The sequence below is a fragment of the Peptacetobacter sp. AB845 genome, assembly GCF_047528295.1.
GTDB lineage: Bacteria > Bacillota > Clostridia > Peptostreptococcales > Peptostreptococcaceae > Peptacetobacter.
The window spans coordinates 692,058-807,400 of record NZ_CP180001.1 but is presented as its reverse complement, the minus strand read 5'-3'; the positions used below and the strand labels follow the sequence as shown (position 1 = coordinate 807,400).

Here is a 115,343-nt window from a genome sequence, read left to right as displayed (position 1 = left end):
GGACGATAATTTCCTTTTTCGTCTTTATATATAAAGTTTCTTGATTCATTTTCTGGGTCAAGAAGGTTTAGTGTGTATACATCGCCTTCATCTTTTCTGTGAGCCTGCATACATGCCACTGAGCAGTTTTTGCATCCGTCACATTTTTCGTAGTCTACAATTATTCTTTTCATATAGGCGCCCTCCTTAGATATTAAGTGCAGCACGTTTTTCTTCTATAATTTTTTCAAGAATATCAGCTGTTTCTTTTGCATCTGGGTTTATTATTACCTGTCCACCTGTCAACTGTTTCATATCTTCAGTTAATACTTTTACCGCTACATCACTTCCTGTTACAAATGGAGGTAATCCTAAGTGTAGTGGTAATCCTAAAGCAAGTCCGAAGCATCCATCAGCAAGTGCCTGTTCTTCTAGCCACTGAGCTGCTGATAATACAAGTGGTAACTGAGGTAAATCTATGCCTATAGCTTCAGCTAATTCTGTAGCTACTATTTCTAGTCTTCCTATTGCTAAACATGGACCAAAGTTTAATACTGGTGGTATTCCTAAAGATTCACATACTTTTCTTAGTTTTGGTCCAGCATATTTAGCAGCTTCTGGATTCATAAATCCGCAGTTTTCTATTCCTCCTGAAGAACATCCCGCAGTTAAAACTATTATATCTCTTGATATTAATTCTTTAACTAAATCAACACTTAAAACATCGTGTCCTCCAGCAGTTAAGTTTGAACATCCAACTACTCCTGCAACACCTTTTATTTCTCCAGCTACTAATAAGTCTATAAGTGGTTTCCAGTTTCCACCTAAGAAGTCTTTTAATGAACCTTCACTTACACCAGTTAAAGCATTGTCGAATCCATGATCTTCAAATAAGTTAAGCTCCACATTTCCTCTTCTTGATGTATAAGATTCTATTATTTTGTCTATTATCTCTTCTGAAACAGCTTCTCTGTTTTCGAAGTCGAATTCTTTTAATTCTGCATTTGCTTTTTTAGCAACGCTATCTATACATATCTGTTTTATTTTTAATTCGTCACATATTGGCTCGATTCCTGGAAGTGTACAGTTGAATTCTGATATAACTGCATCTATTGCACCAGTCGCAAGTATTGCTTCACTTGTGTAGTTGTTTCCAGCGTGTCCATCGAATATATCTTCATAATGAGCACCTCTTAGCTGTAAGTCCTGTCCAACGCAAGTACATCCAACTAATTTGAATCCTTTTGCTCCAACTGCTTCAGCCTTTTTAACAACATCTTCTTCAGTTAATCTCTTCTGAAGGTATGTAAACATTGAGTGCTGATGTCCAGTTATCATTATGTTTATGTAATCAGGGTTTACAACTCTCATTCCTACAGGAGCAAGTCTTATTTCTGGCTCTCCTAAAACTATATCGTTTAGTAGGTTTGTAAGAGTTAATCCGTATATACCTGTTGAAATTCCTAGTTTTAAGCAATCTTTTAGCATATCAACTGGGTCTGAGTTTAAGTTTGTTGAACATTTTACAACACCATGACATACTTCTGATTTTGCCCCACCAGGTAGTATTCCAAGTTCTTTCCAGTTTTCATATCTTGGAGCATAAGCCATTTTTTTGATTAATTTCATTTCTTCAAATTCAGGAAGATATAAATCAGCTAATACAGCATCTGCAACCATTTCTGCTCTTTTGTGCATATCTTCTTCATGTATTTCAAATATATCTGCTAATTTATTTAACGCATTTATTCCTTTTATTTCGCCTTTTTTCTGAGCTACGTCTTTTACGTTTCTTGCTGTATTTTCAACAACGTGTATGTAGCATCCTGATCCTGATGCAACTGCTCTTAAAAAGTTTCTTGTAACTATTGTGTCTGCATTTGCTCCACATATTCCTCTTGGAGACTCTGGAGTTATTCTACAAGGCCCATTTGAACATAGTCTACAGCAAACTCCCTGTAAACCGAATCCACATTTAGTTTTCTGAGTGTCTACTCTGTGATGAGATGTTTCAAAAGGAAGGTTTCTTATGTAACCTTCTAAAGGTTTGTCTGCACTTTTACATGTATTACAGCCATAGCATTTATGATTCATTGTTCTACCTCCTGATATTGGAAATTAATTTTTTAAATTATTTTTTATTATTTTATTATTGCTGTTTTTTATTGCTTCGATTAAAAAATTGATGAATTTGTTATTTTGTTTTGACGTTTTATCTTTTGCATTTTTTTTTATTTTGTACTTCTTTTTATCTTTTGTATTTATTTTAAATTTTTAGTTCAGATTTTTATTTAGACTATTTTAGTCCACTTTAATCCTAAAAATTTTTTAGCTTGAATCCATACAAGTTTTACCATTCTTGAATTTATACAAGCTTTTTTGTTTTTTAATATGCAAAATTTAACCTTTTTGATACTGATTTTTTAACACTGCTTAGTGCTAATTTTTATAATATACTTTTCCTAGTGTCGAAGCTTTTACACTCTCCACAATCGAAGTCTTTATCTTCTAATATTTCATTTAGACTTCTTCTTTTTAGTAGCATCTCTACCTGATTTTGAATATAGATTAGCTCCTTATGTACCTTGCACATCCCATTTGCTCCATTTCTGCTACAGAAATTATTTATACATTCCATAACTGCAAAATCTGGCTCAACTGCGATTATTACATCATAAAGAGTTAGTTCGTTTAGGTCTTTTTTTAAACTATATCCTCCATTTGCTCCCCTTTTTATCTCTACTATGTCGCTCTTTGCAAGCTTTTTGATAATCTTGTAAGCAAATGCCTCTGGTAGGATTTCTCTTTCGCATATTGTTTTGATTGTTAATTTTTCTTCGTCTTTTAGTGCCCTCACAATTCTTATTGCATAGTCACTTTCCCTTGTAAATAACATTTTCCATCACCTACTATGTCTTAATCTTATCAAACTAGATAATTTTTGTCAACATTATTTTGTTAAATTTTTTTCATCTAAATAAGGCGATTTATAAAAGTCTGTTGAAAAACAAAAGGGATAATATATGTATCCTCCTCTCCAGGCGATCGAGTCGCATTGTCGAGTTCGGTTACATATATTATCCCTTTCTTTTGCTTTTCAAACAGACTTTATATAAATCGTTACTTATTTAATACGAAAACATATTTAACAAAATTGTTGACTGCAAATTTACGTGGTTGGTAAATTTGCTTGTTGTTAGTATTTCGTTTGTAGTTTTTTATCGTAAGTATATTTATTTTTAGTTATGTGGTTGGCTATAGTTTGTTTTTAGTATCTTAGGTAGTCGTCGTATTTTATTATATCCTCGTGTTCGATGAATACTCTAGGTATTCTTCTTGAGATGTTGCACATTATTTCATGGGCAATTGTTCCGCAATCATCAGCAAATTCACTTATGCTAACCCCACCTTTTCCAAATACTACAGCTTCATCTCCAACTTTTATGTCGTCATCCATTCCTATTTTTATCATGCACTGATCCATGCAGATTCTTCCAACTACTTCATAGTCTTTTCCGTTTATACAAACTTTTGGATTTTTTCTTCCTCTAACAAATCCGTCTGCATATCCTATTGCAAGTGTAGCAATTCTTTCTTTTTCCTTTGCTTCGTAAGTGCATCCGTAGCTTATTTTTTCGCCAGGCTCTATTGTTTTTATATGAGAAACCCTAGTTTTTATAGTCATTACAGGCTCAACAGGTACTCTTTCTTTCATAATATCATCTGAAGGATAGCATCCGTACATGATTATCCCAGCTCTTACCATGTCGAATTTTAAATCGTCGCAATCCACTATAGCTGCACTATTTGCTGCGTGCACCAATGGCACTTCAACACCTTCTTCTTTTAATCTATTTAACATATACTTGAATTTTTCGCCCTGCATTTCAGTAAAACTCTTGTCAACTTCATCGGCTGCAGCAAAATGAGTAAATATCCCCTTAATACTAATTCTATCCATTTCGCTTATTTCCTTAATCTCACAAACAGACTCCTCAGTAACCTTAAATCCTAGTCTGTTCATTCCTGTATCTATCTTTATATGAACTTTTGCGTCCATCTCAAGCTCCTCAGCTGCTTCATTTAACTTCACCGCATCCTCCATAGAATAAACAGTGAACATAACATCGTTTCTGATTATATCTCTATATCTCTGCTCTGGAGTGTAGCCAAGTATCAAAATCGGAAGCTCAAGACCTTTTCTTCTAAGCTCCATAGCCTCCTCTGCCCTAGAAACTGCAAGATACTCTACATCATTTTCCTCTAAAGTCTTTGCAATCTCAACAGAACCATGTCCATAAGCATCAGCCTTTACGATTCCACAAATCTTTTCTCCATTATTTAAAACATTTCTTATGCTCTTTAAATTTCTCTTAAAAGCATCTAAATCTATTTCTGCCCAAGCAACCGCCTTAATTCTACTCTTATCTATCATCTAAAAACCCCCAGTCTAAACTAATATCTAATCTATCTAAAAAATCTTATTCCTTAAAAAAATATAACAATTAATAATTTTATGCATCATTAAACTAAACTCTCGATACATAAAATCAAAAATCGCTTAATAAACTATATAATAATATAAATTACTTTACTGCATAAAAAAAGAACCACAGTATATCAGTTTTTGACATACTGCGGTCCCATATATTCCATCTAACAAACAGTATAGAAAACTACTACGAAATAACTAATGATTTGTATTATGGTAGCTAAATCAAAATTTTAGATAAAGTTTCTCTTTTGCTAGTAATTTCAAACAAATCGCACTCGACAATCTGGAAATGCCTCGCAACAATTTTAAGGTCTTATATAATTGTGCGAGGCATTGAAGCCTGGAGAGTAGATTGTTTGAAATCACTAGCATAAAAAGAGAGGCTTTAGCAAAATTTTGCCTTAGCCCCTCCAAATACTAATCTTCAGTTATTTCGTATCCATGTTTTCTATACTGCTCAACTATTTCACTCCATAGTTCTTCTATTCCAGTTTTTTTAGATGAAGATACAGGTATTATCTTTTCATCCTTTTCTAACTGAAGTTTCTTTCTTATCACACTTAAATGTTTTAAATACTGTCCTCTAGATATCTTATCTGCTTTTGTCGCAACAACAACACAGTCATATCCGTAGTATTTTATCCAGTCGTACATCATCTTATCGTCTGCTGTAGGTTCATGTCTTATATCTACAAGAAGGAATATCGCACAAAGCTCTTCCCTATCCTGAAGGTATCTCTCCATTACCTGTCCCCACTTATCCTTTTCAGACTTAGCAACCTTTGCATATCCATACCCTGGTAAATCAACAAAGAAAAACTCCTTATTTATTAAGTAGAAGTTTATTGTTCTTGTCTTACCTGGTGTAGAACTTGTTCTAGCGAAATTTCTTCTGTTAAGTAAAGCATTTGTAAGTGATGATTTACCCACGTTAGATCTCCCAGCTAGTGCTATCTCAGGTATTCCGTCTGTAGGATACTGGTGTCTATGTACAGCACTCATCGTTATCTCTGAGCTTCTTATTTTCATACTTTCACCGTCCTTTTCTATTTATAAACTCGCAATAATTCAAACCAATAATTTTTAAAAGAGCTTCCTAAAAATAAAATTAGCTCTTTTAAAAATATTTTCCATTAACGTATTTTACATCAACAATTATATTAACGCTTCTTTTAAAACATCGTCCATTGTCTCAACTAATACGAATTCCATATCTTCTTTTACATTTTCTGGTATTTCGTCTAAATCAACTTCACATTCTACAGGAAGAAGTGCTTTTTTCACCCCTGCTCTATGTGCTGCTAATAATTTTTCTTTAACTCCACCAACAGGAAGCACTCTACCTCTTAGAGTTATTTCACCAGTCATAGCTATATTTCCTGGAACTCCTCTACCTGTAAGCGCTGATATTACAGCAAGAGCCATAGTTATACCAGCTGAAGGGCCGTCTTTTGGAGTAGCTCCTTCTGGTAGATGTATATGTATATCTGTATTTTTGTAGAATTCTGGGTCTATGCCTAATTCTTCAGCTCTAGATCTTATGTATGATATACCTGCTCTAGCTGATTCTTTCATAACATCTCCTAGCTGACCTGTAAGCACTATTTCTCCCTTACCTTTAAGCACGTTTACCTCTACTTCAAGAGTAACTCCTCCTACTTCTGTCCATGCAAGACCAGTTACAAGACCTACTCTTGGCTCATCCTTAGCTAAATCGTATTTGAATACTTCTTTACCTAAGAATTCTGGAAGGTCCTCCATTTTAACATCGTATCCTTCTAGGCTTGGATCTTCAACGTATTTTTTAGCTACTTTTCTACAAACTTTTCCTATTGTTCTTTCTAATGTTCTAACACCTGCTTCTCTAGTGTATGAGTTTATTAATTTTCTCATAACCTCTTCGTCCATTGTAACGAATCCTTCAGCAAGTGCATTTTCTTTTATCTGTTTTGGAAGAAGGTATTTCTGAGCTATGTTTAATTTTTCTTCTTCTATATATCCAGAAATTCTTATAACTTCCATTCTGTCTAATAATGGTCTAGGCACAGTATCTAAAGTATTTGCAGTTGTTATGAATAATACTTTTGATAAATCGAAAGGTATTTCCATGTAGTGGTCTACAAATCCTTTGTTCTGTTCTGGGTCTAGTACTTCTAGCATTGCTGAAGCTGGATCTCCTTTATAATCAGATGCCATTTTATCTATTTCGTCTAGTAGGAATACTGGATTCTTGCTGCCAGCTTCTTTCATTCCATTGATTATTCTACCTGGAATTGCACCTACATAAGTTCTTCTGTGTCCTCTTATTTCAGCCTCATCTCTAACACCACCAAGAGAAAGTCTAGTGTATTTTCTTCCTAGTGCTCTAGCTACAGACTTAACTATAGATGTTTTACCAACCCCTGGAGGCCCAACAAGACAGATTATCGGCCCTTTTGGAGTCTTAGATAATTTTCTTACTGATAAATATTCAAGTATTCTTTCTTTAACCTTATCTAATCCATAGTGGTCTTCATTTAATACTTCTTCAGCTTTTTTAACATCTAATTTTTCTTTAGTTTCCTTATTCCAAGGAAGTGAGAATATCATATCTAAATAGTTTCTACTTACTGATGAATCTGGTGCTGCTGAGCTCATTCTAGCAAATTTATCTATTTCCTTAGCTATTTTTTCTTTAGTTTCTTTTGGAGCTTTTAAAGTTTTTAGCTGTTTTCTGTATTTATCAGCTTCACTTGATGTGTCCTCATCTTCTCCAAGCTCTTTCTGGATAGCTCTCATCTGTTCTCTTAAATAATATTCTTTCTGAATTTTATTCATCTGTTTTTTAACTCTTAAAGCTATTTTTTTCTCTATCTTCATTATTTCAACTTCTTCTAATAAGATAGTAAATATAAGCTCTAATCTGTTTTTAACATCGAATTCTTCTAATATTTCCTGTTTTTTCTCAGGTTTTAGGTAGATATTTGCAGCTATTGTATCCACTAATCTACCGTAATCGTCTATTTCTGCAAGACTTATTAATATCTCAGGAGATATTTTATTTCCTATATTTATATAGTCCTCAAAAGCATCCATAACATTTCTAACTAATGCCTCTATTTCAACATCATTTTCTATGCTTTCAAGTTTTTCCTCTTTTGAATCTTTACTTTCTATTGATTCTTCATCTGCATTTACTTCTTCACATGCTTCTGTTTTTTCTTCAGCACATGAATCTTTATCTTCTTCACATGCTTCTATGTTAGTTTCTACATCTAAATCTACATTTGCAAAATCTTCATCACTTAATTCAACTATTTCCTCGATTATTGCTTTGTAGTACCCTTCTTCATTATCTATTTCTTTTATAGTACCTCTTGTTAGCCCCTCAACAAGTACCCTAACTGTATCTCCAGGTAATTTTATCATCTGTTTAACTTTTGATATAGTCCCCACTTTGTAGAAATCATCCTCATCTGGATTATCTATTTCTGGATCCTTTTGAGAAGTAAGGAATATAACCTCGTCGTTTAACATAGCTTCTTCTAAAGCTTTTAAAGACATTTCTCTACCTATATCAAAGTTTAATATCATATATGGGAATATTGCTAATCCTCTAAGTGGGATTACCGGTAATTCACGTTCAATTTTAGTATATTTTTTACTCATATTCAGTTCCTCATCTCCTTTTTTAAGAATTTCACTGCTTTTACTATTATATCTTTACAGATATTAATTTTCAACCGAAAATGTTTTGAATTTTATCATTTAATAGATTATTATATCGTTTTATTGCCCTATTTGCAATTATTTTTTTATTGCCACATAACAGGTCTATTTACAGTTATTTTTTATTATCAGATTATACACCTATTTACAATTATTTTTTACTATCACGCCTCTATTTATTATTATACCCTATTTTATATAATATATTACAAAATAATATTAACTTATATATTATATGATATAATATAAATTGATTTGAATTTAAAAAACTTCAATCTATTTACAAGGAGGATTAAAATGCTCAAACTTTTTTTAACATTTTTTAAAATAGGTTCATTTACTTTCGGCGGAGGTTACGCCATGGTTCCCCTAATCCAAGATGAGCTTGTAAAAAAGCAAGGATTAGTCAGTGAAGAAGAATTTCTAGACTACCTTTCTATAGCTCAAAGTTATCCCGGTGTTTTGGCAGCAAATATTTCTATACTTCTAGGCTATAGAATAAATGGAATAAAAGGTGTTTTAGTTTGCCTACTTGGAGCAACTATGCCTTCATTCTGTATAGTTATAGCTTTAGCGTATTTATATTTTGCCAACTCATCTTCTAAGATTCTCGACGGATTCTTTAGAGGTGTAAACCCAGTTGTAATCGCACTTATATTATATTCATTCTTAAAAATGCTGGATAAACTGCCTAAGACTAAAAGAAATATGATTTTCTTAGTTGTTTCTTTTGTCGCTGTGGCATTCTTCAATATAAGTCCAATATATTTAATATTATTAGGAGGTGTATATAGCTTATGTCTAAAATAATACTTCTCTTCCTAATATTCTTAAAGATTGGTGCATTCAGCTTTGGTGGAGGCTATGCGATGCTTCCATTTATACAGCAAGAATTTATCAATAAGTATCACTTTATAACAAACCAGGAATTCTTAGACTTACTTGCAATATCTCAGTCAACTCCTGGACCAATAGCAATAAATAGTGCTACATTTGTAGGTTTCAAAACTGCTGGTTTTTGGGGATCACTTGCAGCATCTGTAGGTGTTGTTATATTCTCACTTGTAGGACTTACAATCATATCTCATTTATTGGATAAGTTTAAGGATAATAAAAAAGTTGAAAATCTGCTAACAGTATTAAGACCGATAACACTTGGTTTTATACTTGCTGCAGCAGTATCTTCTGGTAAAGAAATTACTTGGGGACTTTATGATGTCGTTGCCTTTTTAGTGGCATTGTATTTATTAAAGAAAGAAAAAGTTGGGTCAATAGCTATTGTATTTATCTTCGGAGCAATAGGTATATTAATGGCCTTTTTATAAATTATAGAAAAAGAGCAAGGAATGTCGTAGTATTTCTATAGGCATCTACTTAATTTAATAATAACAACCTTCCTCTCCAGGTTTCGAACTTCGCCCTTTCTAAGCGTTAGCTTTTCAAACCTAACGCAAAAAGGATGCGAAGTTCTGCAAATTGTCGAGTTCAGGTTGCATATTATCAATTAAGTAGATACCTTAGAAATAACCTACTCCATTCCTATTTTTTTACATATTTTTAAAAAGTGCCACAAATAGTTCCAAATTACTCATAAAATAAGTACCCTTAGCTTATTGTTCCCAACTTTTTCTCCTTTATAAATACAATCCTATTAAAAAGTACACTGACATCATTTCCGTATAGAGATTGGTTTGAATATTATAAAATATATAAAACTTTAGTTTATCTTATTTTAGTATTTATACATATTTTACAAACTGCTACTATTTCGCATTTTTCAGACTAAATCTGTACTAAACTTATGATATGCTCACAAACTATTAGTTCATAAAGAAAATATAATATAGTTTACGCAATTTGTAAGGGATGTCATAAGTTTATTGTCATCTCTCTTTTTTTATTTGCTAACTTTTAAATTTTTTATTTGGTATTTTTCTGTAGAACAGTCTTACTTTTGGAATTGGTACGATGTTAGTCCTCTGTTCAACAATCTGCAGAACTTTGCAACCTTTTTGTTAGCTTGAAAAGCTAACTCTTAAAAAAGGGCAAAGTTCGAAGCCTGGCGAATGAGGACAACATCGTGCTAATTCCTTCAAGCAATTTTACAAACTGTTCCTATTTCGCATTTTTCAGACTAAATCTGTACTAAACTTATGATATGTAGCTACACTATGGTTCAAAAAAATTAACATACTGACGCAAAAAGAAGGGTATTGAAATTAACAGCGACAATCTGCAGAACTTTGCATCCTTTTGTTAGCTTGATAAAGCTAACTCTTAAAAAGGAGCAAAGTTCGAAGCCTGGAGCGTTAATTCAATACCCTTCTTTGCGTTCTATATTAATTTTCTTTGTAAACTATAGTTGGCTGCACATCATTGTCTAGTACAGATTCCTTAGTCACTATTACTTTTTCAACATTTTCTTCAGATGGTACTTCATACATTGTATCCATCATTATGTTTTCAACTATACTTCTTAGACCTCTGGCACCAGTGTTTCTGTCTATAGCTTTTTTAGCTATTTCTCTTAGTGCATCGTCTTCAAATTCTAGTTCAACATCTTCTATATCGAATAATTTTTTGTACTGTTTTACTAATGCATTTTTAGGTTCTTTTAGTATTGTAACTAATGCATCTTCATCTAGCATATTTAATGTAGCTATTACTGGGATTCTACCTATAAATTCTGGTATTATACCGTATTTTAGTAAATCCTCTGGTAGTACATTTTCATATATTTTTCCTAAGTCTAGGTTTTTCTTGCTTTCTATCTTAGCTCCGAATCCTAGAGTTTTTTCACTAGATCTTCTCTGGATTATCTGTTCTAATCCGTCAAATGCTCCACCTAATATGAATAGTATATTAGTTGTATCTATTTTTATAAATTCCCGGTTTGGATGTTTTCTTCCGCCCTGTGGTGGAACGTTAGCTACAGTTCCTTCTAATATTTTTAGAAGTGCCTGCTGAACACCTTCTCCGCTGACATCTCTTGTTATAGATACATTTTCTGATTTTTTAGCTATTTTATCTATTTCGTCTATGTAGATTATACCTTTTTCAGCTTTTTCTACATCATTATCTGCAGCCTGGATTAGTTTAAGAAGTATGTTTTCAACGTCTTCCCCAACATAACCAGCTTCTGTAAGAGCTGTTGCATCTGCCATAGCAAATGGAACGTTTAGTGTTTTAGCAAGTGTCTGAGCAAGTAATGTTTTACCAGAACCTGTTGGCCCTAAGAGTAATATATTACTTTTCTGTATATCTACATCATTTTCAGAATTGCTGTATATTCTTTTATAATGATTGTAAACTGCAACAGATAAAGCTTTTTTAGCTTTTTCCTGACCTATTACATAATCATTTAATATTTCCATCATTTCCTTTGGTTTTGGTAATGAATCGATTGATGTTGTTTCTTCGTTAGCTTCTTCAAATTCTTCTCTGATTATATCTTCGCAAAGTTCAACACATTCATCACATATACAAACATCTGGACCTGCTATTAATCTTCTTACCTGATCCTGAGTTTTTCCGCAGAAAGAGCATTTTAGCTGTTTTTTATCATCAAATTTTGCCATTAAAATTCTCCTCTCTTATAATGGTTTATTTGTTATAACTTCATCTATTAATCCGTATGCAAGTGCTTCATCGGCTTCCATGAAGTTATCTCTTTCTGTATCTGCCATTATTTTTTCTAATGGCTGACCTGTATTTTCAGAAAGTATCTGGTTTAATTTTTCTTTCATTCTTATGATTCTCTTAGCCCGGATTTCTATTTCAGTTGCCTGTCCCTGAGCTCCACCTAGTGGCTGATGTATCATTATTTCACTGTTTGGAAGTGCGTATCTCTTACCTTTTGCACCTGCAGAAAGTAAGAATGCACCCATAGATGCAGCCATTCCTATACATATAGTACTAACATCTGGTTTTATATAGTTCATTGTATCGTATATAGCCATACCAGCTGTTATACTTCCACCTGGTGAGTTTATGTAAAGATGTATATCTTTATCTGGATCTTCTGCTTCTAAGAATAAAAGCTGAGCTACTATAAGTCCTGCAGTATCATCATTTACCTCATCACATAAGAATATTATTCTGTCTTTTAATAATCTAGAGAATATATCATAAGATCTTTCCCCTCTTCCTGTCTGTTCAACAACATAAGGTACTAATGCCATTTTATGTAACCCCTTTCTTTTTTTGCATTCAATATAAGGCTGCCTAAGATACATACATATCACTTTAGACAGCCTTGTTTTTTCAAATATTTATAGACTAATTATAAACTATGCTATTGTAGCATTTTCAACTAGGAAGTCTATAGTTTTTCTAACTCTAAGCTGACCAGCTATATCTTCTAAATCTTCTGGTCTTAAAGCTTTTTTCATTTCTTCTACTTCCATTTTGTACATTTCTGCCATTTTAGCTAATTCAGCATCAACGTCTTCTTCAGAAGCTTCTATGTTTTCTAATTTAGCTACTTCGTCTAATACAAGAGTTCCTCTTACTAATCTTTCAGCGTCTTCTCTTCTTTCTTCTCTTAATCCTTTTAAGTCTTTACCAGTTATTTCTAATAACATTTCCATCTGTAATCCCTGGCTCATTAACTGATAGTTTAATTCCTGCATCATTCTATCTAACTGATCTTCTACCATAGCGTTTGGAGTTATGAAGTCTGCTGCTTCAGCTATTTTGTTTACTATTTCTTCTCTTACCTGATTTTCAGCCATGTTTTCAGCCTGTTCTTCTAGGTTAGATTTTATATCAGCTTTTAATTCATCTAAAGTTTCGAATTCAGTAGTATCTGCTGCGAATTCATCGTTTAATTCAGGTATTTCTCTAACTTTTATAGCGTTTATTTTAACTTCGAATTTAGCTGGTTTAGAAGCTAAATCTTCTCTTGAGTATCCTTCTGGGAATGTTACATTAACTTCTACTTCTTCATTTAAAGCTTTTCCAACTAACTGTTCTTCAAAGTTGTCTATGAATGTGTGAGATCCTATTGTTAATTCGTATCCTTCAGCGTTTCCACCTTCGAATTCTTCTCCATCAACAAATCCTTTGAAGTCTATGTTTACTATATCTCCGTCTTCAACATTTCTTTCAACGTCTACTAATCTAGAGTTTTTGTCTAACATTCTGTTTAATTCTTCTGTTATCATTTCTTCAGTTACTTCTGGAACATCTTTAGTAACTTCTACACCTTTGTAGTTTTCTAATTTAACTTCTGGTCTAACTTCTACTTCTACAGACATAACTAATCCGTTGTCTTTGCTTATTTCATCTACATCTATAGATGGAGCACCTATTGGAAGTATACCTGTTTCTTCTACAGCTGGTACGAATACTTCTGGGAATAATGCATCTATAGCATCTCCGTAGAATATTCCTTCACCGTAGTTCATTTCTATTATTTTTCTAGGAGCTTTACCTTTTCTGAATCCTGGTATGTTGTATCTACCTCTAGTTTTTTTGTAAGCTTTTTCAACTGCTCCGTTGAATTTATCGTAGTCTACAGTTATTTTTAAAGTAACTACGTTACCTTCTTTTTTAAGTAATTCTGCTTTCATTTCTTAAAAATCCTCCTAATATACTTTGAGATATTATAATATGGTATTTTTATCCATTATAATTCTATATAACCATTTAATTATATCACATAACTTTTTTTAAATACAACCTTTCTTATGATTATATTTCGATTATTTGACTATTTTTTTGCCTTTTCAAAAAAGTTACAGATATTTTTCAAATTAAATTTCTATTTCCTTAACTTTTATACTCTCTCCATCTATTTCTAATATAGCAAATCCTCTATTACTTCCACCTCTTGGAAGAGAAAGGCTCCCTGGATTTATATAAAGAGCACCATTTATTATTTCTGAAAAAGTCTCATGAGAATGACCAAACACAACTATATCTGCTCCTTCTCTCTCTGCTTTTGTCTGTAAAAGATTTGTTCCGTATTTCACATCGTATCTGTGTCCGTGGCATACGAAAAATTTCTTCCCTGCAAAATCGAATAATAATTCATCCTCTGCATCTTCAAAGTCGCAGTTTCCAACAACTGCCATAACATTTACACCCGTTTCAGTATAAATATATCTTGCATCAGAGTAGTTATCCCCTGCATGTACAATAAGGTCGCAGCCTTTTAAATAAGGAATTGCCTTATCTATGTTCCTAATCATCCTATGTGTATCGCTAACTATTCCTATTTTCATATTTATCTCACAACCCTTTTAACAAATTCTTCTTTCATCTTTTTAAGTGCATTTGCTCTATGGCTCATGCTGTTTTTGATTTCTGGATCTATTTCTCCAAATGTCTTATCAAATCCATCTGGCATAAACATACAGTCATATCCGAATCCATTTTCTCCATGTTCCTCAAATGTTATCTTTCCTTCAACAGTTCCCCTAACTGTAAATTCTTTACCATCTGGAAGTACAACACCTATCGCACTTACAAATCTTGCAGTTCTATCTTCCATTGGAACGTCCTTCATAGCTTCGAATAATTTTACTCTGTTTTCTTCATCAGTTGCATGTTCTCCAGCATATCTTGCTGAGTATATACCCGGTTTTCCTCCTAAACAATCAACAACTAATCCAGAGTCATCTGCTATAGATATTTTATTAGTTAATTTTGAAATTGTTCTAGCCTTTATTAAAGCATTGTGTTCAAAAGTTTTTCCGTCTTCTATTATTTCTATTCCATCTAAGTTTACATCTTTTAAAGACATAACATTATAGTCGAAATCTTTTAGTATGTCCCCTATTTCCTGTAATTTGTGTTTATTTCCTGTAGCTATTACCACGTCTTTTCCGTAGTCCATACCAAGCACAGCATCTCCTATTTCTGGGATTGCAGCTCTCTGTATTTTTATTAGCTCTTTGTTTCCTTTTTCCCCTAGTTCTAATAATTTGTTTAAATCTTCTCTACTAAATGGAGCTTCTTCTCCAGTTCCCTGAACTTCTACAAATTCACCTTTGTCTGTCATTACAAAGTTCATATCTACTTTAGCTGCAGAGTCTTCTTCGTAGCAAAGGTCTAATATATGCTCGTCGTTTAAAACACCTGCACTTATTGCAGATACGAAATTCTTTATAGGAAGTTTTTTGATTTCTTTATTCTGATAAAGTCCGTAAATTGCCTGAGCTGCTGCAACAAACCCACCAGTTATTGAAGCTGTTCTAGTACCTCCATCTGCCTGGATAACATCACAGTCAACCCATATAGTTCTCTCACCTAATAAATCTAAATCTATAACAGATCTTATTGCTCTCCCTATTAATCTCTGTATTTCCTGAGTTCTTCCGTCTATCTTTCCTCTAACAGAATCTCTTATCTTTCTCTGCTGAGTTGAACTTGGTAGCATAGAATACTCTGCATTTATCCAACCTGTACCTGTATTTCTTAAAAATGGTGGCACTTTATCTTCAACTGTAGCTGTACATATTACCTTAGTTTCTCCCATTTCGATAAGTACAGACCCTGCTGCGTATTTTGTAAAATTCGTAGTTATCTTGACTGGTCTTATCTCATTATTTGCTCTATTTCCTAATCTTTCCATATTGAAAAATCACCTCTTATTTAGTTTTTTATATTAATTAATTTTATTTTTTATTCTATATTTAATTTTTTCTATTCTACATCACTCTTGTTAATTTATAATATTGAAAAATCCTATATTACATTCCTAGTTCTGCCAATACTTCTTCCTTGCTTCCCATTTCAGATAATTTTAAGAACATATCCTCGTCGATTACCTTTATTCCTAAATCATTAGCCTTAGTTAATTTTGAGCCAGCTTCCTCTCCAGCAAGCACAAATGTAGTAGACTTGCTCACACTTGAAGTAGCCTTTCCGCCTCTAGGCTCTATAATCTCCTTAGCCTGATTTCTTTTTAATGTAGGAAGTGTACCAGTAAGAACTATCTTCATACCTTCAAATAACTGCGGTATACCCTCAGATTTATCCTCACCTGCTTCAGTATTTACCCCAGCATCTTTTAACTTCTTAATAACTGCTAAATTCTGCTCTTCTCTAAAGAATTTTACAACACTCTCAGACATAATACTTCCAAACTCTTCAAGCTGCTGTAATCTCTCAACATCGGCGTTCATTATCTCATCTAAACTACTAAAGTTTGAAGCTAGTATCTTAGCCCCTTTCACACCGACAAATCTAATTCCTAACCCATTTATCAATCTCCATAGGTCATTTGATTTTGATTTTTCGATTGCTTTAATTAAATTATCAGCAGATTTTTCTCCCATTCTCTCAAGCGGTACAATCTGCTCTTTTTTTAGATAATATATATCAGAAACGTCTTTTATTAGACCTTCTTTTAGGAATAATGTGATTATTGACTCACCCATACCATCTATGTCCATGGCCTCTCTCGAAACAAAGTGAATCATTCCCCTTCTAATCTGAGCTGGACAAGAGATATTTATACACTTAACTGCAGCCTCACCTTCAAGTCTAACTGTTGGCTCACCACACTCTGGGCAAACACTAGGCATTACGAAATCTTTCTCATCCCCTGTTCTATCCTCTTTCACAACCTCAACTATCTGTGGAATAATATCTCCAGCCTTTTGAACTATAACATGGTCAAATAATTTTATATCCTTTTCTCTGATAAAGTCCTCGTTGTGAAGAGTCGCCCTACTAACAGAAGTCCCCGCTAGTCTAACAGGCTCAAGAATAGCTGTTGGAGTGATTGTACCTGTTCTACCAACCTCTACCTCTATATCTAAAATCTTGCTCTTCTTTCTCTCAGCTGGGAATTTATAAGCAATAGCCCATCTTGGACTCTTAGCTGTAAATCCCATCTCATTTCTCTGCTCTATGTTGTTTACCTTAACAACCATACCATCTATATCAAATTTTAAACTTCCTCTGTTTTCAGTCCAATACTCAATAAACTCAATTACCTCGTCTATTGATTTACAGATTTTGTAGTTTTCACTAACTGAGAATCCCAGTTTTTTAAGGTATTCTAATGAATCAGAATGTGTATCTATTCCCTCTAATTCGTTGATATTTTCTAGGTTAAACACGAATATATCTAAAGGTCTTTTTGCAGTTAGCTTTGAGTCCAACTGTCTAAGTGATCCAGCTGCTAAATTTCTTGGATTGGCAAATATCTGTAGGTCGTGCTCTTCCTGATATTCATTGACCTTTTCAAAGTTTTCTTTAGATATATAAACCTCTCCTCTGACGATTATCTCTCTCTTGTCGTCAATCTTTAGAGGAACACTTTTTATCGTCATGGCATTTTTAGAAATATCCTCTCCAATTATCCCATTTCCTCTAGTTGCAGCACTTTTGAACTCTCCGTTTTCGTAAGTTATCCCTACAGAAAGTCCATCTATCTTAAACTCAACAACATACTCTACATCCCCGTCAGTCATCTCCCTTACTCTTCTGTCAAAATCTCTTAAATCTTCAGCAGAGTATGCGTTTGATAGACTAAGCATCGGATTTTTGTGCGTAACCTGGTCAAACTTATCAAGTGCCATCCCCCCAACTCTGTTAGAAGGAGAATCCACTCTCTTGAACTCTGGGTTTTCTGCTTCGAGCTTGATTAACTCTTTCATAAGCATATCATACTCGAAGTCTGAGATTTCTGGTGTATCTTGGTTGTAGTATTTGTCGCTGTGGTAATTTATTTTGTCTATTAGATTATCTATTTGTAGTTTTATATCTTCTTTTCCCATAAAGTTTCCTCTCTAGCGTTTATTTTTAAGAAAGAATTATTTATCCCTTATTGAAGGATATTTTTATTTTTTAATTCTTTCTATATTTAATTATATCAAATTTGTTGAATTAGACATAAAAAATATAAAAAAAGAAGAAACAATTAAAACCTCTGTTATTAAAACTTCTCTTTATTTTTATTTATTATACTTTTATAAATAATTTTATCAGTTATAACTGATAAAATGCCTAAAAATATCATTTTTATTAGTTATAACTAACAAAATCACCAAAAACACTCTTTTTATCACTTATAACTAACAAAATTTTCAAACTAACCAAAAATATACTTCTAAAAAATAATAACTAACTGAAAAAGAGGGGCAATTATACTTTATTTGTAACTGTCGCAACTTGATTGCGCGTTACAAATAAAGTATATTGACCATCTATCCCTTTTACCAAAGATATACCTCTAGCATTCTTCCTCAAAGAACGCTTTTAAAAATAATGATAAACTTAAAAAGAGGGGTGAATATACTCCATTTGTGACTGTCGCAACTTGATTGCGCGTTACAAATAAAGTATATTGACCATCTATCCCTTTTACCAAAGATATACCTCTAGCATTCTTCCTCAAAGAACGCTTTTAAAAATAATGATTAAACTTAAAAAGAGGGGCGAATATACTCCATTTGTGACTGTCGCAACTTGATTGCGCGTCACAAATGGAGTATATCGCCCCTCTCCCCAGTTATCTATTTCTTAAAAGTGTTCTAACCTCTCCTATCATATATAGAGATCCCGCACTTATTATTACATCCCCTTCTTCAGCAACTTCTAGCACTCTTTCCAAAGCATCCTCAATTTTTTCCACAGCTTCCACATTACCTGTGTATTTCTCAATCTTAGCTTTTAACTTATCCGCAGAAATCTTTCTCGGATTATCTGGCTCAGTCACAACAACCTTATCAAAAACAGGCATCAAAATCTCAAGCACAGTGTCGATATCCTTATCCTCAAGCATTCCTAGCATAAGCACAAGATTTCTATCAGCAAAGTACTTATCAAGAACTTTTCTCAAAGATCTCGCACCATCCTCGTTGTGTGCACCATCTATAATAAATGTAGGATTTTCCATCACTTTTTCAACCCTACCTGGCCATTTTGTCTCTAAAATACCTGCTTTCACACTCTCGTTTGTGATATTTGCTACCTTGCCACTTCTTCTAAGATAATCTATCGCATTTAAAGCAGTCACGCAGTTTCTAACCTGATGCTCACCTATCAATCTAATTTCCATATCCTTAAATTCTTTTCCGTTGATAGAAAAGTCAAATATCTGTGAATTAACATCATCTTTCTTAACATTTATACTACTAAAATCTGCTTCTACAAAATCAGCACCTTCCTCAGCTGCAATTTTCTTAAGCACATCCTCAGCCTCATCCCCCTGAGAATAAACTACAACCGCAGAATTTTTCTTGATAATTCCACCTTTTTCGTATGCAATTTTTGCAATAGTGTCCCCAAGAACTCTAGTATGATCTAAACTTATAGATGCAATAACGCTAACAAGTGGATTTTTTATAATATTTGTTGAGTCATATCTTCCACCAAGTCCAACTTCCATAACTGCGTAATCAACATTTTCCCATTTATATATTAAAAACGCCATCGCAGTCACAATCTCAAATTCAGTTGGAGAATCGTACCCCTCAGCAATCATCTTATCTATCCGCAATTTAACCTCAGACACAGACTTTGCAATATGTTCATCTGTAATATTTTCCCCATTTATCCTAATTCTTTCATTGAACACCTCAAGATATGGAGATGTAAACAGCCCAACCTTGTAGCCACTCTTCTCAAGCACCTTTGCGATAAATGAACAAATAGAACCCTTACCATTAGTACCTGCAACGTGGATAATATTAAGCTCGTCTTGAGGATTTCCAAGAAGCTCCATAAGCTTCTCTGTAGACTCAAGCCCAAGCTTCATACCAAACCTATGACTACTGTGTATATAATCTAAAGCTTCAATATAATTCATATTTACCTCCAATAAATCTAACAAAATAAAAGTTATCTTTTCCAATTAAACTTACTTTTACTTGGCAGAAACTTTTCATTTCATATTTTACTTACTTCTAATAAGCACCCTTCCACTCAAAAAAGTTTTTAGTTACAGGCAAGAAACTTTCTATAAAATAATAAAAATATAAACTGAAAGACAGTAAAATACGAGAGGGATGTCGCCTATTTTAAAAAAATGGCGGTAAAATTGAAATCGACAATCTGCAGAACTTCGCTTCATTATCGTACCTCTCATTTAAAATTAAAATTGCAAAGTTCGAAGCCTGGAGATGAAATTTACCCCATCTCTAAAAAAGGGAGATGTCATAAAACTATGCGACATCCCCCTCTATTTACTGCCTCGACAGTTTATTTTTACATTTTATGAAAGTTTTGCCTGTATACTAGCTAATCTTTCCTCTACTGATTTCATCATTTCTTCAAATTTTTCTTTTTTAGCTTTTTCCTCATCAACTAATTTCTGAGGTGCTTTTGCAAGGAATCCCTGATTAGAAAGTTTTCCATTAACTCTCTTAATTTCGCCTTCTAATTTAGCTTTTTCCTTGTTTAATCTTTCTAATTCTTTTTCGAAGTCAACTAATTCGTCAAGAGGTATAAATATCTTAACACCGTCTATAACTACACTTACTGCATCTTCAGGTATACCAGCTTCATCTGCTCTAACTTCAACTTCTGATGCTGATGCTAAAGTTTTGAAGTAGTCTTTTCCTGCTTCAACAGCTTCTAGTTTATCTTCACTAGGAACCATTATAACTTTTGCTTTTTTAGATGGTGGAACGTTCATTTCTGATCTAACGTTTCTTACGTTTCTTATACCGTCCATCATTATATCCATCATAGCTTCTTCTTTAGCCATGTTGTCTTCTTCTTTGAATTCTGGCCATTCAGATACTATTATCATTCCGTTTGCAGTTGGAAGATGGTCGAATATTTCTTCTGTTATGAATGGTATGAATGGGTGAAGAAGTTTTAATATTGTTTCAAGAACATAAGTTAATGTGTAAAGAGCTGCTTTTTTAGCTTCTACATCATCTCCGTATAATCTTGGTTTAACCATTTCTATGTACCAGTCACAGTATTCTGACCAAGTGAAGTCGTATGCTTTCTGAAGAGCCATACCTAATTCGAATTTATCCATGTTATGAGTAACATCTTTAACTATGTTGTTAGCTCTTGATATTATCCATTTATCTGCTAATGTTAAGTTAGCTTCAACATCGCTTCTTGTTACGCCATTCATCATTTCTTCGTCCCAGTTCATGAATACGAATCTTGATGCATTCCATAATTTATTTGCGAAGTTTCTAGCAAATTCAACTCTTTCCATGTAGAATCTCATATCGTTTCCTGGAGAGTTTCCTGTTATTAATGTAAATCTTAAAGCATCTGCACCAAACTGGTCTATTATTTCAAGTGGGTCGATACCATTTCCTAAAGATTTACTCATTTTTCTACCCTGAGAGTCTCTAACAAGTCCGTGTATTAATACATGAGAGAATGGTTTTTCATTCATACAGAACATTGCTGCAAATGCCATTCTTACTACCCAGAAGAATATTATATCGTATCCAGTTACAAGCACGTTTGTTGGATAGTAGTAGTTTAATTCTTCTGTGTTGTTTGGCCAACCAAGTGTTGAGAATGGCCATAAAGCAGATGAGAACCAAGTATCTAGTACGTCTTCATCCTGTTTGAAGTGAGTACATCCACATTTTGGACATTTTTCTGGCATTTCTCTAGCAACAACAACTTCTCCACATTCCTGGCAGTAGTATGCTGGTATCTGATGACCCCACCATAACTGTCTTGATATACACCAGTCTCTTATGTTTTCTAACCACTGTAGGTAAGTTTTGTCAAATTTATCAGGAACAAACTGTAATTCTTTATCGTTTAATATTTTTATAGCAGGTTCTGCTAATTTATCCATTTTTACGAACCACTGTTCAGATAATCTTGGTTCTATAGTTGTATGACATCTATAGCAAGTACCAACAGCGTGGTCGTGTTCTTTTATTTTTATTAAGAATCCTTCTTCTTTTAGGTCGTCTATGATTGCTTTTCTACATTCATATCTGTCCATACCTGCGTATTTACCGCATTTGTCGTTCATTGTACCGTCTTCGTTCATAACGTTGATTTCTTCTAAATTATGTCTTAAACCAACTTCGAAGTCGTTAGGGTCGTGAGCTGGAGTCATTTTAACAACACCAGTACCGAATTCCATATCAACATATTCATCTGCAACTATTGGTAATTCTCTACCAACTAATGGAAGTATTGCAGTTTTTCCAACTATGTCAGCATATCTTTCATCGTTAGGGTTTACTGCTATACCAGAGTCCCCAAGCATAGTTTCAGGTCTTGTAGTAGCCACTTCAAGGAACTGATCGCTATCTTTTAGGAAATATTTTACATGGTAGAAATTACCTGGCTGATCTTCGTGTTCAACTTCTGCATCTGAAAGAGTAGTCTTACAGTTTGGACACCAGTTTATTATTCTATGACCTCTGTATATATGTCCTTCTTCATATAATTTTATAAAGAATTCTTTAACTGCATCATTGCATCCCTGGTCCATTGTGAATCTCTGTCTATCCCAGTCACAAGAATCCCCTAATTTTTTAAGCTGATTTTCTATTTTTCCACCGAATTCTTCTTTCCAAGCCCAAGCTCTCTTCATGAATTCGTCTCTACCTAATTCGTATTTAGATTTTCCTTCTTCTTTTTTAATTCTTTCAACAACCTTAACTTCAGTAGCTATTGATGCATGGTCAGTACCTGGTAACCAAAGTGTTTCACATCCCTGCATTCTCTTCCATCTTATTAAAACATCCTGAAGTGTGTGGTCTAATGCGTGCCCCATATGTAACTGTCCTGTTATATTTGGTGGTGGCATCATTATTGTGAAAGGTTTTTTATCTTTATTTGGTTTTGAAGCAAAATAACCTTTTTCCATCCACTCGTCCTGAACCTCCCATGACTAAAGTCGCAGGGTTCTAAAAGTTTAAAACTTTATTTAAGAAGTTTAGTTGCTATGCAACCCTTATTCTTATAGGCGTGTCCAGTTCGCCTCTATTGTATAGGACTTCTAAGTCCACAACTTTACTTTTACTCAATATATTCAACGCTCCGTTTACATCTGCATTTATTAACCTACCATCTTTTGTTTGATACAATCCTCTCTTAACTCTTTTTCCGCTAAATTTATATTCCTTACGTGGAAACCAGTTTTTAATTTCTTCGATTATATTTTCATATACAGGAATCTCATCTTTGTCAAAGAAACTAGCCTTTGATGTGTAGCTTTCTCTTGTTCAACAAAAGTTATTCCATATAATTCACAAAGATACTCTATTTTTTCTCTAAGTACTCCAAATGGTATATTTACAAATGTCTGATTATTTTTCTTGCCTAAATCAGAATTTTTTTGAAGTGTTGGGTTATACCCACATACAACAGTTCCTATTCCATTTTCTAAACAATAGTTTATTATTATTCTTGCAGTTTTGTTCATATAATCATTAACTCTATTGTTTCTTTTTCTAGTATTCAAAAACTGTCTGTTTGTGTATTTCTTTTTATATCCTTGTTTGTCCTTTATACTCTGTAAACGTGCATTTTCTTTATTATGCCATTGGTTTATAGATTTTAATCTTCTTCCATCTACTATGAAAGATTTTCCAGTTGATGTTACACAAGTAGCAAGATTATTCACCCCCAAATCTATCGCTAGTACTTTATTTTTATCGACATTACTTTGAACTTCTTCTACTTCATAGATATATTGAATTTCAAAGAACCTAGCTTTTGATTTAGGTATAATTCGTATCTCCTTTATATTTTTATCAACTAGTTTAGGTGGAATATTTATCTCAATACTTTTATGTTCTTTCTTAAAAGAAAATGAGTATGGAATTAGTAATTTGTTTCCCTTTATTCTCACAAAACCTATAATCAATGTTTTAAAACCATCTTTAGGAAGATATTTAGGAAGTTTTATATCTTTAAAATTGTATTTACCTTTCTTTGCTAATTTAAGTAGTCCGAAGAAAGATTTAAAAGATCCATCAACTTCTTTTAAAATCTGCTGTGCCATATTTGAATTTAGTATTTTATAGTTAGGGCTATTTTTTAGCAATTCGTAATTCTTTTGACAGTTTAGATATTTACCTTCACTAAAATAGTACTGTCTAATATTATAGATTGCCTCATTAGCTAAATTCTTAGCTATATGAGATAGCAGTTTTAAGTTTTTATAATCTTCTTTAGTCAATTGTTTTACTTGTTGCTTCATAGTCAAATACATTATAATCACCTCACTTTCTGCAAACATTTGTATAGGTATATTATAACATATTTAACAGAACATTTGTTCTTTTTAGTCATTTTATTAAAAATATTTTTGTAAAAGTTTTTTAGTTTTAAATTTTTAGAATCCCACAACATATGGGAGGTCTCGTTCATATAGGCTCGCTGCTACCTATACAGTTCTCTTATGAACTTCTTAATGTTTCCATTAAGCACAGACTATATCTTATCCCTCAGCACTACCTGTTAGGGCGAAACCACTTCCACTACCAATAGCTTGTAGTGTACTTCCCTCACGAGGAATAGTCGTTGAAGTTTCTCCTATTCGGAGCTTACCTGCTGATTATCGATTTTCAAGCACTTAGGATTTAACCTTATACCATCTAATTAATTTTTTCTGCTTTCGCCACATTCACACTTGAGCTTTTTTCATCTCTATGTTGTAGTTTAATTAGCTTTACGATTTTCCAGCAATTCAGTTTCTTAGTTGCGTAGGTTTACTACGTCTACATACAAGTTTCCCTATATGCTTACTATTCTAGCCAATTCATCTCACAACTAAAGTCACAAGTATTCTTGAACTAGTTTAATAAAGTCTTGACTCGAACTCTTTTGGATCATAAGTCTTATTTAGATTTGTTTCCATTTTCTAATCCTCCCTATAATATATTTTATTATCGATTTCCTTTTAAATATTTTAGTAAATTCTTACATTTTACCAAGATATACTAAAGGTTTATCTCGCATTTTTGTGTCGAAATAATATTTATTACTATTTCGCCTATAAAAAAGAGCCTTTCATCCTGTATAAGGACGAAAAGCTCGCGTTACCACCTTAATTCCGAGGAAAAATTCCTCGACTCTCTACAGAATATAACGGTTCCACCCGTCCAAACCTACTAAACTCAGCTTGGAAACTCCGAAGCTACCTTCTCCAGCTCTTACTCCTGAAAAACCTCTCAGCCAATGGATTTCTCTCTCTGATGGAAGTCACTGAATACTCCTCTTCTTCAACGTTTTTTATATAATTAATACTTTAATTATATACAGTTATCTTTACTTATGTCAAGGAAAAACAACTCAATTTCATTACATCATCAACACTTCTACAAATTTTTCAAGGGACATCGATTTTTCAACTTCTTCAGAAGAATTATATAAACTGCAGATTTGGGATAAGTGTAATGCGAAAAAAGGTGGTGTTTTTTATTTTTCTAGTGACATTCAGTTTTTATTTAATAATAGTTAAATCGCACTCGACACTTGGAGACGCCTACCTATTTCGCTCTTCAAATAGGCGTCGGAATCGTGGAGAGGAGATTTACTATTATTAAATAAATGAATGTCTCAGAAAAATTAAACACCACCTTTTCGCAGTTATATCTTAACCAAATCTTCCGTTTATATAATCTTCTGTTCTTTTATCCATTGGATTTTCAAATATTGATCTTGTGTCGTTAAATTCTACAACTTCACCATTTAAGAAGAATGCAGTATCATCAGATATTCTGTTTGCCTGCTGCATATTGTGAGTAACTATTACTATAGTATACTTACCTTTTAACTCTTCTATAAGCTCTTCAACCTTACCTGTAGATATTGGGTCAAGTGCAGAAGTAGGTTCGTCCATTAATATAACTTCTGGTTTCATAGCTATTGCTCTAGCTATACAAAGTCTCTGCTGCTGCCCACCTGATAAACCAAGTGCTGAGCTTTTTAATCTATCTTTTACTTCATCCCATATAGCTGCACCTTTTAAACTTTCTTCAACTATTTTGTCTAATTCTTTCTTATCTTTTATTCCCTGTATTTTAGGTCCGTAAGTTATATTGTCATATATACTCATTGGGAATGGGTTTGGTTTCTGGAACACCATACCAACTTTTGTTCTTAATTCTATAACATTCTGTTTATTTATATCTTCTCCATCTAAATCTATTTCTCCGTAGATTTTTACGTTGTCTATTAAATCGTTCATTTTGTTTAAAGTTCTTATAAATGTAGATTTACCACATCCTGAAGGCCCTATAAGTGCAGTCACTTTTCCTTCTTTTATGTTCATATTTACATCTTTTAATGCCTGTTTTTCGCCGTAGTAAAGGTCTAAATTTCTAACAGCTATTTTAGTCTTATTATATATTTCCATTTAAAATTTTCTCCTTAAATTCTATTCTAATTAATTCCCGTTTTGCTTTTGTTTACTGATTTTATGTTTTGTTAATTTACTTATACATTTTATATCTTAAATTTACGTTTTTATTTCCCGATTAATATCTTTAAATAGTTATCTTTTGATTAATATTTTGCTTTGCTAAGTCTCTTACCTGCAAATTTAGCTAATGTGTTAAGTGCTAACACTATAACTATAAGTATTATACCTATTGAAGATGCTGTTGCTATATCACCAGTTTCTTTTGTTAATAAGTATGAGTGAACTGTAAGTGTTCTAGCACTGCTCATTATTCCTGATGGCATTTTTGCAACTGTACCTGCTGTAAGTAGTATCGCTGCTGATTCCCCAACAACACGACCTATTGAAAGTATAACCCCTGAGATTATACCAGGCATTGCACTAGGTACGATAACTTTGTATAAAGTCTGAAGCTTTGTAGCTCCAAGTGCAAATGATGCTTCTCTGTAGCTCTGAGGTACTGTTTTTAAAGCTTCTTCTGTAGTTCTTATTATTACTGGAAGAATTATTATCGCAACTGTTAAAGAACCTGATAATAATGAGTATCCCATTTTCATAAATGTTACGAAGAATATACCACCGAATAATCCGTATATTATTGAAGGTATACCAGCTAAACTTTCTGTACAGAATCTTATAGCTGAAACAAGTCTACCCTGTTTTGCGTATTCCTGAAGATATATCGCTGCAAGTATCCCAACTGGTGCAGATACTAATATTGCAATTACTACTGTATAAACTGTTGCTAATATCATTGGGTAAACCCCACCATCACCTGATGCCTGATAATCGCTGAATATAAAGTTAAAGTTTATGTTTCCAAATCCTTTATAGAATATGTATCCTACTATTACGAATAACATTGCAACTGTTACAAATGCTGATCCGTATATCAATCCGTTTAATATATTGTCTTTTCTTTTTCTTGCTCCGTTCATCTATTATTTCACCGCTTTCTTAGTTAACTTATTAAGTACTACATTTAATATTAATATGAATGTGAATAGTACAACTCCTGTTGCAAATAGCATTTCCTGATGAGTTCCGTATGCGTAACCCATTTCAAGAGCTATATTTGTTGTAAGTGGTCTAACACTGTCCATTATGCTTGTTGGCATTGCAGGAGAGTTACCAGCTACTAGTATTACCGCCATTGTTTCACCAAGTGCTCTACCTATACCTAAAACAACTGCAGCAAGTATTCCTGATTTTGCAGCTGGAAGAACAACTTTGAATATTGTTTCTATTCTTGAAGCTCCTAATGCATAAGAACCTTCTTTGTAAGCTGGGTCTACAGCTCTTATTGCTGTTTCTGATACTGAAACTATTGTTGGTAACATCATTATTGAAAGTACAAGTATTACTGCAAGTAAACTCTGTCCTTTTGGAAGGTTGAATATATTCTGTATTCCTGGAACTATTACTGCAAGTCCGAATACCCCGTAAAGTACTGAAGGTATACCAGCTAGAAGCTCAACTGCTGCTGATATTTTTCCAGATATTTTAGCAGGTGCTATTTCTGCTATAAATATCGCTGTTAAGATACCTACTGTTGTACCGATTACTATTGATCCTGCTGTAGCAAATAATGAAGCAGCTATCATTGGCGCAACTCCGAATAAATCCGCTGATGGAACCCATTCGCTACCAGTTAAGAATGCTCCTAAAGAATATCCTTCTGCTAAGAATGGTTTTAACCCCATATAAAATACGAATCCTGTTATAACTACTAAGCTTGCTATAGATATTAGCGCACTTATTAAAAATACGTACTTCATAAATCTGTCAGCACTGTACTTCATATTTAAATTTTTTATTTTCTTTTCTTTTGTCCTAGAAGATCCCACTACTTCTGTGTTTGTTGTCATTTTCTTTCCTCCTAAATTTTTTATAAAATATTAATTATTGCTATAAATATTAATTATTGCCTCTCTTCAAATACAATATCTATTTTAATATTTGTTTTTTAAATCTATATTTAGTTATGGTTAAAGTAAGGATAATTTTATTAAATATTTTTAATAAATTTAACAATAAAAAAAGACAATCTCATAACTGCTATATGCTCCAGGCTTCAGCACACCATACATTTATTTAACACATTTAAATGTTATGGTGTGCTTGCAGAATTGTCGCTAATATAGCAGTTATTTCAATTGTCCAATGTTTTTACTTACTTAAATCACTATTTTACATATTTAAATTTTAATTATTTCTATTTAATTATCTTAATATACAACTTCATTATCTTAATATCCAACAACTAAGTCCATTAATCCTATTAGCTAGTTTAATAAATCTTTAGATTAAATTTATCTTGATATTTTATCTATAGTCATAGATGGTACGCTTATACTAGCTCCCATTGTAGATTCATAAGTGTATATACCTGCACTTAGTCCATATACAGTTATATAGTCGTCCTCAAGTATTCTTTCAGATATTATACTAGAGTTAAATGTTCCAAGTATGATATTGTCATAGTCCCCATCTACGGCTAATCTTATTCCTACTGAATCTCCATCTTCCATTACCTGAACAACCTTTCCACTAAATTTAACTTTTTTAGCTAAATAATCATCAGGTGTTCTTGCTAATTGGCTGTATGTTATTCCTGTATCGTAACCTTTTTTCTCTTCTTCCTCTTTTTTCTTTTTCTCTGCAGCTAATTTTTCTGCTTCTTCTTTTTCTTTTGCTTCCTTAGCTGCTTTTAGCTCAGCCTCTTTCTTTTCCTGTTCAGCAGCCGTCATTTCAAACCAAGGAGCTGCTTCATCTACTTTGCCTTGTAGTTCCTTGATTTTCTTATCTTTTTCAGCTATCTGAGTTTGTTGCTGGGCTATTTGATCCTCATACTCTGTTGAATCTGAAGTAAAAAAGAATGCACCTATTAAAACCCCTATTACAAATGGAATTATCACTTCTTTTCTAAATATCTTTTTAAACTTAGATGTACTATCTACTTTATTTAGTTGCTTCTTACCTTTCTCTTTTTTAACTCTATTTTTTTCAGCACTATTTTTTCCACTAGTATAATTATTTTCTTCACTCAAATTATCTTTATTTGATTCCTCTTCTTTTTCTGCTTCTAACTCTTTTTTCTTTAACTCTTCTATTTTTTCGTTCTTAGTTAAAATTTCCTTATTTAAATCTTCTATTTCTTTTTCTATATTTTTTATCTTAGTATTATTTCTATTAATTTCATTTTCTATAGATTTTAATTTTTCATTAAAAACTTCCTTGTCCTCTTCTGCAACAGAGTCGTCCATTGAAGAAATAGCATTTTTTATTCCTTCCATTCTCTTCTCACAATTAGAGTTTGCTTCTTGAATTTCTTTAATAGTATTATTTCTTTCGGCTATCTTGTTATTTAGTTCATTGATAGAAGTTGATAAACTTTCCTCGCTCCAAGTTTCTTCGCTTTCCTTTTTAGATCTTTTTTTGTAAATAATAAATGCAACTATAATGAGAATAACTACTACGAATCCCATTAAATCCCCTCCTTTTGTTTTAAATCAGTTCTATACTATATAGAATATACTATTTCTTTTAAAATATCAACCTTTTAAATAAAACTTTTAGATTTAGATAATTTAAACTGCTTTTATTTATCAACTAAGAAAATAATTTTATATCCACTTATTCTACGCATTGCATATCTTCTTATATATATTCAAAAAATAAAACTCCCTAGAGAACCTAATCTCTAGGGAGTTTCTGTGGGATTGGATATATATTGTGGTGTTAGAGTGAGTTAATTTATATCTATTTATATATATTTCCTGTCTATTTTCTTTCTAGACATCTATTTTATTCCCTAGGAAACTACTCTTTTCCGTGTTTTCCTAGGTTTTCATCAAGGAAACTATATAGAAAGAAACTTCTTAGACATACGCTGCGACAATCTGCAAGCGACTCGCAACACATAAATGTGTTACATTAAAAGTGCGAGTCGCTGAAGCCTGGAGCGAAGATGTATAACAGCTTGTTTTCCTATTTGTTTATTTTGATGAATCCTTCATCTTCCATTATCTGCTGACCTTCTTCACTTAATACGAAGTCTATTAATTTTTTACCATTTTCTGATAATCCATCCTGTTTGTCAACTAGTAAGAATGGTCTAGCTATTGGGTAGCTTGAGTTAGTTACGTTATCTGCTGTTGGTTCAACATCATTTACTTTTAATGCGTTTATAGCATCATCAACGTATCCGAAAGATATGTATCCTATAGAGTTTTCATTTCCTTCAACTGTTGATTTTATGTTTCCTGAACCATCACTAACCTGAGCATCTTTTAATAATTCTGTAGATTCAAATCCTATTATTTCCTGGAATCCGTCTCTTGTACCAGAACCTTCTTCTCTTGATACAACAACTATTGGAGCATCGTTTCCGCCAACTTCTTTCCAGTTAGTTATTTTTCCAGTGTATATATCTTTTACCTGATCTGTTGTAAGATTTTTAACTGGGTTGTTTTTGTTTGTTATAACTGCTATACCATCTATAGCTATTTTTGTTTCCTGAAGTCCTGCTGATTTTTCTTCATCTTTTAAATCTCTTGATGCCATACCTATTTCAGATACACCATCTATTGCATTTTTTATACCAGCTGATGAACCTATCTGCTGTATTTCAACACTTACACCTTCATTTGCTTTTTCAAACCGTTCAGCTATTTTTTCCATTGATGGCCCTACTGAAGTTGAACCTGATACGCTTATTGTAGTTCCTTCTGAAGAAGCTGCTTCATCTCCTCCTGATTTTCCACATCCAGTAGCTAAACATCCTACTGTTAATATTCCTGCTAATAAAAGTGCTAATCTTTTGTTTTTCATTTTTAAATTTCCTCCGCTTTGTTATAAGTTATTTATTAATTATTACAGTATCTATAATAAAGCAGATGTATTAAAAGAATATTAGATTGGAGTTAATGTAACGTAAAGATTGTTAAGTGTTTTAAATATTTTTAATATTTTCTTTACTATTCTACAGCATCCTTAACATAATTTATGAACATTTCTACAACTGGTGTAAGCTCTATCTCCTTGGAATAAGCCACTCCTAGCACTCTATTGTAGTGTTCTGAAAAATTTCTTATACTTACATTAAAAGGAGTATTTTCTAAAAGCAGCTTTGGTAAAATAGCTACACCAAATCCACTTTCAACCAGTTTTATAACTGTAAAATCCTCATTTACTTTGTACTTTATCTCAGGGTCTATCCCATTTCTATTAAAAATAATTCCAGTTTCGTAGCTTAAACCGTCCGCGGACAGTATAAACTTTTCATCTTTTAATTTTGATATAGGAACTGTTATTTGTGATGATAGCTTATGTTTTACAGGTGTTATCAAAACAAGCTCATCTATATAGAGTTTTACAAAGTTCATATCTGGAACAGAATACTCCGATACAAATATTATATCTAGCTGATTTGACTTCACCTTTTTAACAAGCTCGTCAAATTTATCTACTACTATATCAAAACTTATATTTGGATAATCCTTAGAAAATCTATCTAATATTTCTGGAAGCCAATTATACGCTATACTCTGTATCGTACCTATCCTTATATATCCTGTATCTAAACTAGTTAAATTATCTGATATATTGTTAATCTTTTCTTCTAAATCACAGATTTCTATTATACACTTCATAATTTCTTCTGCGTTTGGCATTAGCTCTACGCCACTCTTAGAACGTTTAAATATTTTTACCCCTACCTCTTTTTCAAAGCCTTTTATAATTTGGCTAACTGCTGACTGAGTATAATTCAGTTTATTGGCAGCACAAGATATACTCTTCATCTCATACACTGTCTTTATAACGTTGTGTTTATTCATATATTTCCCCCCATTACTGAACAAATTTCCCCAACATATATAAGTATTCTTTCAAGATGATATTAAAATTTTTAATATCTTAAAATAAACTATTAATATTAACCGCGCTTTGTTAAGTATTAATTTTTCTTATATTTGTCATAAATTTCTGTAAAATAATTTTGCATTTATTTCGTGTAGAATCAACATAAAGAGTATATTATTCCTTATATTATAAACATATTAGCATTCTAAATGTCAAACTTTTATAATTGACATTTTAAAATTTATATTTATACAAATAATTGGAGGTGCATTTATGGGTAAAGAATTTTGGAATGGAGCAGAAGCGGCTCACAGAAGAGTTATGATGAAGGCAGCAGGATATTCTGATTTAGACATCAGAAAAAAACCTCATATAGGTGTTCCTAACTCTTATATGGCAGGTTCTCCTGGTTCTGCTCATTTAAGACAGATAGCTGAAGCAGTAAAAGAAGGTATTTGGGCTGCAGGTGGTGTTCCTGTAGAATTTGGTATACCTGCTACTTGCGGAAACGTAGCAAATGGTGCTGAAGAGTTAAAATTCGAACAGGTAGGTAGAGATATAGTTGCTATGTCTATAGAATTCGTATCAAAAGTTCATAATTTTGATGGTCTTGCTATGATTGCATCTTGTGACAATATAATAGCTGGATGCTATCTTGCTGCTATGAGACTTGATATTCCATCTACACTTATAACTGGTGGTTCTATGCAGCCAGGACAGCATTGCGGAAAAACTGTTGTAGAAGCAGATTTAGATGCAGCTCGTTTCTCTGGAGCAAGTGAAGAAGAGCTTATGGAAATGGAAGATAATGTATGTCCTTCATTTGGTGCTTGTCCTTCTATGGGTACTGCAAATACTATGCAGATGCTTGGAGAAGTGTTAAACCTTGTTCTTCCTGGTACATCTACAATACCTGCTACTGACAACGCAAAACTAAGAAAAGCTAGAGAAGCTGGTATGTACGCTGTTGAATTAGCTAAAAAGAAAAGAAAACCTTCTGAAATAATAACTAAAGAAGTTTTACTTAACTCAATAATGTTTGATATGGCAGTTGCTGGATCTACAAATGCAGTTTTACACCTTTTATCTTATGCATATGAGCTAGGAATCAAGATAACTCTTGAAGACTTTGAAAGATATGCAAAAGATATAAAATGTATAAATGCTGTTGTACCTAGTGGACCTTACACTGTTGTAGACTTCCACTATGCAGGCGGTGTTCCAAATGTAATGAAGATGTTAGAATCTAAACTTTACACAGATGCACCTAGTATATACGGATGTACATGGAAAGAGGTTTTATCTAAGGTAAAAGCTCAGGAAAATAAAGTTATACAATCTCTTGAAAAACCTTTATTTGACCAGCCTGGATTAAAAATAATGAGAGGTAATCTATCTCCAAATGGTGCAATAGTTAGACCTACAGCAGTTTATGAAGAAGTTATGTACTTAAAAGGAAAAGCTAAAGTATTTGAAAATGATAGAGAAGCTTTCAATGCTATTCAAAGAGGCGATATAGTTCCTGGAGATATAATGGTTATAAGATACGAAGGTTGCAAAGGTGCTCCTGGTATGAAAGAACTTATGCTAAGTATAGATGCTCTTATAGGTAAAGGACTTCATAAGAGTGTTGGTCTTATATCTGATGCTCGTTTCTCAGGATTCAACTTTGGTGCAATAGTTGGACACGTTTCTCCTGAAGCTTACGACGGAGGTAATATAGCACTTGTTCAAAACGGCGATGAAATAATAATGGATATAAGAAATGGAGAACTTACTCTAAATGTTTCTGATGAAGAACTAGCAGAAAGAAGAAAAGCTTGGGTTTGCCCTCCTCTTAAAGAAGAAAAAGGTTGCTTAAATATATACGCTAAAATGTGTAGACCTGCTGAAGAAGGTGGAGCTATGCAGCCTTGGCCATTAGATGCTAGATATTAAGAAAAGTAAAAATATACAATATAAATTCAATATATAATACAAAATTTTGAAGATTTTATAAGACTAATTTTTGGAGGAAAATTATTATGATATTACTATCACGTGACGATATTAAAAAAGTATTTACTATGAGAGATGCTATAGAAGCCGATAAAGTGGCTTTCCAGTTAGTTGTTGAAGAAGGAAAAGTTGTTTCTCCTTTAAGAACTAATATACAGGCTCCTAAACATGACGGATGCTTCCTATTCATGCCAGCTTATGTTCCAGACCTTGATGTTGCATCAGTTAAAATAGTTGACATATTCCCTCACAACATAGATAACGGAATACCTTCTTCACCTGCTCAGGTACTTCTTATAGATGGTACTACTGGTGTTGTAAGTGCACTTTTAGATGGAACTCATGTAACTAAAATGAGAACTGGTGCTGCTTCTGGTGCTGCTTTCGATGTACTTGCTAAAAAAGACTGTAAAATAGGTGCTCTTATAGGTACTGGTGGACAGGCTTCTACTCAGCTTGAAGCAATGCTTACTGCTAGAGACCTTGAAGAAGTTAGAGTATTTGACCTTGACTTTGAAAGAACTAAAGCATTTGCAGAACAGATGCAGGAAGAATTAAGCGAATACAATACAAGAATAGTTCCAGTTAGATCTTCTGATGAAGCTATAGACGATGCAGATTTATTAATAACTGTAACTCCTTCTTCAAAACCAGTATTCGACGGAAGCAAAGTTAAACCAGGTATAACTATAAGCTGTGTTGGTGCATATCAGCATCACATGCAGGAACTTGATCCAGTTGCACTTGAAAGAGCTTCTAAAATATACTTCGATTCAAAAGAAGCTGTATTATCTGAATCAGGAGATATATTAATACCTCTTGAAAAAGGTATAATAACTGAAGATGACTTCACTGGAGATTTAGGTAATGTTATAAAAGGCGAACTAGTTGGTAGAGAAAATGATGAAGAAATAATAGTATTCGAAACTGTTGGTGTTGCTACTCAGGACCTTGTTGCAGCAAACACAATATACAAAAAAGCTCTTGAACTAGGTGTAGGACAGGAATGGAAATAAATTTAATTTAGCATTAAATTTTAATTTCATAATAAAATAGCCAATTAATTTAAACATTAATTGATATAGCAAAAGGGTCTATTGTATCAAATACGATGCAATAGACCCTCTCTTTTTATCTAAGCATTATTATTAATATAATATAAATATTATTATTAATCTCGCCTATAATACGCTATAATATAATAAAATTTACAATTATTTATTATACGAAAAAAATTTACAATTATTATACGAAATAGGATGTGATTACAAATGACAAATAAATTCTATACTTTTACAGATAAATTTATCACTTTATTGGATAAATGTGATTATGACGAGATAAAAGACTATTTATTAGAAAAAGAACTAGAATTCTATAATAACGACTTAAAAGACCTTGTACTATATTCTGGCTTTAGCATCCCAAACTACAACAAACTAATGGATATATTAGAAATAAACGACCTTGAACCTCCAATATTCTCAGACATATTCACTGACGAAATAATGGTAAACAACATAAACATATACAAAACAAACGTATATAACCTTTATTTTGTAAGAAAGGAACAATTTGGACTACGAGACGAAGATGCTGCAATAAATGAATTAGTATTTACAGACAACCTAGAAAACTTAATAGAAGAAGCAAAACAAGAACTACTAAACAGATACCTAGTAAAAGACTTACATCTAGGTAAATAAATAAGGTCGGATATAAATCCGACCTTATTCTCAACAGTTAAATAATTACTTTGAACAACTCTATTAATAACATTAATACTATTTTTTCTCTTCTCTCAACAATTTTTCAAATATTTTCATTACATTTGGTTGAGTTTTTGTAAATTTAACACCATGTTTTATCATTTCTCTTACTTTTTTTGCCTTTTTTTCTATAAGAATAATTTCTGATTCATTGTATAACATTAGATGATTATTTTTTATTGTATATTCTCTCTCAATGTAATTTTCTTTAATAGGAAACATATCGCCTATAAGAAATACATTATCTCTACCATTAGGTAACTTCAATATATGCAAAATATCACAATTCTTTTTATTTTTTTCTTTCGTCTCAATAATCTTCTTATATTTTTCTACTCTAGTTGACATTGGAATCATCCAATATATACCATTTTTATCCTCTATACAGTAATAATGTGGTCTATTTTCTTTTTTATTTCCCCTAAGATACGGATCTGGGAAATCTCTAAAAAACTCATCTTTTATAATATAAAACCCATTCTTTTTCACAGTATCCCCCCAAAAAAATCCCCCATCTAAAAAGATGAGGGATATTACTTACAACCCAACCACTTATATTCCGCATATTGGTCAGCGGTATACTTACAATCCAACTATTTATATTCCGCATATTGGTCAGCGGTACACTTACATATTAAGATATATATCTTATTTTATATAAATAATATATCATAAAATTTATAGATAGTCAATTTCTAACAAATAACAATATTATTTTAAATTCACTATCTACTCTACTTTCATACAAGTTATTAATATATGTAGAAAATGGGATTTCTATTATAAAGAAAAAAATATATTAGTACCTCTCGACAATCCACAGCTGTGCAGTAAATCTATCAACAAAACAAATTACCCACACCACAGCGAGGACCGGAGAGAGGACTAATATATTTTTTCTTTACTCCTAATAAAATCCCATTTTTTCTACATATTCAATAACTATCTCATCCATTTTATCTTCCGCATCTTCAAGGCTTTTACACCCCTTAAATATCGGATTCCTATATTTATGCGACAACAAATCACTTTTTCTATCCCGCATACCAAGCACATATTGCGACCTAATAAAATCATTCTTCTCAACATAATTTACATGCTTAGTATTCTTTATAGACCTAAACAAAATCTGTGCCTTCTTTAAATCATTTTCGATACAAGTATAATACAATACTGCTGTATTTATAAGACCTCTGAAGTACATTCTATCAGTCATCTTATTAAATCTAGCTGGATTTCCATCTCTAACATCCCATATAATTTCCTCAATTCTATATCCAGAATATTTTCCGTCTATAATCTTTTGGAAAAGAAGTGTCTGAGCTGCAATGGCTAGAGATACTATATTATCGTCTGTTATATCATTTTGATCTAGTTCTTTTTCTAATCTTGTTACCAAATATTTCTCAGTATCTGGAGAAATTCCATTTTCACCTATAATTGAATTTGAATACATCACAGAAACAGTGAATATATCATCTTTTTCTAGGTTTTTGTAATGTGTCCCGTCACCGTAGAAAAAGCTCGGAATACACATAGCTAAATCCAATACCAATGTAGATACAATCAATATGGGATATTTAAAGTATATTCCTGCAACTAGGCAAAGTGCAGAAAGCACTATATCGCTCTTTGGACCTGCAGAAATTGCCCTTTTCCAAGCTATTATATGTCTTTCAAATTCCAAATCGTTTCTTATTTCGCCATTTTCTATATTTGCTCTACCTAAATAAGTTCCTTGAAGCCTGTTTTTTTCTATTCTTACAAATCTTTTTCCTTCTCTTATAACTATAATCGGCCCTGCATACAATTTTGTAAATCTAAGCCCATTCATCTCCGCAATCTTTCCATGCATAAACTCGTGCACAATTACAAATACCGCAAGCTGCACCAAGAAGCACACAGATAACTCGAATATACTTAAATCTAAAAATTCAACACTGATTCCAATTAAAGCTCCAACCGAAGTATATATAAGAAGTTTTAATAATGTTTTTCCCATAGTATCTCTCCACAAAAATTATATTGTCTAACTTTTATATCTATATTTCTGCCTCTAATTTATCAACAAGTTCTGCAAATACATCTAATGCCTTTTCAACAGATTCTTTCTTTTCCATATCTACTCCGGCTCTTCTTAACTGGTCTAGTGGATATTCTGAACCACCGCTTTTTAAGAATTCTATATATCTATCTACTGCGGGTTTTCCTTCTTTTAAAATCTGTGAGCTTAATGCACTCGCAGCTGAGAATCCTGTAGCGTATTTATATACATAGAAATTAGAGTAGAAATGAGGTATTCTTGCCCATTCTATTCCTATTAATTCATCTACATTTGTAGAATTTCCATAGTATTTTTTATTTAATCCATAGTATATTTCTGTGAAATCATCTGCTGTAAGTGGTTTTCCAGCTTCTACATGTTCATGAGTTATTTTTTCAAATTCAGCAAACATAGTCTGTCTATGTACTGTTGTTCTAAACTGCTCTAAGTAGTAGTTTAGAAGGTAAATTCTCTCATCTTTAGATTTTGCATTTTCTAATAGATAATTTACAAGTAATAGCTCATTAGTTGTAGATGCAACCTCAGCAACAAATATTTTATAATCTGAATATATGTAAGGCTGAGTATTTCTTGAGTAGTAGCTGTGTACAGAGTGCCCTAATTCGTGAATTAATGTAAATAATGAATTTAGGTCTTCTGTGTAGCTAGTTAGGATGTATGGCTGTGAGTCGTAGCATCCCCAAGAATAAGCTCCACCTTTTTTACCTTCATTTTCAAAAGCATCTATCCATCTTTCATCAAAAGCCTTCTGAATTATAGATAAATACTCTTCTCCTAGAGGAGCAAGTGCTTTTAATATAATCTGCTGAGCTTCCTCATAAGGTATTTTATATTCAAATTTTTCAGCTAGAGGCACATAAAGGTCGTACATGTGTAAATCCTCTATTCCTAAGAATTTTTTCTTAGCCTCTACATATCTATCTAATGTAGGTATGCTTTCGTGTACAGCGTCTATTAAATTATTGTACACATCTACACTTATATTATCCGCAAATAATGATCCCTCTATTGCAGAGTTGTGTTTTCTCATTTTTGCGTAGAATATTTCTGATTTTATAGCTCCGTAAAGACTTGATGCGTAAGTGTTCTGGAATTTTTTGTAAGTAGAAAATTCCCCTTCAAAAGCATCTTTTCTCACTCTTCTATCTCTACTCTTTATAAGTAGAGAGTAGTTGAAGTGGTCTATCTTTATCTTTTCGCCATTTTCCTCTTCTATTTCTGGGAATTCCATATCCGCATATGCAAGCATGTCGTATACACTTTCAGGAACTGCAGTTAATTCTGAAACTGAAGCAAGTATTTTTTCTTCGCTTTCTGATAATGTATGTGGTTTATCTCTTAAAATTTCGTCTATGAATTTTTTGTAGAATGCCATATCTTCATCCTGCATATATTCATCTAAAACTTTTTCGTCCATAGCTATTATCTCTGGAACTAGGTAAGATGAAGCCACTCCAAAATTCGATGAAATCATCTCAGATTTTACAGAATCTGCCTGATTATCGTTCTTTCTTGTATCCTCATGATGTTTCATGTGAGTGTATACATATATTTTTTCTATAACTCTAGATGCTTCTTCTAAAGTCTTTAAAGCATTTAATAAATTTTCTTTTCCAAGAGATAATTTTCCCTTGTACTGTGCAATTTCTTCAGTTAATTCTTCTGCCTTTTTTATATCGGCATCAACTGATTCTTTATCTGGGTACATTTTTTCTAAGTCCCATTTATATTTTTCTTCTATATTGTTTCTTTCTATTCCCATAACTGCCTCCTGTATATTTCCCGGGAAATTACATTCTTAAAGAACCGCTATAAGTATAGCACCTTCTGCTGTAAATGTTCCCATTATTGGTCCTATATTAGCAACAAGAGTTTCCTCGAAATTATAGTGGTCTACTATAAATTTCTTAACTTTTTCTGCTTTTTCTGGACAGTTTGCATGCCCAACTATTACGTCTTTGTGCTCTATTTCATTTATATCAACACAGTTTTTGATATATGTGAATAGTTTTTTAAGACTGTTGCTTTCACCTCTAGCTTTATCTATAGGTTTTACAAGACCTTCATCTATTTTTATTATTACTTTAAAATTAAGTGCATTTATAAGTTTTCCTGCTATAGGGTTTACTCTACCACCTTTTATTGCATTTTCTAGTGTGTCTAAAGTACCGTAGAGTACCATGTCTTTTTTCATTTTTTCTATTTCTTCTAGAATTTCGTCCATGTTTTTGCCAGCTTCTATAAGCTGATGAGTTTTTAGAATCATAAGCGCAACCCCTATAGAACCGCTTTCCGAATCTATAACCTCAATTCTCTTATGCTCATGTTCCTCAAGGTACATATTTTTAGAAATTACAGCATTACTATATGTCCCTGATAACTTAGAAGTAAGAGTGAAAACTATTATTTCCTCGTATTCTTCATTTCCATAAACTTCCATAAATCTCTCTAAAGAAGGACTTGAAGTCTTTGGTAGCTCTTTACACCCTCTCATCTTTTCATAAAAAGTCTTTTCATCTATATCTACACCACCGATATAAGAATCCTCTCCAAAAGCTACATTTATTCTAACTATCTCAGGATTCACTATATCTATTATTTCCTGAGGAAAATCACATGAACCGTCTGTAACAATTTTTATATTTGCCAATTTACACCCTCCTAAACCACACTATTTGATTATACATATTTTTAAATATTTCTATTGACTACAAAAATTGAAATAACAACGCCAAATGAACATTGTTATACATTTTTATTATACTATATAACAACATTATCGTCGAGATTCTTATCTCTAACACGCATAAGCATTGAAAAATTTAACAATACACCATTTATACTTAAATTTTAAACTATATAATATCTTTATAGTGATTAAAATTTTAATAAACTATACCATAACATTATTAAATTGTTGAAGAATTTTACGATACCTTATTCTATAAATCTCTATAAAAAATTATAAAAAATGGCTGTTAGAAAAAATTTTGCAAGTAGACCATTTAAGACTTAAACACAAGTAGCTCGCACCGACAATTCTGCAAGCGCCCCATACATTAAAAGGTATTACATAAATGGATGGGGCGCTGAAGCCTGGAGAGCGAATACTTGTGTTAAGTCTAGGTCTGCTGCAAAACCTTCAACAGCCATATTATTTATAATTTTTTAATCCGAGATTTTACATAAGGTATCGTAAACTTCGAAACAATCCCTACGAAAATTCCCGTTACTAAAGATGTTATCAACATAAACGGTAGATAAGTAGTCATAGCTATGTTTTGAACTATCATCGATGCTACAAGCAACTGCCCTACATTGTGCCCTATTGCACCTCCGATACTTATCCCAATCACAGAAAAATCCTTAATTCTACTAAACAAATACATCACAACAAGACTCAAATATCCTCCACCTATACTAAACATCAAATAAGACATCGGCCCTGTAAATATAGAAGAAAGAATTATTCTAACTGTAAGAATGATAAAAGTATCCTTAAATCCAAGAGTCATAAGTGCCACCAAAGTAATGATATTACTAAGTCCTAGCTTTGCACCAGGAAACACCGCAACCATTGGATTTGGAATAAATCCTTCTATTATATATAAGATTAAACTGTATCCTACCATTAGCCCTAGGAAAGTCAGTTTTTTCGTTTCTATTCTCTTTTCAGACATAACGTCCTCCTTTTTAATAATTTTGCTACATTGGTATTATTTTTGTTACATTGATATTATATCACAATAGTTTTGTTATAAGTGATTAATACAAAATTAACGTTTCTCAATAGGAAACGCTGTTTTTGATAAATTTTATCATCTTTTTTATTTCTAATTTTCTTTTAAAATTTTGCAACTCGTCAATCATTGATTTTAATTGACATACATAAGTTTTTGAGATATAATATCAATAAGATATTGATAATGAATTTCATTAATTTTAAGGAGGAATTACCATGAATACAGTTTTTGATTTAAAAGTTGGCGAAAAAGGCCGCATTGATAATATAAATGGAAACGAAAAATTAGCTAAAAGACTTCTTGCTCTAGGTTGTATAAACAACACTGAAATAGAAGTAAAAAAGGTTGCTCCATTTGGAGACCCAATACTTGTAAGATTTAGAGGGCTTGATCTTGCTATCAGAAAATCTGATGCAAAGAACATAGTTCTTCAGTAAGGAGGTAGAATTTGTTAAATATAGCACTTTTAGGAAACCCAAACGTCGGTAAAACTACAGTATTCAACCTACTTACAGGTTCAAATCAGTATGTGGGTAACTGGCCAGGCGTTACAATAGAGAAAAAAGAAGGATTCCTTGAGGACGATATAAAAATTGTCGACCTTCCTGGAATTTATGCGATGGATACTTTTTCTAATGAAGAAAAAGTTTCTAAATCATTCCTTGAAAAAGAGGACGTCGATTTAATTTTAAACGTTGTCGACGCATCAAACTTAACTAGAAATCTTTACCTAACTACTCAGCTTATGCAGTTTAACAAGCCAATAGTTATACTTTTAAATATGCTTGATGTTGCAAAAGCTAGAGGAATGGAGATTGATACTCATAAATTAGCTCGTGAATTTGGAGTGACTGTTATTCCAATAGTTGCAAAGAAAAAAGAAGGTGTAGATGACATAGCTTCTAAACTAAGAGAAGCTGCTAGAAAGCCGTTTATCTACTCTACTAACTGGGGAAATGAAGAAGAAACTTACAAAATAATAGAAGAAAAGCTTGCTCTTTGTACAAATTTCCCAAAAGAAGATAAAAAGACTATAAGCGATAAGATAGACAGCATAGTGCTTCATCCAATATTTGCTTATCCAATATTCATCGGTCTTTTATTACTTCTTTTCAAATTTACATTTGACTGGGTTGGAGGGCCACTTCAGGAAGGATTTGCGGGACTTATTGAAAACTACATCGCCGCACCAGCAGATGCCGCACTTGCAAACTCTAGTCCTTGGTTTAGATCTTTAATAGTAGATGGTATAATTGGTGGACTTGGCGGAACACTTCCTTTCTTCCCATTAATATGTACTCTATTCTTTGGAATATCTCTGTTTGAAGACAGTGGATATATGTCTAGAACAGCATTTTTAATGGATAGAATAATGAAAAAAGTTGGACTTTCTGGTAAGGCATTTATACCTATGATAATGGGTATGGGATGTTCTTCTCCAGCAATAATGGCTACAAGAACTCTTGAAAGCGAAAAGGATAGAAAAATAACTGCACTTATCGCACCTCTAATGACTTGTGGTGCAAAATTACCAGTTTATGCATTATTTGTTGCAGTTTTCTTCCCTAAAAATCAGGCTATAGTTACAGCTTCACTTTACTTAGTTGGAATTGTGGCTGCAATAATAGTTGCACTATTCTTAAATAGAACTACTTTCAAAAACGAGGTTGAGCCATTTATATTAGAGCTACCTGAGTACAAAATACCTACAATCAGCGCTCTACTAAAAAATACTTGGAATAAATCTAAAGGATTCTTAGTTAAAGTTGTTACTATAATGTTTGCAATGTCTGTTGTTATTTGGGCATTCTCATCATTCAACTTTAACGGATTCACAGAAAATATAAATGATTCTTTCCTAGCTTATATAGGAAAAGTAATCGCTCCTATATTTAGACCACTAGGATTCAGCGATTGGAGAACTTCCGTTGCCCTTCTTACAGGACTTGGAGCAAAAGAAGTCGTTGTAAACACACTTAGCATACTTTACGGTAACTTAAATGAAGTATTACCTACAGTTTTCACAGGTGTTACAGCTTATGCATTCCTTGTTTTCACAGCACTTTACACTCCTTGTATAGCTGCTCTAGCTACAATGAGAAAAGAATATGGAAACAAGATGATGTTTACATCTCTATTCTATCAGTTTGCACTTGCTTGGGTTGCAGGTGTTATCGTGAACATAGTTGGAAGTGCGTTTGCAGCGGCAAGTTCTCCAATTGAGATAGCAATAACTGCAGTGATTGTAATAATTACAGCTGTTATACTTATTAGAATCTTCACTAAACCAAGAAGCAGCTGTAGTAGTTGCAGTGGTGGTGGAGAAAATGGAGGCTGTGCTAACTGCTCAGCTTGCGGAAATTTAAAAGCTTGCTCAATGAAAAACGAGAACTTACTTGATGAAATGAATAAAAGAAAATAGATAGAACGAAAAAGATAGGTCTAACAACCGCTCCAGGCTTCGACGACTCACTACAATTTTTGTAACACATTTAAAAGTAGTGAGTCGTCTCCAGATTGTCGCTGGATTGTTTAGACCTATCTTTTTTCGTTAAGCTAGTTTCCTAGTTATTCGTTTGTAAAAAGTCGTTATTTGTTTATATGTTATTCATTTATATAAAGTAGGTTCTTGTTTTTTCATCTGTTTCAAGTTTTTAAATTTCTACATACTAATTTTCTATATAATAATTGTTGTAAATAAAATCTCTGTAATTGTTTCTCTATAATGTATGCGTTTGACCTTCTACTGAGAATGCAGACATATCCATATGCATTATAGGAAAGATAAATAATTCTATCTCCTCTCAGATTATTTTGAATGAAATATATTGGTGATTGTTGCATATCTAGTAAATGGAAGGTACTCTACCTTTATCTCATCCCCTATTTTACATCCTTTTGTATTTCCAACTCTATAATAACCACCGTATTCAAGATTTATTGATGTTCCTGATTTTTTAATTATAACACTACAAACTTCTTTATAATTTCCTTTCAAAACATATGGTAAATCTAAACAAGAAGGCAATGTTCCAAACATAAAGAAAACTATACACAATATCAGAAAAAATCTTTTCGATAATAAATTTAACCTTTCTTCATGCTTCTTAGCCCAATTTTGTTGTCTTGGATAAAAAAACTCCCGTTTTGCTATTTTTATATTAGAAAAAGCAAGAATTACACAGATTACAACACTAAAACTCATAATAATGAAATATATCCAATATAAAGAAAGTCTATCAGCACTCATAATACTCTCCTAAATTTTTAGTATTTTTATTAATATATTATAAATAATTAAATTATACCACATCTTGCTATTCCTCTCCATCTATCCAGATAACTAACTTCTCCAACCCTTTCCATTTCCACCTATCTAAAGTATTAAGCAAATAATCATAATTAGAAATCATATGTTGCCAGCAGTTTTCTGCTATCAATCTTTTTATTATTATAATAGGTTTATTTCTCAGCTAGTGAAATTTTATAAATAGATAGATTTTTCTAGCAAAATCTTTCAAATTTATAAAAGAAATCTAGTTAGAAATAAACCTACTTCGTTACAAAAAAAGATGCCGCAGAAAACTGCGGCACCCATATATTTCAATTATAATTATTTACTTAATTCTTTAGATTTTTCTGTGCATTCATGTATAGCATTTATTACAGCTGATCTGAATCCTAAGTCTTCAAGAACTTTAACAGCTTCTATAGTTGTTCCAGCTGGAGAGCAAACCATATCTTTTAATTCACCTGGATGTTTTCCAGTTTCAAGAACCATTTTAGCTGATCCTAAAACTGTCTGAGCAGCGAATTTGTAAGCCTGAGGTCTTGGCATTCCTTCAAGAACTGCAGCATCTGCCATAGCTTCTATGAATAAGAATACGTAAGCTGGTCCAGAACCACTTACACCTGTAACAGCGTCCATTAATTTTTCAGTTACTATTTCAGCTCCACCGAATGATTCGAATATAGTTTTAACTTCTTCTAATTCTTCTTTAGTAACGTTTTTGTTTGCACATATTCCTGCCATACCTTCTGATACTAAAGCTGGAGTATTAGGCATTATTCTTATAACTTTTTTGTCAGCTCCTACTATAGCTTCTAACTGAGATATCTGTTTTCCAGCAGCTATAGACATAACTAACTGATCTTCTCTTACTAATTCAGCAAGTGGAGATAAAGCTACTTCAACTATGTTTGGTTTTAAAGCTATTATAAAAGCGTCACAATTTTTAACAACTTCTGCTGAATCAGTTGTTACATTTACACCTAATTCTGCTTTAACTCTATCAAGAGATGGCTGATAAAGGTCTGCAACAGTTATGTTTTCTGGTTTAACAAGACCAGCTTTAACTATTCCACCAAGCATAGCACTTCCCATATTTCCTGCACCAATTAATCCTAATGTTTTCATATCAAAAACTCTCCTTATTGTATAAATTTAAAAAATAAAAAAATATAAACTTTTTTTGTTTACAGTTTATGTTTACATTGTCATCTACATATATTATTATAGCCAACTATATAATATTTATCCAATTCATCTTTGTTATCGTTTTCTATCTTTTTATATCTTTTTTATATCATAGTCAAAATTTAATAAATTTTTTCAATATATTAAAAAATATAATAACAGGGGATAGAAATTCTATCCCCTGAAAGTTGCTAGTTTTTTATTCTTAGAAGCTCTGTTCAGTTCTTCCTATTATTTCGTCCTGTAAAGCTCTACTTAAATTATTGAAGTGATCACTGTATCCTGCAACCCTAACTATTAAATCTTTGTATTCATCTGGGTTTTTCTGAGCAGCTAATAATACATTTTTGTCGAATACGTTGAACTGTATATGATGTCCATCCATATTGAAGTATGCTCTTATTAGGTTAGCCATGTTGTCTAATCCTTCTTCACCCTGAACAACTGATGGTGCGAATCTCTGGTTTAATAGAGTTCCTCCAGTTATTAAGTGGTCCATTTTAGCACAAGATTTTATAACAGCTGTTGGTCCGTTAGTATCTCCACCTTTTTCTGGTGATATACCTTCAGAAACTGGTTTTTCAGCAAGTCTTCCGTTTGGACTAGCACCCATAACTTCACCGAAGTATACGTGGCAAGTTGTTGGAAGCATGTCTACTCTGTAGTGTCCACCATTTACTGTTGGTCTACCAGTTACTTCACCATGATATAAGTTGAATACTTCTTTCATTATATCATCTGCGTAATCATCGTCATTTCCGTATTTTGGAGTTTTATTTTTAACCATGTTAAGTTCTGCTTCATATCCTTCGAAGTTAGCTTCCATAGCTTTTAATAATGTATCCATGCTGAATTTTTCATTATCAAATACATTGTATTTTATAGCAGCTAAACTGTCAGTTATTGTACCTATACCAACACCCTGGATGTATCTAGTATTGTATCTAGCTCCACCTCTCTGGTAGTCTTTACCTTTTGCTATACAGTCATCAACTATTGAAGACATTAATGGGCAAGGCATGTGTTCAGCACATATTTTTTCTATTATAGCATTACCTCTAACTTTTACATCTACCATGTAGTGTAACTGTTTTTTGTAAGCTTCGAATAATTCTTCATAAGTTTTGAAATCTCTTGGATCTCCTGTTTCTATACCAACCTGTTTTCCAGTGTATTTATCGAATCCATTGTTTAATGTTAATTCTAATATTTTTGGTAAGTTCATGTATCCTGTTAAAACGTAAGCTTCTTTACCAAAGCATCCTGTTTCAACACATCCACTTGTACCACCAAGTCTAGCATCTTCTATAGTTTTTCCAGCGTTAAGAAGTTCCTGTATTATAGCTTCAGTGTTGTAAAATGCTGGCTGTCCCCATCCTTTTCTTGATATTTCACAAGCTCTTTTTAAGAATTTCTGAGGAGTTTTTCTACTTATCTGAACGTTTGAACTTGGCTGAACTAATTTCATTTCATCCATTACATCAAGTATTATGTAACTTACTTCATTTACACCGTCCTGTCCATCTGGTCTTATACCACCAGTGTTAAGGTTAACGAAGTCAGTGTAAGTTCCACTTTCTTTTAATGTTATACCAACTTTTGGAGGAGCTGGCTGGTTGTTGAATTTAACCCACATACATTCTAGTAATTCCTGAGCACCTTCTCTAGTTAATCTTCCTTCTTCTACATCTTTTTCATAGAATGGGTTTAAGTGCTGGTCTAATCTACCTGGAGAGAATGCATCCCAAGTATTAAGTTCTGTAGTTATACCAACGTGTACGAACCAGTACATCTGTATTGCCTGATGGAATGTTTTTGGAGCGTGTTCTGGTACAACGTCACAGTTTTCAGCTATTAATAATAAGTCTTTCTTTCTCTGTTCGTCAGTTGTTTCAGCTGCCATTTTTCTAGCTAATTCTGCATATCTTTTACCGAATATTATCATTGCTTCACAAGATATTGCCATAGCTTCTAAGTCAGCTTTTTTATCGTATGCTTCTTTATCGTTTAAGAAGTCTAAGTTAGCTATTTCTTTTTCTATATCTTTTTTAAGATCTGCGAAACCTTTTCTGTATATTATGTCACCACAAACAGTGTGTCCTGGAGCTCTCTGTTCCATGAATTCTGTGAACATACCAGCTTCATAAGCATTTTTCCATTCTGGAGCCATAGCGTTAACTATTTTTCTTCTAGTCTGTCTTTTTTCCCAGAAAGGTATTATTATTTCTTCCTGTATTCTCTTGTCTTCTTCTGTAACTGAGAAGTCAACTATATCTCTATCATTCATTACGTTCATATCTTCTATTGTATGACAGCATATTTCTGGGTATGTAGGAGCTGCCTGAGCTGAATCACCTTTTTCCCCAACTATTAATTCACCATCATTTATACAAAGAGTTCTATTTTCCATGAAGTGTTTGAAAGATAAAGCTCTTAGCACTGGCATTTCAACGCTACCTTCCCATTTTTTATAAGCTTCAGTAAATAGTACCGCTCTTTCTATTGATATATGCGGTTTAGTTGTTACACTTGCTTCTCTTAATTTTTTAGTTCTTGCAAAAGTTCCTCTTCCCATGACATTATCCTCCTATTTTTACATTTTGGAAATTATTATTTTCAAAAATCATTTTGATTTCATTCATTTTTTCATCTGAAGGTTTAGTAAAATCGTTACCTTCGTATTCCTTATCTAATTTAGTATATTTGTGTTTTCCTATATCGTGATAAGGTAGTAAGTTTACAGCTTTTATATTAAGAGGTTTTAGAAGTTCTATCATTCTCATTACCTCTTCATTATCATCATCAACATTTACTCCACCGATTAATGGTATTCTTATATTTATAAATGCTCCATTATCATTTAGGAATTTTAAGTTTTTAAGTATTAAATCGTTTGATTTTCCTGTAAATTTCTTGTGTTTATCTTCATCTACTAATTTGATGTCGAATAAGAATCTATCAGCGTATGGTAGTATTCTTTCATAATTTTCTGTAGGTGCATATCCGCAAGTATCTATTGCTACATCTATACCTTTATTTTTGCATCCTTTAGCTAATTCACAGATAAAGTCCATATCCTGAACCATTACTTCACCACCAGATAAAGTAACACCTCCGCCAGATTCTTCATAGAAGATTCTATCTTTATCTATAAGTTTTAATAATTCCTTTACTGTGTACTCATCTCCAACTATTTCTCTTGCATTGTTTATGCAGTAATCTAAGCAAGTTGAACATAGTTCACATTTATCTTTATCTAGTCCTACACATCCATCTTTCATGAATATTGCATCGTGAGGGCATATTTCTTTACATTTTCCACATGCTCCACATCTTTCCCGGTTGTATAGTACTTCTTTTTTATATGACTGACTTTCTGGATTATGACACCATACACATTCAAGTGGACATCCTTTGAAGAATACGGTACTTCTTATTCCAGGACCATCGTGTATGCTGCATTTCTGAAAGTTAATAACTAATGGTTTCATAAATGCATCTCCTATTTCTATATTCTACATAGCAATTAATTTTGATAATTATTTAACTCTTTTGAGCAAAAGAAAAAGATAAATATGATTAGTTACTAAGATATTTATCTTTAAAAATGAAAAATCAATTGCAAATTAATTGCGCTTATCTAAAACAATAACCTTATAACTGAATATTATCACATGACATTTTTAAAGTCCATAATATTTCACAAACCTGCAATACCAATATAATATTGTTATTATTTTATTAATAACAAAAAAATATCGTTTTCTTAGCATATAGTCGGAAGCATTGATTTCACTAGATTTTTATATTTTATTTTTCTATATTTTATTTTTATAGTTGTTTTTTACAATTTTTTTCATAGCAAAAAAATACTGTAATATATTTTTATTACAGTATTAAAAAATCCATATAAATTTTTTCTCTATATATTTTTTTATAAAAAGGGGTGTAGAAAATGAATAATTTATTTCATAATTATAATAATTTTTCTCATTTTTTTCACTTTTTAATTTACATCTATCATTTATTTAGAAAATGTAACTGTCAATTTCTGTTCTCTACCATTTCTAAGTACAGTTATTTCTGCTTTATCACCATTACTATATCCGTATAAAGCTTTATTTAAATCGTTCATACTAGTTATTTCAGTATTTCCTAATTTTATTATTATATCTCCTGCTGCCATTTTTGCTTTTTCAGCTGAAGATCCTGAAGTAACTTCTGCTACATATACTCCGCTATCTCCTGTTAAATCCTGTCCAACAGCCTGTTCATATGTTTCTAAATCTGTTCCTTTTATACCTAAAGTAACTTTTTCGTAGTTACCGTCTTTTATAACTTTATTTATTATGTTCTTAGCTGTATTTATTGGAATTGCAAATCCTAAGCCTTCACCCTGAGATGCTTTAGCTGTATTTATACCGATTACCTGACCTTTTTCGTTTAATAATGGCCCACCACTGTTACCAGAGTTTATACTTGCATCTGTCTGAATTAGACCTGTCATATTTGTTGACTGGCTTGTGCTTATTGTTCTATCAAGTCCACTTATTATACCCTGAGTTACACTCTTCTGAAGGTCTAATCCAAGTGGGTTACCTATTGCTATTGATATATCACCAACAGCTACATCATCGCTATTTCCTAAATCTGCTGCTGTAAGTCCTGTTTTATCTACTTTTACCATAGCTAAGTCCATCTGAGAATCGTACCATATAACCTTACCGTCTATATCTGAACCGTCACTGAATAGTACACTTACCTTTGTTGCATCCCCATCAGATACAACATGTGAATTTGTTAATATGTATCCGTTTGAATCAACTATTATACCAGTACCAACACCCTGTGTTTCCTGTGGTATAGCAAACATATTGTCCTGACTCACACTAGTTGTTGTTATACCTACAACTGAAGGAGTTGCTTTTTTAGCAACCGCCTGATAAACATTTTGGCTCTTTGAATCTTCACTTACTACTATATTTGATGACTGTGAACTGCCACTTCCTATTTTATCTTTAAGTGCGAATAGTGTAAGAGAACTACCTAATATCGAACTTATTACCGCAACCACTACTATTAATCCTATTCCTTTGTTTTTTAATTTCATAAATTTCCACTCCATTCCGTCTAATTTTTTATCTCATATCTCAATTAGATAAATTTTCTTATTCTTTAATTTCTATAAAAAAGAAATCTCTTTAAAGGATTTACTCTCCTTTGATGATTTCATTATATTATCATTAGCTTAACTAAAACTTAAAAGAATATATTTTTCATAAAAAAACTCCAGTTTAACTGAAGGCTTCCTACATACAATTTAATTGGAGATTATCTATATACAAAAAGAGACCATTGCAAATTTGCAACAGTCTCAATTATTTATATATTATATTTTATTCTACAACGTGTTTTTTCTGAGCTATAACTCTCTTAGCTATATTAACAGCATGGTCTGATACTCTTTCAAGGGCTGTTATTATATCAAGGAATACAACACCATTATCTATACTACAAAGGTTGTTGTTTAATCTGTACATATGGCTTGCTCTACAAGTTTTTTCCATCATATCTACTTTTTCTTCTATCCGGAATACTTTGTATGCTAAGTTTATATCGTCATTTTTGAACGCTTCTAATGCACTATTGTATGCAGATATTACGTAATTGTATATTTCTTCTAACTGATTCTTTCCTTGTTCAGAGAATTCTAGGTCTCCGTCTATCATTATCTGAGAAAGTTCTGCTATGTTTTTAGCATGATCTCCTATTCTTTCTATATCATTTACTGTGTTGAATAGGTTGTCTACAGCCTCTCTTGAATCTTCATCTAATGCTGCAGTTTTTGATAATTTTAGAAGATAGTTAAGTATTATTTTCTGAAGTTCGTTTACAGTTTCTTCCTTAACAAAAACTTTTCCTAAATACTCATCAGATTTTTCAATTATAGCTGATATTGAGCAGTCTAAACTTTCTTTAGCTTTGTTGCCCATTCTATATGTTTCTTTTATAGTATTGATAAGAGCTATTGAAGGTATTTCAAGCATCTTATCATCGATGTATTTAACTGTTTTAACATCTTCTTCATCCTCAGCCTTGTCTGGGATTATTCTCATAGCTAACTTAATTATAAAGTTGTTGAATGGAAGTAATATTAAAACAGATATTATGTTGAATAATGTATGAGTATTTGCTATCTGTCTTGCAACATTTCCTGGATCCATTCCTGTAACTAATGAAACAACTGGTCTATTAAGGAATATTAAGAATAATACAGTTCCAAGTACGTTGAATATCAAGTGTATTACCGCAGCCCTCTTGGCATTTTTATTTGCACCAATACTTGAAAGTAGTGAAGTAACACAAGTACCTATGTTCTGACCATAAAGTATTGGTAATGCTGCATTTAGAGGTATTAAACCTTCAGCAGCTAATGCAACTAACATACCCATTGAAGCACTTGAACTCTGAACTATAGCAGTTATACCGAACCCTAGTAATAATCCTAAAATTGGATACTGTCCAAATGAAACTAGCATATCTGTGAATCCTTTGTAATCTCTTAAAGGTTCAACAGCATCTTTCATGAATTCCATACCTGTAAATAACATACCAAATCCTATAAGGATTTCTGATATATGTTTTATTTTTGGATTTTTACCAAATAAATAAAGTACTATCCCTATTCCAAGAGCTACTGGAGCCATACCATTAAGGTTGAATGATACCAACTGTGCTGTAACAGTTGTACCTATATTTGCCCCCATTATAACTCCTATTGCCTGTTTTAATGTCATGATTCCTGCATTAACGAAACCAACAACCATTACTGTAGTAGCACTTGAACTCTGTATAACAGCTGTAACACCAGTACCAACAAGTACTCCCATAAATATATTACTTGTCAAAAGTTTTATTATCGCTTTTAATTTTGTCCCGGCAGATTTTTGTAATCCTTCCCCCATAAGGTTCATACCATATAGGAAAAGACCAAGTCCTCCCATTAGACTTATTACTATGCTCAAAATATTACCTCCTCCGTTATAGATTATTTCTATTCGTTTTTCTTTTGCATATCAATTTTATAATAGCAAATTCAAAGATTAGTTTAGTTAAATCCATGTTAAAAATGTTAAGAAAACATAACAAATTTAACATTGTAATTTCTGATGTTTTTATACTTTTCAAATTCAATTTTATATTTTTATTTTACACTTTTATATTTTTCGATTATTTTTTCAGCACATTTTATTCCATCTACCGCCGCAGTTACAATACCTCCAGCATATCCTGCCCCTTCACCACATGGGTAAAGTCCAGCTACATTCATAGCTTCAAGAGTTTCTTCATTTCTCACAATTCTTATTGGAGAAGATGATCTAGTCTCTACACCTGTAAGTATTGCATCGTGCATATCAAATCCTTCTAATTTTCTACCTAGCTTAATAATTCCTTCTTTCATAGTTTCAACTACAAATCCAGGTAGACATTCATCAAGAGATGTTAAAGTTATCCCTGGATTGTATGAAGGATTTACATCTCCTATACTAGTAGATGCCTTATCTTTTAGGAAATCTCCTACAAGCTGAGCTGGTGCGTTGTAATTTTCTCCACCTAATTTAAATGCAAGCTGCTCGTATTTTCTCTGGAATTCTACCCCCGCGAGTGGATAGTCGCTATCAAAATCTTCAGGAGATACATTTACTAAAAGTGCACTGTTTGCATTTTCTTTATCTCTGCTGTGTTCACTCATTCCGTTTGTTACAACCTCATTTTCCTCTGAGGCCGATGCTATTACACTTCCTCCAGGGCACATACAGAATGTGTAGGCTGTTCTTCCATTAGAAGTATGCTCTATTAATCTGTAGTCCGCAGCTCCAAGTCTAGGATGATTGTAATATTCTCCGTACTGAGATTTATTTATCATCTGCTGAGGATGTTCTATTCTAGCACCTATTGCAAAAGGCTTCTGAATTATTGTAACTCCTCTTTTGTAAAGCATCTCATAAGTATCTCTTGCACTGTGTCCTATTGCAAGTATCGCAGCTTCTACTTCTATTTTTTCGCTGTCGTTTATTGTTATACTAGTTATTTTGTTGTTTTCTATACATATATCTGTAACCTGAGATTCAAATCTAACCTCTCCACCTAGGTGTTTAATATCCTCTCTTATATTTTTAACGACATTTTTTAGTATATCTGTCCCAACATGTGGCTTATGAGAGTAAAGTATTTCTGAAGGTGCATCGTGATTTACCAGCTCTTCAAGAACTTTTCTACATCTTATGTCCTTAGCTCTTGTAGTTAGCTTACCGTCTGAGAATGTTCCCGCTCCACCTTCACCAAACTGTACGTTTGATTTTTTATTAAATATTCTATTTTTCCAGAAGTTATTTACATCATCAGTTCTTTTATCTACATCTGCCCCTCTTTCAATCATTATTGGGCAGTATCCGTTTTGAGCTAATAAAAGAGATGCAAATAATCCAGCAGGCCCACTACCTATTACAGCAATTTTTCCTTTTGGCCCTATATTTCCACTCTTAACGCCTATATATGATTTTTGTTTAACCTGTACTACATCTTTATGCTTTCTTTTAAGCACTTTATCTTCATTTTTTAATTCTACATCTACAGTGTAAACAAACATCATATTGCCTTTTTTTCTAGCATCAATTGATTCTTTGTATATGCTGTATTTTACTAATTCATTTTCTTTTATACCTAGTTTTTTTATTACTAATTTTTTTAGTATGCTTATATCTTCATCTATTGTAAGCTTTAGGTTTGATACTCTTAGCATAATTTTCTCCTTTCTTTTAATTATCTGTTCCTATTTCTCTATTTTAATATTAAAATTATTTATTTCTATTTTATTTTTAGCTTTTGACCTTAAAAAAGGCCGTCTAAAAATCGGTATTTAAAATAATGCCGAACAGCAATCATGCCATTCGACATTAATTAAATACAAACTAGTTAGACGACCTTAACACTTCTTAGTTATAAGACCTCTTATTACTTTCATGTTGTTAAATACTTTTTCAATGAAGTTTTCTGCTTCTTCATTATCAAGTAAGTTTATTTCAAGATTTTCGTTATTTTCTATACCTTTTGATTCGCAGTAAGATTTAGCTAAATCTATTAATTCGTTTCTTTCTGCTTCTGATAAAGAAAAATCTTTGTAATCTATTATTATGTACTGTTTTACGTTAGATTCGTGGTTTTTGTTGTAACCAATTTCTATATGGTATATTACTGCATATAGATTTTCTCCATCTTTGTAAACTGGTACAGCTGGATTTGATTTTATATAATCTGTTGCCACTGCTATGGCATTTCCTAATTTTAAACTCATAATTTTATACCCTCTCTTTTTAGATGTTATCTAGTTTATCTATTAAATATATTATACTATAACATCAAGAGTACTGATATAAAAATTTTTTTTATTTTGTATTAAGATTAAATAAAATCTTACACTAAATATTAAATAATATTTTATGCTAATATTAAATAAAATCTAATACAATTATATTAATTCAATTAAAAAACTTATACTAAGCTTTTAATTCTTTAGCTCTTTTTCCTATTGTACTTGCACTTATATCGTATTTTTTAGATATGCTAGCCTGAGTTACAGAAACACCTTCTTCTTTTTTAACAAGGTATTCTACTGCAGCTGCCCAACCTAATTCAGATCCTTTGATTTCTTCATGGCTTGCTTCGTACTCTTTCCAGAATGAAGCACATTTTTCTTTGTATTCATCTTCTACAAATTTGTTTATTATAGCCATTACGCTTCCATCATCTTCTGTAGTTTCTTCTTTTGTTTCTTTTGATTCTGTAGCTTCATTATTTGCTTTAGCTATTAAATTTTCTCTAACATAGTTAGATACTTCTTCATCTAAAAGCTGCTGTAAATATCTGTAGAATACGTATGTATGGTAGCATAAGAATATTTTTTTGTTTGGCCAGTCTTCTTTGTTCTGTTCATATAGTCTTTCTATATCTTCAACCATGAATTTACCAGTTGATTCTACTATTTTAACAGTTATGTCTATAAGAAGTTTTACACCACTTACTTCTACTATTCTAGCTATTATTGTATCGCCTTCTTCAAAATCTTTAAGTATTTTTACATCGTCGACAGCTACTTCTTCACCTAGGAAGCAGTCTCTTAATAATACGCTTTCTTTTTCTTTTTTAACTATTGTATATATACTAGAGTAAGAACTTATTAAACTCTGTATTATTCTTTTTTCGTTGTCAGTTATTTTGTTTTCTACTGGATAACACTGAGCTATTGTTATTCCTTGTTCAAGAACATGGTCGCTTATGAAGAATGTGTTGAAGAATTTTTCAAATCTAGCTTTTACACCGTCTGTTTTTAATATGTAGAATAAATCCTCAGCATTATTCATTTCATTAGCAAATCTTTCATCTCTTGAGTATCTATATATTTTTGTATATATTTCCGCATACTGCTTCTGAGCTTCTGTTAATCTTCTGTTGTATCTTTCCTGTTCTAAATCTTTTTCCATACAACAGTTTTTATATTTTTTGCCACTTCCACAGTAGCATTTATCGTTTCTATTTAATATCACTTTTCAATTTCACTCCCTTATTATTTTTTAATAATACAATACACATCTTATTATTCTATCATTATTTGCAATATCAATCTACAAAAAAATTGATTTATTTTGATTAAATGCATTATATTTTTGCTTGAGGGAGCATTTTTTTATATTTTGCTAATTTTTAGGACACATTCAAACTTTGTCGACGGACTTTTATTAGTTTCTCGACGGTTGTTATCTTGTGTAGTTTCCTGCTTATGTTCTTTTGTATCTGATTTGTTTTTTATTTCTTCTATGTTTTTAATTGTACTTTTATTTTTTTCTGATGAGTCGATGTTTGATTGACTTATTTTGGATACACTAAAGCTTTTTATATTTTTTTCGATTCCTCTAGAATTAAGTGCATCAACTACTTTAAATATTTCCTGATATGTTCCAACGAATTTTATACTTATATTTGATACCCTCGCTCCATCTTCATTTAATTGAACTGTGTTTTCTATACTTTGAATATTTACTATTCTTCCTATTGTGTTTTGAATTTCGATTATATCGTCTTTTCCACCAAATACTGTTATAACTTTCTTTTTTTTAGCTTCTTTTTTTAATATTTCTGTCTGTTTTTTGTACCGCTCTACTTCTTTTATTTCTTGATCTATTTTATATTTTTCTGTTTCTAGTAGTTGTTTTCTTTCTTTTATTGGAGTTATTATAAAAATATTTGTTAAGATAAAAAGAAACAGTAGAAGAATTATTTTAGATAATTGTCTTTTTTTGTTCATTGGTTTACCTATTTCCAGAATCTATCTCAAAAGTGTAAACACTTCCGCCTTCTATTCTTTTAATGTAAGATTCTTTCAGTATTTTGTTTTTCATAAGTATTTCTATAGTTTTCATATCCTTAGATTTTCCTATTACCTGGGCACTTTCCTGGTCTACATACATACTATCCAAATTTTCCTCTCCTACTGTTTCAAATATTTTCCTTACATTCCCCATGTTTATTCTTTTATTATTGTTATTTTGTTTATGCTCATTTTGTGAATTTATCAAGATATTGTCATTAGTTTGATTCTCGATTATATAGTTTTGAATGTTTTTTATTTCTATTATCCCACTTATAATATTGAAAATAATAAGAAAGAACACGACCATAGAAGCTATTCTTGTTATGCTTATACTACTTTTCCTTTTATATTCAAAGTAGTCTTTTAGTCCATTTTCCTTTAGAAATCTGTTCTTATTTAATATCATTTTCTTTCCTCATTATTTAAAGCTATTTTTTAAATATTTTCTTTTTAGTTAATCTTGTTTTCTTTATATTCTTTCTTTTTATATGATTTTTATTTTGATATTAGTTTAGTTTTTTAGCAGCAATTTGGAAAAATTCTTCTGGAGATACATTTTTAAAATCTTGTACAAACTCAACATCTTCTTCAAAATCTATATTACATAATTTACAAAGTCTATAATATATTTGTAAATCGTCTGCGTTTGTATTTCCAAGACCTATTATTCCAACACATTTTTCAAATATTTTATCCGCCAATTCATCAGTGAATTCTTCTTTTTTTATTACACAACAGTATTTTACCTTTTGTTTTGCATATACACTTACAACTAAGTCATCATCCCTAAATTCTATAACACCCATTTCCATTACTTCCCCAGTTGATGTATGCTCTTTTTCCATTTTTATCATATTTTCCATAATATCTTCTCCCTTGATTTTTAATAGTCTTTCTAGCAAGTTGACATTTGTGTGCATTGCCCTATTTTCAATGCCTATTCTATCGCATAGTTCAGAAAATAAATCTACATATTTTTTTGGAAATAATATAACTTGAATCTCTGTATCCTCTTTATTACTATCTAATATCTTATAATCGACAAAGTAATCATTAAATGTTCTAGAGCAGAATTCCTTTATCTCTATATCTACAGCCTTGATTATATCTTTCTTTTTAATTGCAGAATCTATTTTTATATTTTTAAGTATTATGTCGCTTTCTTGTATGTTTATGAATACAGATTTACATTTTCCATATTTTAAACCTTCATTTATTATGCAATTAGATAATTCTTCTATATATTTATCTCTAAACGTTTTTTCTATAAATATTCTATTATCCAGAGTAATTTTCTTTTCTATATTTGATAGGATTTTTATCTTTCTTCCATTTTTTGTAAAAAATATTATTTTACATTTTGATTTTGTAGGGTATAAGTTTAGCTCTACTTCTTCTTTTTTCATATTTATTACCTACTTTTCTTCTTAGTTTTATTGCAGTTCGCCCTTAGCTTCTTCTTTTGGCTTTGGATACATTTCTATATCATTTACTTTTACACTTACGCTTTTGCCTTCTTCGCTAACCTCTATTGTAAAATCTCCGTCAACACTCTGAGGTACTGGTTCGCTATTTAAGTATCCTTTTGTTAATAAATTAGATACTGTTATTTGATCTGATGGGACCCCTTCACTCATTGCTATTGTTGCAGCTGATGCTATATTTGCTGCATTTGTATAGTCTATGTTTTTTCTTGCATTAGCTTCTACTTTTCCATATTTTACAATTGCAATACTTGCTAAAATTCCAAGTATAGTAACTACTATTATCATCTCGACAAGTGTAAATCCTTGTCTCTTTTTTTTATTTTTTAAATTCTTTTTCATAATTACCCTCCTGATTTTGAGTCCGACAATCAAGATTAATTGCCGGACATTTACAGTAATATTTGTATTAGCCATGATTTTTATTTTTAGAATGAACTTTTAAATTGCGGTAATTGCATCAAACATAGGCATTACTATAGCTATTATTAACCCACCTATAACAAGACCCATAATTATAGTTATTGCAGGCTCTATAAGCCTTATAATCCTATCTGTCATTATATCTAACTCATTTTCAAAGAATGTGTTTATATATTGAAAGCTTTTTTCTATATTCCCACTTTCTTCTCCATTTTTTAACATTGATATTAAAACATCTGGAAATACACTAGCTAAATCTATTGATTTTGAAATACTACTACCTTTATTTATATATCTAAGAGATATTTCTAATTGCTTTTTTATATAATTGTTTCTTATTATATCTGAAGCAATTTCAACAGAATTTATAATAGGTATCCCACTTTTTAACATTATGTACATATTTCTAGAAAAACTTGCCGTAACAGACATCATATAGTATTTATTCCATAGAGGAAGCTTACATTTTAATTTATCTATTTTATCCATATTTTCTGTATTACTTTTTATCAAAATATAAATCAATACAGGTATTAAAATAAATATAGGCACTAAAATATTCATATATTCTCTCATAAAAAGCATACTCGTTATCACAATATAACTGAAAAATGGAGGCTTTATATTGTTGCTATCAAATACCAAGGCAAAATTTGGTATAACTGCATACATTATGAAAATAACAGCAACTATCATCATAATAAAAAGTATAGCTGGATAAATCATAATAGATTTTAATTTCGACTTAACCCTATAATCTCTTTCATAGTATTCAGACATATCCTTTAGTACAGTGCTTAGCTTTCCTGAATTTTCTCCACATCTAATCATACTCAAAAAAAATTCACTAAATAATTCACTACTTCTAAAAGAATTTTCTATAGAATATCCTTTTTTTATATTTCTTGTAGATTTCAAAAAACATTCTTTATATTTTTTATTTTGCTGATTCCCTATTGCCTCTAAAATATCATCTATACTAGCTCCAGAATCCAACAATATAGACATTTGACTACATATAACTCTAAGTTCTTTACTTTTAATTTTTTTAGGTTTAATAAAATCTTCAAGTATAGACAAATCAATATTTTCAAATTCTTTTATTTTTAAATCTTTAAACCAAGCTATATACTTCTCTTTCATCCAAAACCTCATCCTTTAAAAGTTTTTCTATACTTTTTTCAAATGTAATCATCCCAGATTTTTCAGCTACATTTCTCATAATATCCTTATCTAAGTTATCTTTTATATGACTTTTTACTCTATCATCTAAATTCATAATTTCGTGTATAGCAGTTCTTCCAATATATCCCCTTCCATGGCAGACTTCACATTTTTCAACAATCCCACCAATATTTTTGCAGTATTTACATTTTTTTCTAGCTAATTTTTGAGCTATAACGCCTATTAATGAAGCTTTTATCAAATATGGTTTTATCCCCATATCGGAAAGTCTTATAATAGCAGACACAGCATCTTCAGTATGTAGAGTACTTATAACAAGGTGTCCTGTTATAGCTGCTCTAACTGCTATCTCTGCTGTTTCTGTATCTCTTATTTCACCTATCATGATAATATCTGGATCCTGCCTTAGTATTGACCTAAGTCCTTTTTCAAAAGTTAAACCAACTTTTTCATTTACTTGAATTTGATTAATTCCATCTATCTTATATTCAATTGGATTCTCTATTGTAGTGATATTTCTCTCTAAGTCCATAAGTTTTTTTATAATTGAATATACAGTAGTTGTTTTACCACTTCCAGTTGGACCACAGACAAGAATTATTCCAGATTTTTTAGATATTATTTTCGATACTAACTCCATCTCATCTTTTGAAAAATCTGGCTTAGATATATTTTCTATAAATATATTTTTATTCAAAATTCTCATAACTATCTTTTCGCCATTTACAGTAGGTATTGAAGAAACCCTAACATCTACATCTGCTCCATTTTCAAACAATCCTAGTCTTCCATCCTGAGGTATCCTTTTTTCAGCTATGTCCATTCCTGATTTTAATTTTATAAAAGATACAAATTCTGGATAAAAAGCCATAGAAAATTTGTCATAAAGTTCTAGTTTTCCATCTCTCCTCAGTCTAATCCTAAACTCTTCTTCAAAAGGCTCAATGTGTATATCACTTATATTTTCTCGAATCGAAAACTCAGTTATTCTTTTGAATAATCTTTGAGCCCTATCTTCGCTGTCCTCCATATTTGAATCGTATCGCATATTTATCTTTTTTCTTATATTTTCTTCAGTGTTTTTTACTATGATAGGTTCTTTTCCTGTAGCTAGCCTAATATCTTGTATAAGCTCTATACTTTCCTCTGATGTCTCAACCGTTACAGTTGTATCTGTCTCGTCTAAAAGATATGCATTGTATTTTATGGATATTTTCTTGGGAATTCCAACTTTCAATAAAATCACTCCTTTTATAAAATTTTTAATTTAAAAGTCATTCTATTTTTATTATCGACACTTTCATCTGACATATTCACATATTCTTATTTTCAGAAAATATTTTTTTTGGTATACAACTTTGACAATTTTTTACAAATTTATAGAGATTTATAAATTTTATATTTTAAAAGTTTATCCTACGATTTTTTCACTGTCTTTATATTAAAATTTCTTTCGTGTTTTTTGATATTCTATGATTGTAGCTACTAAATTTTTTATATATTATTTTATGAATTCATATTTTTTATTTTTTATTCATATAACTTATAAATTTACACACACATACACGCATAGGAGATATTTAAAATGGAAAAAAGTGAATTCTATACAAAGGTTATAGACTACAACAACATGTTAGAACTAATCAATTCTGCACAAAAGGGCGATTTAATTTCTAAAAATAAATTAATAAAATTGAATATTGGACTTGTAAATAAGGCCATTCTAAAATTTTTACCTAGTGGATTGGATCGCGAGGATTTAATTCAGCTTGGTTGTATTGGACTTCTAAAAGCAATAAACAGATTCAAACCTAGCCTAGGATTTATGTTTTCTAGCTATGCAGTTCCAATGATTGATGGTGAAATCAAAAGATTTTTGAGAGATGATGGGATAATAAAAGTCTCTAGAGAGCTTAAATACATAAACTGGAAAGTAAAAAAATATAAAGACAAATACTTCAAAACAACAGGCAAGGAAATTTCATTAGATGAGCTCTCATCAGCTTTAGATATAGATAAAGATAAGATTCAAGCCTCTTTAATAGCCCTATCTCCAGTTGAATTTTTCGATATATACGATTCAAAATTAGACGGAGATATAATAAAAATAGATCTTTCAAACAACTTAGTAAAAGAAGATGAGATAGATTATACCATTTTAGTAGAATTAAATGAGATAATAGACGACCTACCAGAATTAGAATCAAAAGTGATAAAACTAAGGTATTTCAATGACTTCACACAAGAAAAAGTAGGTAAAATATTGGGAATTTCACAGGTACAAGTCTCTAGAATAGAAAGAAAAGCTTTAAGATTACTTCAAAAGGAATACAAAATCTAAAAACAAAAAGACTGCCACATTTCTGTGACAGTCTTTTAATTCGGTTATCTTAGACTATATTTTGGATTATGTTTTTCTTTTGGTTTTTTAGTAATATGTAAAAATTATCAATTTGAATCGGTCTTAATGCTACTCTTATTTTCCGTAGTAAACTTTTAAGTACATTTCTTTTATTTCACTCATTAATGGATATCTTGGGTTAGCACCTGTACACTGGTCGTCAAATGCCTGTTCAGTCATTTCATCAAGAGTTTCTAAGAATTTAGCTTCGTCTACACCAAATTCTTTTATAGTTTTTGGTATATTTAACTTAGCTTTTAAATCTTCTATTGCTTTTATTAAGTTATCTACTTTTTCTTTATCAGTATTTCCTGATATTCCACAGAATGAAGCAAATTCAGCATATCTCTTTAAAGTATCTGGATATTTATACTGAGGGAAAGTACCCATCTTAGATGGAGCTTCACAGCAGTTGTATTTTATAACTTCGCATATTAATAATGCATTTGCAACACCGTGTGGTACGTGGTGGAATGCTCCTAATTTATGAGCCATAGAGTGGCAAACACCTAAGAATGCATTAGCAAACGCCATACCTGCCATTGTTGACGCTAGAGCCATTTTTTCTCTTGCTTCTGGATCTTCTGGACCATTGTTGTATGCTCTTGGTAGGTAGTTGAATATTGCTTTACCTGCCTGTAATGCCATACCATCTGCTGGTTCTGTTCTTAACATAGATACATAAGCTTCTAATGCATGAGTTAAAGCATCTATTCCTGAAGCTGCAGTTAATCCTTTTGGCATCTGCATCATGTAGTCTGCATCTATTATAGCCATGTTTGGCATTAATTCGTAGTCAGCTAGAGGATATTTTATACCTGTATCCTGATCTGTTATAACTGCGAATGGAGTAACTTCAGAACCTGTACCTGCTGATGTTGGTACTGCACAGAAGTAAGCTTTTTCACCCATTTTAGGGAATGTATAAACTCTTTTTCTTATATCCATGAATCTCATTGCTAAATCCTGGAAATCTACTTCTGGATGTTCATATAATACCCACATTATCTTACCAGCATCCATTGCTGAACCTCCACCTACTGCTATTATTAGGTCTGGTTCAAATGCTCTCATTGCTTCTGCACCTTCTTTAGCACAAGCTAGTGTTGGGTCTGGAGCAACATTGTAGAATGTAGTAGTTACTATTCCCATCTGATCTAATAAATCTGTTATTGCTTTTGTATATCCGTTTTTATATAAGAATGAGTCAGTTACTATGAAAGCTTTTTTCTTATTCATTACTTCTTTGAATTCTCTCATAGCTACTCCCATACAACCTTTTTTGAAGTAAACTTTTTCTGGAGCTCTAAACCAAAGCATATTTTCTCTCCTTTCAGCTACAGTCTTGATATTGATTAAGTGTTTGATTCCTACGTTTTCAGAAACTGCATTTCCTCCCCAAGATCCGCATCCTAAAGTTAGAGATGGTTTTAATTTGAAGTTGTATAAATCACCTATACCACCATGAGAAGATGGAGAGTTTATTATTAATCTACAAGTTTTTAATGCATTAGCGAACTGATCAACTTTTTCTGGATGTTTTATAGTATCAACATATAATGCTGAAGAATGTCCGTATCCACCCTGTTCAACTAATCTTTCTGCTTTATAAACAGCTTCGTCAAATGTTTTATATTTATACATAGCTAAAACTGGAGATAATTTTTCGTGAGCGAATGGTTCAACAAATTCAACTTCATCAACTTCAGCTATCATTATTCTTGCTGATTCTGGAACATTTATTCCAGCCATTTTACCTATTGTGCAAGGTCTCTGTCCAACTATTTTAGCGTTAACTCCACCTGCTTCATTAAGTATTATTTTTCTTACTTTATCTGCTTCATCTGCGTTTAGAACATATGCTCCTCTATATATGAATTCTTTTTTAACATCTTCGTACATTTTTTCAGGTACTATTACTGACTGTTCAGATGCACATATCATACCATTGTCGAATGATTTAGACATTATTATTGAACTTACTGCCATTTTCATATCGCAGCTTTCGTCTAATATTGCTGGAACGTTACCTGCACCAACACCTATAGCTGGTTTTCCTGAAGAATAAGCTGCTTTAACCATTCCAGGTCCACCTGTTGCAAGTATTGTATCAGCTTCAGCCATTAATAAGTTTGTTAATTCTAATGATGGTTCATCTATCCAAGCTACACATCCTCTTGGAGCACCTGCTTTTACAGCTGCTTCATGAACTATTTTAGCTGCTTCTATTGTACATCCTTTAGCTCTTGGATGAGGAGAAATCATTATAGCATTTCTTGTTTTTAATGCTATTAATATTTTGAATATAGCTGTTGATGTTGGGTTAGTTGTTGGTATAACTGCTCCTAAAACACCTATTGGTTCAGCTATTTTTTTGAATCCAAATGCTTTGTCTTCTTCTATAACTCCACAAGTTTTTTCATTTTTATATGCATTATATATATATTCAGATGCAAAGTGGTTTTTAATTACTTTATCCTCAACAACACCCATTCCTGTTTCTTTCTGAGCCATTTTTGCTAGAGGTATTCTAGCCTGGTTAGCTGCTGTTGCTGCTGCTAAGAATATTTTATCTACCTGTTCCTGGTTAAGTTTAGCTAACTCTTTCTGAGCTTCTCTAACTTCTGCAAGTCTTAATTCAAAAGTTTCTTTATCTTTTACTATTTCTGGACTTACTACTTTTTCTTCAACTTTTTTAGCTTCCTTAGTCATCTGTTTTTTCCTCCGAATTGATATTTTTTGTTAAATCTGATGTAATTATCGTTAAATTTTATCTACTTTTTAACAACTTTTTAATTATAGGGTTTTTCTATAAATCTTTGATTTTTCAAAGTTTTTATCTTGTTTTGTTTCTTTCGATGAGTATATAATAGTCCTATTTTTGATATAAGTCAACACTTTTTTGATATTTTTTTATCATTCTTTTTCATGAATTGTTTTTTAATTTTTGACATTTCTGTATTTTGCAAGTTGTCAATCGTTTTCCCTTTTCTGAAAGTTTTTAATATTTTTCTATCAATTTTTCAAACTTATAACACTATTTTTTTATTTTATTTTTTAGAAGAATTATAAAGAGATGATAAAGATATAGGTCTAATATGTTATAATAAATCTATGAAATTCACAAATTCAAATTACTAAAATCGAAAGGAGACTATACCGATGAGTATATTAGTTTTCGGGCATAAAAACCCAGATACAGATTCAATTTGTTCTTCTATAGCTTATGCAAACCTAAAAAGAGCATTAGGACAGGATGCAGTAGCTTGTGCACTAGGAGAAGTTAGAAAGGAAGCAGAATACGCTCTTAACTACTTTAAAGTGGATGCTCCTAAATTAATAGATGGAGTTAAAGTACAGGTTAATGACCTTTGCTTCGATAAAGAAAACGTACTAAACGTTGATTCTTCATTATTAGAAGCTTACAACCTAATGAATTCTAAATGTGTTGAATCAGTTCCTGTTGCAGATGCAGAAGGAAAATTCGCTGGATGCGTATCATTAAAGAAAATAGCTGAAGAATTACTTCATCAGCACTTCAAAACAATAGACACTACAATAACTAACATATGCAAAAACCTTGATGGTTCTGTAGTTGTAAACTGTTCAGAAAAAATAAGTGGTAGAGTATTTACTCTTTCATTTGATATGGAAACAGTAATGGAGACTCTTGAATCAGGAGATATAGTTATAGTAGGAAACAGATTTGAAGCTATAGAATATGCTATAGACAACAAAGCTGCTTTAATAATACTTACTTCTAATACAGAAATATCTGATGAATTAAAAGCTAAAGCAGAAAGAAATGGTGTTTCAGTTATAATGGTTCCAACAAACAACTACAAAACTTCAAACACAATAAACCACTGTGCTTGCATAGAATCATTAGTTGAACCTTGTGATTGTACTGTATGCAGATTTGATTACGCAGAAGACCTTGACCTTTGCGAAAAATGCCTTTACCCAGTAATAGGTGAAGAAGGAAAAGTTGTAGGTGTATTATCAGCTTCTGATTTAGCTAAATTACCTAAAAAAGATGTTATATTAGTAGACCACAACGAATACGGACAGAGTGCAGATGGACTTGAATCAGCTAACCTTCTTGAAATAGTTGACCATCACAAACTAGGTGGAATGAAAACAGATCTTCCTCTATCAGTAAGATTAATGCCTGTTGGATGTACTTGTACAATAATATACAACATGTACAAAGAAAACAACGTAGAAATCCCTACTGAAATAGCAGGACTTCTTCTATCAGCTATACTTTCTGATACATTAATATTCAAATCACCTACAACTACTGAATTAGACAAACAGGCTTGTGAAGACCTAGCTAAAATAGCTGGTGTTGATATGGAAAAATACGGAATGGACATGTTCAAATACGGAACTTCTCTTGACGAATTCTCAATAGAAGAAATAGTAAACATGGACTTCAAAAAATTCGATATGAGTGGCAAAACAGTTGGTATAGGTCAGGTATTCACTCTTGATATAGACTCTATATTCGCTAAACAGGATCAGTTCCTTGACTACATAAACTCTACTGATTTTGATTTATTAGTTCTTGCAGTTACTGATATAATCAAAGAAGGTTCTTACCTAATATACAAAGCTCCAGATGCTGTTATATCTGAAGCATTTAACGTTGAAGGAGCTCAGGGAGTATTCGTTGAAGGATGCGTTTCAAGAAAGAAACAGTTAGTTCCTGGACTTACTGCTGCAGTTAAAAATATGTAATTTAAGATTTTAAAATAAAAACGCCCTCAGTTTTACTGAGGGTTTTTTACACGGAAAAAGTGCTGTTACAAGAGAGTTTACCAGGCTCCCATGTAACAGCACTTTTTTTAGATGTTATAAGACTTATTATTTAGGGCGCTATATATTCCACATTAAGATATATACTTAGATTTAATTCTTATGAATAAACAAAATAGCTTTATCTTCCCATATAAAACCATTCCCTTATTCTCATAGTTATTTATCTGGCCCTGTTTCCCCAGATTATAAATCTTTTACCCATTGCATATACCAACCAGCTCAGTTATTGATATTATGCTTTTCTTTTTAAACAATTCTAATAGATTTTGTCCCAGAATTATAATCTAAAGAGAAATTGTTTTTTAATTATTAATTGAACTATTATTATATTTATAGTATACTTTGATGACTGATATATTAAAAGCGACAAAAAAATATTTTAGATATGACATATATTAATATCTAAAACAAGCTAATAACTAGGAGGATAAATTTTATGGATATAAACACTTATAAGATATTCGTCTCTGTTGCTGAGACAAATAGTATCTCATATACAGCAGAACTTTTGGGTTATACTCAATCAGGAATTAGCCATTCAATAAAAAGATTAGAAAAGGATTTAGGGCTTCAATTATTTATAAGGGATAGGTATGGAGTTCATCTTACACCTATAGGTAGAGACTTCCTTCAAAAAGTTAGGGTTTTAATGTCTGAAAACGAAAAATTGGAGCAGTTTATATTCAATATAAAAGGTCTTGAGGTAGGTTCTCTAAATATAGGAACTTTTTCAAGCATATCTGTTAATTGGCTTCCAGATATAATAAACAAATTTAATATGGAGCATCCAAATATAATAATTAATCTAAAAGAAGGCGGCGTAAAGGATCTTAATGATTGGATAACTGAATCAAAGGTGGATTTTGCATTTTCCGAATACGATAATAGCTCTGAGTTAGAGTTTTTACATATACTAGAAGATAAGTATGTAGCTATTTTCCCAAAATCTTTTTCAGTAGAAAATATGAATACTTTCCCTGTAGAAAACTTCAACGGACAAAAATTTATAATACCTGAGCTATCTTATAATAATAGAGTCTACGATATTTTAAAATCCGAAAATATTAGACCTTTGATACGTTTTTCTTCCCAAAATGATTATTCTATTATCTCCATGGTAGAAAATAATCTTGGGTGGAGTATTTCAACCGAGCTAGTTATAGAAAAGGAAAAGCATAGAATAAACTATCTTCCTTTAGAGCCTAGTTATTCTAGAAAATTAGGCATTTCTATGAAGAAGTTTAAAGACCTTTCTCCTGCTGCAAAGACTTTTATCTACTTTGTAGCGAATTATTTTGGAATTTCTTATGATAGTTTGAATAAATAACCAAAAACAAAAAATGACCCGATCTGAATATCGGGCCATTTTTTGTTTTTAGCTTTGTTTTTGTTTTTAGTCTTTATATTCTTAATACATTTCGTACTATACTATTTTACCATTACTCTATACCATATTTCAATAATTTTCTTTTTAATTTATTAATCATACATGTAAAAAGCCACCAATATTTTCATATTGGCGACTTTTTTCATATTCTAAATTTAGTTGAATAGGTTTGAAGTAACTGCGTTTTCTCCACCTATAACATAGTATTTTTTGTTTTTATTATTTTCCATGTATTTTCTTGTGTTGTCGTGAAGTCTATTTGGTCTTGTAAGTACAACCGGTGTATTTTTCTTACCTGCATAATAGCTTACAGATAATGAATCTGCAAATTCTTCTCCACTAGCCATGAATATTCCATCTGCTTTTGCAAAGAATTTTTCTGCTATTTTTGTAGATGTTTCATATCTATTAGCACCAGCTATTCTAACTACCTTTTTGAATGATTTTTCTACTTCTTTTCCAACAGCTTTTGTTCCACCAACTATTATAGCTTCTTTTATATTATTTTTCTTTACGAAGTTTTTAACATCGTTTGAAACTTTGTTTCCATTTACTAAAAGTACTGGTATTCCTTCTTTTGAAGCATAAGGAGCTATTGATACAGCATCTGGATAATTTCTTCCGTCAGCTATTATAACTTTTCCTTTATTTCCAAATCTAGCTATAGTCTGGTTTGCAACTTTTACAGCTGTAGCATATCTATCTTTTCCTGAAAGTTCTGATACAGTTGCTGAATTTTCTTTAGCAAATTCTTTTACTTTAGTTTTGTTAGAAGATGATATAGATCCTCCACCAACTAAAACTATTTCTTTAGCTTTTAATCTTTCTACTTCAGAAAGTATTTTATCTACATTTTTGTCGTTTACTAATAATATTGGACCATTTCCTTTAGCAGCTAAAGAAGATGCACTTAATGCATCTGGGAATTTTTCTCCAGATACTAAGAATACTTTATTTGCTTTAGAGAATGCTTTTTTACTTACTGCTAAAGAAGTTGCGTATCTATTTTCGCCTTCTATTCTTTCAACAACATTAACTTTCATACCTGGTCTTTTTAGGTATGTAGTGTGTTTTGCTGAATAAGCATCCATTAAGTTCATTACTTTTTCCATATCATGCTCTTTAGATGGTTCATCACACCAAACAGCCTGCATACTTCCTATTGTAGGAACAGCTAAGCTATCTCCTGCAACTTTATTGAAATCGAATTTTTCTATGTTTGCCATAGCATCTTCGTATTTGTATGGAAGTTTGTTGTCTTCTGTTTTATGGCTTCCTAATACCCAGTACCATCCATCATTTAAGTTTACTATCTGATGTCCTTTGTCGTATAGGTATGCTGCTGGAGCTACGTAGAATTCCCACCATCCAGCTGTCCAATAAGATATTATTATATCTTTGTCGAATTTGCCGTATTCATCTTTTTTATTGTAGTAGATACCGTCATTGAAGCACATTGGTTTCATTCCAGCATCTTTTATTATTTTTGATAAGTCATTTACATAAGTTACAAATTTAGGATACATTCCTTCACCCTGAAGTCTACTCCATCCGTTGTAGTATCCTTCTTTAGATGAATCTATATCATTTGCATATTCATCACAACCGAAGTTGAATACTTTACTTCCTTTTTCGGCAAAGTATGTTGCATATTTTTTTACTAATTCTTTATTGAATGCTATTGCTTCTTTGTTGTTTAAATCTATTGTTCTAGTAGATTTTTTACCGTTGTGGCTGTACTGAGGATTCTGTATTCCTAAAGCTTCCATAGCATTTAATATACCATCCATATGACCTGGAGAGTTTATTACAGGTATTACACCCATACCTAATCTTTTTGCTAAAGCTAATATTTCATTCATTTCAACTTCTGTTAAATAGTCTCCATTAGGATCGTTGTAGTATAATTCATTTCCTTTAGTTATAGCTTTTTTAACATCGTCACTTTTGTATGTTTTACCGTTTACAGTTATGTCCATATTATCTAATGCAAAACGAAGTCCATCGTTTCCTAATATTAACTGAACATCTGTGTATCCGTTTTTGTGAGCTTTGTTAATTATCTGCATTAACTGATCTTTTGAGAAATATTTTCTACCTGCATCTATTGAGAATATAGCAGATTTTTTCTTTTTACTTGTAGCTACTTTTAAGTTTTTAGTAGCTTTTGTTATTTCAGATGCCATAGCATCAACTTTTTTCTGATCTTCTAATTTTTCACCGTATGTTACAGCTGCTATTGCTTTATTTAAATTGTAAGCTGTTTCTTCAGTGTATTTTGATAAATCTTTTGGTGCTTTTGCTATTGCATTTTCAACATTAACGTAGTTAGCTTTTGGATATATGAAATCTTTGTTTTCACTAGCAAATAATTCCATTAAACCTTTTACTACTGTTGGGTCGTATGTGCTCTTAGGTTCATCACACCAAGTACAAGCCATACTACCAACTATTGGAAGTGGTTTTTCATCGTCAGCAGTTCCAACAACTCTGTCGAATTTGAATTTTTTCATACTGTCAGTGGCCATTCCAGAACCATACCACCAACCTGCTCCGTTACGTCCAACAACATAGTACCAGTTGTCATTTGTATTTAATATTTTAAATCCTTTTTCTATTAAGAATTTAGCTGGAGCTGGAGAATATCTATCAAACCCTGGAGTCCAATATGCAACTGTTATATCTGTATCTACTGTTCCATTTTTTTCGTCTTTGTTGTAGTATATACCATCATTGAAACATATTGGTTTCATGTTGTTTTCTTTTACCATAGAAGATATTTCATTGATGTATCTTATAAAGTCGTCGTATAATTCTTCTTCCTGAAGAACTAGGAATCCTGATTTTTTGCTTGGTCCATGATAAGTTGCATCATTTGCATATTCATCTGCACCGAAGTTGAAGTATTCTACTTTTCCGCTGAAGTATTTTGCGTATTTTTCAACTAATTCTTTTGTAAATTCAACTGCATTTTTGTTTGCTAAGTCTAAAGTAGTTTTAGAAACTGTTCCCTGATAGTTGAATTTTGGATTCTTTATTCCTAAAGTTTCCATTGCATTTAATATAGCATCCATGTGTCCTGGACTACTTACAACTGGAATTATTTTAACGTTTTTTGATTTAGCATATGCTAATATAGATTCCATATCTTTCTGTGTTAAAACTGTTCCATTTGGATCGTCATAATATTTTTTTGTTCCGCTTTTTATTGCATTTTTGACATCATTACTCGCATACGTTTTCCCATTTGCCGTAATTGTCATGTCATCTAGTAATAATCTTAATCCATCATTACCAAATAATAACTGAACATGTGTGTATCCTGTTTTGTTTGCAGTGTCGATTATTTCTTTAATCTGATTTACTGAGAAAAATTTTCTACCTGCATCTATTGAGTATACACTCATTTTTGTTTTGTTGGCTTCGTTAGCAGAAACTTTAGCCATACCTAATGACGCTGGAGTAACCATTGTCATACAAGCAACTAGAAGTGTCGCAATTGCTTTTTTAAACCTTCCCATATTGTCCTCCTATAAGCTATTAACTTTTTAAAATAATAGTATTTCTTATGTTAAAATACAAAATTTTAGTTGTTCTATATTTTCATAAGGTATATACCAATTATTTCTTTTTTTATTTTATAAATTTTTTTTAATTTTGTAAATAGTTTTTTCCTATTTTTAATATTTTTTTTGTAATTTGTCGTTTTATTTCGTTTTTATAAAATTTTCCGATGTATCTATAATGCTATAGTTATTTTCTATAGTTTAGTTTTATTAATTTTTTCTCTATTTTTAGTATATTATACTTTATTTTATTAAATTCGATTATTTTTATATATCTTTATTAATTTAATATTTATGTTTTTAAACCTTAATTTACTAATTTAAAAGATTGATAAAATAAAAAAAATCATCAACCTATTTTTTAGATTGATGATTTTTTTATTTATTATATTCCGTTTTATTTACACTTTATTTTATACTATCTATTTATAGCATATTTTATAAGGTTGAATACTTTATCACTGACAGCGTTTACTCCACCTATTATAGTTGCTCTTTCTATCTTAGAATCAGTTGTATATTTTTCAACTACTTCTGGTAGAGAATCTCTTTTAACTAATAGTACCGGAGCTTCTTTTCTTCCTGCATAGTTTCCAGCTATTAGTGCATCTGGGAAATCTTCTCCTGTTGCATATACACCAAGCTTAGATTCCGGATATGATTCTGCTGCTAGTTTTGCTGATGTTTCATATCTATTTGCTCCACCTATTCTCTTGATAGCTTTTGCTCCGTCATATACATTTGAATCTTTTTTACTATTTTTATCTATAGCAAATCCAGATTTTATCTGTTTTTCAACTTCTCTAGAAACAGCTTCTTCTAATCCACCAATTTTTATATTTTCTATATCCCATTCAGCTAAAGCCTGTTTAGTATATTTAGGTATAGAATATTTTTTAGTTAATAATATTGGTGCATTGTCTTTAACTGCTAAAGGTGTCATACATAATGCATCTGGGAAATCTTCTCCAGAAGCTAATTCTATTGCATTTGTATTTCCTTTTTCTCTTATTTTTATAGCTATTTTTCTAGCTGTGTCGTATCTGTCAACACCGTCAAATCTATATATTTCATAGCCTTTTGCTGCTAAGCTATCTACAACTTTTTTAGATACGGCTTCATATCCACCACTTACATAAATTTTCTTTGCTCCAAGTCTTTCTATTTCTTTAAGTGTTTTTTCTGGAAGTTTATCTTTGTATGTTAGTAGTGCTGATGCTTTTTCCTGAACTGCAAATGGATTTGCTGTTAATACATCAGAGAATCTTTCTGCATTTGCAAGAACAACTTTGTCTGTTCCATTTGGATATAGTTTTTCACTTGCTTCTATTGCAGTTTCTATTCTGTCGTCTCCTTCGATTCTGTCTGGTTCTTTATTAGGTACTGTTGGCTTGTTAGGTACAACAGGTTTATCTGGTTTTGGTGTAACTGTTCCACCTCCAGTACTATTTTTTACAAATTCCCATGTTCCAACAAAGTGAGTATTTTTTTGTATATTATCTACTTTTTCAGGAATCCATCCTTTAAATTTCCATATTCCATCTTCTACATTGACATTTTCCATTTTTTTAGGACAAATATTACTTCCTTTTTTAACTGGTTCATTATTTGGTATTTTAGGAAGTATTTCTGTCGGTAATTTTTTAGTTTTATCAGAATTTTGATATTCATATGATACTAAAGATTCATCTTCCTTAGGAAGTCTAAGTACTAAATTGAATTTTCCTTCTTCTTTCTCATCTGGTTCTTTGCTTAAATAGTATCCTAATTTAATATAATCTCCTATTAACTTAAACTTATCTTTATTCTCATCTGTAATATCCTTTACAACAATATCGCCATCACTTTTGCCATTCCACTGAAAACTACAGTCTATTATTATATCAGCTCCATTATATCTACTATCCTTTTCATCCAATGCTACTATAAATGAATCCTTTGATCTTTGTATAATTTTTTCTTTTTTTAAGTTAGATGCTAAATATATTTCACTCTTTTCTTCAGAACAAAATATTTTTTCTATATTATCATTATTTATATAAAAAGAACCTTTATGTTGACATAAATCATAATCTTTATAAACTGTTTTCTCGCTAGGCATAAAATTATTAATACCTATTATTTCAGAATTATTATTTAATTTTATTAATCCCCCGTCATTTAAAACTCCAAAAGTATTATAACCTTTTACTTTTGTATTTCCATTTAATTCTACATAAGAATTATCACCACCATAAATAGGATTCTTAATATATATACCCACATGCTTATTTTCTGATTCAAAGTTTTCAGAAGGTAGATTTACCTTACCATATGGCCCTTCTTTCATTGTAGATATTACAGAGTTATTTATTATCCATTTTCCTGAATCAATTAATATTCCTGTCCTAGACCCTAATATTCTACTATTTTCTATATAAATATTTTTTGTACCATCTACAAATGAGTCATCAAATCCTGTAATAGAATTGTAATCAGATTTTATTTCACTATTTTTTATATTTGCATCTACTAATTTTAAACCATTTGTTTTACCTGTGCTTATTTTTCCATCTTTTTTTACTCTAGATTGAGAATCTATTTCACTATTTATAATATTTATCCCCTTTACATAACGGCCATTTCCAATACGATCACTACTAGTAGACATAATTGTATAATATGGTAAACTTTCTAAATCTGAGTGTATCTTAGAATTAACAATATTCATAATACCATGATTTTTTATACAAATTGGAAATGCAATTTGTTGTGAATTCCCACTATTATTTTCTTCATAAGCTTTTAAATACTTATTTTGAATTTCTTCTGTTACACTCCGATTTAATTTAAAATCTAAACCAATACCACATAGATTTACCTCTCCTGAGTTAATTATATGACATTTATAATCATACAACAAAGAAGATTTTAAATCTAAATCATAGTTATCATATTCAAAATTAATTTTTCCTTTATTTTTGCAATCAGTTATAGTAAGTTTAGATTTTTCAAGTGCTTCAATATTTTTTACTTCTAATGTATATCCATTTAAGCATAGAGTAATATTTACGTCTTCATCTACAGTACCCTCTATCCTTTTTATATTTTTATAATATTCTTCAGTCACATAATATTTACCTGATTTTAATTTAAATAATCTCACATATCCATACTCATCTGGTTTTAAAGGTATCCATCCATCATGGGTATCATGAATATGATCAGAGCCACATTCACAAATATTATCATGATTTTCTTCAGATTCTGATATTGCATTAGCAAACATACTATCATTTAACGTACATGAAATTGTAAACATTAAAGTAAATGCTAATACCAAAACCTTTTTTAATAATTTTTTCATAAATCCCTCTCCTTTCATAAGGTTACTACATTTAAAATACTTTTTTTATTTTTATATAATAACCTTTTATAAAAACATTTCATAACAAACTTCATATTTTTTTCATATACTCAAATATAATCATACTCTCCAAAAAAAAAAACACAAGCTATTTTCTTAATTTCATTAATAAAATAAGCTTATACTTTTGAATATTTAAAGTATACCAATATTTTTGGTTCTGCCTAATGTACATTAAAAATAGTTTTATATACTTAATATTCCATATTATACGAACCTTATATTTTTATTTACAAATAATATTTTATTCTGTATCTCTTCTTAACTTAATGATTTCTTAATTTTCATCTCACTTTCTAATTATTAAATTTTTTTAACTTAATAAAATAAAAAATCATCTAAAATTCATTTTGTACTATATATAATTTTTAGCAATATTCCTTTTATTAAATGTATCTCATAATAATAAATATATTTCTAAGTACAAAAAAAGACTAGTCACTTTACAAACTAAAATATTCGTAAAAGAAACTAGTCTTTTTTATTTTATCTCTTAAATTTTTATTATCTCATTAGAATTTTTGTACTTCTGGGTAATCTTTACCTAAAGTATCAACTGTAACACATTTCATAACCTGTGGAGCTGTTGGTTTATCTCCCCAACCAGTCTTAGTAGTTGCTATCTCATCAACAACATCCATACCTTCTATAACTCTACCAAATGAAGCATACTGTCCATCTAGGTGTGGAGAATTTTTGTGCATTATGAAGAACTGAGATCCTGCTGAGTTAGGATCCATTGTTCTAGCCATTGATAATACTCCTCTTTCGTGTTTTAAGTTATTAGTGAATCCATTTCCAGTGAATTCTCCTCTTATTGAGTATCCTGGGCCACCCATTCCTGTTCCGTCTGGGCATCCACCCTGAATCATGAATCCTTCTATTACTCTGTGGAATCCAACACCATTGTAGAATCCTTTGTTTATTAAGCTTATGAAGTTGTTTACTGTGTTTGGAGCTATGTGTGGGTAAAGTTCAGCTTTTATAACACCACCATTTTCCATTTCTATTGTTACTATTGGATTGTTCATTTCTATAGCCATTTAAATATCCTCACTTTCTTTATTCTCACTATATTATATCAAAATTTGCACTTGTATAATATACATTATTCGCACAAACTATTTAAATTCTCAATTGTCTAATAATATCATTCGTACAAACTATTTAAATTCTTTAGCTAATTCCTGACCTATTTCGTATCCTTCTGCAAATATTTTTCTACAGAAATCTCCATTTAGGTTTAATGTAGCTCTTGGATCAAATTTATACTTAGGTCTAGCTATTACAAAATTATCTTTTCCAAATTCTTTAGCTAATTCGTCTGATATTTCGTAGTCGTCTTTAGTAGATATTACTACAATTTTATCTGGATTTACTTCTAAAACAGGATCTATTATAAGTCCTCTGCTCATTCCACCATCTAGGCATTTTCCGTCATGCACACCATCTGCGACATCTTCTATAAATCCTTCTTTAAACCCTTTTTGTTTTGTAGGGTTAAATGGAAGAAGTGAGCTGTATTTTACATATTCAAGGCATTTTTCCTTGCTTTCTTTAGAAGTTTCAACTACTTTTTCTTCTACACATTTATTGTTTACTTCTACATAGTTTACATATAGAGGTATATCTTTTCTACTTCCCTCTTCAAGTGTGTACATAGCTTTTATTATTACATCGTTGTTTACTGTGTTATCTACTATTTCTATTCCTGAACCGCCCATATTTTCATCTAGGTTGTTCCAGATATAAGCTAATTTTTCTATATTTCCTGTAGTTACAAAATACCCATTTATCGCACCTATTGAAGTACCTGCAACTGCTGCATATTCTTTTATTCCATTGTCATAAAGTGCTTTTATTACACCTGCTTCATAGGCACCTTTTGCGCCTCCACCTTCTATACATAGAGCTATTTTCATTTTTCCATCTCTCTTTCATATTTTTCATTTTACTATCAAATTAATTTAATAGTTATAGAATATTATACTCTATATTTCATAGAATTTCATAAAAGTTTTGTAAGTATTATAGAAATCTTCACTACATCCTAATTCTCTTATAGAATGCATTGAAAGTATCGGTGCACCTACATCAACAGAAGGTATATCTATATGTGTTGAAGATATTGGTCCTATTGTACTTCCACCTCTTTGGTCGGATTTATTTACAAATTCCTGATATTCTACTCCACACGCTCTACATATTTCTTTGTAGACAGATATTGAGTATCCATCGCTTGTATATGCCTGTCCAGCGTGAACTTTTATTACAGGACCTTTTCCCATAACTGGTCTGTTTGTAGATCTGCCATGCTGTTTATATTTGGATGTACAGCGTGTGCTAAATCCGAAGATATTATAAATGAATTTTCTATTGCTTCAAAGAACTGCTGTCTATCTTTTCCAAGAGAGATGCAGATTCTTTCTAATATGTTTAAAAGCATGTTTGAGTCAGCTCCCTGTTTTGTAGCACTTCCTACTTCTTCATTGTCAAATCCCACTGCTATGCTTATACCTGATTTTGAATCTGAATCTAATAGTGCTTCAACAGATGAATAGTACATTGAAAGGTTGTCTAATCTTCCAGTAGATATGAATTCTTCATTAGTTCCTGTGAAACATCCTTTTTCGTACTCGTATAAGAATATATCAAAATCTATTATTTCCTCTACTTCTACATTTAATTCAGATGCTAGAAGTTTTACCATGTAGTTGTCTTTTTCTAGCTGCTCGTTTATTAACCCAACAAGAGGAAGCATATCTGTCTGTTTGTTGTATTTATATCCGTCGTTTATGCTTCTGTTCATGTGTATTGCAAGATTTGGTATTATGCAAACTGGTTTGTTTATGTTTACAATTTTTTCTACTGGCTTAAATGGATTTTCTCCTCTTAAAAATACTCTTCCTGCCATAGCAAGTGGTCTATCAAGCCAAGTGCTTAATATCATTCCGCCATAGCCTTCTGTATTTAATTTTAAATATGCTCCACAGCTTTCCATTTCAGCATTAGGCTTAATTCTAAATCCTGGAGAGTCTGTGTGTGAACCTATTATTCTAAACCCTTCTTTTTCAACTTCATCAGAATTTACTTTAAATGCAACTAATGCCGAAGAATTTTTTGTTGTGTAGTATTTTTTTCCAACTTCTAGTTTCCAATTTTCTTTTGGATTTAATTTTTCAAATCCATTTTTTTCAAGCATTTCCGCAGATACTTCAACTGCATTAAACTGTGTTGGACTCTTGTATATGAAATCTAACATATTTTCTGCAAATTTTTTCATTTATCTCACATCCTAATTTTTATTTTTAATAAACTTCAATTTTTATTCTTTCACTAGATCTAGTGTAGTATATTCTTTGTTTATCTTCTTAATTCCCTGATTTTCAAAGGCTATTGTTACATCACTTCCAGCCATTGCGACTACTGTTCCAACACCGAATTTTGGATGGTATACCTTTGAGCCTAGTTTAATATCCTCAGGTTCTGCCATTTTATTTTCATTTTTATTAGTTGCATTCATTTTTTTAGCAACTTCTTCTCTATTCATGCTATTCATGTATTTTTTAGTGTACTTGTCTAATATATTGTAGCTGCTCTTAGTATATGTTAGTTCTCTTTTACCCATGTATAGTTTCTCTATACACTCGTCTGGAAGCTCCTCTATAAATCTAGACTGTATAGCATGATTTGTCTTTCCGTAAAGAGTTCTTTTTTCAGTCATTGTAAGGTATAGTTCTTCTCTAGCTCTTGTAATTCCAACATAACAAAGCCTTCTCTCTTCCTCTATGTCTGAATCCTTCATAGATTTTATTGCTCTAGAGATTGGGAATAATCCTTCTTCCATTCCTGTTATAAATACAACCGGGAACTCTAGCCCTTTAGATGTATGCATTGTCATTAGAGATACTCTGTTTGGCTCTTCGTCCTCAGTTGTTTCTGATGTAAGTGCCACACTTGTAAGGAATGTCTCTAAAGATTTATCTTCAAGGTTTTCATCGTCGCTATTTTCGAATTCAAGTGCTATAGATATAAACTCGTTTAAGTTGTCTATTCTGTCCTGAGCCTCTTCGTATTTACCATTCATGCTGTTCTGATTTTTCTTCATTTCTTCTTCTAGCTCGTATATGTATCCTGTACTGTCTAGTACTTTTTCTATCAATTTGCTTACAGGATATACTTCTTTTATTGCTCTAAGAGTCCCTACTAAATCTACAAATCCATTTATCTGTTTTTTAGCTTTTGTAGATATTTCTGAGTTTGAGTCTATGTCTAAAAGTACAGAGTACATACTTTCCTGTTTTAAACTCGCTCTATCCTCTATTTTTTCTATCGTTCTAAGTCCTATTCCTCTTCTTGGAACGTTGATTATTCTTTTTAGAGATATGTCGTCCTGAGGGTTTGCAATTATTCTAAGGTATGCAATTAAGTCTTTTATTTCTTTTCTTTCATAGAATTTTGTTCCTCCATATATATTGTAAGGAACTCCAGCTCTGTTTAAAGCATCTTCTATAGGTCTAGCCTGTGCATTTGCTCTGTAAAGTACCGCACAATCGCTGTATTTTCTGCCTTCTCCCTGCACTTTATCTATTATAGTCTCGGCTATAAATCTTCCTTCTTCTAGCTCATTTTCTGCTAGTTCTATTTTTATTTTTTCGCCTTCAGTTTTTTCACTCCAAAGTTTTTTTCTTTTTCTTTCTATATTATTTGAGATTACATGGTTTGCCGCATCAAGTATTACCTGAGTCGATCTGTAGTTCTGCTCTAATTTAACTACAAAAACATCATCGTAATCCTTTTCAAATTCAAGTATGTTTCTGATGTCGGCACCTCTCCATCCATATATACTCTGGTCGTCATCACCTACGACGCATATATTTTTGTGCCCCATCGCTAATTGTTTTATAAATTCGTACTGAGCCATACTTGTATCCTGATATTCGTCGACCATTATGTATCTAAATCTGCTTCTGTAGTAGTCTAATACTTCTGGATTTTTCTTGAATAATTCTACAGTTTTTATTATTAAGTCGTCAAAGTCAAGTGCACTATTTCTTTTTAGTCTGTCCTGATATAAAGAGTATATATCCGCAATTTTAGACATTCTTGGGTCTCCAGCGCAGTCATCTTTGTACTGTTTTGGAGATTTTAATTTATCTTTTGCACCTGATATATAACTGATTACTGTTTTAGGTTCAAATGCCTTGTCACTTATGTTTAATTCTTTTAAGCAGTCTTTTATCAGTGTTACCTGGTCAGCAGCATCGTAAATTACGAAACTTCTGTTGTATCCTATTTTGTTTATGTCTTTTCTAAGTATTCTTACACAGCAAGAGTGGAATGTACTAATCCACATATCTTTTGTGTCTGATTCTACAGTTTCTTCTACTCTTTCTCGCATTTCATTTGCCGCTTTGTTGGTAAATGTTATTGCAAGTATGTTTGCTGGCTGTACACCTTTATCTATTAGATGTGCAATTCTAGTTGTAAGCACTCTAGTTTTCCCCGAACCAGCCCCTGCAAGTATAAGAACTGGCCCCTCAGTTCTTTCAACCGCCCGTCTTTGAGACGGATTTAATGTATCTAAATTCATGTTTGTGTTCTCCTTTTGTTCGATTATAATATATATTTTAAGCTATTCTACAACTTTTGACAACGTAGACAAAAAAAGCTGTTGTAGTTTTGTAATAGGCTTTCTAGGCATGTAATCACAATTATTTGCTCTCCAGTCCTCAACGCCCCATACTATTATGTAACACATTTCAATGTATGGGGCGTTTGTGGAATTGTCGACGCAAATTAATTCATGATTACATACCAAAACGCCATTACAAAAATTACAACAGCTATTTTTATTTATACTGTGCAAATTTTGTTTTTATTGTTTTTAAATTCGTTTCTTCTTTTGTTTCTCCATTTTTTAATTCGTTATTTTTTAGTTCGTTGTAGATTTTTATTATCCAAGGTGTTTTTAATCCTGCATTTTTTATCATTTTTTCGTCCATAAACACATCATCAGGATTTCCCGCTTTTATTATTTCTCCCTTATTCATAACATAAACATAATCACATATTTCGTATATCAAATCCATATCATGGCTAGAGATTACCACTTTTGTTCCATTTTTTTTCATATTTTTGATTATGTCCACAACTGCATCGGTACTTCTAGGGTCTAACCCCGATGTCGGCTCATCAAGTAGCACTGTTTCATTTTGCATAGCTATTACAGATGCAATCGCAACCCTTTTTTTCTGACCATAGCTTAAAAATTGAACAGGCTTATCTATAAATTCGCTTCCATTTACAGCCTCTAGTGCTTTTTCTACTCTCTTTTTTATATCCTCTTCATTCATTCCGATATTTCTCATTGTAAATGCTATATCGTCGTAAACTTTAGAGTAGAATATCTGCTTTTCTGGATCCTGAAATACTATTCCAACCTTTTTTCTTAAATTATACAAATCTTTCTTTCCATACTTTATTTTTTCATCGTTATATCTTATTTCTCCAGAATTTGGCTTTAATATTCCAGTCATATTCATAAATAAAGTGGATTTTCCACATCCATTTTCACCTATTACTCCAATTATATCCCCTTTAGAAAAGTCCATATTTATATCTTTTAAAGCATATTTATCTTTTTCATATTTGAATGATAGATTTTCTATTTTATACATATTCTCACCATCCCATTTTTACTGTCCTATTTGCATATACTTTTATTATTCTATCTGTAATTTTTTTATTATATTATTTATATATTTTTTTATTATATTTGTACATATTTTTATTATATTCTTTGTATACTTTTTATTATGTTTATACATATTTTTATTATATTCTTTGTATATTTTTTATTATCTCATTTGTACATTTTTTAATATCCTGACTTAGATATGGAATTTTCCATCAAATAGCTTCATATCTAATGCTATAGACATATCTTCGTATCTTTTCATCATTCTTTTATAAAGCATATTTAAAAGTAACCCCAGAGAATTGTATGAATTTCTCATTCCCATATATCCAAGCTTCATTTCCTGAGATTTATATATTTCCTGAACTTCCTCCAAAAATATAAATATAAATCTATATATAAGCATTGCAATTTCTATTACATTGTCGGGAATATGCATCTTTTTAAATACTTTTATAAGTTGGTTGAACGGTGTAGTTAGCATTAAAAAATATACACATGTAAGGCATGCTATAGACCTAGACAATATTCTTAATGCATTCATCAATCCAAATTTTGATATTCCTATGTAGGTACTTCCTACTGTAAAATATGTCAACATATCCGATTTTTCTGTGGATATACTTATAATTATCGCCAAAATACTCATTATCATAAAGATTAGAGGTATTGAAAGTAGCTTTAAATATTCACTTATCCCCATTTTAGATGTTGATATTATTGTTATAGACATAATTGTTATTATAGATATTTGAAAAATTCTATTTTCAATCGTCAATGAAAGGATTAAAAATAGTATGGAGAATATCGCCTTTATGTAAGGATTTTTGTCTGTTAGCTTATTTGTGTAAGCGTATTTATCTATTAGTAACATTTATATTCTCCTCCTCATGTATTTTAGATACTAGAAAAGCTGCAAATCATGCAGCCTTCTATCATTATTATATTATATATTTTAAATCATTATATTATATATTTAAATCATATTATATATTTTATCGTTAGTATTAATTATTAATCTTTATAATCTTATTACTCTTTATCTTACTTTACCATCTTATTGCTCTTTATCATCGCTTTTTTCACTTGTTTTAGCTTCAAGCTCTTTTCTTATTTCTTCTCTTCCAGATTTTTTGCCTTTTAAATTTCCTAAGATATAACCTATTATTCCTGCTCCAAATGCAGCCTGAGTTGAGAATAATAAACTTTCTATTTCCCCACTTGGTGGCTCATAGAAACTAGCAAACCATGGTTCATATTCTGGGTTTATTTCTGTTATTGCTTCTTCTGCATGTCCATCAGCTCCACCGTATTCAGCCCCTGGATTTACTACTAGTGGAAGTACTATTAAAGCGATTGCTAATATTATTAATAATATGTTAGTTTTAGTTGTTTTTGACATTAAAATCAACTCCTTCCACATTTTCAACTATTAGGTTGTATACGATTACTGTTAATATACCTTCCGCTATTGCTATTGGAACCTGTGTTACAAAGAATATTCCTAAGAATTTTATAGCAGATGCCATTACTCCACCTGTAGCAGCTGGGAATGCAAATGCAAGCTGGAATGATGTTACTGTGTATGTAGCTAAGTCTCCAAGTGCCGCAGCTAAAAATACATTTACTTTTCTATTTTTGCATACTTTTTCCATTCCTTTAAATATAAGGTATGATACTATAGGTCCAACTATTGCCATTGAGAACGCATTTGCACCTAATGTTGTTAAACCACCATGAGCAAGTAATATCGCCTGGAATAATAAAACTATTGTACCAAGTACAACGGTTACCCCTGGTCCAAATAATATTGCACTTAGACCTACACCTGTTGGATGTGAGCAACTTCCATTAACTGATGGAATTTTAAGAGCTGATAGTACAAATACGAAAGCTCCACATAAAGCTAAAAGTACTTTTTTCTTTGGCTCTTCTTTTACTATTTTGTTAATTGATCTTATACCCACTAAGAAGAAAGGTATAAATACTATAGTCCATATTAAAGACCACTGTTTTGGAAGGAATCCTTCCATGATGTGCATTGCACTAGACTGTACTGGATTTAAAACCACTAACATAAGTGCAGCTGCAAGAACTGATTTCATCTTCTGTTTCATATTTTTCTCCTTTTATTTTATATTTTAAGACCTTTAAATATAAAAAAGAGATGTGTTTCATGAGTTTCATGATATCAATTTATTTTGATATCAAGTTCTTTAAAAATTATTTTTTAAAAAACTAAAATATACTTTAATTAATATACTTTAATTTTAATAAAATTTATTTTAATAAAAATAAAAGTCCTACAAAACTGTAGGACTTCAAAATTTCTATTATTGTATTTAAATCAAGTTATCTCTTATTCTTCTTTTAAATAGCTTATATATAGTTATCTTACTATATTAAAATAAATATCATTACTTTACACTATATAATTTCACTATATTAAATTAAATCAAATTAAATAAACTAAATTATTTTTATTAGTATTTTTATTACATTAAATTATTTTCACTAGATAATTTTTTGATTCTTTAGAAGATATATTTTGATTTATATATTATTTCAAGAAACTTTCTCCATCCCCGAAGAAATTTACTCTATATTTTCGGCAAGTCTCCTGGCTTTGCTTCATCCTACTAGTTAACCTTCCCATAATTATAAATTACAGTGGCAACTCTAACTTTCGTCAACTTCACAGTAACGGGGGCTGCTCAGGTCTTTCACCTGATTCCTTATTAATTCCTTGCGGAAACCGAAAACTATTTATATTCAATTTGTCTTATTAACTTTATTATACTATAGTTTTTATATTATTACATAAAAAAAGATTACGTGGCTACGTCCTACTCTCCCAGGAGCCTTCGCCCCAAGTACCATCAGCGATAGAGAGCTTAACTTCTGTGTTCGGAATGGGAACAGGTGTATCCTCTCTTCTATAATAACCACATAATCTTTATTTTCAGAGATTGTACTCTGAAAACTACATACATATTAATCAAATCACCAAATATTTACTTGGTCAAGTCCTCGACCTATTAGTATCGGTAAGCTACATACATTACTGCACTTCCACCTCCGACCTATCAACCACGTAGTCTTCATGGGGTCTTACTTCCGAGGAATGGGAAATCTTATCTTGAGGCTGGCTTCGCGCTTAGATGCTTTCAGCGCTTATCCGTTCCGTACATAGCTACCCAGCCATGCCTCTGGCGAGACAACTGGTACACCAGCGGTACGTCCACCCCGGTCCTCTCGTACTAAGGGCAGATCCTCTCAAATTTCCTACGCCTGCGACGGATAGGGACCGAACTGTCTCACGACGTTCTGAACCCAGCTCGCGTACCACTTTAATGGGCGAACAGCCCAACCCTTGGGACCTACTACAGCCCCAGGATGTGATGAGCCGACATCGAGGTGCCAAACCTCCCCGTCGATGTGGACTCTTGGGGGAGATAAGCCTGTTATCCCCAGGGTAGCTTTTATCCGTTGAGCGATGGCCCTTCCACTCAGAACCACCGGATCACTAAGTCCGACTTTCGTCCTTGCTCGACCTGTATGTCTTGCAATCAAGCTCTCTTATGCCTTTACACTCTGTGCACGATTTCCGACCGTGCTGAGAGAACCTTTGAGCGCCTCCGTTACCTTTTGGGAGGCGACCGCCCCAGTCAAACTGCCCGCCTGACAGTGTCCCAAGACCTGATTCAAGGCCTCTGGTTAGAGTCCCAGTACTACAGGGGTGGTATCCCAACGGTGGCTCATCCAAAACTGGCGTCCTGGAATCAAAGCCTCCCACCTATGCTGTACATGTAGTACCAAGACCCAATGCCAAGCTACAGTAAAGCTCCATGGGGTCTTTCCGTCCTGTCGCAGGTATCCGGCATCTTCACCGGAATTACAATTTCACCGAGTCTGTTGTTGAGACAGTGCCCAAATCGTTACGCCTTTCGTGCGGGTCGGAACTTACCCGACAAGGAATTTCGCTACCTTAGGACCGTTATAGTTACGGCCGCCGTTTACTGGGGCTTAAGTTCACTGCTTCGATTGCTCTAACAGATCCCCTTAACCTTCCAGCACCGGGCAGGCGTCAGCTCCTATACATCGTCTTGCGACTTAGCAGAAACCTATGTTTTTGGTAAACAGTCGCTTGGGCCTATTCTCTGCGGCCATCTTTCGATGGCACCCCTTATCCCTAAGTTACGGGGTCATTTTGCCGAGTTCCTTAACAACAGTTCTCTCGCTGGCCTTAGGATACTCTCCTCACCCACCTGTGTCGGTTTGCGGTACGGGCGCCTTTAAACTCGATAGAGACTTTTCTCGACAGTGTGAATGCAGATGCTTCGCTACTAAATTTCGCTCCCCGTCACACCCCAGCATTGTATCCGTGGATTTGCCTCCGGATACTGCCTCAGTGCTTGGACGTGCATAACCAACAGCACGCTCATCCTGTCCTACTGTGTCATCCCATTTCTCAAACGCTTATTGGCGGTACAGGAATTTCAACCTGTTGTCCATCACCTACGCCTTTCGGCCTCGGCTTAGGTCCCGACTAACCCAGGGAGGACGAACCTTCCCCTGGAAACCTTGGGTTTACGGCCTGTGGGATTCTCACCCACATCTCGCTACTCATGCCAACATTCTCACTTCTTTACAGTCCACATGTCCTTACGGTCATGCTTCTGCCCAGTAAAGAAAGCTCCCCTACCCATCATAAATGATGCCGTGGCTTCGGTAGTAGGTTTTAGCCCCGGAAATCTTCGGCGCAGGATCACTCGACCAGTGAGCTATTACGCACTCTTTAAATGAGTGGCTGCTTCTAAGCCAACATCCTGGTTGTCTGTGCAATCCCACATCCTTTACCACTTAACCTACATTTTGGGACCTTAGCCGACGGTCTGGGCTGTTGCCCTCTCGACCGTGAATCTTATCACCCACGGTCTGACTCCCAGATAAAAGATGACGGCATTCGGAGTTTGATAGTCTTCGGTAGGTGCAATACCCCCTAGGACATTCAGTGCTCTACCTCCGTATCTCTGAATCTGAGGCTAGCCCTAAAGCTATTTCGGGGAGAACCAGCTATCTCCGGGTTCGATTGGAATTTCACCGCTATCCACAAGTCATCCCCGAGCTTTTCAACGCTCGTGGGTTCGGTCCTCCACGAAATTTTACTTTCGCTTCAACCTGCTCATGGATAGGTCACCCGGTTTCGGGTCTACGTCATGCAACTAAACGCTCAGTTAAAACTCGCTTTCGCTGCGGCTGCATACATGAAGTACTTAACCTTGCTGCATAACGTAACTCGTTGGCCCGTTCTACAAAAAGTACGCGGTCACACAAGAAATGTGCTTCCACAGTTTGTAAGTACAGGGTTTCAGGTTCTATTTCACTCCCCTCCCGGGGTTCTTTTCACCTTTCCCTCACGGTACTATGCGCTATCGGTCACCGGGTAGTATTTAGCCTTGGAGGGTGGTCCCTCCTGCTTCCCACGGGGTTTCACGTGTCCCGTGGTACTCTGGATCATATCGGAAGTCTTCTCACTTCGACTACAGGGCTGTTACCTTCTGTGGCGGAGCTTTCCAAAACTCTTCGTCTGTAATAACCTCTTCCTGATGATATGTCCGCAACCCCTAAGAAGCGAACTTCTTAGGTTTGGGCTGTTCCGCGTTCGCTCGCCGCTACTAGCGGAATCGAATTTCTTTCTCTTCCTTCGGGTACTTAGATGTTTCAGTTCCCCGAGTTCCCCTCAACGAGCTATGTATTCACTCGAAGATACCATGACATTACTCATGGTGAGTTTCCTCATTCGGAAATCTATGGATCAAAGTTTACGTGCAACTCCCCATAGCTTATCGCAGCTTATCACGTCCTTCATCGGCTCCCGGTGCCAAGGCATCCGCCCTGCACCCTTAATAACTTGACCAGTTACATTTGATATTTTTTATAAGGTTGTCGTCCTTATTTATCACATTAAGGAAATAAATGATGTCATATCATAATATATATGTAGTTTTCAAAGTACAAATGGTGGAGATGAGGAGATTCGAACTCCTGACCCCTTGCTTGCAAGGCAAGTGCTCTCCCAACTGAGCTACACCCCCATATTAAGTTTGTATAAACTTTCAAAACTGAACAGCAGATAATTCTCCCTAGAAAGGAGGTGATCCAGCCGCACCTTCCGATACGGCTACCTTGTTACGACTTCACCCCAGTTATTGATTCCACCTTCGACGACTTCTTCCAAAAGGTTAGATAGTCGGCTTCGGGTGTCTCCAACTCCCATGGTGTGACGGGCGGTGTGTACAAGACCCGGGAACGCATTCACCGCAGCATTCTGATCTGCGATTACTAGTAACTCCAGCTTCATGTAGGCGAGTTTCAGCCTACAATCCGAACTGAGAATGGCTTTAAGGGATTTGCTCCACCTCACGGCTTGGCTGCCCTCTGTACCACCCATTGTAGCACGTGTGTAGCCCTAGGCATAAGGGGCATGATGATTTGACGTCATCCCCACCTTCCTCCAGGTTATCCCTGGCAGTCTCTCTAGAGTGCCCAACCAAATGATGGCAACTAAAGACAAGGGTTGCGCTCGTTGCGGGACTTAACCCAACATCTCACGACACGAGCTGACGACAACCATGCACCACCTGTCACTTCTGTCCCCGGAGGGAAAGAGGAGATTAGTCCTCGGTCAGAAGGATGTCAAGCCTAGGTAAGGTTCTTCGCGTTGCTTCGAATTAAACCACATGCTCCGCTACTTGTGCGGGTCCCCGTCAATTCCTTTGAGTTTCACACTTGCGTGCGTACTCCCCAGGCGGAGTACTTAATGCGTTAGCTGCGGCACCGAAGGGGGTAACCTCCGACACCTAGTACTCATCGTTTACAGCGTGGACTACCAGGGTATCTAATCCTGTTTGCTCCCCACGCTTTCGTGCCTCAGCGTCAGTTACAGTCCAGAAAGCCGCCTTCGCTACTGGTGTTCCTCCCAATATCTACGCATTTCACCGCTACACTGGGAATTCCGCTTTCCTCTCCTGCACTCAAGTCAGACAGTATCAGGAGCTTACTACGGTTGAGCCGTAGCCTTTAACTCCTGACTTGAAAGACCGCCTACGCACCCTTTACGCCCAGTAAATCCGGATAACGCTAGCCCCCTACGTATTACCGCGGCTGCTGGCACGTAGTTAGCCGGGGCTTCCTCCTCAAGTACCGTCATTATCTTCCTTGAGGACAGAGCTTTACGACCCGAAGGCCTTCATCGCTCACGCGGCGTTGCTGCATCAGGCTTGCGCCCATTGTGCAATATTCCCCACTGCTGCCTCCCGTAGGAGTTTGGACCGTGTCTCAGTTCCAATGTGGCCGATCACCCTCTCAGGTCGGCTACTGATCGTCGCCTTGGTGGGCCGTTACCCCGCCAACAAGCTAATCAGACGCGGGTCCATCCTGTACCGAAAAATCTTTGATATAAAAGTCATGCGACTCTTATATGTTATCCCGTATTAGCATACCTTTCGGTATGTTATCCGTGTGTACAGGGCAGGTTACCCACGCGTTACTCACCCGTCCGCCGCTCTTCTCCGAAGAGAATCGCTCGACTTGCATGTGTTAGGCACGCCGCCAGCGTTCATCCTGAGCCAGGATCAAACTCTCAAAATAAAATTTCTACAATGTTGAATCCGCTCAGATGTTATCTCAAAATATCTGGCATGGTTTGTATGGCGTTCGAATTATTTATTCGAACTAAATATATCTGCTGTTCAGTTTTCAAAGTTCATTTAAAGTGGTGGACCATCAGGGACTCGAACCCCAGACCTACCGGTTATGAGCCGGGCGCTCTAACCAACTGAGCTAATGGTCCACTATATATTAAATATGGTGCCGAAGACCGGAATCGAACCGGTACGGGAGGATAAGTCCCGCAGGATTTTAAGTCCTGTGCGTCTGCCAGTTCCGCCACTTCGGCACATATACGTGGCTACGTCCTACTCTCCCAGGGGCCTTCGCCCCAAGTACCATCAGCGATAGAGAGCTTAACTTCTGTGTTCGGAATGGGAACAGGTGTATCCTCTCTTCTATAATAACCACATAATCTTTATTTTCAGAGATTGTACTCTGAAAACTACATACATATTAATCAAATCACCAAATATTTACTTGGTCAAGTCCTCGACCTATTAGTATCGGTAAGCTACATACATTACTGCACTTCCACCTCCGACCTATCAACCACGTAGTCTTCATGGGGTCTTACTTCCGAGGAATGGGAAATCTTATCTTGAGGTTGGCTTCGCGCTTAGATGCTTTCAGCGCTTATCCGTTCCGTACATAGCTACCCAGCCATGCCTCTGGCGAGACAACTGGTACACCAGCGGTACGTCCACCCCGGTCCTCTCGTACTAAGGGCAGATCCTCTCAAATTTCCTACGCCTGCGACGGATAGGGACCGAACTGTCTCACGACGTTCTGAACCCAGCTCGCGTACCACTTTAATGGGCGAACAGCCCAACCCTTGGGACCTACTACAGCCCCAGGATGTGATGAGCCGACATCGAGGTGCCAAACCTCCCCGTCGATGTGGACTCTTGGGGGAGATAAGCCTGTTATCCCCAGGGTAGCTTTTATCCGTTGAGCGATGGCCCTTCCACTCAGAACCACCGGATCACTAAGTCCGACTTTCGTCCTTGCTCGACCTGTATGTCTTGCAATCAAGCTCTCTTATGCCTTTACACTCTGTGCACGATTTCCGACCGTGCTGAGAGAACCTTTGAGCGCCTCCGTTACCTTTTGGGAGGCGACCGCCCCAGTCAAACTGCCCGCCTGACAGTGTCCCAAGACCTGATTCAAGGCCTCTGGTTAGAGTCCCAGTACTACAGGGGTGGTATCCCAACGGTGGCTCATCCAAAACTGGCGTCCTGGAATCAAAGCCTCCCACCTATGCTGTACATGTAGTACCAAGACCCAATGCCAAGCTACAGTAAAGCTCCATGGGGTCTTTCCGTCCTGTCGCAGGTATCCGGCATCTTCACCGGAATTACAATTTCACCGAGTCTGTTGTTGAGACAGTGCCCAAATCGTTACGCCTTTCGTGCGGGTCGGAACTTACCCGACAAGGAATTTCGCTACCTTAGGACCGTTATAGTTACGGCCGCCGTTTACTGGGGCTTAAGTTCACTGCTTCGATTGCTCTAACAGATCCCCTTAACCTTCCAGCACCGGGCAGGCGTCAGCTCCTATACATCGTCTTGCGACTTAGCAGAAACCTATGTTTTTGGTAAACAGTCGCTTGGGCCTATTCTCTGCGGCCATCTTTCGATGGCACCCCTTATCCCTAAGTTACGGGGTCATTTTGCCGAGTTCCTTAACAACAGTTCTCTCGCTGGCCTTAGGATACTCTCCTCACCCACCTGTGTCGGTTTGCGGTACGGGCGCCTTTAAACTCGATAGAGACTTTTCTCGACAGTGTGAATGCAGATGCTTCGCTACTAAATTTCGCTCCCCGTCACACCCCAGCATTGTATCCGTGGATTTGCCTCCGGATACTGCCTCAGTGCTTGGACGTGCATAACCAACAGCACGCTCATCCTGTCCTACTGTGTCATCCCATTTCTCAAACGCTTATTGGCGGTACAGGAATTTCAACCTGTTGTCCATCACCTACGCCTTTCGGCCTCGGCTTAGGTCCCGACTAACCCAGGGAGGACGAACCTTCCCCTGGAAACCTTGGGTTTACGGCCTGTGGGATTCTCACCCACATCTCGCTACTCATGCCAACATTCTCACTTCTTTACAGTCCACATGTCCTTACGGTCATGCTTCTGCCCAGTAAAGAAAGCTCCCCTACCCATCATAAATGATGCCGTGGCTTCGGTAGTAGGTTTTAGCCCCGGAAATCTTCGGCGCAGGATCACTCGACCAGTGAGCTATTACGCACTCTTTAAATGAGTGGCTGCTTCTAAGCCAACATCCTGGTTGTCTGTGCAATCCCACATCCTTTACCACTTAACCTACATTTTGGGACCTTAGCCGACGGTCTGGGCTGTTGCCCTCTCGACCGTGAATCTTATCACCCACGGTCTGACTCCCAGATAAAAGATGACGGCATTCGGAGTTTGATAGTCTTCGGTAGGTGCAATACCCCCTAGGACATTCAGTGCTCTACCTCCGTATCTCTGAATCTGAGGCTAGCCCTAAAGCTATTTCGGGGAGAACCAGCTATCTCCGGGTTCGATTGGAATTTCACCGCTATCCACAAGTCATCCCCGAGCTTTTCAACGCTCGTGGGTTCGGTCCTCCACGAAATTTTACTTTCGCTTCAACCTGCTCATGGATAGGTCACCCGGTTTCGGGTCTACGTCATGCAACTAAACGCTCAGTTAAAACTCGCTTTCGCTGCGGCTGCATACATGAAGTACTTAACCTTGCTGCATAACGTAACTCGTTGGCCCGTTCTACAAAAAGTACGCGGTCACACAAGAAATGTGCTTCCACAGTTTGTAAGTACAGGGTTTCAGGTTCTATTTCACTCCCCTCCCGGGGTTCTTTTCACCTTTCCCTCACGGTACTATGCGCTATCGGTCACCGGGTAGTATTTAGCCTTGGAGGGTGGTCCCTCCTGCTTCCCACGGGGTTTCACGTGTCCCGTGGTACTCTGGATCATATCGGAAGTCTTCTCACTTCGACTACAGGGCTGTTACCTTCTGTGGCGGAGCTTTCCAAAACTCTTCGTCTGTAATAACCTCTTCCTGATGATATGTCCGCAACCCCTAAGAAGCGAACTTCTTAGGTTTGGGCTGTTCCGCGTTCGCTCGCCGCTACTAGCGGAATCGAATTTCTTTCTCTTCCTTCGGGTACTTAGATGTTTCAGTTCCCCGAGTTCCCCTCAACGAGCTATGTATTCACTCGAAGATACCATGACATTACTCATGGTGAGTTTCCTCATTCGGAAATCTATGGATCAAAGTTTACGTGCAACTCCCCATAGCTTATCGCAGCTTATCACGTCCTTCATCGGCTCCCGGTGCCAAGGCATCCGCCCTGCACCCTTAATAACTTGACCAGTTACATTTGACATTTTTTAATAAGGTTGTCGTCCTTATTTATCACATTAAGGAAATAAATGATGTCATATCATAATATATATGTAGTTTTCAAAGTACAGTTTTGAAGGAATAAACCTTCAAAACCGAACAGCAGATAATTCTCCCTAGAAAGGAGGTGATCCAGCCGCACCTTCCGATACGGCTACCTTGTTACGACTTCACCCCAGTTATTGATTCCACCTTCGACGACTTCTCCCAAAAGGTTAGATAGTCGGCTTCGGGTGTCTCCAACTCCCATGGTGTGACGGGCGGTGTGTACAAGACCCGGGAACGCATTCACCGCAGCATTCTGATCTGCGATTACTAGTAACTCCAGCTTCATGTAGGCGAGTTTCAGCCTACAATCCGAACTGAGAATGGCTTTAAGGGATTTGCTCCACCTCACGGCTTGGCTGCCCTCTGTACCACCCATTGTAGCACGTGTGTAGCCCTAGGCATAAGGGGCATGATGATTTGACGTCATCCCCACCTTCCTCCAGGTTATCCCTGGCAGTCTCTCTAGAGTGCCCAACTAAATGATGGCAACTAAAGACAAGGGTTGCGCTCGTTGCGGGACTTAACCCAACATCTCACGACACGAGCTGACGACAACCATGCACCACCTGTCACTTCTGTCCCCGGAGGGAAAGAGGAGATTAGTCCTCGGTCAGAAGGATGTCAAGCCTAGGTAAGGTTCTTCGCGTTGCTTCGAATTAAACCACATGCTCCGCTACTTGTGCGGGTCCCCGTCAATTCCTTTGAGTTTCACACTTGCGTGCGTACTCCCCAGGCGGAGTACTTAATGCGTTAGCTGCGGCACCGAAGGGGGTAACCTCCGACACCTAGTACTCATCGTTTACAGCGTGGACTACCAGGGTATCTAATCCTGTTTGCTCCCCACGCTTTCGTGCCTCAGCGTCAGTTACAGTCCAGAAAGCCGCCTTCGCTACTGGTGTTCCTCCCAATATCTACGCATTTCACCGCTACACTGGGAATTCCGCTTTCCTCTCCTGCACTCAAGTCAGACAGTATCAGGAGCTTACTACGGTTGAGCCGTAGCCTTTAACTCCTGACTTGAAAGACCGCCTACGCACCCTTTACGCCCAGTAAATCCGGATAACGCTAGCCCCCTACGTATTACCGCGGCTGCTGGCACGTAGTTAGCCGGGGCTTCCTCCTCAAGTACCGTCATTATCTTCCTTGAGGACAGAGCTTTACGACCCGAAGGCCTTCATCGCTCACGCGGCGTTGCTGCATCAGGCTTGCGCCCATTGTGCAATATTCCCCACTGCTGCCTCCCGTAGGAGTTTGGACCGTGTCTCAGTTCCAATGTGGCCGATCACCCTCTCAGGTCGGCTACTGATCGTCGCCTTGGTGGGCCGTTACCCCGCCAACAAGCTAATCAGACGCGGGTCCATCCTGTACCGAAAAATCTTTGATATAAAAGTCATGCGACTCTTATATGTTATCCCGTATTAGCATACCTTTCGGTATGTTATCCGTGTGTACAGGGCAGGTTACCCACGCGTTACTCACCCGTCCGCCGCTCTTCTCCGAAGAGAATCGCTCGACTTGCATGTGTTAGGCACGCCGCCAGCGTTCATCCTGAGCCAGGATCAAACTCTCAAAATAAAATTAGTTTGTTAAATCCGCTCAGATGTTATCTCAAAATATCTGGCATGGTTTGTATGGCGTTCGAATTGTTTATTCGAACTAAATATATCTGCTGTTCAGTTTTCAAAGTTCATTTCTGTTTTGTTTCACTGCCCTCTCTCAAGGACAAGTATTATAATACCACCATTCATTTCCATCGTCAACACTTTTTTTAAACTTTTTTTATTATTTTATTTTTATATGCTTTTTTCAAGTTCTTCTAACTCGTTCATATTCAGTTTTACCAATGACTTCAGTGCTTCTTTTCTTTCTTCTTTATTTTCATATTTTTTAATAATTTTTTCTCTTATCTCTCCTAATATATCTACATATTCTGCAAAAGATTCATCATATATCTCTTCTAATTCTTCCCTAATTTTTGCAGATAATGCCGGAATTTTGCCACCTGTAGATATTCCTATTAATAAATCCCCTCTTTTTACATAAGATGAAACTGTAAAATCAGAAAGATCCCTACTATCAACAACATTTATTAACTTAGACTTTTTCCTGCAAATACAAGCAATCTCCTCATTAACCTCTTTGTTATCAGTAGCAGCCACAACTATATCAAATTTTTCTATATATTCTTCTTTAAAAATATCATTAATTAAATCAACCTTATTTCCTATCTCTAAAAATCTACTATCAAACTCTGGAGCTAAAACAGTAACACTCTTTCCAAAATCTAAAAAATTCATACATTTTCTCAGTGCTACCTTTCCCCCACCAACTATTATTATCTCCATATTGTCTAAATTAATATTTACTGGATAAAACAAAACTACACCTCTTTTCCCTATTTTCCTCAATTTCTCTTATTTTATTACCTTAGTCAAAAACTTATACAACGATTTATTCGTCTTTTTATTAATCTCTCTATCTTCAAAAAACTCTGGCATAGGTTCATAAGGACTCTGTTCTCCACAAATATCAGCCCCTATAATCTCATGCTCTACTAAAAATCTATTCAATATCCTTTTTAAAAGCTCTACAGACATCCCACCTTGACTCCAATTTGTCTTTGCATAATGTCTGCTCAAAACATCCTTATCTATAGAAACATACAGAGGTATATCATTCTTTATAAGCTCCAACTTTTCCTCTGCCACATGCTTTTCTAAATCTTGAAGGCTTATACACACCAATTTATCAAACTTATCTCTTGGCAAACCTTCAATATCATTTATATTCTTCTGACTCGGCCCTATCAAAATTAACTGCTCTAAATTCTCGTTATTCTCTAATACCTCTCTTGCCCAATCTCCACAACTAGTAAAACTGTGAATCATCGGAACTTGCATATCATTATGGTAATCAAACAAAACAAGAGAAAATTTACAATCCAACTTATCTACAAAAAACTCTGTCATATAATGATAATTTCCTGAATCTATAAAATGCACACCATTTGGACCGTATTCTCTCAATCTTTTATTGATTTCCTCTGCTGCTTCATCTGTGCAATACATATTGGTACCAGATATATCTGAACAATCTATCCAATCTGTATTATCCAAACTATCTACAACACTCCTAGAATATGTATTGCTAAAATTAACAACTAAATTTCTATCCTTATACTGCATTTTCTATTCATCCCTTTCAAAAGCTAGTCCCCACTAGCAAAAAAAGGAGGCATAAATATTAGCCCCCTTTTCCCCATATTCATCTATTATATATCAACTAAACAACTTTGTCTAATGTAAGCTATTGTGAACTATACTCAAAGCAGATTTCAAATCCTTAACATTTATCTGACCTGGTGCTGATGTCTTTCCAACTGCTCCAAAAGTAAGCACTGAACCAAAAGCCTCTCCAACTAACCTACTTACAACACCTAATTTTGACATAGACATTGTTATAATTGGCCTATTCGCATAATTAGTGTACATCTCTTCAGTAGCTGCAAGAAGGGTTATAACATCTTTTTTACTTTGTGGCATAACCGCTATCTTAGCAACATCAACGTTTAATTCTTGCATCTTCCTTAGTCTGCATACTATCTCATCTTTTTCTGGAGTCTTATAAAAATCGTGATTTGATCCAATTACTTTTACTCCCTTTTCATGTGCTGAATCTACAACAGCCTTAACAAATTCATCACCTGTAAATATTTCAACATCAATAGCATCAACTAATCCTGTATTTATAACATTTATATTTAGTTCTACGTATTTTTCTAATTCCATTGCCTTTTCTCCACCTTCTTTTAAAGTTCTGAAAGTGAATAATATAGGAGTTTCCCCTAGAATTCCTCTAAGTTCTTTTAAAACTTCTTCCGTTTTTTCAAAGTCTAATATATCCTCAAACCAATCCGCTCTAAATTCTACTATGTCTGCACCAATCTCTTTGTCTGTACCAATCTCTTTTACTTTTTTAGCCAAATCTACAATCTCTTCTTTGCTTTTTCCTACTATTGGTACACAAATTTTAGGTATTCCTTCTCCTAGTACTAAACCTCTTATTTTACAAGTATTCATAATTTATCTATCTCCTACAGGATTTATTTATCTCCTATAAGTACATCAACCACTCCAGCAATCGTACTCACTTCAGCCTCTTTATATACCTCAAGCCCAAACTCCTCTATCGTCCTACTAGTCACAGGCCCAATAGACACAAGTTTCTTGCCTTCAAGCAATTCCTTATAATTTCCACCTGCAATCTCAACAAGATTTTTCACAGTAGAGCTACTTGTAAACGTAACATAATCTACATCAGATTTTAGTACATCCTCTGCAACCTCTCTACTCTTCTCATCTATCACAGTCTTATAACTAAATACCTCTGTTACCTCACATATTTCCTTCAACTTATCTGCTAAAAATTCTCTAGCATTTTCAGACCTAGGAATTAAAATCCTATCGCTGCTTTTCACAGTTTTTTTCATCTCTTCAAATAGAGATTCTGCCACAAATCTCTTAGGAACTATATCAGCTTTTATACCTCTCTTCATAAATTCCTCAGAAGTACCTGCTCCTATTGAACAGACTTTCACTCCAAAGAATACCCTAGAATCAAGTCCCATATCGTCTAAAGTTTCAAAGAATAGTTCAACACCATTTCTGCTTGTAAATACAATATGTGTATAATTCCTTAAATTCTCTATCTCTTTTCTAAGCTCTGTATCGTCATTTTTCTCAATTTTGATAACTGGAAGCTCCACTGCCTTTCCTCCAAGAGAGTTTATTTTTTCAGAAAGGTCACTACTCTGTTTTCTAGCTCTAGTCACAACCACTTTCTTTCCAAATAAAGCTCTATTTTCAAAGAAATTCAGCTTATCTCTCACCTTTACAACATCTCCAACTACGATTAATGATGGAGCTTTTACCTTTTTCTCCTGTGCCACTTCATACGCATTCTCTAAATCTGTAACAACTGTTTTCTGATTGTATCTAGTAGCCCAGCTTACAAAAGCAACTGGTGTTTTAGGATCTCTACCTTCTTCTATAAGTCTATCACTTATATGTTTAAGGTTTCCTATACCCATTAAAAATACTAGTGTTCCCTTGCAGTTAGCAAGAGCATTCCAGTTTATCTCCTTGTCCTCGTCTTCTCTCAGATGTCCTGTAATTACATGGAATGAAGACGCATAATCTCTATGAGTTATAGGTATTCCTGCGTAACAAAGTCCACCTATTGCAGAAGTTATCCCTGGTACAATTTCAAAGTCTATACCTTCATCGTAAAGTACCTCAGCTTCTTCTCCACCTCTACCAAAAACATACGGGTCTCCACCCTTTAATCTAGTTACAATCTTTCCTTCAAGTGCCTTTTTTGCGATTACCTCGTTTATCATATCCTGTGGGAGTATATGATTGCTCGATTTCTTCCCAACATAAATAAACTCGCAATCTTCTTTGGCCTCTTTTAAAAATTCATCATTTGCAAGTCTATCGTATATTATTACGTCGGACTTTTTGATACACTCAAGACCTTTTAAAGTCATAAGCTTTGTATCTCCAGGCCCCGCACCTACAAGATATACCTTTCCTTTCATCAAAAATCCTCATTTCTATTATCTATTTAATTTGTATTAATCTATCCATTTTATTATTTCTATTATCTATTTAATTTGTATTAATCTATCCATTTTATTTGTGCTTTTATTTGTACTAATTTATTTATTTTCACTAATCTTTTTATTTTAATCTACAAATAATATTATTCTTCTCTGTGCTTTTTCAAAATAAGCTTAGCCAAATTGCTTCCAAGCTCTTTTGGATTATTTCTATCCCCTTCAAGAGATGCAACAGTTATCTTTTCTCCGTCCTCATCTCCAAAAATTCCAGTAAGAGTCAGCTTTTCTCCGTCTACCTCACAGTATGCACCCATTGGAATATGACAGCTTCCGTCTATTCCAGCAAGATAACTTCTCTCTGCATCAGTCTGAATCTGAGAAATCTCGTCTCTTATAGCATCTATCATTTTTTCAAGCTCTTCATCATTTTCCCTTATTTCTAAAGCAAGTGCTCCCTGTGCTGGTGCTGGTATCATCAAATCTACAGGAAGAAATTCTGTTATCTTTTCCTCTAAATCTGCTCTAATTATACCAGATGCAGCTAAAACTATCCCATCTAAATTTTCAGATTCGATTTTAGATATTCTAGTTTCTATATTTCCCCTTATTGGAACAATATTCAAATCTGGTCTTTTTCTTAAAAGCTGATATTTTCTTCTCTTGCTCCCAGTTCCTATTGTTGCTCCTATTGGAAGTTCATCAAAACTATTTAAACCTTCTCTAAGTATTATTACATCTCTCGGATCTTCTCTCTTTGGAACTGCTGCAAATTTTAAACCTTCAACTACCTCAGCTGGCATATCTTTCATACTGTGAACCGCTAAATCTATCTCACCTTCTAGTAGCTGACTTTCTATCTCTTTAACAAAAAGTCCTTTATCCCCTATCTTATCTAGTGATAAATGTAGGATTTTATCTCCCTTTGTTTTTATTATCTTAACTTCAAACTCAACCTCAGGGAATTTTTCTTTTAGTCTATCAATCGCCCAATTTGTCTGTATAAGCGCTAAATTACTTCCCCTAGTTCCTACTCGTATCTTCATTTCTATCGCCTTTCTATTTGTTTTTATAGCTTTTGTTTACTAAAATTGTCGAGAAATAAGAAATCTTATCCTCAAGTCCAGCTTCTCTTAAATCCTTGTAGACAACTTCTCTCTCCTGAGATGAGTTGCTGACAAGTATTGCATTATCAATCAATCCAAATTCCTCTAATTTAGATATTACTTCTTTGAAATTCTTATAAACCTTCATCAAAACTATGCAGTTGTAGTTTTGAAGTATAAAATCTAATTTTTCCTCTTCTATTGTACATGGAGTTACAACAAGTGCATCTGTATCCATAACAAGAGGGAAATTATTAGAAGATGCTATATTAGAGAATGAAGATATTCCAGGTATTGTAACCACTTCCACATCTTCACTAAGTCTTTCCATTATATAAACATAAGTACTGTAAATCATTGGATCTCCAAGTGTTACAAATCCTACATCTTTTCCGTTTATGTTTATCTCATCTTCTATTTCTAGAGCTATCTCTTCCCAAGCCTTTATCTTCTCTTCTCCGTTAAAATTCATCGGGAAATGTCTCTGTCTTATCTCTAAATCCTCTGGTAAATAGTCTTTAACTATCGACAAAGCTAAGCTTTCTCCACCCTTTTTAGGCTCTGGAGTAAATAATATATCTATCTTTTTTAAAGTCTCAACTGCTTTTATCGTAAGTAACGAGCTATCTCCAGGCCCTGTACCTATTCCATAAAATTTTGCCATTCTTTTCTCCTCTAAACCTCTTCAGCTTCTAATGCGTGCTGCACAAATTTCTGCTGAATTTTTTCTATCTCCCCAAGTCCTTTTAAATGAACTTCTGTTTCTATTCCTTCAGATTCTATTATAGTTTTCCAAGAATCCTCTTCATCTCCTGCCATATCATTCTGTGCGTGGTCTCCTGCAACAAGCATAAGTGGCATAAGATGTACCTTTTTAACATCTCTTTCTTTTAATCTTTTCACTACACTGTCTATTTCTGGATAACCTTCAACTGTCCCAACATATACATCTGCACCCATATCTCTAAAATAGTACTCTATTGCAGGGTATGCACTGTGGCTTTCGTGGTCAGTACCATGTCCCATAAGAACAACTGTTGAATCCATTTCATCTGTTAACTCTTTTACAGCTTCAACAGCTTCTTTGTAGTCCTCTATTCCAAAAAGAAGTGGTCTACCAAATTTTATGCTCTTAAATTTATCCTTATACTCAGCTATCTGATTTTTTAATTTTACGTATTCATGTCCACATATTATGTGTAATGTCTGAATAACTACTTCTTCGTATCCCATTTCATAAAGTCTATCCATAGCCTGAATTGGATTGTCTATTTCTATTCCATCTCTTTTTTTCAATTTATTTATTATCATATTAGATGTAAAAGCTCTAAAGAAATCATATCCTTCAAAAGCTGCTTTTATCTTATCCTCAACCGCATGTATAGTTTTTTCTCTAGTATCGTGGTAGCTAGTACCAAAACTTACAACAAGTATCGCCTTTTTCATATTATTTATCTCCATTTCTCTACAATATATTTATATTTTTCTAGCAATCAAATTTTGCTTCGTCTTTCCAAATATCTAGTATATCTTCAATATCTTTTAATTCACTAGTCTGATTTGGATAGTCCATTCTCTGTCTTTTAAGAACGAGCACATCTATCCCACATTCCTCACAAGCGTCAATTTTTTCTAAAAATCCACCTGCAGCTCCACTTTCTTTAGTTAGCATAAGGTCTATGTCGTAGTGCTTAATCATTTCCACATTCATCTCTTTTGAAAATGGCCCCTTCATAGCAATTATATTATCTGCATTGAATCCAAGCTTTTCACATTCTATAATCACTTCTGATGTTGGAAGTACTCTAGGGAATAATTCTATCCCAGGTAAATTTTCTCTATACTTAGCTAAATTCTTACTTCCAGTTCCAATAAGTATTCTTTTATATCCACCATTTTTAGCTATTTCACACATTTCATCAATACTATCTGAAAATCTACAACCTTTATAATCTATCTCTTCAAGTAAAGATTTTCTCTCATATCTTATATATCCTGTATCCGTAGTTTCTGCAGCTTTTATAGCATTTTTTGAAACTTCTGTAGCATAAGGGTGAGTTGCATCTATTATGAAAGAAATCTTATTTTCCATAATGAATTTCTCCATATCTTCCTCTGTCATTTTACCAAGATGAATCTGCTGCACCTTTCCCTCAGCTAAATCTTTTCCGTATTCAGTTGTTACAGAAAGTATATATCTGTTACAAAATCCTTTTTTATTTATTAATTCGCATATTTTTATGCTGTCCGAAGTACCACCTAAAACTAGTACCAAAAAATCACTTCCTATCTAAAAAATTAAGCCTCACTCTAATAAACTTTATCTTAAAAGTATAACCTTATACATTATAAATCCTTAGATTAAAGCCTAACCCTACACAGTATAACCCCTAGGAGTTATCATCATATCCTTATCTATAAATGTCGATTTATTCCCTACTATTACCATTGTAGTCATATCGACTATTTCAAAATTCATCGTATCAAATGTACAAATATGCTTCTCTTCTCCTTCTCTTCCTGCATCTTTTACAATTCCAACAGGAGTGCTTCCATCTTTAAATTCTCCCATTATTTCAAAGGCTCTAGCTAAATGTTCACTTCTTCCCTTGCTTCTTGGGTTGTATAAACAAACTACAAAATCTGCCTCAGCTGCAAGTCTTAATCTTTTTTCTATAACTTCCCAAGGAGTTAGAAGATCGCTAAGACTTATATGGCAGAAGTCGTGCATTATAGGTGCACCTAAAACAGAAGCTGCTGCGATACTTGCAGTAACACCAGGCACAACCTTAACTTTAATATCCTCGTCCTCTTTAACAACAAGCTCAAGAATAAGTCCTGCCATTCCGTAAATTCCAGAATCTCCACTACTTACAACAGCTACATTTTTTCCTTCTTTAGCTATTTCGACAGCCATTTTACATCTGTCAATTTCTTTTCTCATACCATTTTGTACAACTTCCTTATCAGAAATCATATCTTCTATTAAATTAATATATGTCTTATATCCAACTATTACATCTGAATTTTTTATTGCCTCAATAGCTTCAAGAGTCATGTACTCCTTTCCACCAGGGCCAATTCCTATAACGTAAATCATAACTTTATCCTTTCATTCTGCCAAAAGCAAAAGTTGTTCCATTATTTTTATACTTATCCGAAATAACATTTCCACTTAGGAGATATGCTGAAGGCTGTGCAACAGAATACACCCCAGTGTTTTTCTTTACAAATTCCGATTTATCAAACATATAATCACAAGTGCAAATCTCGTCTACATCAAATAGATTAAACTCTGCACAAAGAACTTTTGATAAATCTATCATACATTTTTCGTCTTTTTTTATAATCAAGCTCCCTGTCTTTACAATTGCAGCTGGATGTATGTTGTTCATGGCTGAAAAAGTAGAAAACTCTTCAATCATTTTTTCAGTTTTTGTATTTTTTCTGCATCCCATTCCTAGTGCAATTCTTCTAGGAACTAATTTTATATAGCTTAAATTCGCTTTTTCTAAATTATGTTTATCTGACTTATTATATTTATCTAAATTATCAACATTATGTTTATCTAATTTATCAATATTTTCATCTATCTTATCAACATATTCATACATCTTGTCAATAACTTCATCTACCCAGCATCTAAGCTTATCTGTAACTGAAACGAGTGCATCTAGTTTTGCTATTTCATCAATCTCAGTTTTTTCATCGATTAACTCAAATCCAGATAAATTTAGACTATCTTTTTCACTTTCATAATCCGAATCAAAATATATCCCCACTCGCTTGTCATCCACAAGATATGAATTTACAAGCTTTGCAGATTCTCTAAGGTTTTCCACATATCCACCGATTTTAGACACAATTACATCTAAAGCACCTTTTTTATTAGTGTCTGTAGATGTTGTAATTACTGGGTTTGCATTTAAAATATCTGCTATTTTTAAAGTTATTTCATTTGCTCCACCTATATGTCCACTTAGCAAACTAATCACATTATTCCCATTATCGTCCACAACCAACACAGCTGGATCCTCAAACTTACTCTTTAAAAATGGAGAAATACATCTAACCGCAATCCCACAGGCAGATACAAAAATTATACATTCGTATTTATTAAAAAGCTCTCCTGTAAGCTCTTTTATCCCTCTCTTTTGGAAAAATACATCTACATTTTCTAGCTCTAAAGCTATTTTTTTTGCAGTATTTTTTCCTTTTTCTGTAACAGCTATAATAGCTATTCTTATACTTTCCCTAGCAATAACAATATCTTTTTTAGATATTCCTTTTTCTAAAATCCTATCTAATTCTTTTTTACTTGCATTTAGAAAACTTGTATCTCTACAATTTAAATTTGAACAAGTGCTCTCTAAATTAAAGTAACTCTTATCTGAATTGATTTTAGTTTTCTCCATCTTCGTTTCCTCTGTACTCATGTACAAAATCTTTGTCGTATAGTTTTGAGTTGTTGTAGTCCTGACCTAAGAATCTTCCAACCATTATAAGAGCAGTTTTGTTTATTCCATTTTCTCTTACTTTTGCTGCAATGTCTGTAAGTGTCCCTCTTAAAGCCATTTCATCTGGCCAAGTAGCCTTATAAACTACTGCAACTGGAGTGTCTTCTGGATATCCACCCTCGATTAATCTTTCAACAACTTTTTCTATTTCCTGAACAGATAGGAAAATAACCATAGAAGTCTGATGTTTTGCAAATTCCTGTATAGATTCCTTTTCTGGGACAGGAGTTCTTCCTTCCATTCTAGTTATAATCACACTCTGAGAAATTTCAGGCACTGTGTATTCAACGCCAAGTGCAGAAGATGCACCTAAAAATGAGCTAACTCCAGGAGTACAGTCAAATCCTACATCTACTTTATTTAACTCCTCAACCTGTTCTCTTATTGATCCATATATAGAGAAATCTCCAGTCTGAAGTCTTACAACCTCTTTATTTTCTTTAACTCCTCTTTCCATAACATCTATTATTTCACCTAAATCCATAACCGCACTATTGTATATTTCACAATCTTCTTTACAGTAGTCTAATAGTTCTGGATTTACTAAAGAACCTGCGTATATAACTATATCTGCATTTTTTAAAAGCTTGTAACCTTTTAAAGTTATAAGCTCTTTATCTCCAGGTCCAGCTCCGACAAAATGAACTTTACTCATAGCAAACCTCCAAATTAATTTATTTTTCTGCTGATATTAAAAAAATAGGGTTCTGCGGTTTAAAATAATCCCCACTACCCAATTTTTCTAACTTTGATACAGACACCATGCTGACATCTATATCCCTAAATCCCTTATTTCTTAAAAGCTCTAATGCTTTATAGAAAGTGTCTATTATTATAAAATTGGCACATAATTTTCCACCTTCGTTTAAAATATCATACGTCCAATCTACTATTTCCTCTAATTTTTTTGCAGTTCCTCCTATAAAAACAGCATCAAACTTTTCATCTGTTTCAAAAGGAGCATATCCTTCTAAAATCTCTAGATTTTTCACACCAAATTTTTCCTTATTAGCCTCAATTAGCTCAACTGCGTGCTCATGTCTTTCAACAGCCACAACCCTCATGTTAGGATTTTTTAGTGCTGCTTCTATACATACACTCCCTGTTCCAGCTCCTACATCTAGGAAACTCTTGGCATTTTCTATTTCTAGCTTAGAAAGTGCAATCGCCCTAACTTCTTCCTTTGTTATTGGCACTTTACCTGTGATAAAGCTACTATTTTTCATTAAGTTTCACCTATTTCTGTAAAATATATTATTTACCTAAAATCTATGTTTCTATTCTATGTTTCTATTTATATATCGAATACTTTTACTTACATATTGGCTATTTATATATCGACTATTGCTCATCGTCTAATATTACAACGATATTCATATCATATTTTTCTATTTTTAAAATATCCCCTGGTTTTCCAATGGTTATTTTTTCATTATCGTATGAAAGATTTTCGCCGACAGCCATAGTTTTTTTCAAATCCCTTTTAATTATTTCCCGGGCAATTTCTCTAGGGCCAATTTTTGAATCTGTAACCATACACACTTTACTGTGAGATAGCAGATAGTCAAAATTAGGCTCTCTTCCATGACTACTAGTCATATATAAATCGTTCATATCTATTTTTATTCTCGAAAACATATACTGCATTGAGCTAATCCCCGGAATTATCTCCATCTTCTCATTATCTACATTTTTGCTCAGATATTTGCCTATTCCGTAGACAGATGGATCTCCAGATGCTATAACAGTTATATTTTTTTCTATATTTTCATTTATATAATTTTTTATTTCCACTAGATTAGCACCTAAAACAATTTTTTCTCCACAAAAATTCTCAAAAATCTCAAGATTTCTCTTCCCTCCGATTAGCACATCGGATTCATCGATAATTTTTTTGCCAATCTCGGTTATATAGCCCTTATTTCCAGGTCCTATACCAACTACATTTAGCATATCTTCCTCCAAAGAATTAAAACTCTATCCATATTTTATTTTCTATTATAATCTTCTGTTTCTATTTAATTCTCTATTTCTGTTTAATATTTTATTTACTAAGCATTCTATTTTCTAAAACTTTCCAACATTTCCTCAGCATTTTTACTTTTTCCAAGTACTGTCTTATCCATTTTAAAAATAAATACTTCTATCTCAATCTCATTATCTACATGCATCTCTGCTCTTTTTTTACACTTTTCGCAAATTATATCGAAAACCTCTCCAAATCCATTTTCATATACAATATCTGTAGCTTCCTCAGTTGTAAGGCAAGCATCAATCTTTCTCACTAAATCTGTTGAAGCTCCCATCAAAGCTAAATTTGCTATAAGTATTTCATTTCTAGCATCTGCAACCTTGCTGTGAGTGTTAAAAATTCCTGCAGATAATTTTATAAATTTACCAATATGTCCAGCCAAAAGAATTTTTTTAAATCCCATTCTCTTAGCCTCCATTAACATATATCCTAAAAAATTGCTCGTCCTAACAACAAAACTATTTTCTCCAATCCTATCTGAAATAAAGCTCTCTCCATGATTTCCTGGAACAAGTATAATACTATCCATTCCAAGCTCTTTTTTCATATTAAGCTCTATTGAAAGCGACTTTTTCCAACCTTCATCACTCATAGGCTCAACAATACCACTTGTTCCAATTATAGATATTCCACCTACAATTCCAAGTCTAGGGTTGAATGTCTTATTTGCGACTTCTTCTCCTTTAGGTATAAAAATAGTTATCTTTATTGCTTTTTTTCGATTATCTAAACTATTTTCATCACCTAAAATATTTTCTTTTTCTAAATTCAAACTATTTTTTAGACTACTTTTATCATTTAATACTTTTTCTCCACTTGCTTTTAAAACAGATTCTACTTCTTTTGCAATCATCTTCTGCGGAACTGGGTTTATCGCAGGTCTGCCTGGTTCTACACTCAAACCTTTTTTAGTGATAATTCCTATTCCCTCTCCAGAAAACACACAGAATCCATCTCCTTCAAAAGAAAAATTATTCTCGCTTTTATCTATCTCATCTTCATACACCCAAGTTGCCTTTGCAAATATCTCTATCCCATTTGTTGCATCTATATCATCTCCACCGTCCTTTTGTACAGAGCAGATTGAATAAATTTCTCCCGTATCCTCATTCTTTTTAATCTCACTAGAAACAACAGGAATAGATAAATATATACCCTTTGGCGTATCTATATTTACCGTATCTATTTTTTCATTGGTTAAAAGCATATACACAGCGGCCTTTGAAACTGCAGTTGCACAAGAGCCTGTTGTGTATCCTCTTCTGTATTTTTTCCCGTCTATATATACAAATTCTTCCATTATTATTCTCTCTATTTATATAATCTACATTATATAATCTAAGTTTAAAATTTTTGTTTTTATAACCCAAATTATCTCTCTATGCTGTAAAGTATTGCATTAATTATTGCAGCAGCTAGATTACTTCCACCTTTTCTTCCTTCAGAAAGTATATATGGAATATCTGTTTCTGCAAGTCTTTCTTTTGACTCAGCTGCTCCAACAAATCCAACTGGAACACCTATAACAGCATCTACTTCCATTTCACCTGCTTCTACCATTTCTATAACCTTAAATAATGCTGTTGGAGCATTTCCAAGAACAAAAATCTTTCTTCCTTTGTCCTCAGCAGCTATCTCAACTGCAGCCATAGATCTTGTAATCTCTTTTTCTTTAGCTCTTGCAACAGTTCTCTCATCTGCAACTAAACAAGCATAATTACAACCTAATTTGTCTAGCTTTCTCTTGTTTATCCCACTTAAAGCCATAGTAGTGTCTGTGTAAATACTTGCTTTATTTTCAAGAGCATCCTTTATTATCTCAGCTGCATTATCAGATATTTTTAGAATATCTAAATACTCAAAATCAGCAGTTGTATGTATAGCTCTTTTTATTATTTTTTCTTCTATTTCACTTTTGTACTCGTATCCAGGTCTTATATCATCTATTATTCCCTGTATAATCTCAAAACTTCTCTCTTCAATCTTCATAGGGTTTTTAATATAATCCAAAAAAATCCCTCCTTTTATTTTTTAACACTATCTTATTTTTTTATATCATCTTTTTTATATTTTATTTATATCCTAGCTTTACTCGTATCTTATTCCACCTTTGATGATATCCAATGTGTACATATCAGAATAAACTTTATCTATCTCTCTTCTTTTTAATTCTGCTATCATCTCGCTACAGTCGAAATCCTTATCTACTAAAATTCCTACTATTGTCCCACTGTGTGCTACATTTACTCCAAATCCGCCAAATTTATCAGATACCTCTATAATCTCATGTAGATATTCTTTTTTACAGATATTCTCATTTGCCAGACTACTAGCAGTGCACGCTCTACCTATCATCTCTCTATCTTTTTCTGTAAATCCTTTTTTAAGCATTCTAAAAGCATTTTCGATAATTTCTCTATTTCTCATCTTTGCTTCTCTATACATTCTATTTTTTCTAAGGTCTACAGTGTTTAGATATTTATTTGGCTCAAGAAGTAAAACTTTCATATTGTCTATATACCCAAGTTTTTCCTTCACTTTACCTTTGACTGGGTTAAATATTACATTATCTTCCATAAAAACAGAATCTGTCGGTTCTATTGAAGATGCTATTTCTGCAATTTCCTCAGGAGTCATTTCCTCACCGATTAGATTTAATGCAGCTCCAATCGCAGCGCCTATATCAGCAGTTGAACTACCCATTCCCTTGCTAACTGGCACTTCACTTATTATCTTTACTGATAAATTGTTCATTGTTTCAACAGGTATGTTGTATTTCTCAAATACCTTTTTTATAGCCAATCTCGATTTTTTTACATTTCTTATGTATATTTTCTTTTCTGTTCCTTTAACTCTCTCTGTTAAATCCTCTTCCTCTCCGTCTTTTCTCTCTTCAAGGTAAACTTCTGAAAAAAGATTTACAGCATAGGAGCAGAGGTACTCTTCATTTCCTATCATTCCCTGCACAAACTCTCCACAAGAAGCAGGGCATTTTGCGTAACCTTTCACTCTATTCACCCAATACAGATCTAAGTGCATCTAAAAGTATAATATTTTGCTCATGACTTTTAATGGCTACTCTAGCAAAACTAGAGTCAAGACCAATAAAATTAGATGCATCTCTAATAAGAAGACCTGCCCTTTTTAATAAATTTTCTTTCACATCCAATATATTTCTATTTTCAAATCTGACAAGAATAAAATTCGCATCTGAATTAAACGCCTTTATTCCGTCTATTTTATTTATTTCATTTATCATACATATTCTTTCTTTAGAAAAATAATCTTTACTCTTCTTAATATAATCCCACTCTTTAAAGATAAAATCAGATGCTGAATCCGCAAATGAGTTTATCGTCCATGGTTCTTTTTCCTCATACATTTTATTGAGCAATTCCGTATTTGAAGTAACTCCATATCCAAGCCTAATTCCTGGAATTCCAAAAAACTTTGTAACTGCTCTGATGATGAACAAGTTTTTAGATTTATAAACCTCATTTATAAGACTTATATCTTTTTCAGAGTCTACAAATTCGATAAAGGTTTCGTCTACTATAAGCAACTTTCCTTCCTTTTCTGCAAATTCCAATAGTTTTTTTATTTCTCTAACAGATCCATCTGGATTGTTTGGATTGCAGATAAATATACTGTCAAACTCATCTTTTCTTCTGTAAATTTCGTCTAAATCAAGTTCAAAATCTTTCTTCCAATCCATTATAAAATCTACTACACTTAGACCTGCAATCTCTGCACCTTTTCTATACTCAGAAAAAGTTGGATTTACTATAGCAAGTCTCCCCTTCAGATTTCTCATAAGAAGATAGATTATCTCCGTTGCTCCATTTCCAGGAATAACTTGACTATCATCTACTCCAAGGTAGTCTGCTATATTTTTTCTAAGTCGTCTGTATTTTATATCTGGATATTTTTGTAAACTATTCACCCCAGCTGCGACAATCTTATCCATACTATTTACAATAAATGGATTGATATTCGAGCTAAAGTCGATAATTTTATCTGCTTCAAGTCCATAGAGTTCGGCTGCTGAATTGATGTCTGCCCCATGAACTGAACTTATATGTACTTTTTCATCATTAAGCTCTTTTTCTTTGTTAAGATTTTTTTCTTTAATAGGTTCAAATTTTTTATTAAAATTATCTTTCATCAATTCTTTCCAAACCCTCCTTTTAACAGTATTAATATATTATATCATAATGCAAAACAACGCTGATAAAATTAAAAGTGCATTGGCTGTTGTCGAATACATAAGCTTATTCATTCTAACTATATCGTAGTTTTCTAATTCTCTTTTCTTATCTCCAATAGTAGGCTTGTATACTTCCTGTCCGAAGTAAATATTAGTACCACCAAGCTGTACTCCCATCGCTCCAGCTGCTGCACCTTCTGCAAATGCACAGTTTGGACTTTTGTGATTTTTTCTATCTCTAATCGCTATTTTAAACGAGTTTATTCCATTCATACCACATAAAAATGCTCCTAAAGGCATAAATATCGCAGTTAGCCTTGCTGGGATAAAGTTAGCCACATCGTCTAATTTTGCAGACACACATCCAAGGTTTAAATATTTATCATTCTTATATCCAACCATTGAGTCTAATGTGTTTATTGCCTTATAAGTCATAGCTCCTACAGGGCCGAACAAAAAACCGTAGAACATCGGCGAAATTGTTCCATCTACAGTATTTTCGGCAACTGTTTCAACTGTAGCCCTTATTATCTCAGACTGACTAAGATTTGTAGTATCACGACCTACTATATACGAAAGCTGCACTCTCGATTTCTTTATATCTCCAGTTTCAAGTACCTTGTAAATCTTTGTAGCCTCGTCCTTTAAGCACTTTGTAGAAAGTGTTGTATAGATTATAAATGCACTAACAAAAATTTCTACATACTTATTGAAGCTTGCAATCTTTACAATAAATGTTGTGACAAGTGCTGTCGTAACAACAGGCACTAACCACATCAGAATCCCCCAATATTTTAGAGATTCCTCTGATTTTGCATGCTTTCTTATAAATTTTTCTGTTTTGCTTATCAACTTACCTATGAATCTAACTGGATGTGGAAACCAATACGGATCCCCAAACACCAAGTCCATTATGTATCCCAGAATCATAATAAGTATATTTGCAAAACTATATCCAATCACAGTAAAAACAACCGTACTTGTTACCTGTGGTGTAAATAAATTTTCCATAATCAAAATTTCCTCTTATATTCTAGTTGGGCAATTAATCACTCGCCCCAAATTTTTATCAAATAAATACATTTTTATTCCGCAAATTTTTATTATCTTTCACAGTTTTTAAGTATATTTTCTATACAATCCAAGTTGTTGTAAAAATGAGTGTGAAGATATGTCGCAAGTGTATTTTTCTTGCTGTATCCTCCTTCCCATTCGTCCACAACTTTTCCATCTCTAATTTTTCTCATCTTATATGCACATTTTTCGTCGCTTTTAAATATTGAATGGTGGAATTCATGCCCTCTTATACAATCTCCTTCTTTTGAGATAACTGTCTTTTCTATGGCTTTTCCTTCACAGTACCCAAATCTTCTAAGTCTAGGAGTCATTTCGCTGACACCTTCAAAAATCCCAACCATACTTCTTTCAACACTGGACTTATCTATAATAGATTTTCCTAAATACATAAGTCCTCCACATTCTGCATATATCGGAGTATTATTTTCGTATAAATCAAATATTGATTTTCTTATAGACTCATTTTTCTCTAATTCCTCAGCAAAAATCTCTGGGAATCCTCCTCCAATGTAGACAAAGTCACACGTCGGAACCTTTACATCTTCAAGAGGGCTAAAGTATTTTATGTCTATTCCAAGTCTTTCAAATATCTCTATATTTTCTCTATAGTAGAAGTTAAATGCCTTATCATGTGCAATCGCAACAGTTTTTCCCTCAGCTAATTCAAATAAATTCTTCTTTTTCATTTCCTCAACTAAGTCAAATTTGCTGACAACTTCTTCGCTCTCTGATAATTCTATTATTCTATCTATATCTATATACTTTTCAATTTCATCTGCAAGAGATGAAAATTTCTCAGATAATTTTTCAACCTCATCCATTGGAACAAGACCTAAATGTCTTGATTCAAGTGCAAATTTATCATTTGGTGGGAAGTATCCAAAAACTTCTAGTCCACAGTATTTTTTTACAGATTCTTTTATTATATTGAAGTGGCTTTCAGTTTTTACATTATTTGCAATCACACCTATGATATTTACATTTTTATCTAAGTTTAAATAACCAAGTACTGTAGCTGCAGCAGATGCAGCCATTGCCTTACCATTTATCACTAGTATTACTGGAGTTTTGGTAATCTTTGATGTGTAAGAACTACTGCAATTATCTATATCAGTTCCAAAACCGTCATAAAGCCCCATAACCCCCTCAATTACAGAAATATCGGCATCCTTTGATGCAGTATTTACTATGTATTTAATCTTTTCATCGTCTAACATATAAGAGTCCAAGTTTCTAGAATCTCTGCCAGTTATAAAAGTGTGAAAAGACGGATCTATGTAATCAGGCCCAACCTTGTATGGCTGCACCTTTAGATTTCTCTTTGTAAGTGCCCGCATAATCCCAAGCGAAATTGTAGTCTTTCCAACTCCACTCGAAGTCCCTGCAATCATAATCTTTTTCATATTTAAAATCTCCTATTAATTAATAGCATTGACTATTTACTTGCTTGAATTTTCAACTATTTCGTATATTTTTTCCATGTCTAAGTTTTCTCTTAGCATATCCGCAAGTCTGTCATATTCTCTATTTTTAAACTCTTCAAATGATTCTACTTCACTAGCTACAGGCTCTAGTCCCTTCTTAGATCTTATTGTGTTTAGAAAAGTTCTAGTAAAGTCTATTTCATCAAAAATTCCATGTATATAAGTACCTACAACATTCCCTAAATAATTTGAACATCCTATTAAACAAAACTTATCATTATTTTTAATCATATTCTCACTATCTTTTTCAGCCTCACCTGTAGGCTCATTCGCAAATATTTCGTCTACACATTCATCTAGTTTTGTTGTAGTTCCCATGTGTATCTCATATCCTTTAACTTTTTTCCCTGCTACATCATTTAAATATCCTTGCACACTATAAGAAATAACTCTCTCTGTCTGAACTGTGGTTTTTTCTTTTTCAAATTCCGTTACAGTATTTAAAAGTCCTATTCCTTCTACCTCTAAATCGTCGCTTTCAACACCATACCTATCGACAATTTTTTTACCTAATATCTGATATCCACCACAAATTCCAAATACTAACTTTCCTCTTCTAGCACATTCCTTTATCTGCTCCTCAAGTCCAGTTTCTCTTAAATATTTTAAATCATCTACTGTACTCTTAGTTCCTGGAATGATTAGCATATCAGGATTTCCAATAGATTCCCCAAAATCAACATATCTAAGACTTACATCGCTCTGTGTCTCAAAAATATTGAAATCTGTAAAGTTTGACATGTGTGGAGTCCTAACTATTTCGATATTTATATCGTTTTTCTTTGTAGCCTTTTTGAATCTAGTCGTTACGCTGTCCTCATCCTCAATCTTAATATCAGAGTACGGAACAACTCCCAAAACAGGTATATGTATAATATCCTCAAGCATCTTCACGCCTTCAGCAAAGTACTCTTTTTTCCCTCTAAATTTATTTATAATTACACCCTTCACTCTT

The 115,343-nt window shown here is 33.3% G+C and carries 80 protein-coding genes, 3 tRNA genes, 6 rRNA genes, 2 pseudogenes, 1 riboswitch and 1 other annotated feature (2 of these 93 cut by a window edge); of the genes and pseudogenes, 10 read left to right on the top strand and 81 right to left on the bottom strand.

Annotation, left to right across the window (positions count from 1 at the left end):
• From ACK2WO_RS03980 to lon, 6 genes are all read right to left on the bottom strand, one after another.
• Positions 1 to 173 carry the start of a 4Fe-4S dicluster domain-containing protein gene (locus ACK2WO_RS03980; protein WP_414698439.1) on the bottom strand. It extends 274 nt beyond the left edge of the window, so 173 of the gene's 447 nt are visible here — the first part of the coding sequence; its start codon is at positions 171 to 173; its stop codon lies beyond the left edge, outside the window.
• Positions 174 to 186: 13 nt separating this feature from the next.
• Complete coding sequence (gene cooS, locus ACK2WO_RS03975; protein ID WP_006439674.1) at positions 187 to 2,073, bottom strand: anaerobic carbon-monoxide dehydrogenase catalytic subunit; 1,887 nt, start codon at positions 2,071 to 2,073, stop codon at positions 187 to 189.
• A 352-nt stretch (positions 2,074 to 2,425) separates the two neighbouring features.
• A complete protein-coding gene (locus ACK2WO_RS03970) occupies positions 2,426 to 2,875 on the bottom strand; it encodes an RrF2 family transcriptional regulator (RefSeq protein WP_414698438.1) in 450 nt (149 codons plus the stop codon).
• A 372-nt stretch (positions 2,876 to 3,247) separates the two neighbouring features.
• Positions 3,248 to 4,414: an alanine racemase gene (gene alr, locus ACK2WO_RS03965; protein WP_414698437.1), complete on the bottom strand. Its 1,167-nt coding sequence runs from the start codon at positions 4,412 to 4,414 to the stop codon at positions 3,248 to 3,250.
• Positions 4,415 to 4,891: 477 nt separating this feature from the next.
• Positions 4,892 to 5,503: a ribosome biogenesis GTP-binding protein YihA/YsxC gene (yihA, locus tag ACK2WO_RS03960; protein ID WP_178411564.1), complete on the bottom strand. Its 612-nt coding sequence runs from the start codon at positions 5,501 to 5,503 to the stop codon at positions 4,892 to 4,894.
• 126 nt (positions 5,504 to 5,629) lie between these two features.
• Positions 5,630 to 8,122, bottom strand: coding sequence for an endopeptidase La (lon, locus tag ACK2WO_RS03955; protein WP_414698436.1), 2,493 nt, complete (start codon positions 8,120 to 8,122; stop codon positions 5,630 to 5,632).
• 357 nt (positions 8,123 to 8,479) lie between these two features.
• Between lon and ACK2WO_RS03950 the strand changes: the two genes are divergently transcribed.
• Both ACK2WO_RS03950 and ACK2WO_RS03945 read left to right on the top strand, forming a co-directional pair.
• On the top strand, positions 8,480 to 8,992 hold the full coding sequence (locus tag ACK2WO_RS03950; RefSeq protein WP_414698435.1) for a chromate transporter: 513 nt from the start codon (positions 8,480 to 8,482) through the stop codon (positions 8,990 to 8,992).
• A complete protein-coding gene (locus ACK2WO_RS03945) occupies positions 8,980 to 9,507 on the top strand; it encodes a chromate transporter (protein WP_414698434.1) in 528 nt (175 codons plus the stop codon). Before ACK2WO_RS03950 ends, ACK2WO_RS03945 begins: the two co-directional genes overlap by 13 nt.
• A 1,014-nt stretch (positions 9,508 to 10,521) precedes the next feature.
• On the opposite strand, the gene clpX is transcribed toward ACK2WO_RS03945, so the two are convergent.
• From clpX to ACK2WO_RS03870, 15 genes and pseudogenes are all read right to left on the bottom strand, one after another.
• The gene (clpX, locus tag ACK2WO_RS03940) at positions 10,522 to 11,760 is read right to left on the bottom strand and encodes an ATP-dependent Clp protease ATP-binding subunit ClpX (protein ID WP_178411907.1); all 1,239 of its coding nucleotides are present in this window, start codon (positions 11,758 to 11,760) and stop codon (positions 10,522 to 10,524) included.
• A 15-nt stretch (positions 11,761 to 11,775) separates the two neighbouring features.
• On the bottom strand, positions 11,776 to 12,363 hold the full coding sequence (gene clpP, locus ACK2WO_RS03935) for an ATP-dependent Clp endopeptidase proteolytic subunit ClpP (protein ID WP_178411906.1): 588 nt from the start codon (positions 12,361 to 12,363) through the stop codon (positions 11,776 to 11,778).
• A 108-nt stretch (positions 12,364 to 12,471) separates the two neighbouring features.
• Positions 12,472 to 13,755 carry a trigger factor gene (gene tig, locus ACK2WO_RS03930; RefSeq protein ID WP_414698433.1) on the bottom strand — a complete coding sequence of 428 codons (1,284 nt, stop codon included), beginning with the start codon at positions 13,753 to 13,755 and terminating at the stop codon, positions 12,472 to 12,474.
• A 183-nt stretch (positions 13,756 to 13,938) separates the two neighbouring features.
• Positions 13,939 to 14,409, bottom strand: coding sequence for a YfcE family phosphodiesterase (locus ACK2WO_RS03925; RefSeq protein WP_178411904.1), 471 nt, complete (start codon positions 14,407 to 14,409; stop codon positions 13,939 to 13,941).
• A 2-nt stretch (positions 14,410 to 14,411) separates the two neighbouring features.
• On the bottom strand, positions 14,412 to 15,761 hold the full coding sequence (rph, locus tag ACK2WO_RS03920) for a ribonuclease PH (RefSeq protein WP_414698432.1): 1,350 nt from the start codon (positions 15,759 to 15,761) through the stop codon (positions 14,412 to 14,414).
• A gap of 118 nt (positions 15,762 to 15,879) precedes the next feature.
• Entirely contained in the window at positions 15,880 to 17,916 is a 2,037-nt protein-coding gene (ligA, locus tag ACK2WO_RS03915; RefSeq protein ID WP_414698431.1) for an NAD-dependent DNA ligase LigA, read from the bottom strand.
• A 734-nt stretch (positions 17,917 to 18,650) separates the two neighbouring features.
• Positions 18,651 to 19,949 carry a bifunctional folylpolyglutamate synthase/dihydrofolate synthase gene (locus tag ACK2WO_RS03910; protein WP_414698430.1) on the bottom strand — a complete coding sequence of 433 codons (1,299 nt, stop codon included), beginning with the start codon at positions 19,947 to 19,949 and terminating at the stop codon, positions 18,651 to 18,653.
• 405 nt (positions 19,950 to 20,354) lie between these two features.
• Positions 20,355 to 22,958: pseudogene (locus tag ACK2WO_RS03905) on the bottom strand (valine--tRNA ligase); the annotation flags it as partial.
• A gap of 282 nt (positions 22,959 to 23,240) precedes the next feature.
• Positions 23,241 to 24,302, bottom strand: coding sequence for an RNA-guided endonuclease InsQ/TnpB family protein (locus ACK2WO_RS03900; protein ID WP_414698429.1), 1,062 nt, complete (start codon positions 24,300 to 24,302; stop codon positions 23,241 to 23,243).
• A gap of 808 nt (positions 24,303 to 25,110) precedes the next feature.
• Positions 25,111 to 25,327, bottom strand: a binding site (T-box leader).
• A gap of 361 nt (positions 25,328 to 25,688) precedes the next feature.
• A complete protein-coding gene (gene pstB, locus ACK2WO_RS03895) occupies positions 25,689 to 26,450 on the bottom strand; it encodes a phosphate ABC transporter ATP-binding protein PstB (protein WP_414698428.1) in 762 nt (253 codons plus the stop codon).
• A 149-nt stretch (positions 26,451 to 26,599) separates the two neighbouring features.
• Positions 26,600 to 27,433 (bottom strand): phosphate ABC transporter permease PstA, encoded by an 834-nt coding sequence (gene pstA, locus ACK2WO_RS03890; RefSeq protein ID WP_414698427.1) that lies wholly within the window; start codon positions 27,431 to 27,433, stop codon positions 26,600 to 26,602.
• Between the two features lie 3 nt (positions 27,434 to 27,436).
• Positions 27,437 to 28,363, bottom strand: a complete 927-nt coding sequence (pstC, locus tag ACK2WO_RS03885; protein ID WP_414698426.1) for a phosphate ABC transporter permease subunit PstC — start codon at positions 28,361 to 28,363, stop codon at positions 27,437 to 27,439.
• A gap of 444 nt (positions 28,364 to 28,807) precedes the next feature.
• Positions 28,808 to 29,983 (bottom strand): hypothetical protein, encoded by a 1,176-nt coding sequence (locus ACK2WO_RS03880; RefSeq protein WP_414698425.1) that lies wholly within the window; start codon positions 29,981 to 29,983, stop codon positions 28,808 to 28,810.
• A gap of 502 nt (positions 29,984 to 30,485) precedes the next feature.
• Positions 30,486 to 31,328 (bottom strand): phosphate ABC transporter substrate-binding protein, encoded by an 843-nt coding sequence (locus tag ACK2WO_RS03875; RefSeq protein WP_414698424.1) that lies wholly within the window; start codon positions 31,326 to 31,328, stop codon positions 30,486 to 30,488.
• A 146-nt stretch (positions 31,329 to 31,474) separates the two neighbouring features.
• Complete coding sequence (locus ACK2WO_RS03870) at positions 31,475 to 32,335, bottom strand: LysR substrate-binding domain-containing protein (RefSeq protein ID WP_414698423.1); 861 nt, start codon at positions 32,333 to 32,335, stop codon at positions 31,475 to 31,477.
• 298 nt (positions 32,336 to 32,633) lie between these two features.
• On the opposite strand from ACK2WO_RS03870, the gene ilvD reads away from it, so the two are divergent.
• The 3 genes from ilvD to ACK2WO_RS03855 all read left to right on the top strand — a co-directional run bounded on the left by ilvD (position 32,634) and on the right by ACK2WO_RS03855 (position 36,064).
• A complete protein-coding gene (gene ilvD, locus ACK2WO_RS03865; RefSeq protein WP_414698422.1) occupies positions 32,634 to 34,298 on the top strand; it encodes a dihydroxy-acid dehydratase in 1,665 nt (554 codons plus the stop codon).
• Positions 34,299 to 34,384: 86 nt separating this feature from the next.
• Positions 34,385 to 35,374, top strand: coding sequence for an ornithine cyclodeaminase family protein (locus tag ACK2WO_RS03860; RefSeq protein ID WP_414698421.1), 990 nt, complete (start codon positions 34,385 to 34,387; stop codon positions 35,372 to 35,374).
• 255 nt (positions 35,375 to 35,629) lie between these two features.
• Entirely contained in the window at positions 35,630 to 36,064 is a 435-nt protein-coding gene (locus ACK2WO_RS03855) for a hypothetical protein (RefSeq protein WP_414698420.1), read from the top strand.
• A 78-nt stretch (positions 36,065 to 36,142) separates the two neighbouring features.
• Here ACK2WO_RS03855 and cptIN read toward each other — a convergent pair whose 3' ends face one another.
• From cptIN to ACK2WO_RS03830, 5 genes are all read right to left on the bottom strand, one after another.
• Positions 36,143 to 36,616, bottom strand: coding sequence for a type III toxin-antitoxin system CptIN family toxin (gene cptIN / locus ACK2WO_RS03850; RefSeq protein WP_414698419.1), 474 nt, complete (start codon positions 36,614 to 36,616; stop codon positions 36,143 to 36,145).
• Between the two features lie 418 nt (positions 36,617 to 37,034).
• Entirely contained in the window at positions 37,035 to 38,129 is a 1,095-nt protein-coding gene (locus ACK2WO_RS03845; protein ID WP_414698418.1) for a hypothetical protein, read from the bottom strand.
• Between the two features lie 40 nt (positions 38,130 to 38,169).
• On the bottom strand, positions 38,170 to 39,954 hold the full coding sequence (gene pepF / locus ACK2WO_RS03840; protein WP_414698417.1) for an oligoendopeptidase F: 1,785 nt from the start codon (positions 39,952 to 39,954) through the stop codon (positions 38,170 to 38,172).
• A gap of 36 nt (positions 39,955 to 39,990) precedes the next feature.
• Positions 39,991 to 40,842: a DegV family protein gene (locus ACK2WO_RS03835; protein WP_414698416.1), complete on the bottom strand. Its 852-nt coding sequence runs from the start codon at positions 40,840 to 40,842 to the stop codon at positions 39,991 to 39,993.
• 508 nt (positions 40,843 to 41,350) lie between these two features.
• Positions 41,351 to 41,872, bottom strand: a complete 522-nt coding sequence (locus ACK2WO_RS03830) for a Gx transporter family protein (protein WP_414698415.1) — start codon at positions 41,870 to 41,872, stop codon at positions 41,351 to 41,353.
• 278 nt (positions 41,873 to 42,150) lie between these two features.
• On the opposite strand from ACK2WO_RS03830, the gene ACK2WO_RS03825 reads away from it, so the two are divergent.
• Together ACK2WO_RS03825 and feoB are read left to right on the top strand one after the other, a co-directional pair.
• A complete protein-coding gene (locus ACK2WO_RS03825; protein WP_006439643.1) occupies positions 42,151 to 42,372 on the top strand; it encodes a FeoA family protein in 222 nt (73 codons plus the stop codon).
• Positions 42,373 to 42,383: 11 nt separating this feature from the next.
• Complete coding sequence (gene feoB / locus ACK2WO_RS03820) at positions 42,384 to 44,357, top strand: ferrous iron transport protein B (protein ID WP_414698414.1); 1,974 nt, start codon at positions 42,384 to 42,386, stop codon at positions 44,355 to 44,357.
• Positions 44,358 to 44,744: 387 nt separating this feature from the next.
• Here the strand turns inward: feoB and ACK2WO_RS03815 are convergent, their stop codons facing one another.
• From ACK2WO_RS03815 to ACK2WO_RS03745, 15 genes are all read right to left on the bottom strand, one after another.
• The gene (locus tag ACK2WO_RS03815; protein WP_414698413.1) at positions 44,745 to 45,185 is read right to left on the bottom strand and encodes a sulfate permease; all 441 of its coding nucleotides are present in this window, start codon (positions 45,183 to 45,185) and stop codon (positions 44,745 to 44,747) included.
• A gap of 363 nt (positions 45,186 to 45,548) precedes the next feature.
• Positions 45,549 to 46,352: a pyrroline-5-carboxylate reductase gene (proC, locus tag ACK2WO_RS03810; protein ID WP_414698412.1), complete on the bottom strand. Its 804-nt coding sequence runs from the start codon at positions 46,350 to 46,352 to the stop codon at positions 45,549 to 45,551.
• A 265-nt stretch (positions 46,353 to 46,617) separates the two neighbouring features.
• On the bottom strand, positions 46,618 to 48,987 hold the full coding sequence (hypD, locus tag ACK2WO_RS03805; RefSeq protein ID WP_414698411.1) for a trans-4-hydroxy-L-proline dehydratase: 2,370 nt from the start codon (positions 48,985 to 48,987) through the stop codon (positions 46,618 to 46,620).
• 4 nt (positions 48,988 to 48,991) lie between these two features.
• Complete coding sequence (locus ACK2WO_RS03800) at positions 48,992 to 49,903, bottom strand: trans-4-hydroxy-L-proline dehydratase activase (RefSeq protein WP_178412027.1); 912 nt, start codon at positions 49,901 to 49,903, stop codon at positions 48,992 to 48,994.
• Between the two features lie 533 nt (positions 49,904 to 50,436).
• A complete protein-coding gene (htrA, locus tag ACK2WO_RS03795) occupies positions 50,437 to 51,522 on the bottom strand; it encodes a serine protease HtrA (RefSeq protein WP_414698410.1) in 1,086 nt (361 codons plus the stop codon).
• A 286-nt stretch (positions 51,523 to 51,808) separates the two neighbouring features.
• Positions 51,809 to 53,437, bottom strand: a complete 1,629-nt coding sequence (locus ACK2WO_RS03790; RefSeq protein WP_178412025.1) for a Na/Pi symporter — start codon at positions 53,435 to 53,437, stop codon at positions 51,809 to 51,811.
• A 179-nt stretch (positions 53,438 to 53,616) separates the two neighbouring features.
• Positions 53,617 to 55,215, bottom strand: a complete 1,599-nt coding sequence (locus ACK2WO_RS03785) for an NAD(P)/FAD-dependent oxidoreductase (protein WP_414698409.1) — start codon at positions 55,213 to 55,215, stop codon at positions 53,617 to 53,619.
• A gap of 183 nt (positions 55,216 to 55,398) precedes the next feature.
• Positions 55,399 to 55,767 carry a hypothetical protein gene (locus ACK2WO_RS03780; protein WP_414698408.1) on the bottom strand — a complete coding sequence of 123 codons (369 nt, stop codon included), beginning with the start codon at positions 55,765 to 55,767 and terminating at the stop codon, positions 55,399 to 55,401.
• 202 nt (positions 55,768 to 55,969) lie between these two features.
• Positions 55,970 to 57,016: an SEC-C metal-binding domain-containing protein gene (locus ACK2WO_RS03775; RefSeq protein WP_414698407.1), complete on the bottom strand. Its 1,047-nt coding sequence runs from the start codon at positions 57,014 to 57,016 to the stop codon at positions 55,970 to 55,972.
• Between the two features lie 140 nt (positions 57,017 to 57,156).
• Positions 57,157 to 57,774 carry a hypothetical protein gene (locus ACK2WO_RS03770; RefSeq protein ID WP_414698406.1) on the bottom strand — a complete coding sequence of 206 codons (618 nt, stop codon included), beginning with the start codon at positions 57,772 to 57,774 and terminating at the stop codon, positions 57,157 to 57,159.
• 4 nt (positions 57,775 to 57,778) lie between these two features.
• Positions 57,779 to 58,246, bottom strand: coding sequence for a hypothetical protein (locus tag ACK2WO_RS03765; protein ID WP_414698405.1), 468 nt, complete (start codon positions 58,244 to 58,246; stop codon positions 57,779 to 57,781).
• 100 nt (positions 58,247 to 58,346) lie between these two features.
• The gene (locus ACK2WO_RS03760) at positions 58,347 to 59,246 is read right to left on the bottom strand and encodes a hypothetical protein (protein WP_414698404.1); all 900 of its coding nucleotides are present in this window, start codon (positions 59,244 to 59,246) and stop codon (positions 58,347 to 58,349) included.
• Positions 59,247 to 59,273: 27 nt separating this feature from the next.
• Positions 59,274 to 59,666, bottom strand: coding sequence for a type II secretion system protein (locus ACK2WO_RS03755; protein WP_414698403.1), 393 nt, complete (start codon positions 59,664 to 59,666; stop codon positions 59,274 to 59,276).
• Between the two features lie 99 nt (positions 59,667 to 59,765).
• Complete coding sequence (locus tag ACK2WO_RS03750; RefSeq protein ID WP_414698402.1) at positions 59,766 to 60,890, bottom strand: type II secretion system F family protein; 1,125 nt, start codon at positions 60,888 to 60,890, stop codon at positions 59,766 to 59,768.
• Complete coding sequence (locus ACK2WO_RS03745; protein WP_414698401.1) at positions 60,862 to 62,178, bottom strand: GspE/PulE family protein; 1,317 nt, start codon at positions 62,176 to 62,178, stop codon at positions 60,862 to 60,864. The genes ACK2WO_RS03750 and ACK2WO_RS03745 overlap by 29 nt, the downstream gene beginning before the upstream one ends.
• 339 nt (positions 62,179 to 62,517) lie before the next feature.
• Between ACK2WO_RS03745 and ACK2WO_RS03740 the strand changes: the two genes are divergently transcribed.
• Positions 62,518 to 63,273 (top strand): sigma-70 family RNA polymerase sigma factor, encoded by a 756-nt coding sequence (locus ACK2WO_RS03740; protein ID WP_414698400.1) that lies wholly within the window; start codon positions 62,518 to 62,520, stop codon positions 63,271 to 63,273.
• A 135-nt stretch (positions 63,274 to 63,408) separates the two neighbouring features.
• Here ACK2WO_RS03740 and adhE read toward each other — a convergent pair whose 3' ends face one another.
• Positions 63,409 to 66,045, bottom strand: a complete 2,637-nt coding sequence (gene adhE / locus ACK2WO_RS03735) for a bifunctional acetaldehyde-CoA/alcohol dehydrogenase (protein WP_414698399.1) — start codon at positions 66,043 to 66,045, stop codon at positions 63,409 to 63,411.
• 450 nt (positions 66,046 to 66,495) lie between these two features.
• Between adhE and ACK2WO_RS03730 the strand changes: the two genes are divergently transcribed.
• Entirely contained in the window at positions 66,496 to 68,076 is a 1,581-nt protein-coding gene (locus ACK2WO_RS03730; RefSeq protein ID WP_178411243.1) for a putative manganese-dependent inorganic diphosphatase, read from the top strand.
• A 517-nt stretch (positions 68,077 to 68,593) separates the two neighbouring features.
• On the top strand, positions 68,594 to 69,484 hold the full coding sequence (locus tag ACK2WO_RS03725) for a LysR family transcriptional regulator (protein WP_414698398.1): 891 nt from the start codon (positions 68,594 to 68,596) through the stop codon (positions 69,482 to 69,484).
• Positions 69,485 to 69,699: 215 nt separating this feature from the next.
• On the opposite strand, the gene ACK2WO_RS03720 is transcribed toward ACK2WO_RS03725, so the two are convergent.
• The 39 genes and pseudogenes from ACK2WO_RS03720 to ACK2WO_RS03530 form a co-directional block, all read right to left on the bottom strand.
• Positions 69,700 to 73,065 carry a cell wall-binding repeat-containing protein gene (locus ACK2WO_RS03720; protein WP_414698397.1) on the bottom strand — a complete coding sequence of 1,122 codons (3,366 nt, stop codon included), beginning with the start codon at positions 73,063 to 73,065 and terminating at the stop codon, positions 69,700 to 69,702.
• Between the two features lie 463 nt (positions 73,066 to 73,528).
• Complete coding sequence (locus ACK2WO_RS03715; RefSeq protein WP_414698396.1) at positions 73,529 to 76,456, bottom strand: cell wall-binding repeat-containing protein; 2,928 nt, start codon at positions 76,454 to 76,456, stop codon at positions 73,529 to 73,531.
• Between the two features lie 572 nt (positions 76,457 to 77,028).
• Entirely contained in the window at positions 77,029 to 77,547 is a 519-nt protein-coding gene (locus ACK2WO_RS03710; RefSeq protein WP_414698732.1) for a peptidylprolyl isomerase, read from the bottom strand.
• A 132-nt stretch (positions 77,548 to 77,679) separates the two neighbouring features.
• Positions 77,680 to 78,438 (bottom strand): patatin-like phospholipase family protein, encoded by a 759-nt coding sequence (locus tag ACK2WO_RS03705; RefSeq protein ID WP_414698395.1) that lies wholly within the window; start codon positions 78,436 to 78,438, stop codon positions 77,680 to 77,682.
• Between the two features lie 69 nt (positions 78,439 to 78,507).
• Positions 78,508 to 79,778, bottom strand: a pseudogene (locus ACK2WO_RS03700) (M18 family aminopeptidase).
• A gap of 63 nt (positions 79,779 to 79,841) precedes the next feature.
• The gene (locus ACK2WO_RS03695) at positions 79,842 to 82,109 is read right to left on the bottom strand and encodes a DUF3553 domain-containing protein (protein WP_414698394.1); all 2,268 of its coding nucleotides are present in this window, start codon (positions 82,107 to 82,109) and stop codon (positions 79,842 to 79,844) included.
• A gap of 259 nt (positions 82,110 to 82,368) precedes the next feature.
• Positions 82,369 to 83,196 carry an energy-coupling factor ABC transporter ATP-binding protein gene (locus tag ACK2WO_RS03690; protein ID WP_414698393.1) on the bottom strand — a complete coding sequence of 276 codons (828 nt, stop codon included), beginning with the start codon at positions 83,194 to 83,196 and terminating at the stop codon, positions 82,369 to 82,371.
• 213 nt (positions 83,197 to 83,409) lie between these two features.
• Positions 83,410 to 84,090 (bottom strand): cobalt ECF transporter T component CbiQ, encoded by a 681-nt coding sequence (cbiQ, locus tag ACK2WO_RS03685; protein ID WP_414698392.1) that lies wholly within the window; start codon positions 84,088 to 84,090, stop codon positions 83,410 to 83,412.
• 183 nt (positions 84,091 to 84,273) lie between these two features.
• Positions 84,274 to 84,639 carry an energy-coupling factor ABC transporter substrate-binding protein gene (locus ACK2WO_RS03680; protein WP_414698391.1) on the bottom strand — a complete coding sequence of 122 codons (366 nt, stop codon included), beginning with the start codon at positions 84,637 to 84,639 and terminating at the stop codon, positions 84,274 to 84,276.
• Positions 84,602 to 85,333, bottom strand: coding sequence for an energy-coupling factor ABC transporter permease (locus ACK2WO_RS03675; RefSeq protein WP_414698390.1), 732 nt, complete (start codon positions 85,331 to 85,333; stop codon positions 84,602 to 84,604). The genes ACK2WO_RS03680 and ACK2WO_RS03675 overlap by 38 nt, the downstream gene beginning before the upstream one ends.
• Before the next feature lie 475 nt (positions 85,334 to 85,808).
• Positions 85,809 to 85,991, bottom strand: a riboswitch (cobalamin riboswitch).
• Positions 85,992 to 86,049: 58 nt separating this feature from the next.
• Positions 86,050 to 86,166, bottom strand: a 5S ribosomal RNA gene (gene rrf / locus ACK2WO_RS03670).
• A gap of 68 nt (positions 86,167 to 86,234) precedes the next feature.
• Positions 86,235 to 89,136, bottom strand: a 23S ribosomal RNA gene (locus tag ACK2WO_RS03665).
• Positions 89,137 to 89,238: 102 nt separating this feature from the next.
• Positions 89,239 to 89,314 (bottom strand) — tRNA-Ala (locus ACK2WO_RS03660).
• Between the two features lie 52 nt (positions 89,315 to 89,366).
• Positions 89,367 to 90,869, bottom strand: a 16S ribosomal RNA gene (locus tag ACK2WO_RS03655).
• 125 nt (positions 90,870 to 90,994) lie between these two features.
• Positions 90,995 to 91,071, bottom strand: a tRNA-Ile gene (locus ACK2WO_RS03650).
• A 15-nt stretch (positions 91,072 to 91,086) separates the two neighbouring features.
• Positions 91,087 to 91,176: transfer RNA gene (locus ACK2WO_RS03645), tRNA-Leu, on the bottom strand.
• Positions 91,177 to 91,182: 6 nt separating this feature from the next.
• Positions 91,183 to 91,299 (bottom strand): 5S ribosomal RNA (gene rrf / locus ACK2WO_RS03640).
• A gap of 68 nt (positions 91,300 to 91,367) precedes the next feature.
• Positions 91,368 to 94,269, bottom strand: a 23S ribosomal RNA gene (locus ACK2WO_RS03635).
• A 151-nt stretch (positions 94,270 to 94,420) separates the two neighbouring features.
• A 16S ribosomal RNA gene (locus ACK2WO_RS03630) occupies positions 94,421 to 95,923 on the bottom strand.
• Together the 16S, 23S and 5S rRNA genes with 3 tRNA genes alongside form the textbook arrangement of a ribosomal RNA operon.
• Positions 95,924 to 96,141: 218 nt before the next feature.
• Positions 96,142 to 96,726 carry a bifunctional precorrin-2 dehydrogenase/sirohydrochlorin ferrochelatase gene (locus ACK2WO_RS03625; protein WP_178413002.1) on the bottom strand — a complete coding sequence of 195 codons (585 nt, stop codon included), beginning with the start codon at positions 96,724 to 96,726 and terminating at the stop codon, positions 96,142 to 96,144.
• A 36-nt stretch (positions 96,727 to 96,762) separates the two neighbouring features.
• Positions 96,763 to 97,533, bottom strand: coding sequence for an arginase family protein (locus tag ACK2WO_RS03620; RefSeq protein ID WP_414698389.1), 771 nt, complete (start codon positions 97,531 to 97,533; stop codon positions 96,763 to 96,765).
• A gap of 111 nt (positions 97,534 to 97,644) precedes the next feature.
• Positions 97,645 to 98,427 (bottom strand): type I 3-dehydroquinate dehydratase, encoded by a 783-nt coding sequence (aroD, locus tag ACK2WO_RS03615; protein ID WP_414698388.1) that lies wholly within the window; start codon positions 98,425 to 98,427, stop codon positions 97,645 to 97,647.
• 23 nt (positions 98,428 to 98,450) lie between these two features.
• On the bottom strand, positions 98,451 to 99,947 hold the full coding sequence (gene cobA / locus ACK2WO_RS03610) for a uroporphyrinogen-III C-methyltransferase (protein ID WP_414698387.1): 1,497 nt from the start codon (positions 99,945 to 99,947) through the stop codon (positions 98,451 to 98,453).
• A gap of 164 nt (positions 99,948 to 100,111) precedes the next feature.
• Complete coding sequence (hemC, locus tag ACK2WO_RS03605) at positions 100,112 to 101,011, bottom strand: hydroxymethylbilane synthase (protein ID WP_414698386.1); 900 nt, start codon at positions 101,009 to 101,011, stop codon at positions 100,112 to 100,114.
• Positions 101,012 to 101,024: 13 nt separating this feature from the next.
• Positions 101,025 to 101,735 (bottom strand): cobalt-factor II C(20)-methyltransferase, encoded by a 711-nt coding sequence (locus ACK2WO_RS03600; protein WP_414698385.1) that lies wholly within the window; start codon positions 101,733 to 101,735, stop codon positions 101,025 to 101,027.
• A gap of 11 nt (positions 101,736 to 101,746) precedes the next feature.
• Complete coding sequence (locus ACK2WO_RS03595; protein ID WP_414698384.1) at positions 101,747 to 102,517, bottom strand: sirohydrochlorin cobaltochelatase; 771 nt, start codon at positions 102,515 to 102,517, stop codon at positions 101,747 to 101,749.
• Between the two features lie 40 nt (positions 102,518 to 102,557).
• Positions 102,558 to 103,346, bottom strand: coding sequence for a precorrin-6A reductase (cobK, locus tag ACK2WO_RS03590; RefSeq protein ID WP_414698383.1), 789 nt, complete (start codon positions 103,344 to 103,346; stop codon positions 102,558 to 102,560).
• 99 nt (positions 103,347 to 103,445) lie between these two features.
• Positions 103,446 to 104,171: a precorrin-3B C(17)-methyltransferase gene (gene cobJ, locus ACK2WO_RS03585; RefSeq protein ID WP_178412994.1), complete on the bottom strand. Its 726-nt coding sequence runs from the start codon at positions 104,169 to 104,171 to the stop codon at positions 103,446 to 103,448.
• A gap of 4 nt (positions 104,172 to 104,175) precedes the next feature.
• Positions 104,176 to 105,486, bottom strand: coding sequence for a cobalt-precorrin 5A hydrolase (locus ACK2WO_RS03580; protein ID WP_414698382.1), 1,311 nt, complete (start codon positions 105,484 to 105,486; stop codon positions 104,176 to 104,178).
• On the bottom strand, positions 105,473 to 106,243 hold the full coding sequence (locus ACK2WO_RS03575) for a cobalt-precorrin-4 methyltransferase (RefSeq protein ID WP_414698381.1): 771 nt from the start codon (positions 106,241 to 106,243) through the stop codon (positions 105,473 to 105,475). The genes ACK2WO_RS03580 and ACK2WO_RS03575 overlap by 14 nt, the downstream gene beginning before the upstream one ends.
• A gap of 19 nt (positions 106,244 to 106,262) precedes the next feature.
• On the bottom strand, positions 106,263 to 106,814 hold the full coding sequence (locus ACK2WO_RS03570; protein WP_414698380.1) for a decarboxylating cobalt-precorrin-6B (C(15))-methyltransferase: 552 nt from the start codon (positions 106,812 to 106,814) through the stop codon (positions 106,263 to 106,265).
• Between the two features lie 115 nt (positions 106,815 to 106,929).
• Positions 106,930 to 107,541 (bottom strand): cobalt-precorrin-7 (C(5))-methyltransferase, encoded by a 612-nt coding sequence (locus ACK2WO_RS03565; protein ID WP_178412990.1) that lies wholly within the window; start codon positions 107,539 to 107,541, stop codon positions 106,930 to 106,932.
• A gap of 107 nt (positions 107,542 to 107,648) precedes the next feature.
• Complete coding sequence (cbiD, locus tag ACK2WO_RS03560) at positions 107,649 to 108,920, bottom strand: cobalt-precorrin-5B (C(1))-methyltransferase CbiD (protein WP_414698379.1); 1,272 nt, start codon at positions 108,918 to 108,920, stop codon at positions 107,649 to 107,651.
• Between the two features lie 71 nt (positions 108,921 to 108,991).
• Positions 108,992 to 109,630: a cobalt-precorrin-8 methylmutase gene (locus ACK2WO_RS03555; protein ID WP_040410344.1), complete on the bottom strand. Its 639-nt coding sequence runs from the start codon at positions 109,628 to 109,630 to the stop codon at positions 108,992 to 108,994.
• A gap of 78 nt (positions 109,631 to 109,708) precedes the next feature.
• The gene (locus ACK2WO_RS03550; RefSeq protein ID WP_414698378.1) at positions 109,709 to 110,629 is read right to left on the bottom strand and encodes a cobalamin biosynthesis protein; all 921 of its coding nucleotides are present in this window, start codon (positions 110,627 to 110,629) and stop codon (positions 109,709 to 109,711) included.
• Position 110,630: 1 nt separating this feature from the next.
• Positions 110,631 to 111,785 carry a pyridoxal phosphate-dependent aminotransferase gene (locus ACK2WO_RS03545; RefSeq protein WP_414698377.1) on the bottom strand — a complete coding sequence of 385 codons (1,155 nt, stop codon included), beginning with the start codon at positions 111,783 to 111,785 and terminating at the stop codon, positions 110,631 to 110,633.
• Positions 111,786 to 111,824: 39 nt separating this feature from the next.
• Entirely contained in the window at positions 111,825 to 112,838 is a 1,014-nt protein-coding gene (gene cbiB, locus ACK2WO_RS03540; protein ID WP_414698376.1) for an adenosylcobinamide-phosphate synthase CbiB, read from the bottom strand.
• 92 nt (positions 112,839 to 112,930) lie between these two features.
• Positions 112,931 to 114,307, bottom strand: coding sequence for a cobyrinate a,c-diamide synthase (locus ACK2WO_RS03535; protein WP_414698375.1), 1,377 nt, complete (start codon positions 114,305 to 114,307; stop codon positions 112,931 to 112,933).
• Positions 114,308 to 114,343: 36 nt separating this feature from the next.
• Positions 114,344 to 115,343, bottom strand: partial view of a cobyric acid synthase gene (locus ACK2WO_RS03530; protein ID WP_414698374.1) — the 3' portion only. The gene runs 563 nt beyond the window's last position; the window shows 1,000 of its 1,563 coding nt (coding positions 564-1,563); its start codon lies off the right edge, out of view — the gene reads right to left on this strand; the stop codon is at positions 114,344 to 114,346.

Excerpts from the sequence above, each read along its gene's own strand:
- ACK2WO_RS03765 (WP_414698405.1), bottom strand. The coding sequence starts at position 58,246 with ATGATATTAAATAAGAACAGATTTCTAAAGGAAAATGGACTAAAAGAC.
- ACK2WO_RS03570 (WP_414698380.1), bottom strand. The coding sequence starts at position 106,814 with ATGAAAAATAGTAGCTTTATCACAGGTAAAGTGCCAATAACAAAGGAA.
- pstB (WP_414698428.1), bottom strand. The coding sequence starts at position 26,450 with ATGGAAATATATAATAAGACTAAAATAGCTGTTAGAAATTTAGACCTT.
- ACK2WO_RS03910 (WP_414698430.1), bottom strand. The coding sequence starts at position 19,949 with ATGAATTATATTGAAGCTTTAGATTATATACACAGTAGTCATAGGTTT.
- adhE (WP_414698399.1), bottom strand. The coding sequence starts at position 66,045 with ATGACTAAGGAAGCTAAAAAAGTTGAAGAAAAAGTAGTAAGTCCAGAA.
- ACK2WO_RS03710 (WP_414698732.1), bottom strand. The coding sequence starts at position 77,547 with ATGAACAATCCAATAGTAACAATAGAAATGGAAAATGGTGGTGTTATA.
- hemC (WP_414698386.1), bottom strand. The coding sequence starts at position 101,011 with ATGAAGATACGAGTAGGAACTAGGGGAAGTAATTTAGCGCTTATACAG.
- ACK2WO_RS03595 (WP_414698384.1), bottom strand. The coding sequence starts at position 102,517 with ATGAAAAAGGCGATACTTGTTGTAAGTTTTGGTACTAGCTACCACGAT.
- ACK2WO_RS03830 (WP_414698415.1), bottom strand. The coding sequence starts at position 41,872 with ATGTCTGAAAAGAGAATAGAAACGAAAAAACTGACTTTCCTAGGGCTA.
- cobA (WP_414698387.1), bottom strand. The coding sequence starts at position 99,947 with ATGAAAGGAAAGGTATATCTTGTAGGTGCGGGGCCTGGAGATACAAAG.
- pstA (WP_414698427.1), bottom strand. The coding sequence starts at position 27,433 with ATGAACGGAGCAAGAAAAAGAAAAGACAATATATTAAACGGATTGATA.
- proC (WP_414698412.1), bottom strand. The coding sequence starts at position 46,352 with ATGAAAACATTAGGATTAATTGGTGCAGGAAATATGGGAAGTGCTATG.
- ACK2WO_RS03770 (WP_414698406.1), bottom strand. The coding sequence starts at position 57,774 with ATGAACAAAAAAAGACAATTATCTAAAATAATTCTTCTACTGTTTCTT.
- cbiD (WP_414698379.1), bottom strand. The coding sequence starts at position 108,920 with ATGGAAGAATTTGTATATATAGACGGGAAAAAATACAGAAGAGGATAC.
- ACK2WO_RS03785 (WP_414698409.1), bottom strand. The coding sequence starts at position 55,215 with ATGCTAAGAGTATCAAACCTAAAGCTTACAATAGATGAAGATATAAGC.
- aroD (WP_414698388.1), bottom strand. The coding sequence starts at position 98,427 with ATGAATACTTGTAAAATAAGAGGTTTAGTACTAGGAGAAGGAATACCT.
- ACK2WO_RS03755 (WP_414698403.1), bottom strand. The coding sequence starts at position 59,666 with ATGAAAAAGAATTTAAAAAATAAAAAAAAGAGACAAGGATTTACACTT.
- ACK2WO_RS03675 (WP_414698390.1), bottom strand. The coding sequence starts at position 85,333 with ATGAAACAGAAGATGAAATCAGTTCTTGCAGCTGCACTTATGTTAGTG.
- ACK2WO_RS03580 (WP_414698382.1), bottom strand. The coding sequence starts at position 105,486 with ATGGAGAAAACTAAAATCAATTCAGATAAGAGTTACTTTAATTTAGAG.
- clpX (WP_178411907.1), bottom strand. The coding sequence starts at position 11,760 with ATGGCAAAATTTGATGATAAAAAACAGCTAAAATGCTCTTTCTGCGGA.
- ACK2WO_RS03740 (WP_414698400.1), top strand. The coding sequence starts at position 62,518 with ATGGAAAAAAGTGAATTCTATACAAAGGTTATAGACTACAACAACATG.
- yihA (WP_178411564.1), bottom strand. The coding sequence starts at position 5,503 with ATGAAAATAAGAAGCTCAGAGATAACGATGAGTGCTGTACATAGACAC.
- ACK2WO_RS03875 (WP_414698424.1), bottom strand. The coding sequence starts at position 31,328 with ATGAAAAACAAAAGATTAGCACTTTTATTAGCAGGAATATTAACAGTA.
- ACK2WO_RS03720 (WP_414698397.1), bottom strand. The coding sequence starts at position 73,065 with ATGGGAAGGTTTAAAAAAGCAATTGCGACACTTCTAGTTGCTTGTATG.
- tig (WP_414698433.1), bottom strand. The coding sequence starts at position 13,755 with ATGAAAGCAGAATTACTTAAAAAAGAAGGTAACGTAGTTACTTTAAAA.
- clpP (WP_178411906.1), bottom strand. The coding sequence starts at position 12,363 with ATGGCATTAGTACCTTATGTTGTTGAACAGACAGGAAGAGGGGAAAGA.
- ACK2WO_RS03925 (WP_178411904.1), bottom strand. The coding sequence starts at position 14,409 with ATGAAAATAGGAATAGTTAGCGATACACATAGGATGATTAGGAACATA.
- ACK2WO_RS03730 (WP_178411243.1), top strand. The coding sequence starts at position 66,496 with ATGAGTATATTAGTTTTCGGGCATAAAAACCCAGATACAGATTCAATT.
- ACK2WO_RS03945 (WP_414698434.1), top strand. The coding sequence starts at position 8,980 with ATGTCTAAAATAATACTTCTCTTCCTAATATTCTTAAAGATTGGTGCA.
- ACK2WO_RS03880 (WP_414698425.1), bottom strand. The coding sequence starts at position 29,983 with ATGGGATTCGTAGTAGTTATTCTCATTATAGTTGCATTTATTATTTAC.
- ACK2WO_RS03900 (WP_414698429.1), bottom strand. The coding sequence starts at position 24,302 with ATGTATTTGACTATGAAGCAACAAGTAAAACAATTGACTAAAGAAGAT.
- ACK2WO_RS03815 (WP_414698413.1), bottom strand. The coding sequence starts at position 45,185 with ATGAGTGCTGATAGACTTTCTTTATATTGGATATATTTCATTATTATG.
- ACK2WO_RS03760 (WP_414698404.1), bottom strand. The coding sequence starts at position 59,246 with ATGAAAAAAGAAGAAGTAGAGCTAAACTTATACCCTACAAAATCAAAA.
- ACK2WO_RS03950 (WP_414698435.1), top strand. The coding sequence starts at position 8,480 with ATGCTCAAACTTTTTTTAACATTTTTTAAAATAGGTTCATTTACTTTC.
- ACK2WO_RS03750 (WP_414698402.1), bottom strand. The coding sequence starts at position 60,890 with ATGAAAGAGAAGTATATAGCTTGGTTTAAAGATTTAAAAATAAAAGAA.
- lon (WP_414698436.1), bottom strand. The coding sequence starts at position 8,122 with ATGAGTAAAAAATATACTAAAATTGAACGTGAATTACCGGTAATCCCA.
- cobJ (WP_178412994.1), bottom strand. The coding sequence starts at position 104,171 with ATGATTTACGTTATAGGAATTGGCCCTGGTGGAAAGGAGTACATGACT.
- alr (WP_414698437.1), bottom strand. The coding sequence starts at position 4,414 with ATGATAGATAAGAGTAGAATTAAGGCGGTTGCTTGGGCAGAAATAGAT.
- ACK2WO_RS03845 (WP_414698418.1), bottom strand. The coding sequence starts at position 38,129 with ATGGGAAAAACATTATTAAAACTTCTTATATATACTTCGGTTGGAGCT.
- ACK2WO_RS03970 (WP_414698438.1), bottom strand. The coding sequence starts at position 2,875 with ATGTTATTTACAAGGGAAAGTGACTATGCAATAAGAATTGTGAGGGCA.
- ACK2WO_RS03695 (WP_414698394.1), bottom strand. The coding sequence starts at position 82,109 with ATGAATTTAGATACATTAAATCCGTCTCAAAGACGGGCGGTTGAAAGA.
- ligA (WP_414698431.1), bottom strand. The coding sequence starts at position 17,916 with ATGGGAAAAGAAGATATAAAACTACAAATAGATAATCTAATAGACAAA.
- ilvD (WP_414698422.1), top strand. The coding sequence starts at position 32,634 with ATGGGTAAAGAATTTTGGAATGGAGCAGAAGCGGCTCACAGAAGAGTT.
- ACK2WO_RS03780 (WP_414698408.1), bottom strand. The coding sequence starts at position 55,767 with ATGAGTTTAAAATTAGGAAATGCCATAGCAGTGGCAACAGATTATATA.
- ACK2WO_RS03680 (WP_414698391.1), bottom strand. The coding sequence starts at position 84,639 with ATGTGGAAGGAGTTGATTTTAATGTCAAAAACAACTAAAACTAACATA.
- cbiB (WP_414698376.1), bottom strand. The coding sequence starts at position 112,838 with ATGGAAAATTTATTTACACCACAGGTAACAAGTACGGTTGTTTTTACT.
- ACK2WO_RS03705 (WP_414698395.1), bottom strand. The coding sequence starts at position 78,438 with ATGAAAATAGCTCTATGTATAGAAGGTGGAGGCGCAAAAGGTGCCTAT.
- ACK2WO_RS03690 (WP_414698393.1), bottom strand. The coding sequence starts at position 83,196 with ATGTATAAAATAGAAAATCTATCATTCAAATATGAAAAAGATAAATAT.
- ACK2WO_RS03855 (WP_414698420.1), top strand. The coding sequence starts at position 35,630 with ATGACAAATAAATTCTATACTTTTACAGATAAATTTATCACTTTATTG.
- ACK2WO_RS03860 (WP_414698421.1), top strand. The coding sequence starts at position 34,385 with ATGATATTACTATCACGTGACGATATTAAAAAAGTATTTACTATGAGA.
- ACK2WO_RS03600 (WP_414698385.1), bottom strand. The coding sequence starts at position 101,735 with ATGGCAAAATTTTATGGAATAGGTACAGGGCCTGGAGATAGCTCGTTA.
- rph (WP_414698432.1), bottom strand. The coding sequence starts at position 15,761 with ATGGAAAGATTAGGAAATAGAGCAAATAATGAGATAAGACCAGTCAAG.
- ACK2WO_RS03725 (WP_414698398.1), top strand. The coding sequence starts at position 68,594 with ATGGATATAAACACTTATAAGATATTCGTCTCTGTTGCTGAGACAAAT.
- hypD (WP_414698411.1), bottom strand. The coding sequence starts at position 48,987 with ATGGGAAGAGGAACTTTTGCAAGAACTAAAAAATTAAGAGAAGCAAGT.
- pstC (WP_414698426.1), bottom strand. The coding sequence starts at position 28,363 with ATGACAACAAACACAGAAGTAGTGGGATCTTCTAGGACAAAAGAAAAG.
- ACK2WO_RS03545 (WP_414698377.1), bottom strand. The coding sequence starts at position 111,785 with ATGAAAGATAATTTTAATAAAAAATTTGAACCTATTAAAGAAAAAAAT.
- cbiQ (WP_414698392.1), bottom strand. The coding sequence starts at position 84,090 with ATGTTACTAATAGATAAATACGCTTACACAAATAAGCTAACAGACAAA.
- ACK2WO_RS03870 (WP_414698423.1), bottom strand. The coding sequence starts at position 32,335 with ATGAATAAACACAACGTTATAAAGACAGTGTATGAGATGAAGAGTATA.
- cooS (WP_006439674.1), bottom strand. The coding sequence starts at position 2,073 with ATGAATCATAAATGCTATGGCTGTAATACATGTAAAAGTGCAGACAAA.
- htrA (WP_414698410.1), bottom strand. The coding sequence starts at position 51,522 with ATGAAATTAAAAAACAAAGGAATAGGATTAATAGTAGTGGTTGCGGTA.
- pepF (WP_414698417.1), bottom strand. The coding sequence starts at position 39,954 with ATGGGAATAGAAAGAAACAATATAGAAGAAAAATATAAATGGGACTTA.
- ACK2WO_RS03715 (WP_414698396.1), bottom strand. The coding sequence starts at position 76,456 with ATGAAAAAATTATTAAAAAAGGTTTTGGTATTAGCATTTACTTTAATG.
- ACK2WO_RS03800 (WP_178412027.1), bottom strand. The coding sequence starts at position 49,903 with ATGAAACCATTAGTTATTAACTTTCAGAAATGCAGCATACACGATGGT.
- ACK2WO_RS03535 (WP_414698375.1), bottom strand. The coding sequence starts at position 114,307 with ATGAAAAAGATTATGATTGCAGGGACTTCGAGTGGAGTTGGAAAGACT.
- ACK2WO_RS03620 (WP_414698389.1), bottom strand. The coding sequence starts at position 97,533 with ATGCAGTATAAGGATAGAAATTTAGTTGTTAATTTTAGCAATACATAT.
- ACK2WO_RS03575 (WP_414698381.1), bottom strand. The coding sequence starts at position 106,243 with ATGAGTAAAGTTCATTTTGTCGGAGCTGGACCTGGAGATAAAGAGCTT.
- ACK2WO_RS03825 (WP_006439643.1), top strand. The coding sequence starts at position 42,151 with ATGAATACAGTTTTTGATTTAAAAGTTGGCGAAAAAGGCCGCATTGAT.
- ACK2WO_RS03565 (WP_178412990.1), bottom strand. The coding sequence starts at position 107,541 with ATGCTAAATGTAGTTGGTATAGGACCTGGAAATAAGGGCTATATAACC.